This is a genomic window from Algoriphagus sp., assembly GCF_039969895.1.
In the GTDB taxonomy this organism is placed as follows: domain Bacteria; phylum Bacteroidota; class Bacteroidia; order Cytophagales; family Cyclobacteriaceae; genus Algoriphagus.
Window position 1 is genome coordinate 173,015 of record NZ_JBDVMZ010000004.1, and the last position, 115,343, is coordinate 288,357.

Here is a 115,343-nt window from a genome sequence, read left to right on the forward strand (position 1 = left end):
CGTTTGATATAATAGGTTTTACTTCCACCATCGAAGTAAATGGCTGACAGCACTTTATCAGGATTAAATTTTTCGATCAAGAGTACGTTTGGCGCATCGTATCGATTAGTCAGCTCAAAACTGGTGAGCTCGTAGTCTCCGTTTTTGTAACACACCAATATCTTATCATCTCCGAGGAAATTGCCAATCAAAGTACCTCGCTCATCGGTGTTCAGACGACCTACAATGGAATCATAGTAGATATTTAATCCTCCTAAAGTAGAGACTCCCTCCATCTTCAGTTGAATCTTGCGAACTGGATAGCGAGTAAGGATATTCCCTCCGGCTCCTCTTCCCTTAATCTCAATGGAAGCGAAATCGAAATCAAAAACTTTTACTCGCGCTTTGGCCCCCTGCGTCAGGTAAACCGTGATGATCTCAGCTTCCCCGTTGGCATTGGCGGTTAGATACAAGTGTTTGGTACCTTTGGTGCCTTTCGTGAGCAGGTACTCTTTATCACGAGTGACTGCCAAAACCTGAAATCGCTTGACCATCGCTCTGCCTGTAGCCCCATCGAGATAGATGTAATTATAGACCATTCGCTCGTCTCCCTTGCGAAAAACTGCTACGTGTAAAATATCCTTGCCCATGAAATTCTTCTCCTGGATCTTGGATACCATACACACACCGTCTTTTCGAATCACGATGATGTCGTCCAAATCAGAGCAATCGCAGACAAATTCATCTTTTTTGAGACCATATCCCACAAAGCCGTCAGCACGATTGACATACAATTTGGCGTTATTCGCAGCAACTGTGGTGGCTTGAATAGCATCAAAGGCTCTGATCTCAGTCTTACGCTCTCGTCCTTTACCATACTTATCGAGCAAGTTTTGATAGTAAGCTATCGCGTAATCGGTCAAATGTCTCAGGTGATGATTTACCTCCTTCAGTTCATCCTGAAGTCGCTTCATCAATTCATCCGCTTTGAACGCATCGAATTTGGAAATACGTTTGATCTTAATCTCTGTCAATCGAACTAAATCATCTGTAGTGATCTCCCTGTAAAAGTCTGGCTTGTACGGATCCAAACCGAGATCAATTGCCTTCAGTACATCATCCCAAGTGGTACATTCTTCTATGTCACGGTAGATTCTGTTCTCTATGAATATTTTTTCCAAAGAAGAGAAAAGCAACTTTTCCATCAACTCCCCTTTTCGGATTTCCAATTCCCGCTTGAGTAGAGCTTTGGTCTGCTTGGTATTATATTCTAAGATCTGATTAACTGTCAAAAATACCGGGGTGTCTTTGATGATCACACAGGCATTTGGGGATATAGAAACTTCACAATCCGTGAATGCATACAATGCGTCTATCGTGACATCAGGCGATACCCCAGGCGCCAATTGAATTGCTATCTCTACTTCCTTAGCAGTATTATCTACGACTTTCTTGATCTTGATTTTTCCCTTATCATTCGCTTTCAGGATAGAATCTATCAACGTATCCGTGGTCACGCCAAAAGGTATATCCTTAATAAGTAAAGTCTTACTGTCTTCTTCTTCAATTCTTGCTCTAACTTTGACCTTACCCCCTCTCAATCCTTCATTATACTCCGAGAAATCAGCAAATCCCCCAGTCATGAAGTCGGGTAGCACGTTGGTTTTATTGCCTTTGAGAATCTCGATTGAAGCTAAAATCAACTCACAAAAATTATGAGGAAGAATTTTTGTAGATAGCCCTACGGCAATCCCTTCTACTCCTTGAGCAAGCAACAATGGAAATTTGACAGGAAGAGTGACAGGCTCCCGTTTTCTACCATCGTAAGAAAGTTGCCATTCCGTAGTTTGCGAATTAAACAGGACTTCAAGCGCAAATTTGGATAGTCTGGCTTCAATGTACCTAGCCGCTGCAGCACGGTCACCCGTTCTTACATCTCCCCAGTTTCCCTGAGTTTCTATGAGAAGTTCCTTCTGACCGATATTTACAATCGCATCACCAATCGAAGCATCTCCGTGTGGGTGAAACTGCATGGACTGCCCGATGATGTTGGCGACTTTGTTGAATCGACCATCATCCATTTCCTTCATGGCATGCAAAATCCTTCGTTGCACAGGTTTCAATCCATCTTCGATAGCCGGAACTGCCCGCTCTAGAATTACATAAGAAGCATAATCCAGAAACCATTCTTTGTACATGCCTGTCACCGGGACAGACGTGTGCATAGAATCTTCTCCGTTCGTAGGCAAATTGTTTTCTTCACTCATAGTGTATTCCAGTGTTTATAAAATTGGAAGGTCAATAAAACCAAGCCAACTGAAATCATATTCCCGATCAGGAAATAATTATTAGATATTTTACTTTCGTCTGCTTTGATTCTTGTTCCTATTTTCAAAGCACCCAATAAGGTCAACCCGTGGTAAACACCACTAATCAGGCAAATATGGATAAAGTGACTCCGTTCCACATTGGCTGTAGAGAACCATGGTTTTTTAAGTATTTCATTCTAATCAGCTTAAAATAAAGTAAGCCAGCACTTCAGAAATCAGATAATACCCAATGAACCTACTCTCTGTCCCCATATATCAAATTGACAAGTTTTTTTCTTTTTTGATAGGAGGTAAAATCCAACGACTTAAACCGTCTCCACATCAGCGAAACATCCTTTTCAAGAACTTCCGCAACTATTTTATAGTCCTTATACTTAAAATATCCTTTTATAATCTCTCTATCTTTCCACTTCCACTGTTCTTGCATCTCTAGCAAAAGATTGAGTGATAAAGCCATTTGACGCTTTTTGGGAAAATTACCATTGAGTATAAATCTATCATCATCAGATTTCATCAAAGCCAATGCTTCCCTCGCTTCTGATAATCCAGAACCCAGCATCCCATAAGCTATAACAGGGTTAATCTTCGTTTCGATCTCCCCTAGTGTCGCGCTATATCGCAATAGAATAGGAATCTCTAACCCCCATTTGTATTCCTCCAAAGCCATTAGTATAGTAGCAACGTCTTCTGCTGATTTCACAATTCCCTGAAACTCATCTCCCAAAGTAATTGTCAAGGGCGAAGCTATTATCTCATGGAATGATTCGTTAACCATTCTGATTAGCTCGGCGAAGTTCTTCTGTAGAGCGATTTGGTCTGCATCACTGCTTTTGACCACATCTCCCATTACTATCCATTCTTTCATAAAGCAATATATCTACTTATTAATCATTGTAAATATAGTGCAAATTTAACATTTTTTGCATTTTTGATGCAAAAACTCGTGTTATTGTTATAATCATGCAATTCTAAGCAGCTTCTTCTTCATTCGTTTCATTTGCTTTCGGGTCTTCAAGAGCCAAATCTTTTTCGATCTTTAGATTTTTGATAATAAACTGCTGCCTATCGGGCGTATTTTTTCCCATGTAGAAAGTAAGCAAGTCTGCAATCTTAGTTTCCTTGTTCAAGATGATGGGCTCTAAGCGAATGTCTTCCCCTATAAATCCACCAAATTCTTCTGGAGAAATCTCTCCCAACCCTTTGAATCGAGTGATTTCAGGCTTATTTCCTAGTTTGTGAATCGCTCGCTGACGCTCTTCATCCGTGTAGCAATAGATCGTCTCTTTCTTATTTCTAACTCGGAATAGAGGTGTTTCAAGGATAAACAGATGGCCATTTTTCACCAGATCAGGGAAGAACTGCAAGAAATACGTCATGATCAGCAAGCGGATGTGCATGCCATCGACATCGGCATCCGTAGCGATTACAATCTTTCTGTAGCGAAGATTTTCTATCCCATCTTCTATGTTCAAAGCGTGTTGCAAGAGGTTGAATTCCTCATTTTCGTACACCACTTTTTTGGTCATCCCAAAGCAGTTCAATGGCTTACCTCTCAGCGAAAATACCGCCTGGGTCTGTACATCACGGGATTTGGTGATAGAACCTGAGGCAGAATCACCTTCCGTAAGGAAAAGCATTGTATTGGCTTTGAGGTCTTCATTAGCTTTTGGATCATCGTAGTGCACCCGGCAATCTCTCAGCTTTTTATTGTGAAGATTTGCTTTTTTAGCACGCTCGTTGGCTAGCTTTTTTATGCCGGATATCTCCTTCCGCTCGCGCTCAGACTGAAGTATTCTTTTCAGAATAGCGTCAGCAGTTGCTGGGTTTTTATGAAGGTAATTATCGAGATCAGTTTTTAAAAAGTCATTGATAAACGTACGGACAGTAGGTCCATCAGGGCCAACAGATTGAGAACCCAACTTTGTCTTGGTTTGGGATTCGAAAACTGGCTCTTGAACACGGATGGAAATAGCCGCCACCACACTTTGACGAATGTCTGAGGCATCATAATCCTTCTTGAAAAACTCACGGATTGACTTAACTAATGCCTCCCGGAATGCCGCCAAATGCGTCCCACCTTGAGTAGTATATTGTCCATTGACGAAGGAATAATACTCTTCTCCATATTGATTGGAGTGTGTAAGAGCCATTTCTATGTCATTGCCCTTTAGGTGAATGATTGGATAGCGCTGGCTTTCTTCATCTATTTTATTGGAAAGTAGATCGAATAGACCTCGGTCAGAGAAATACTTTTTACCGTTGTAATTGATCGTAAGACCCGCGTTTAGGTAAGCGTAATTCCAAATCTGATTTTCTAAGTATTCAGGGATAAAGTGGTAGTTTTTGAAAATACTTCCGTCTGGAGAGAAAACGACCTTAGTCCCATTCCGGTCCGAAGACTTGATGACTGGGGGATCATTTACCAAAATCCCCTTTTCAAATTCGGCTACTTTCGTTTCTCCTTCACGGTAGGCCTGCACTTTGAAAAAATCAGAAAGTGCATTGACAGCTTTCGTACCGACACCATTCAGGCCTACTGACTTTTGAAAAGCGCCTGAATCGTATTTTCCTCCAGTATTGATTTTGGACACACAATCGATGACTTTGCCAAGTGGAATACCACGGCCATAATCCCGTACTTCTACCTTGTGCTCAGAGATTTTGACATCTATAGTTCTTCCATAACCCATCATGTGTTCATCGATGGAATTGTCCAGCACCTCTTTGACTAGGACATAAATTCCGTCATCCTGAGCACTACCATCGCCGAGTTTACCGATGTACATTCCAGGCCTTAGCCTGATATGCTCCCTCCAATCCAGGGATTTGATACTGTCTTCTGTATATTTTACTTCTCCTGCCATAAGCTAATAAATGCTAATTCTCCTTAAGATCGAGTAGTAACCTGATTGAATTTGCTCACTAAGATTACAAACAGTCCAATCACCCAAATCACCAAGAGTGCTGGAATGAGATAAAAGAATAAATTGTATTGATCTGCACCGATTTCCTCTTGATTATTGATCGCGTGAGTATATAAAACCACCATGGCCAAGGCCATATTCAGAATCCCACCAAAAGAATAAAACCAACCCAAGAAATAGTCTCGGAATTTATCTCCTACCGGAAAAATACGACTCAATCCTTTGTGACTTTTGGTTTCAAGCAATTTGGGAGGAAGCAAAGTGATCACATTCATCAGGATAAAAATGGCAACCATTCCATAGAAGAAATTGCCTTTACTAAGTTTTTCGGGTGACAAGCCATTTTCATCAAAATTGTAGCTAACCTTCTCAGGCATTGCAGAGTAGAAGTACAATAAGAAGAAAAGGAAGAGGAGGATGCTGAGGAAATAGAAGGCTTTTCCGAATCGGTAATACATAATAATGGCGAATTGAATGCGCTAATATAAAGGATTTGGACAAACTGAATCTGACTAATCAGTGTTCCTTTTATCTTTATATTTGACAAGTAGCTTCGCAAAAACACCCAAAATAATGAACCTCAGTCCTGTAGTAATTGCCATTCCGATGTATTTCATCTTAATGGCAATAGAAATGATCACCTTAAGATTTCAAAAACACCCCGGGTATAGGCTTAATGATGCGATTACAAATATCAATTGTGGCGTGATTTCCCAGGTAACTGGCGTATTCATCAAAGTCCTTTCCATAGGTATTTATGTGCTGATTTACGAAAAACTAGCATTCTTCCAAATTCCAAATAACATTTGGACATTTCTTTTGCTGTTTTTCCTCTATGATTTTTGTTACTATTGGGCACACCGCATGAGCCATGAGATCAACCTTTTTTGGGGCGGTCACGTCGTACATCATTCCAGCGAAGAATACAACCTTTCAGTGGCTCTACGCCAAAGTAGTACGCAAACCATTTGGACTTTCTTTTTTTACTTCCCCCTTGCCTTGCTTGGCTTTGACCCAGTGATGCTAGTGCTTGCCTCCGGCATCAATTTGCTGTATCAATTTTGGATTCACACCGAGGCGATCGATAGAATGGGGTTTTTGGAAAAATTCATGAATACTCCTTCTCACCACCGAGTTCATCATGGACGCAACCCAAAATATATCGATAAAAATCATGCTGGCACGTTCATCATTTTCGACAAATGGTTTGGAACATTTCAGGAAGAAGAAGAGCGCCCAACGTATGGTATCACCACACCTGTGAAAAGCTGGAATCCCGTGTGGGTGAACCTTGCTCACTATGCTAACATGAAAGAAGAGCTCAAAATGATCCCAAAGTGGTCAGACCGAGTAAAATACCTCTTCTACAAACCGGGCTGGCTACCGGACTCTCTCGGAGGTTATCGGGCCCCACAGGAAATAGAACCTGACTATCAGAAATTTGACACCGTAGTCCCTCCTTCCATGAATTGGTATATTTTTGCCCAATACCTATTGATCCTTCTCCTCACTGGGTTTTTCCTTTTCAAAGTGGATAGTTTTACTTGGCTACCCAAAGTTTTGGTGAGCACAATCATCATCTGGACCACCGTGAGTTTCTCTGGTGTCTTTGAGAAAAGAAACTGGTACTTACCTCAAGAAATCCTTAGGATCCTCATGTTTGCAGTGGTTGTCTTTTTCTTGATAGAATCTCTCCTACCTTTGCCGATCCTAATCGGGATTTTGATGATTTATAGCTTAACTTCCTTCTTTTGGCTTTGGAAAAATCAGCAACTCAAATCCCAAATCAGTTCCATTTCACTTTAATCATGAATAAATCAATTCTACTCCTTACGGTTTTAGCAGTTTGCATCACTTTTTCCTGTAGCTCCAAAAGAGACACGGGAAGTATGGATATGGAAAATTGGAAATCTGACCATTATGGATGCAAAAGCCTTAGAATGCAGGATTTGGAGGAATTGACACGACTAAAAAATTCCTTCCTAGGCGCAGACAATCAGGCTATCATCAAGACATTTGGACGTCCAGACCGAGTAGAGTTGGTAGATAAAAGCCAAACTTTCTTCTTCTATTTCCTGGAGCCTAGCAGCATGTGTGATGGAGTAGAAATCGAAAAAGAACCCCTAAGAATTCTTTTTCGACTGAATGCGGTAAGTAAAGTTTCTGAAGTGACGATTACAACCCAGAACCCATAAAGCAAAGTGCAGCTGCCCCTAGCGTACCGGCGTTATTTTCAAGCGTTGCTTTTTTTAAGATTAGGTCTTTACCATAATACTGAGACAAGTATTGCTTGATCGTACGATCCAGCGTAGGCATCATAAACTCCAATCCAGCTGAGATTCCTCCGCCAAAATACACATCAGTCACATCCAGAATACGGATAGCCGACACAATAGCCTCGCCCAGAATCCTACCCACCTCCTCAAAAACCATCAACGAAACCGGATTTCCAGCTTTCGCGGTATCTACTAACAGATGGGTACCTAGTTCTGCCCCTACCAACACACCAGCCCGCTCAGGGTAAGCATCAATTAGACGAGACATGATGTTCAGGATTCCTTGTCTTCCGACTAGTGTCTCTAGCCTGGCAGCACCTTTTGAAAGCATGTGTCCCATCTCCATGGCATTACCGCGTGAACCTTTGAACACTTCTCCGTCCAAAATCAACGCACTGCCGATTCCAGTGCCCATTGTGATAAAAAGGAAATTCTGTGCAGGATCATCTTTGCCAAAATAAAACTCACCTATCGCCGCAGCGGCTGCATCGTTTTCCAGATAAAACTCATGTTTTGGAAACTTCTTTTCCAGTCCACCTTTAAGATCAAAACCATTCAATGCAGGAATCGCAGGGATCTCAATAGCTGTAGTTCTGTCTTTGGAAATCATCCCAGGAAGGCCAATTCCGACTTTTTTTACTGCTGGATATTTAAGAAGGTATTTCTCCAAACCCGCAATAAAAGCAGGTCCAAAACCTTCTGGATGATCTCTATAGGGAGTAGTATTTTCTTTTTCAAAGTCTAAAAGATTGCCCGATCTATCTACAAGGCCTATTTTCAAATGGGTTCCACCGACGTCCACTCCTAGGAAATGTTCTTCCTGATTTTGCATAGTATTATTAATAGGTTTATGGTTTCAAAAAAGCAAAAGAAAAGTATTACTTCCTAGATTCAGACCCAATCTGCCGGAAAATTTTGAAAACTGCCGGGCATACCAGCGTGTTTTTCAACGTAAGCTCCAAAATTCCGTGCATTTTTTTCCGGTTGGTGTGAGGATACTCTCTGCATGCCCTAGGTCTATCTTCATACACCAAGCATTTATTATCTTCTCCCAAAAAAGTACATGGAGAAGAATTCAAGACAAAATCTCCTTCCTCGTCCCGATGCAAATACGCATCAATAAATGCATTGCTTTTCATACGGAATACCTTAGCAAGTCTGTCAATATCTGTATTCAAAAAAATAGGACTCGTGGTCTTACAGCAGTTTGCACATTCCAAACAATCAATTTCTTCAAAAGCCTTGGTGTGCAACTCCTCAAATCTATCATCCAACACCTTTGGCTTGACTTTTTTCAATCTAGCCTTAGTTTTCAGATGAGTAGAATATTCTGATCTACTCTCTTTCTCGAAATATTCAAGGTCTATTTTCAACTTATTAGGTGGTTAAATAATGTTTAAATGCCAATTTTAAAAATAAATTCTTTTATAAAACGTAGATAATCAGTACCTTATTAATCAAATAAACCCTGTAAGCCATGAAAACTCACCCATCAGAAATGTATTTCTATCATTCTCCCAACCAGGTAGTGGACAAACAAACCCTCGCTTATGCTAAGTCAATTTCGCAATTTGTGAACACCATTGACCTAAGCAAAGAGAAGCTCACTGCCACTCAGTGGAACTCACTCTTGCTCAAGCTTAACCTTCGGGCAAAGGATCTTTTAAATCGAGCTCATCCAGATTATCAGCGATTTATCGCTGGAAAAAACTGGGACGAGGAAAGCTGGCTGAATATTCTAATCAAATCTCCCAACCTGATCAAAGCTCCTATCGCAAGCCTTCGTCATCGAGCAATCCTCTGCACCACCCCAACGGATATTCTGAAGCTTAATTCGATGCATTTAGTCTAATGCCATCCGATTCGATCAGAATCGCCCTAGCCTTGTAAAGTTGCCCTATGCATTGTTTGAAATGCTTCTTACTCATCCCCAATTGCTCCTGAATCTCCTCAGGAGTGGATTTGTCGTGCAAAGGCAAAAAACCTTTAGCTTCTAGAATGGAGAGGATTTTTTCAGAACCAACGTCGTATTTCACTCGACCAGGAGGCAGTAGCTGTAAATCCAACTTACCATCTTCACGGTTCTTTTTAATATAGACTTTTCGCTTTTCTCCCAGTTCTAAAGGCTGAAAAACCTCATTTCTAAAAAGTAAGCCTTCGTATTCATTATCAATCAATACCTTGAAACCTAAATCCGTTTCTTCGAAAATCAACCCTTCCAGCTCTTTCCCTTCTTCCCAATCCAGCGGAGCTAGACGCAGGAAATCACGGTATTTATTCACACCGATCAGCCGGTTGGTCTTAAAGTCCACACAGATTTTCACCAGGTATTTCTGGCCAACTTCCATATTTTTACCCATTTCTGACTTGGGTATAAAAAGATCTTTCGGCAATCCCCAATCTACAAACGCCCCAAAAGAAGTCACTTCCTTTGCCTCCAAAACCGCAAACTCATCCAAGAGTGCCAGCGGTTTTTGGGTAACTGCCACCGGTCGATCTTCGCTGTCGGTATAAACAAACACCTCGATCAAGTCGCCTTCCTTCTCTTCTCCGAGAAGGTAACCCTTGGGTAGCAAAACCTCTTCTCCAGAGCTCAACCCCAAATAAGCCCCGTTGTCTGTAAATCTATTGATGGGTAATTTTGATAGTAAACCAAGTTCTGTCATGTGTCAAAGGTAGGCAATATTCGCAGTTTGAAACTGAACTTTTCCGACAAACAAAGTCGGGAATCGAAAGTTAAAAAATTGGAATTGGTGAGTGCCAGGAGTAGCTTTGGCCTCTACTACTGCGAAAATCAGTTAGAATACACCCAAAATATAACATTAAAGTAAAGCACCTCCTTATGAAAAATATCTCAGTCATTGGTTCAGGAACGATGGGAAATGGCATCGCGCATGTTTTTGCTCAGCATGGCTACGAGGTCAGCCTGATCGATATCAAGCCAGAGTTTTTAACAAAAGCCCTGGCAACAATCACCAAAAATCTAGACAGACAAGTAAGCAAAGGCTTGATCACAGAGGACGAGAAAAATACAGCTTTAGGCAAAATCCAAACTTTCACAGATCTACAATCTGGCGTAAAATCAGCCGACTTAGTTGTAGAAGCAGCAACTGAAAACATGGAGCTGAAACTGGATATATTTAAAAAAATCGATCAATTCAGTCCAGAGAAGGCTATTTTGGCAAGTAACACTTCCTCAATTTCCATTACAAAAATAGCCGCGGTAACTACTAGACCGGAGCAAGTCATAGGAATGCACTTTATGAATCCTGTTCCTGTAATGAAACTTGTGGAAGTAATTCGCGGCTACGCTACTTCTGATGAGGTAACAATGAAAATCATGAGTCTTTCCTCTAATCTTTCTAAAGATCCCGTGGAAGTCAATGATTATCCTGGTTTTGTGGCAAACAGAATCCTCATGCCAATGATCAATGAGGCGATCTACTCACTTTTCGAAGGGGTGGCTGGCGTGCATGAGATCGATACGGTGATGAAGCTCGGCATGGCACACCCGATGGGCCCATTGCAACTAGCAGATTTCATCGGACTGGATGTTTGCCTTTCGATTTTAAAAGTGCTCCATGACGGTTTCGGAAATCCTAAATTTGCGCCATGTCCCCTACTGGTAAATATGGTAGAAGCAGGTTTCAAAGGCGTAAAATCGGGCGAAGGTTTTTACAAATATACCCCGGGAAGCAAAGACGCAGTCGTATCTCCACGCTTCTCCAACTAAGAAAATGCATATTGCTGTATCAGGTAACATTGGCAGTGGCAAGACCACCCTTACCGAAAAATTAGCCAAACACTACGGCTGGCACGCTGAATTTGAAGCTGTAGATGGAAATCCTTACTTATCTGATTTCTATGAAGATATGGAGCGCTGGTCTTTTCATCTTCAGGTATATTTCCTGAATTCGAGATTCAATCAAATCAAAGTCATACAGGAAAGTAATAAGCCTACGATTCAAGATAGAACGATCTACGAGGATGCTTATATTTTCGCTGCCAATCTGCATAAAAGTCAACTCCTTACCGATCGCGACTATCAAAATTACCAAGGCCTCTTCAATAGTATGGTCGCTCATGTGAAAGCACCGGATCTTTTGATTTACCTGAAAGCAGATATTCCAAAGCTTGTGGGACAAATCGAAAAGCGTGGCCGAAGCTATGAAACCGCTATGCGTATAGATTATCTGAAAAATCTCAATACCCATTACGAAGAATGGATCTCAGGTTACACCGAAGGGAAATTGTTGGTTATAGATGTCAATAAGTTGGACTTTGTGGAAAATCCCGCGGATTTCTCATTTGTGGTAGAAAAAGTGGAGCGAGAGATTTTCGGGCTATTTGCCTGAGAATTTAAGTGGGTGATTTACTATATCACATAGCCACATAGAAAATCATAGGTTTTAAGATTAAACCCCCATGAAATCTATGTGGCTAGTTGGTAAGCTATTCTTATCCGCTTTTCTCTCAATGAAGAAGTAGAAGCAAACAAGGAAAAGTTAAACTTACTAATTGAGCCCCCTTCGGTCTTTAATCTTCCGACCGGATAAGCTTAGAAGCTAAGGCGACTGTCATCATTAGGAATAATCGCATAGCAGAATAGTTACCCCTGATATTTTCGCAAAAACCAATTTAAAAGCATGGTACGCTGCTCTTCTTTGGGGTTGATCAGCAATTGATCCAATCGCTTCAGCGAACCTCCAGTCATTAATGTTTCATAGGGAGTAATCCTAAAAAGCTTATACCCGTGTATTCTAGTTTGCAGATCAATCTGCGCATCGTTATAAGCGGAAAGCTTCCATCCCACGGCGCCATTTCCAGAGAAGTCACCGGGCTCGTCTGCTTCACCGAAGCAATGCCTGGCCACCGGTGGGCCGTTCCAGATTCTTTGCCGCAGCCCTACCTTTAGGCATTCCTTTTCATAGCTCCTACAGAGTCTCTTTTGAGTTTCTAGAAAAGGAAAATTAAGCTCGAAATAAAGATCTGATTTAAAAGTGATTAATCTGTAGCGATTGAAGTGCAATTCCTCATCATAGACAAACAAGTTTCTATTGATTTTGAAGTCAAATTTCAACTTTTCAAACAAAGGTAAAGAACCCTTTCCACCTAGATCTTTATAGATTTCTTCGAGCCACATTCTTCCCTTTTGATCCAAATAGCTCGGCTGAATCTCTAATTCAAAATCCCGCTCAAAATCCACTTCTCCCTCTCGTAAAATAAGGGCTAGCTGCCGGGTCATTAAGTTATCCATGGTATGTCTTTATCTGGGCTACCGTTTCGTGCCAGTATATAGCACTGTGTAGAGCTATAGGCAATGGCTACTTAGAGTCACCCCCTAAGTCATCTCCTATTCTCTTTTCCAAGTTTCCTTTTGATCCTGGAAAAGTAGTTCTCTGCGAAATATCATATCCTATATAGCACATGATTAACATGAAAATCACGAACAGGATCAAAAATATCTTCTTATTCCTAGGCATTTCATTCTTGTTTTTTGTAGCAATAGGCCACAAAATTAACCATTCAAAGCAGATCTGAGGCAAATGTTTACTAATTATTGAAAGACCTTGGCCTAAAAATATACTTTTTGAAAATGTTGCTTAATTTTAGGAAGACGGACCTAACTGACTTTTTATAGTTAATTACCTTTTGATTTACCCATGTATCAATATATTAGTGAACAATCGATTTATCAGTATTTCGGTGAAGATGATCCAGAAATGATTAAAGAGATGGTTGAGATAATCCTAACCACCAACATCAAGGATCTCAAACAACTTCAAAACCTCCATCAACAGGGAGAATTTACCACTATTAAAAAGCGCTGCCACAAAGCAAAACCTAGCATGAACTACATTGGGGCACTCAAAACCCGAAAAATCATAGAGGATATAGAAAGTGGTCAAGAAGATTTCAGTGAATTAAACACCCTCCTCCATATTCACCTAAGCAACATCGAAACTGAGCTACACCAGTTTTTGAAATCAATCAACTAAGTACAGAATAAACAAACCCATAATGAACATGCAGCGAAAACTACTCTTTCTGCCTTTGCTATGCTTTGTCCTCCTGCAAGCACAGGCTCAATCACCTTTGAGTGTAGAATACATCATGAGAGACCCGATGTGGATGGGTAATTTCCCTTCTTCAGCATCATGGTCAGATGACTCTAAGACTATTTACTTTCAGTACAACAAAGACAAAGACCCTGCAGACTCCTTGTATAAATTAGGATTGGCACAAAAAGGAGTGATTTCTAAAGTGAGTTGGAAGGAAATGAAATCTATTGAACGTAACTCAGAAGACTTCAATTCGGACAAATCTCTAAGACTCTACCAAGAGGATAAAAAACTGATGCTCGAAGATATGAGCTCCTTCACCTCGACCATGCTACTGGAATGGCCTGAGAATTTCAATAACCCGAAATTCATGGCTAATGAGCAGGAAATTTCCTTCGTGTCCAAAGGAAATGTTTTCGTCTATAACAGAGCCACCAAGGCTTTCAGAAAAGCAACCAACATCTCTACAGAAAACAAACCAAAAGACAGCTCCAAATCTGAAGAAGAAAAGGTGGCTTGGCTAGAATCTGAGAACCTTAAGCTACTTTCTGTGGTAAATGAGCGCAAAGAAAATGGCAAAAAGAGAAATGACTATAGGGAAGCCTACCGCAGTGAAGAAGAGCCTTTTACTTACTACACTGGAGGAAAAAGCCCGGTAAACCTCCAACTATCTCCGGATGGCAAATTCGCCACCTTCATACTTTACACTTCTTCTAGCAGCAAAAACACCATCGTTCCCGATTATGTAGATGCCTCTGGGTACACCACCGACCTCAGAACAAGAGCAAAAGTAGGAACTGAGCCTACCAAAACTGAAGTGGGTATATATGACCTGACGCGAGATACAGTCTATTTCATCGCCACTTCGGACTTGGAAGGAATCAAAGATTTACCAGATTATGTGAAAGATTATCCTGACAAAACTTGGGAGGAAAAAGAACGGGATGTGATGCTTTCAAGTCCATACTTTTCTCCTGACGGAAAAAAAGCAATCATACATGCTGGTTCTGCGGACAACAAAGACAGATGGATCGCATCAGTAGATTTGCAAACGGGAGAATTAAAAACCCTAGATCGTCAGCGCGATGAGGCTTGGATCGCAGGCCCTGGGATAGGCAGATCATCCTATGGCGGTACGTTGGGCTGGCTGCCAGACAGCAAGCACATTTATTTCCAGTCTGAAGAAAGTGGGTATTCTCATCTTTACGTGCTGGATGTCACCACAGGTGAAAAAAAGGCGTTGACTTCTGGAAAATACGAGGTATTCAATCCGTTCCTTTCAAAGGATAAAAAATCATGGTATCTGACTACTTCTGAGGTACATCCCGGAGAGAGACATTTCTACAAAATGCCACTTATGGGTGGAAAGATGCAGAAGCTCACCTCCATGACCGGAAACAACGACGTGTCGCTTTCTCCAGATGAGAAAAATCTTGCCATCATTTACTCCTACAGTAATATCCCTGCTGAACTTTATATCCAAGAAAACAAAGTAGGTGCTAAAGCTGAGCAGCTGACTTCTGGTCAAAGCGAAGAATTCAAAGCCTATGAGTGGAGAGATCCGGAGATCGTTTTATTCCCGGCAGAGGATGGCGCACAAGTTCATGCCAGATTGTACAAGCCAGATCCCGCCAAAAAGAATGGAGCAGCCGTAGTTTTCGTCCATGGAGCAGGTTATTTGCAGAATGTCCATAAATGGTGGAGTAGCTACTTTAGAGAATACATGTTCCATAATATGCTAACTGACTTGGGATACACTGTGCTGGACATAGATTATCGTGGATCAGCTGGATACGGCAGAGACTGGAGAACTGGAATCTATCGTCACATGGGCGGTAAAGATCTGTCAGACCAAGTAGATGGCGTGAAATTCCTCGTAGCAAATCACGGCGTAGATCCTGAGCGCGTAGGTCTCTATGGTGGAAGCTATGGAGGTTTCATTACGTTGATGGCACTTTTCAATGCTTCCGATACCTTCAAGTCAGGTGCCGCACTGCGGTCAGTGACGGATTGGGCGCATTACAATCATGGCTACACAGCCAATATTCTGAACACTCCGGAAGAAGATCCGATAGCCTACCGTCGCTCATCTCCTATTTACTTTGCCGAAGGTCTCAAAGGAAACTTACTCATGGCTCATGGAATGGTCGATGTGAATGTGCATTTCCAGGATGTGGTGAGACTTTCACAGCGTTTTATAGAGCTAGGAAAAGACAACTGGGAAATGGCAATCTATCCGGTGGAAGACCATGGTTTCGTAGAGCCAAGCTCTTGGACAGATGAATACAAGCGTATTCTGAAGTTGTTTAATGAGACATTATTGGAAGAATGATTTAGAAAAGAATGATTAGTAACCCTAATTGGGCATTTTCCAAATCCAAATAATCAAAATGGCTGGTCACATGATCAGCCATTTTTTTTTGTCATTAGGAAAATCCCCTAACAGCCGGAAGACGATTGGAAACCTGACTTTTTATAATTCTTCAAGCGCTTATTATATGATCACAAATTTTCCTCTCCCGGTTCATGAATACGAATAGCTCATTATGTTACGTTATATTAATTTATTTACAAAATTTGTAACATTAAATAAATAAAGTAACAAAATGCCCTCTAAAATTGCCGGACGTCTTTTGGAATCAGCTCAGGAGCTTTTCTGGAAATATGGAATTAAAAAGACAAGTATAGAAGAGATCGCGGAAAATGCTGAAACTAGCAAAATGAGCTTTTACCGCAACTTTGAAAACAAAGAAGACATCGCTAAGAAAGTGCTCACCAAATTCATGGATCATACATTTAAGAAATACACCGAGCTCATGAATTTGGATATTCCCTTTGAACAGAAGATGATTAAAGTGATGAATCTTGAGCACGATGAGTCTCAAAATATGAGCAATGAGTTTATCCAAGAAATAATCGCAAACGAAAACACAGAGCTCAAGTCACACTTCACGGCACTTTCAGATAAATATAATGCTGCATTCATCAGAGATTTGTTCAAAGCTCAAGAAGACGGATACATTCGAAAAGATATAAAAATCAGTTTCATCATGAATATGATTACCATGCTGAATGAGCAGATGACTAAGGAATCCTTTACTAGCATGTACTCAGAGCCTAAGGATGCGATCAAGGAGCTTGGGCAATTTTTCCTTTATGGTATATTCCCTCCTAGAGACCAAGAGTAATGATACGAGCGGGACTCATACTGTTAATCTCATGTAGTCTTCTTGTCCACGCGAAAGCCCAAGAGAAAGAGAAACTTATTTTCAACGGGCAACTATCTGCGTTTGGCAATTTTTCTCCTGATGTCAAAAATGAATTTCTCTTTGGTGGAAGATATATTCCTGAGTTATCCTATGCCATACCGTTGGATTCCACAGGAATAAACAAAATCGACTTTTTTGCCTCGGCCAATATCTCAGGATCTGCCAATTTCCATTCACTTGATGACATTAATGCGGACGGCAGCATTGATCCTTACCGAATTTGGGCCAGGTATTCGGGAAATCAATTTGAAGTACGAGTAGGATTGCAAAAGATTGATTTTGGCGTTGCCACTGTCTTAAGGCCACTTCAATGGTTCAACCAAGTCGATCCCCGTGATCCCTTGGCAATCACCAACGGCGTGTATGCAGCTTTGGGTAGGTATTATTTCCTCAACAATGCAAACATTTGGTTTTGGACGCTTTATGGAAACAAAGAAACCAAAGGCTATGAAGTTTTAAAAACCACGCCTAAAACCCCAGAGATCGGAGGAAGGATTCAATACCCTATTCCACGAGGTGAAATTGGCCTCTCCTATCATCATCGGCAGGCGAGTTCGGAGAATCAAGAGTTGATTCCTCACTATGAAAAAATCCCTGAAAATCGGTATGGATTGGATGTCAAATTCGATGTAACGATTGGATTATGGCTGGAAGGATCTCACATCCACAAGTCCATGGACTTGGGAATCCTGACAAATCAAACGCTGCTGAACGTGGGAGCTGATTATACATTCGGGATTGGCAGCGGGCTGAATGTGGTGGGAGAACATTTGCTTGGAACCTCTGATCAAGAGGCCTTTAGCTTTGAAAATCCTTCCAACAGTACTGCTGTGACGTTGGCTTACCCGCTTGGACTGTTTGACAATCTAAGTGCAGTCTCTACTTACAATTGGGAGGGTAGCTACGCTTCCGTATTTCTGAATTACCAACATCAGTTCCCGAAATTCTTGGGATATATCATGGCTTTTTACAATCCTGACACACGTGCTGGACTGATCGAAAGCGAACCCGAATATTCACTCACCGGCCCGGGCATACGTCTGATGCTGGTTTACAATCACTAACCGAAAAATAATCATGGAGAAAAAACCAATTATTTCAATCAAAGACGTCACCAAGCGCTTCAAAGACGGTGAGGGTGAATTCACAGCACTTAGTAAGATCAACTTAGAATATACAGCTGGGGAGTTTGCGGGATTTGTAGGTCCAAGTGGTTCGGGAAAAACCACGCTGTTGAACATCATCGGCAGTTTGGATAAGCCTACTGAAGGTTCTGCGATGGTAATGGGAAAAAGCATCTCGGCTCTTTCACACAAAGAATCTGCACTACTGAGAAATAAACACATCGGATTTATATTCCAGGTTTACAATCTCCTTCCGGTTTACACGGTGTATGAAAACGTGGAATTTGCGCTTTTGCTACAGGACTATTCCGAATCCGATCGAAAGAAAATGGTGATGGAAGCGCTGGATTGGGTAGGATTGACAGACTTGAAAGATAAAAGGCCATCCAAACTTTCTGGTGGTGAAGGACAGCGGGTAGCTATAGCCAGAGCGATGGTGAAGCGACCCGAAATCCTCATCGCCGATGAACCAACGGCCAATCTGGATGCAGCAAATGCACATACCATCTTGAAGATGATGAAAAAACTAAACCAGGAACTGAACACTACTTTTCTCTTCTCCACTCACGATGAGAAAGTGATGAAGTATCTGGATAGAATCGTCAATTTGAAGGATGGAAAAGTAGTGAAAGACGAATTGGTCACAGCCGAACTTGGTGTGCTATGAAACTCGCCTTTCAATTAGCCTATCGAAACCTCATGGGAGCCGGTTTGAGGACAATCCTTAATTCCGCTGTCCTATCGCTGTCTTTTGTGATTATCATTTTCTTCAATGGTATCATCGATGGCTGGGATAACCAAGCCAGAAGGGAAAGTATCAAATGGGAATTTGGAAATGGTCAGGTGTTGCATGAGGAATATGATCCACAAGACCCCTTTACGATCCAAGATGCACATGGGACATACCCTGATGATCCTACCCTTAACCCTATTCTTCTTGTTCAGGGTTCTATTTACCCTAAAGGCAGAATGATGTCAATCGTGCTGAAAGGAATCAAAACTGATCAAGAGATCCTTGCCATTCCTACAAATTTGCTAGCTAGTACCGATGCTGAGATTCCTGTTTTAATAGGAAAGCGCATGGCTGAAGCCGCAAAACTTGCCGTTGGTGATAATCTTCTATTGAGATGGAGAGATAAGAACGGAACATTTGATGCTCAAAACATTACCATCGCAGCCATTTTCGATACGGATGTAGGAACTGTAGATAACGGCCAGGTCTGGCTGGATATAGAGAAACTCTGGGCGATGACAGGTTTGCAGAGCGAAGCGACTATGTTAATCGCTTCTGAAGATAAGCCTTATGATATTTCAGGTTGGAATTACCGCAGTCAAGATAATCTCCTTCAGGAACTTACTGATATTATAACAATGAAAAAGTCCAGTGGCCTGATACTCTATGGGCTATTGATGACTATTGCGCTACTCGCGATTTTCGATACACAGGTATTATCCATTTTCAGAAGACAAAAAGAAATAGGAACCTACATCGCACTAGGAATGACCCGTCTCTCAGTGATTCGGTTGTTCACGGTAGAAGGTAGTATGTATAGTATTTTCGCTATGATTCTAGGTAGTCTTTATGGTATTCCGCTTTTACTATACTTAAGTAAAACTGGCATAGGAATGCCTGCTGCTTCGATGGACATGGGAGTAACCTTGGCAGAACGAATATATCCTATCTATGGAGTTGGGCTAATCCTTGGTACAATTGTAATCATCGTACTTTCAGCTACGATCGTGAGCTTTCTCCCTACTCGCAAAATCTCAAGACTAGATCCTGTAGATGCGATTAAAGGCAAGGTTATATGAAGATTTTCCTCCACTTCCTCAGCGTTTGTTTTTTTAAAAGTAAATCTAATTACCCCAAGCTACTGGACTCATGTTTAAATTCATATTAAAAGGTATTCTTAGAGATAGAAGCAGAAGCTTGCTCCCTATTATAATCATCACGATCGGCGTCACCCTTACTGTTTTACTAAGTGGCTATCTACGGGGTGTGATGGGAGATCTCACCGATCAAAACGCTCGCTTCCAAACTGGCCACGTGAAAGTGGTGACTAAGGCATACCGTGAAAACATGGATCAGTTGCCGCTGGACCTGGCAATCCTCGGGGTAGATTCCTTGCAGGCAGCTTTGGAACAAGCTTATCCATCGCTTCAGTGGGTAGAACGAACTAACTTTGGTGGATTGATCGACGTGCCCGACGAAAATGGCGAGACCAAAGGTCAAGGGCCGGCAGCAGGCATGGCAGTTCAGCTTTTTGACCAAAGTAGCGGTGAAATAGAACGAATGAATATTCTCGCTTCTTTGGTCTCAGGTACTGTACCTACCAATCCTGGAGAAGCCATTATTGCTGCGGAATTTGCAGAAAAACTCGACGTAAAAATCGGAGACGAAGTAACCTATGTGGGTAGCACGATGAACGGCAGCATGTCTTTCAAAGGCTTTGTTGTCACCGGACTGATTCGCTTTGGCACAGCTTCACTCGACAAAGGTGCCATCATCATAGACATCTCTGACGCTCAAAACATGCTCGATATGTACGATGGATCTACGGAGATTCTCGGATATCTTGATGATGCCGTATATGTAGATGAAAAAGCGACGGATACTGCTGATGACTTTAATCAAAAAACTAATCAAGAAGACGAATACGCTCCAGTAATGCTCACGCTAAAAGAACAAAACAACTTGGCTAGCTATCTGGACATGGTTGATGTGTATTCAGGGCTGTTCGTAGGGATATTCGTTTTTGCAATGTCGCTAGTTCTTTGGAATACGGGTTTGCTGGGTGGTTTGAGGCGATACCAAGAGTTTGGTATTCGTCTAGCATTAGGAGAGTCTAAAGGACAAATCTATAGTAGAATGGTCCTGGAAGCTATCATTATCGGAGCTATTGGATCGTTAATCGGAACGGCCATAGGCTTGGCACTGACATTTTACCTCCAATACAATGGGATAGACATCAGCGGAATGGTAGATGGTGGCACGATGATGATGCCTTCTATTATCCGAGCAAAATACACCCCTAACCTACTCTATTTAGGTTTTATCCCAGGTCTATTTGCGATGGTGATCGGAACGATGCTTTCAGGCATTGGAATTTACAAAAGGCAAACAGCCGTATTATTTAAAGAACTCGAAGTTTAACTACCCATATTATGAACTATCTATTAATCAGTCTATTCAGCCTATTTTTCTTCCCAAATCAGGATTATCCTGATGCAGAAGGAATCATCAAGAAAGTAGATGAGAACATGACTGCTAAAACCACTATCACCGAATCTAACATGGTGATTCATAGCAGCAGAAACAGTCGAACGGTGACTTCCAAAGGTTACAGTGAAGGCTCCGATCGCTCATTCACAGAGTATTTAGCTCCTGCTAGAGACAAGGGTACCAAGATGCTCAAACTAGAAGATAGACTTTGGATCTATTCTCCTGATACGGATCGCACCATACAGCTATCCGGTCACATGCTTCGTCAGTCTGTGATGGGTTCTGACCTATCCTATGAGGATATGATGGAGGACAGGAAACTAATCGAAATCTATAATTCTAAAGTGATCGGAGAAGAAGTAATAGATGGCAGAAAGACCTGGGTGATAGAGCTGATCGCCAAGGTGAATGATGCGACGTATCATAGCCGCAAAACTTGGGTTGACCAAGAACGATTTGTTCCTCTGAAAGAAGAACTCTTTGCCAAAAGCGGACAGATGCTAAAAAGAGTGATCCTCTCCGACGTTAAGAAGGTAGGTGGCAAATGGTACCCTATGAAAATGAATTATAAAGATGTACTTAAAGATGGGAAAGGGACGGATTTCATTGTATTGAATGTGGAGTTTGACACCCCGATTCCAGACTACATTTTTAGCAAAGCTTCTTTGAAAAAGTAATACCAACTAGTAGTTTATAAACCCAGATAGAAGAAATAGGCAGCCAAGTGGCTGTCTTTTTTTTGCCTACGTGCGAATGAATGGCTATGAAATTCATGACTTGCATTCTCACGCTCTTCTGAATCACGAGCTATACTCGCTGTCGGGAATTTGCACTACCGAAGCCCTATCATAGCATTTACAAGCTGAATACTTTCGCAACTATCATAGGCATTACAGTCTAAAAAATAAGACCTCACTTACTTTAGGTCAAAATCGGAAGGTTTAAACTAAATCACTTCAATGCGCGGTAATTAAAAAATCACCCATAAAAAAAAGAGTCCCGAAAACTCAGGACTCTTTTTCAATAATTAACTCATCAACAATTCTATAACTTGTGTCGGCGTGGTAATGCCGGCGACTTTATCATCTTCCAGCTCTCGGTGGAGCTCATACTCCAACTCGAAAATCAAACCAGAAACAAAGACTTTGTCCATCCTGAGGTCCTTTTCAAACGAGGCGTACTTACCTTTGCCTGAAATGTCAATTCCATATTGTTGGAAGACCTTAGTTATTTTGCGTAAATCCGTGAAATTTTTCATTGGGTAGGTAGGTAAAACCCTCGCTAATCTTGCCAATCAGCAAGGGTTGTTTTAGTATCATATTTAATTTTTACTTTTCTAATCAGTAGGGAAATGCAAAATTGGATGTGGAAAAACCTAGCGTTGAGGCAACTTCGGCCTGCCAGCCGTGGCTGGTCACCCCTCTTCCGTCACATTTTTCTCAACCTAAACATAGGCCGCAGCTTCGGATTCGAACTCCTCCACATTTGTATCTTCCAATTCGATGTGCTTTTTCTCAGCCTTACCTATTTTCACCATAAATCTGTCAAACAAGTAATAAATCACCGGAACAACTATAAGTGTCAAGAACATAGAGGAAAGCAAACCTCCGATAATTACCCAGGCTAAGCTGTTTTTCCATTCTGCACCCGCGCCAGTAGCCAAAGCAATCGGCATCATACCAATCACCATCGCGATCGTAGTCATCAAAATCGGACGGAATCGGATCTTAACCGCCTTTTCAAGAGCAGCCTTCACTTCTACACCTTCTTCTTTGAGCTGATTGGTGAAATCGACCAATAGAATCGCATTTTTTGCCACCAACCCCATCAGCATGATCAGACCCATGATGGAGAAAATACTCAAGGTACCTTTAGTGAGTGCCAGAGCAAGCAACGAACCTATGAGAGCCATAGGAAGTGAAAACATCACCACCAGCGGATATACATAGGAATCGTACAAGCCGACCATAATGAGGTAGATTAAAATGATGGAGGCCAAAAGTGCGATTCCCAGAGAACCAAAACCTTCTGCCTGATTTTTCATATCTCCATCGTAGTTGATCTGAACCTGCTGTGGCAGCTCCATCGCATCGATCGCGGCAGTCAACTCTGCACCTACCGTACCAGAAGGTACACCCGCTACCTGAGAGGTGATTTTCACAGATGACACTCGGTCTCTTCGCTCCAGTTTGGTAGGACCTTCTGACTGATTGACTGAGGCAAACTGCTCTAGCTTCACCAACTGCCCTTTTCTATTCAGAAAAGTAAGGTTTTGAACATCAGAGATAGACTTCCTGTCAAACTCATTCAACTTCACCATGATATCATATTCGTAGTCACCATCAGTGTATTTGGAATCATCGTTACCATTAAATGCCACCTGAAGTGCTCCACCTACCATATCCATAGATAGTCCCAGCTCGTTCATTTTGAAGCGATCCACTTCCACTCTGATTTCAGGATTTCCATCTTCAAGAGAACTTTCCACTTTTCGAGTGCCTTTCATTCCCAAGAGGATTGCTTCTATTTTCTCCGACACCATACGGATAGAATCCTTATCAGGACCAGATACGATCACCTGTATCGGCGCATCATTGGCTGTACCCATGATCGATATTGGCACACCTGTATATTCCGCTCCAGTGATATTTTCCTCCAGATAGTTCTCCACACTTCTGGCATAATCCGGACCTGTCATAGATCTGAACTCAGGCTCAACAAGCTTCACCGATATTTCAGCAGTAAAAGGAGACGATTGCGAACCAGTGAATTGTCCACTCGCTACCCCCACTGTGGTGAATACTTCGGTGACTTCAGGAAGCGTTCTCAGGTAATCTTCCACTTCACGTGTTTTGAAATTAGTCTGCTCCAGCGTGGCGTCTTTTGGCAACTCCAGTCTCATGATAAACTCACCTCTGTCGCCTTCACTCACAAACTCAGATCCAATAAAACCTTTGATCACCAAGAAAAACGAAGAGACAAACAAGACTAAAGTCAATCCTAATAAAACTGCTTTGTGGGCAAACCCCCATCTCAGAATTCCTATCAACCAATCAACAAAAGCATCCAAACCAGCTTCAAAACCATATACTATTTTTCCAAAAAAGGAATTTTTATCCAAATGCTCCAGCTTCGAAAACCGTGAAGTAAGCAGTGGAATCAGTGTAAATGCCACAAGCAAAGATATCAAGGTCGCCGTGGCTACCGTGATGGAGAACTGTGTCAAAATCCCTCCGATCAAGCCTCCTGTCAAGGCAAGTGGAACGAATACGACCACGATCACCAACGTAATAGAAACTACCGTTGCTCCAATCTCCCGAATACCATCATACGAGGCCTGAGCGATTGTTTTGCCCATTTCCAAGTGTCGGTAAATGTTCTCTATCACCACTATAGCGTCATCCACCAGGATACCTACCACCAGCGATAGCGCAAGAAGCGACATGAGATTCAAGGTAAAACCAGCTAGAAACATAACGGTAAAAGTGGCCACGATAGAAGCCGGAACAGCTACCATCACGATGATCGCATTTCGGATACTGTGAAGGAAAAGAAGCATGATAAGCGCTACCAGAACGATGGCGATCACCAAATCCTTGATCACATCATTAGCTGCTTCTAAGGTAAATTCAGAGGTATTTTGTGAGATTTGAAATGAGACGCCCTCAGCTGCATACGTTTCTTCTAACACGTGAAGCTCATGCTCCAGAATCTCAGAAACTTCTACGGCATTGGCATCAGGCTGCTTTTGAATAGTAAGTCCAATGGCCGAGTTGCCATTCAGTCTAGTCAAAATATCTTCGTCTTTGTAAGAATCAGCTATCTCTGCCACTTCCTTGAGCTGAATCGGAGATTCATCATCCCGGTATGCAATCACCAGGTTTTCTATGTCTTGAATATTCTGGAATTTACCCGCAAGGCGGATCAACACTTGACCTTCCTTATCCTTCAATCTTCCGGTAGGAAAATCCAAATTGCTCGCATTGATAGTCTGAGCGACTGCAATTGGTGAAATCCCGTAACCGTCCAGCTTATTTCGGTCCAAGTTTACTTTGATCTCCCGCTCGGTACCGCCTAGCATATTCACTTGAGCTACCCCTTTGATCTGTGCTAAAGAAGGCTGAATCTTATTTTTGATCAAGTCATAGAAATCTGATGGGTTCAGCGTAGAGTAAACCGCCATCTGCATGATCGGCAAATCATCTAAGTCAAACTTGCCCAAACTCGGTGGATCCGCATCGTCTGGAAGATCTCCCAAAATCGAATTGATCTTACGCTGTGCTTCCTGTATAGAGATATCTACGTCCGAACCTCCTTCCAGCTCTATCGTGATGATGGAGATACTTTCCTGAGATATGGAATTCATCGCTTTTATTCCTTCCAAAGAAGCAACTGCATCTTCGATCTTCTTGGTCACCGAGGTTTCGACCTCCGAAGGTGCTGCTCCAGGATATACCGTGGAAATAGTAATAAGATTCTGATCGAACTTAGGCAGCAACTCATAGGACAACTGCGAGTAAGAGAAAATCCCCAGCAGTGTCAAAACTGTGAACAGGACGACCACCATGGTCGAACGTTGAATGGATATTTTAGTGATTTGCATGATTACTGAACTTTCACTTTAGTACCTTCTTTTACATTGATCAGCCCAGATGCGATTACCTCGTCGCCAGCTTTCAAGCCATCAAGAATCTCTACCGTCCCGTCATCCAGCGGATTGATTTTTACAGGCTGATAGACGGCCACACCATCTTTGATCAGGTAAACTCCAGGATTTTTCAAGCTTCCAGTTATAGATTTTCTGTCGATTTTGAGCACTTTTTCTTCCTGAGCAAATTTGAATTGCGCCGTACCAAACATCCCTGGTTTGATCTCTGCCTGATTTGGACTGTTCATGATCAGTTCTACCTGATATTTGAAAGAAGCATCTGCCTTATCCGAGATGAAATTTACTTTTCCAGTGAATTCCTGATTGGACATAGCATTCACGCGCACCGAGATCTCATCACCTTTTTTGACTTTGGCTATCTCTGATTCCGTCACATTCACTGCCAACTTCAAAGGCGACTTATTGATAATATCTGCCAAAGGCATTCCCGGGCTCACTAGTGTTCCCAATTCATAGTAATCTTCGTTGATAAAACCAGCAATGGGAGCAGTCACCTTGGTATCATCCAGTCGCTTTTTCAAAGCAACTAACTGCGCATCTGCGATTTTGAAGGCATTCTCATTTTCTTCCAATTGCTTCTTGGTGATAGCGTCAGTTTCTGCAAGATTTTCGAAACGCTTCAAATCTTTTTCCGCTTGGTCTCTCCTTAGCTTAGCTATGGTATATTCAGAACTGATCAGACGGTCATCGATCTGCACGATCAAATCTCCTCTGCGAACGTAGTCACCTTTTCTTCTTTGGATCTTGACGATCGCTCCAGAAGTCTCAGACATGAGTTTCAATTCCTGAGAAGGTTCAAAAACCCCATTTGCCTCAAAATTCCTATTGACTGTTTGCTCTTCCACCTTCTCTACGGTCACGGAGATGTACTCACTGGACTTCATGGCTAGTGTGGCTGCTTCGTTCATTTCTTCCTTATTGTTGTAAAGCGTGTAGGCAACTGCGCCTACACCTAGTAGTAGGAATGCTATAATTATAAATTTTTTCATCTGATTGTAGTTTTTGATTTTCCCAATAGCTTAGGCAGAAATCTTGAATGACTGAATGACCGCGATTCTTGTGGTCCACAGCATGCTCAATTTCATGGTTGGTATGAGTTTTCTGTTAGAGTAAAAGATTTTTGATTTTTCCTGAGGAATTCAGAATTTCCAATTGGGCGATTCGCACCTGTATAATTTGATTGTTGTAATTGGCCTGAGCTTCGCGTTGCGTAGTCTCAGCTGCAAGCAAGTCCGTCAAAGGACTAACTCCCTCTTTGTAGAGCAAGGTCGTTTCACTCATGACATCATTGGCCAAATCCAGATTGCTATCCAGTGAGGCAAGGGTACTCAGCGAGTTATAATACTTATTGACAGCATTCTGATATTCTAACTCCGCGGCATCTTCCGCCTGCAGTCGATCTAGATTCAACTGATTAGCACTTACTTTTGATTGTGCAGCTTTATACTTCGTCTGCATTCCATCGAAAATTGGAATCTCTAATCTCAAACCAATCAGAAATCCCTGATACCAAGTTTTATTTTGGCTTAGAAAATCGAAGTTCTCTGAAAAGGCATTCTTGTTGAAATCAGCAAAGCCGACTAGTTGAGGCTGATGAGCCGCCTTGATATTCTTGTATTCGTACTCGTACAATTGCTCCTGCACTCCTAGTACCTGAATATCTTTTCTGTCGAAAATATTGAAGTCATTCACTTCGAAACTCTTCACCTTTTGGTCCATATCTGCTACGGATTGATCGAGGGTAATTTCTGCTTGAACAGGTATTCCCATCAAGAGTTTCAAATATCCTTCTCGCTGATAAATGGCTATTTCGAGATTCTCTAGTTCACTTTTGATTGAGGTCAGGTTCACCTTCACCCTGTTCAGATCTACTTTTCGGGCAAGGTCATTGTCATATTGAGACTGAAGGATTTTCTCCAAACTCTCCAACTGATCTATGTTTGCTTGTAAATTTTCTCTCTGAAGTTCCAATTGAATCACTCCAAGGAAATTCATGGATATTTCATGAATCACATTTTCTTCGGATTGCTCGGCCAAAATCTGGTAAAATTCCTCCCCCGTTTTCGCTGCTTTGAGTCCGATCAGATAGGAGTTGCTAAAGATCAGCTGATTTAACTCGAAACCAGCTTTTAGCGATTGCGGCACTCCAAGCTGGATTACGTTAATTTCACCCGGGTCTCCACCAAAAATCCCTCCTGGAACAGCCTGTGGAAATACATCCAAGAAATTATTGTACTGGCCATACGCAGAAAGCTGTGGCAAACCTGCCCCCCTGATCTCATTGCGCTGGTATTTCGCCTTCTCTTTGTCAAGTACAGCTTTCTTCAGTGTTCTGTTATTCTCTAAGCCGATTCGAATACTCTCCTTCAATGTGAGCGTATCTGGAAGGCTTATTTCTATCTTCGGCTGTTGACCTATCGCAAGGGCAGGCACCAAAAAGAAAAATGCATAGGTTAGGTACTTTCTTAACATGTCGTTGTAAACTAGTTTGTTATAATAATTATAGTTGGTTCATTTTTTAAAGAACTAAGTCTTCAAATTTTTTTAGGCTTTAATTTTATTAAAGCGCTCAAACAAAGCCGGGATTTCCTTTTTGAAAAAGGCCAGAAAGTTTGAGAATTCTATCATTTTACAATTGAATTCAGGATTCTTATCCGTTCTTACTTCGAGCACCTCATCAATGAATTTTTGGATTTCAGCGATGTTCTCTAGTTCCTGCTGAAAGTCTTTTTTCCAATCACTGACTTTCAAAGCAAAATACCTCTTCCTGTCGCCAGGTCGAGTAGAATACACGCATCGGTCCTTAGCCTGCAGGAATGTAAGCGCATTACTTACCGCACTTTTACTCACCCCTAAGTGCTCCACGATTTCATCGAAGGAAACTTCCCCTTCTTCGTGAATCAATAGCAATCCGATAATTCTACCTACTAAAGGCTGCATTCCTTTGTGCTCATGGAATACTCCTATTCTTTCGATCAGTTCCTTATGTCTGGTGGTTAATATCATTTTCAAATTAAGTGGTTATGTCCTCTCAACGGCTCAAAGGTAAACAAAGTTCAGTTAGTTCTGCAAATAGAGAACCAAGTTTTTTCAAAATTTTTTACTGGGAGAACAAAGTCTTTGATCTAATTAAGTTAGCTAGCCCGTATTGAGAGAACTTTTGCATCCTTGAATTCATTGTAAACTAACACCTACCCGAACAATGGTTAGCTTATTTGTCAAAAATATGGTCTGTCCGCGATGCATCATGGCGGTAAAGGACGAGTTGGATCAACTTCAGATCCCCTATTCTAGGGTTGAATTGGGAAAAATAACCTTACCCAAATCCCTAGATATCCCTGAGATCCAACGCTTGGCTGATTCTCTCCGAGACCGTGGTTTTGAACTATTGGAAGAGCGAAAATCCACGTTAGTTTCTCAGATTAAAACACTCTTAATTGAGCAAATTCAACATTCAGAAGAGCTTTTGACCGAGAACTACTCCAATTTTATCTCCGAGCGTCTCCATCACGAATACACCTATTTAAGTAAGCTTTTTTCTCAGGAGGAGGGAATCACAATAGAGAAGTACATCATACGCCTGAAAATGGAACGAGTGAAGGAATTGATTTTTTACAAGGAGAAAAGTCTCTCAGAGATCGCAACACTTCTAGGCTACAACAGTGTGGCATACCTTTCTGCACAGTTCAAGAAAGAAATTGGAATGACAATCAGTGCTTTTAAAAGACAAACAGCACTTGGTAGAAACAGTTTGGATGAATTATGAGGTGTTGGCCAGTTTAAGTTTAAGTCATTCCTCAGAAATTTTGTTGACCTTTCATCATTAAAACGTTTTTAAAAATAATTAGAATTCGTTAATTATGGATTCAATTTAACTAACCTAAGATTCAATTGTCTTTTACCAATACATCCACTTTTGTCACACAGGATACTGAGTGTTTATGGGAAGAGCTCAGATCAGGTAATAGATCGTCCTTAGAGGCGATATATAGATTTCATATCAACGACCTGTATAATTTCGGCATGAGCCTACACGCAGATGATATGCTGGTCAAAGACGCCATTCAGGATGTTTTTATAGACCTCTGGAATTATAGAGAAAAATTAAGTGCTGATGTAGTCATTAAGCAGTATTTATTCAAATGCCTTGCAAACAGAATTCAGAAAGAATTGGGCAAGAATTTGCGAAGGTCAAATCTTCATCGAATGAATATTCAAGAAACATCGGTCAAATCTTTTGAGGAGGTCTTGATCCAAAATCAATCAAGCACAGAAATTTCCAAGAAAATCCAAAAGGCAATGAATCACCTGCCAGTCAGGCAAAAAGAAATTCTTCAATACTTATTTTTTCAAAAACTTACCTACGAAGAAGCGTCCAAACTATTGGAAATAAATATCCGCTCTACCTATACCCTAGCTTGGAAAGCTATCAATACGCTCAAAAAAGCAATAAGCGTCATGCTACCACTTTTGATTTTTTCATAAGGTAAACCGTACCCTCTGATCTAGTTAAAACTTACACTTTTCGAAATCAAGCCAGAAGTCTATTGCCAGATCTAATTTTTTTTTAAAAAAAATGCAGTTCCGAAGGATAACTTTTACTTATCCTCTCCTTAAGATAATGAATAGAATCATTATGGATAAATCAAAACTCTCAGCAGAAGATTTTGTGTTAGACTCACATTTCAGAGACTGGGTACTGCATCCCAACAAACAAAGAAATCTAATATGGCAAGCATACTTAGATAAAAATCCTCAGCACGTCAAGGAGATGTACATGGCTCGTGAGATCATTTTGAATTTACCCACCACTACCTATCAGATCGACGAAGAAGAAATTTCCCTCCTATGGGATGAAATAGACCTTAAATTAAGCAGAGAACCTATCCTCCCTCAAGAAAGTCCTCCAGTCCCTATTCATTCAAAAGCCACCATCACCAAGCATATCTCAACCACTCCTCATACGTTGTTCAACTATTCTTTGTTGAAAATTGCTGCTATGCTAGCGTTGACAGCCTTGCTAGGATTTCTTTACTATTCCCTCCCTGAGAGCCAAATAACTCAACCAATCAACTGGCTCACTTATAGTACCAACCCGGGAGTAAAATCTACTATCACACTAAGTGATGGGTCTAAAGTCACCCTGAACGCAGGAACAACTATCAGTTATGTCCAAAATTTTGCAGGTGAATCCAGGGAAATATTTCTTGAAGGAGAAGCATTTTTTGAAGTTGCTCACGATACAATTAAACCTTTCATCGTGCACACAGAAGATATTGTCACCAAAGCGCTCGGGACATCTTTCAACATCAAAGCTAACAAATCTGAAAAAATCGCCATTTCCCTGGTCACTGGAAAAGTAGAAGTCAAATCTCAAGAAGTATTGGAATTCCAAGATTATTTAACTCCAGGTGAACAAGTAAACACTTTTGCAAAAGGTAATTCATGGGAGAAAGGCTCATTCGATAAAGAACGTGTAACAGCTTGGATGAATCAAACCATCATTTTTGATGAAACCCCACTGCCTGAGGCGATCAAAATCCTAGAAAATTGGTTTGGTGTAACCATTACAGTAAATCACTTCAAAGATCAAAATTTGACACTTTCAGGAAAATTCAAAAATGAAACCCTAGCTAATATTCTAGAAGGTCTAAGCTACACTGCGCGATTCACTTATGAAATAAATGGTAATAAAATACAAATCAATTTTACACAATAACCCCCTCTTATCTATGAAGCAAAACCTAAAGAAGTACCATGCGAAAACGACTGAAGATGCGTCAACATCTCCAGTCTGAGGTTTCTGAATGTCTCGTCAAAGACATTCAGGATTTTGAACAAACCATAAACCATAGTTTAATCCAAATTGAAAGTAATGAAAAATGACTTACAGTTACGAATTACAACTTTATCTAAGAGATTTTTCCAAATAATCTTAGTAAAGCTCCTTACCATGACTGTTCTTTTTGCTGCTACTGGCAAAATTCAGGACAAAAGAATGGATGAGGTACAAGTAAACATGCACCTACAAAATGCTACTGTAGAAGAAGCTTTTCAGAAAATAGAAGAAGCTACAGGATTTAATTTTGTATATACCAATAAGGAAATCAAAGGAATTCCAAAAGTTCAATTGGATGTCAATTCCAACGTCTTTAATGCATTGGTAGAAATGTCTAAGCAGACAAAATTAGAATTCAAACAGATCAACCAAAACATCATGGTCAGAAAGCGGACCGTGTACATTCCCGAAACTGCTGTAACCATTGAAGAAGCGGCAGCAATTTCCATTTCAGGTGTGATTGTCGACCAAAGCAACATGCCACTTCCAGGTGCTACTATCATGGAAAAAGGCACTACCAATGGCACCGTAACGGATATTGATGGGAAGTTCAACTTAGAAGTTGCTTCTTCGCAAGCTATCCTCGCCATCTCCTTTATAGGAATGGAGTCTATGGAAGTCCCTGTAGGCGAGCGTAGAATTTTTAACATTACCATGATGGACGATACCCAATCCTTAAATGAGGTGGTGGTAATTGGTTATGGCACGCAGACCAAAAGAGAAATCACCTCTGCTGTGGCTAATGTCACAAGTGAGGAATTTGTCCAAACTGGTGTACGCTCGCCAATGGAATTGATCCAAGGAAAAGTAGCAGGTCTGAATATCGTACGTACACAAGGAAACAACCCTAACGGTGGAACTGACATTCAGCTTAGAGGTCTTACCTCCGTAGTAGGTACGACACAGCCGCTGATCGTTATTGATGGAATACCAGGAGGTAATCTAGACCTTTTGCAACAAGATGACATTGCCACCTTCGATGTGTTGAAGGATGGATCTGCAGCAGCTATCTACGGTACCCGAGGTAATGCAGGGGTGATTTTGATCACTACCAAAAAAGGAAAATCCGGTCAGTCGAGATTTGATTATTCTACTTACTTCCAGCGGGAATTTGTGGATAGAAGACCAGACAACCTTTCTGCGAGTCAATACCGAGATCTTATCTCTCAGGGTTTAATAAGCGAAAACAATGACTTAGGGGCATCTACAGATTTGTATGATGAGCTTCTAAATAAAGAGAACTTAAGCCAATATCACAATTTCGCTGCCTCTGGAGGAAGCCCTACCAGCAATTACCGGGTATCATTCTTTTTCAATGATGCGGAAGGAATTGCAAAGGAAAATAGTAGAAAGCAATATGGTGGTAGAATGAGCTTTAGCCAGACAGGTCTTGAGGATAAATTGACATTAGCTACTAACATGGCTATTAACCTATTCGATGCAAACAGACTTGGCGGAGGAGGAGGAGATTTCGAACAAGCCATTCAGAGAAATCCTACAGCACCTATAGTTAATGCTGACGGCACCTTCGTGGAAACTGAGGCTTTCAACAACTACAATCCGCTTTCAAGATATGCAAATAGAATCAACGAAAGAAAGCAAATGAATCTCTCAGGAGATGTGCGATTGACACTGGACATCACAGAAGGTTTGACTGCTTCGATTTTCGGCGCACATCAACGCACGAGCTACAACGACCGGTACTACCAGTCTATGAATGATTTTGCCAATCGACCTACTTCTGAATACCGAGGAACTGGCTACGCCTCCAAGGCAAACTATGTAAATTGGAATAACACGCTGGAAGCAACGGTGAATTACAAGAAGAACTTCAATTTGAAGCACAACTTGGATATCATAGGAGGTTACAGTTATCAGTATTTTACCACTGAAACTTATAATGTAAACAACTCTGGATTCACTACAGACGGCTTCTTAGATTGGAATTTAGGTGCAGGTAGCGCCATTAATAACACACTTTTGCCACGCCCTGGAATGGGTTCCTTCAAGGATGACAATACTTTAATAGCGTTTTTTGGCCGTGCGAGCTATTCCTATATGGACAAGTACTTTGCTCAGGCCACTTTGAGAAGAGAAGGCTCCTCCAAATTTGGAGACAATCACAAGTGGGGTAATTTTCCTGCAGTATCAATAGGATGGGCGCTGACAGAGGAAAACTTCTTGAGCAATAACTCTACGGTAAACAACCTAAAGATGAGACTTGGATACGGTGAGACGGGCAATCAAGGAATTGGAAATTACCTTTCTCTGGTGACGTTGAGTACCGGTGGTGTTTATCCACAAGAAGGTATTTTCTACCAGACCTACGGTGCAGCTAGAAACCCTAACCCAGATTTGAGATGGGAGAAAAAGAAAGAGTGGAACCTAGGTTTCGACTTCTTACTTTTCAATAACAAGCTGACAGGATCCTTGGATTTCTATACTAGGAACACAGAAGATCTCTTGTATAACTATACCGCTCAGCAGCCGGCTTTTGTCAAAGGCTCTTTGCTTACTAACGTGGGAAGCATCAATAACAAGGGAATAGAACTATACTTAAGCTCAACCATCATGGAAAAGGGAGATTTCTCTTGGCAGATGGACCTGACTGCAAATACCCAGATCAATGAAATCACCTCTTTATCAAATGATGTGTTTACGGTATCCTGGATAGAAACAGGTGGACTTCCTAGTCCTGGTAACTTGGGCAACGCCATCCGAGTAGAGGAAGGCGGAGCAGTAGGTAATTTCTACGGTAAGAGATTTGCTGGCTTCAATGAAGACGGTAAGTGGTTATTTCACAAGGCTGATGGGACTACAGGTACAGCAGGAGAAATGAGTCAAGAAGATCTGACAATCATTGGAAACGGGGTTCCTAAGTACATGGCATCCTTGAACAACGTGTTGAGATACAAAGGATTTGACCTCACTATATTCTTTAGAGGCAAGTTTGACTTCGACATCCTCAACACAAAAGAGATGTACTTCGGAAATAAAAAATGGCTTCCAAATAACCTTCTTGAAAGCGCGATCACAGATCACGCTCAATTAAATGATGATCCTCAGTATTCTGACTATTACTTAGAAAATGGATCTTTTGTAAAACTAGACAACATCACCTTGGGCTACACCTTCAAAGTAGGTGGCAAATACGTCAAAAACCTTAGAGTCTATGGTTCAGGACGAAACATCGCTACTTTCTCAGGCTACTCAGGATTAGATCCTGAGCTTCAGGATGTGGGATTCACGACTGGTATCGATGGCAGAGGCTTTTATCCTCGTACCAAAAGCTTCACACTTGGTCTAAATGTTGGATTTTAAATAAGGAATAATCATGAAAAAATATTTCAATAAATTATCCGCTGCACTCACTCCCGTAGCTCTTTTGGCGACGGTATCTTGTACAGACTTGGATGAGACTATTTATAGCGAATTATCAAAAGATAATTTCTACAGTAGTAAAGTGGAAATTATGCAAGGGGTACTAAGACCCTTCACGCACATGCAAGCCTGGCTAGCTCCTACTGGCCAAAGTGGCTACTACTACCACACCGAATCTGCAGCTGACCAGATCGCCTGGCCTCAAAAAGGTCGCCATGGATATGATGGTGGCGATCACGTACGACTGCACCGCCATGAGTGGACTCCACAAGAGAATAGACTTCGTGGTTCTTGGGGGTTGATGTGGGAAGGCTTGGGCTATGTCAATGCCTTATTGACTGACCTTCAGGATGTGGATTTCGCTGCCGCTGGCTTGACCGAGGAAGACAAGGAATCGATTCTCGCTGAGGTGAGAGTGATGAGAGCTTTCCACTACATGAAGATCATGGATATGTGGGGCAATGTCCCTATCGTGACTACTGTAGGTGAACCAATCAACCCCGAGACTAGAACCAGAGCTGAAGTATTCCAGTTCGTAGAGGAGGAACTACTTGCGAATGTTGAAAAATTACAGCCTCTCTCTCAGGCAATGGTAGGAAGAGTATCAAAAGCTGCAGGTTATGCAATGCTTTCAGAATTGTACCTGAATGCTGAAGTTTGGGCTGGCACGCCTAGATATGATGATTGTATCCTTTATTCTGATAAAGTCATCAATGGAACGGGTGGTAGCCTGATGGGAAATATGAGATTAGATGCCACGATAAATGGTCCCTTCTCTAATCAAAACCATCTTTCTCCAGAGAATATCTTTCAATTTGCTTTTAGCCGAGAAGGAGGGTTTACCTTCAACTGGGCTGGATTCTTCTTTGGATATAGCAATATGTCAAGAGCACTGAATGTAACTTATAGCGGCTGGAATGCCTTTGTGGTAATTCCTACAGCATTTGATGCATATCAAGAAAATGATCTAAGAAAGAAAGATTGGTTCTTATTTGGTCCACAAACTGACTACGACACTGGAAAGCCTATCCTCGGAACTGAAGAATGGGCAGATGAGCCATTAGTATATGTTAATAATATTCGTAGAAACTCTGAAGGTGCTACAGGTGAAGGGTCAATGACTGAAGGAGAAGAAAACTCAGGTGCTAGATTTCATAAATACAAATCTGGAACTTCTGACGAAGAAGGAGTTTATTGGGAAAATGATTATGTCATCTACCGTTTGACTGAAATCTATTTCAATAAGGCTGAAGCTCTGATGAGAAAGAATGGGGGACAAGCCAATTCAGAGGCAGTTGCTATCGTGAACGAATCCAGAAAAAGAGCATTTAGTGAAGCAGATTGGTCAACGGCTGCTTATACGACAGCTACACTTACAATGGATGAGATGCTTGCAGAAAGAGGAAGAGAATTTATCTTTGAGGGTAAAAGAAGAGCAGACCTGATTAGATTTGGAAAATTCACCTCTGGTACTTGGTGGGATAAAGACCCTTCGGAAGCTACCAGAGCTTTGTTCCCTATTCCTCAAGTTCATTTATCTTTGAATCCGAATCTGGCTCAAAACCCAGGATATTAAGTTAAAGGGATATCCGAGTTGAAGCCCATAAAAGTACAAGCTTTGCTCTAGTGCATAGCTCTAAAGACAAAACGCAGAAGTATGTCCTGCGTTAAGTTACTTTACTAGGTGAAATACGTTTATTTCTAGGAAATTAATGATAAGTAGTTGAAAACAAGAAGTTTTGTAGGAAGATCTATATCTTCCTGCAAGACTTCTTTTTATATAAAACCCGATTTAAACCTAATTGTATTTATTTAACCCCAAAAAATCACATGATTTTGAACAAACATGTATGCTTACTCACTACTGCTCTGGCTCTCCAGCTGGGTATCGTGAAAGCACAACAAAACCCTGTCAAGCTAACGCTAGATTCCTTTGAAGGAAATAAGGGAAGCTGGACAGAAGTAGGAAAAGTCTGGGCGGATCCAACAGTTCCTAATACCCTCCAATCCACTGATGGCTCCGGCATCCTAGCAAATCTACCTTCGAAGAAAAAAGCTGGCGTCGATATCACCTCCTTAGAAAAATATGGTGATGTAGATCTTTCCTTAGAGTTCCTGGTCGCTCCTGAATCTAACTCGGGCGTTTATCTTCAGGGAAATTATGAAATCCAAATCCTGGATAGCTGGACCACTACCACGCCAAAACCTGGTGACAACGGTGGAATCTATCAGCGCTGGGACGAAAGCAAGCCTGATGGCCAAAAAGGTTACCAAGGCTATGCTCCTCGACAAAATGTTAGCAAAGCTCCAGGCGTGTGGCAAAAGCTGGAAGTATCATTCCAAGCACCGCGATTTGATGCAGCTGGTAAGAAAATAGAAAACGCTCGCTTTCTATCTGTAAAATTAAACGGTGTGACGATCCACGAAAATCTTGAAGTCTTCGGTCCTACCCGTGGTGCCATGACAGGTACTGACGTAGCCTTGGGACCCTTGAGAATTCAAGGTGATCACGGAGCTGTGGCTTTCAGAAACATTGAAATCACTCCATTCGATGCTGCAATTCCGACCGTTTCAAATGTTAGCTATGAAACTTTTCAAGGTTCATTTACCAATCTGAATGAACTAGCAGGCAAAACACCAAATGCCAAAGGTACCGCTCCTACCCTAAGTGAAGTTCCAGCTGCTGTATCAGATGTCAACCTGACTAAATACACCGCAAACTTGAACGTAAAAGAAGCCGGAGATTATCAACTCAATCTCCAAGTCCCTGGTGGGCTATCTGGTTTGGCAGTAGGAGATGAATCCATCTCTACCCTAACTGACCGTGGAGTGAGAGTCCGCAAATCATTGAAAGCTGGCGATAACACTATTCACATCATTGCTTCCAAAAACAGAAACTGGTCAGTGGATGGATTCAATTTATCTATTTCTGGCACTGGTCTCCGAAACACAGACCTGCTCATATCTGAGGCAGGAGCTTCTCAAGAAACTGACCCTATATTAGTAGATGCAGACGAAACTCCAGTTTTGCGCAGCTTCAGAGATTTTCCGGGAGTGAAGAGGTTGAGTCATGTGGTTTCTGTAGCTAGCAAAGATCAGGTGAATTACGCTTACGACATGGAAACGGGAACATTGATCCAGCTGTGGAGAGGCGAGTTTTTGGATGCCACACCTATGTGGAACAATCGTGGAAATGGCGTTTCTATCCCTCGCGGTGCAGTGATCAACTTGAGTGCTCCGGCAGTGAATGCTCTCAGTGGGGATTTCATTGCTTCAGAGGAATTCAGAACAAAAGGTTATCAGCTAATGGACGGTTCAGAGGATATTGAATTTAAATACCAGCTTGCTGGTCAGACTGTCACCGATAAAATCAAGATGCTTGACACCGGCAAAGGAATTAGCAGGTGGGTGACTGGAATTAGCGATGGGTATTATAAAGTCGCATCTGGAAGTCAGATTCAAAAGATCAAGCCAGGCTATTATTTATTGCCTGAGACTGGTGTGTATTTAGAGTACGATGAATCTACTTTTGGTTCACCTATCACACATGCTACAGATGGTAATGAAGGAATCTTCCTACCTGCAAAAGGTAAAATTGCTTACAATCTTCTCTTTTAAGCCAAAGACCATAAGGATGAAAAATATATTCAAAAATAAATTTACAAAAATTGCCTTCGGCCTTGCAGCAGTGATTCAACTATTGCCAGGACAAGCAGATGCGCAAGAATCTCCCAAAGAAGAGGATTTCTTTAAAATCATGCGCGTCACTGCACCTGAAGGAACCCTGCTGGAAGTAGGCGGCATGACCGTGCTACCCAATGGAGATCTAGGTATAGCCACTCGAAGAGGTGATGTTTTTATCGTAGAGAACCCTACTAGCCCTAAGCCTTTCTTTAGAAAATTTGCCTCTGGCCTGCATGAGATTCTCGGGCTTCATTACGAAGATGGAGCTTTCTACCTTGCGCAAAGAGGCGAACTCACCAAGCTGGTAGATACTGATCAAGACGGTACAGCAGACTTGTATGAGACAGTTTATGCCTGGCCTATCTCTGCCCACTATCATGAATACAGCTTTGGCCCAAAAGTAGGACCTGATGGCTCCTTCTTTGTATCGGCTAACGTCGCCTTTGGTGACCAGGAATGGTGGAGAGGCGAAAGCCGTGTGCCTATGAGAGGCTGGATCATGAAGATCAACCGCGACGGAACCATGGAACCTTATGCAACCGGTATGAGATCCCCAGCCGGGATTGGAATGCTTGGTGACAAGTTGGTCTATACCGAAAACCAAGGTGACTACATCGGTTCTGGCGGACTTTGGTTTGTGGAAAAAGGAGATTTTACTGGACACCCTGCAGGATTGGCTTGGACTGGTCTTCCAAATTCGCCGTTGAAATTGACGACAGAAGAATTCAACCAAGTGGTAGATCCACAGAAAATCCCAAATGGTACTGGAGGATTCAAAAAGCCGGAAAACGTCATCGATGCACCTTACATCACCATGGCTCAAGCTAAAGAAAAGCTTCCTGATTTGAAGTTGCCTGCCGTATGGTTGCCTCATGGTATTCAGGGAATTTCTAACGCAGAACCTATCGTGATTCCAGAAGGACATTTCGGACCTTTTGCAGGCCAAGTACTCATCGGCGATCAAGGTCAAAGTAAAATCATGCGAGTGATTCTCGAAGAAGTTGACGGTGTAATGCAAGGTGCTTCGATAGATTTTAGATCTGGATTTCAGTCCGGTATCTTGAGAATGGCTTGGGCTGCGGATAAGTCTTTATTCATAGGCGAAACCAACCGGGGTTGGGGTTCAGCAGGTGAAGCAAATGAAGGTTTGCAGCGCTTAGTTTGGAACTACAATGTTCCCTTTGAAATGAGAACTGTAAAAGCACAGCCAGATGGATTCCTAATTGAATTCACCAAGCCAGTGAATAAAGCAACTGCTGAAGATTTGACTTCTTACGCAGTAGAAAGCTTCACGTACAAGTATTATCCAGTTTATGGTAGTCCTCCTGTTGACAACAAAACCTTGAAAATCTTAGGAGTAGAAGTAGCCCCTGATGGTATGTCTGCTAGAATTGCAGTTGAGGGCTTGAGAGAGGATTATGTGCACAAAATCAGCCTAAACGGTGTGAGAGCTCTGGACGGAAGTTTCTCTTTGGTACATCCAGATGCATATTATACCCTACATAATATTCCAGCTGGCGACAAGATGATGATTAAGCTCACTCCTGCTCAGGCTAGCACTAAAGAAGCAGCACCTGCTGCTCAACCTGCACAGCCGAAAAAGCCAGTGACCCCAAGTGGAATTCCTTCGGAAGCAGAGATCAAAACTATCTTGGCCGCCAACACCTGCTCTGCTTGTCACATGAAGGACAAAAAGGTAATCGGCCCGGCTTATGATGAGGTGGCCAAAAGAAGATATTCCAATGAGCGAATAGTAGAATTAATCTACAATCCAGAACCACAAAACTGGCCTGATTATGCTACCCCTATGCCTCCTATGGCGCAAGTTTCCAAAGAAGACGCTATGAAAATAGCCAAGTGGATAAATTCCTTGAGATAAAAAAGTCAGCCTTATACTAGAAGAAGGTTGAGGTATAGATTTGACAAGTCAAATGATTCATTAAAAAAGCTTAGCGATTCAATTCGCTAAGCTTTTTTGCTTATACAACCTTCATCCGGAAACAGTCATCGAAGAGGTATAAAAGCGTGTAAATTCCAACGGAAACAAACGCTCAACCTAGAAAAATTGGGGGCGTATTTCTACCCGATTCGAAACCTCAAGGTATTTATTGTCTTGTTGTACCATTTATATAAACGACTAGATTTTTTACCCAAAACAGCTAATATTTGTCCTCCACCCTTTCATCCAAGTTTAACTCCTTATCCTATGAAAAAAACATTCCTATCGTTGACTATTCTGTGCGCAGGTTTATATTCTTGTTCACCCAAAATAGCCTCTCTCATCAATCCCGCGGAGGTAGAGCGAATAGAAAGAGTTTTGTCAGCCGATGAAATGAAAGGAAGAGCACTCTTCTCCCCTGAGTTGGATAAAGCAGCGGAATTTATTGCAGGTGAGTTTCAGAAAAGTGGCTTAGAATTTTTTGGAGAAAACGATTCCTACTTGCAGACTTTTTCCATGATCCAAACTAGCCCAAAGGAAATCAGCGGAACCTTAGACAATGAGGCATTAAATTCCAGCAATGTGATCGTCAACACTACCGCGACCACTCTTTCAGCTAAGTCTTTGACAGACTATGAAGTGGTCAGAGTGGCTAAGGATGCCAACTTCAATCAATTGGCTACACCAGCATTTCGAAGCAAAAAGAATATGCTAATCTTGATAGATCCTGCTCATGCAGCTAGCTACGCTAGATTGAGCCGAAATGCCGGCAGAGCGAAATTCCCCACTGAATACACTCAGGTGTTTATTTTGACAGAAAACCTAGATCCAAAGGCTATCGACCTCTCGGTCATCAATCAGGTGAAGGAGCAAAAACTGCAAAACGTAGTAGGCGTGATCCCAGGCAAATCATTAAAAGATGAATACGTGGTTTTTGGTGCGCATTACGATCATATCGGCATAGGCAGACCTGACGCCAACAACGATAGTATCTATAACGGAGCCAACGACGATGCCGCCGGCACTACCGCAGTGATGATGCTGGGCAAGTATTTCAACCAACTAAAAGACAACGAACGAACCTTGATCTTTGTGGCTTTCACGGCTGAAGAATCTGGTGGGTTTGGTGCGATATACTTCTCTGAACAGCTAGATCCTGACCAAGTCATGGCCATGGTCAACATAGAGATGATTGGCACAGAGAGTAAATGGGGAACCAATTCCGCCTACATTACGGGATATGAGAAAAGCTCCATGGGAGAAATACTTCAGAAAAACCTTACAGGATCAAAGTTTCATTTTGAGCCAGACCCCTATCCGAAGCAGAATCTTTTTTATAGAAGTGACAACAGAACCCTGGCAGCACTTGGTGTCCCTGCGCATACTATCTCCACTGCCAAAATGGATGAAATGCCAAACAATGAGCCAAATTACCACAAGCCAAGTGACGAGATAGAAACCCTTGACATAGCAAACATGACAGAGATCATCAAGGCAATCGCCCTAAGCAGCAAGACAATTATAAGCGGAAAAGATACTCCAACTAGGGTAGAGAAATTGGAATGATTTGCTGTAAGGAATACATACTCGAAACGGGTAAAAAATTAGGGGCGAACTATTTTCGCCCCTAATTTTTTAACAAACTCCATAAATTTCATCTGGAGCATCTAAAACGCTTTTTAAGAATCATAATGATTATTGCTTTTCCAACACTGTGGAGAAAAAACCAAGGATGAATGTTTAACTTAAAAGTCGAGGTGCTCCGGTCATCCTTCATCGGTCTTTATACCAGCTATGGAAAGAATATCAACTCACTGGTATCTTGGCCACTAATCAGCTTACGAATTTCTAATCAAACAAATCCGACAATTCGTATGGGCTATTTTCTCCTGTGAAAAAAGAACCATCAATAAAGCGATGAGAAATCCCAATATCTCGAAGCTCCATCATATCGTGATCGTCCAGGGTGATTTTGGCAGCAGCCAAGTTCCCAATGATCCGCTCCTTATTTACTGACTTAGGGATTACGGCTATTTCGCGCGCGATAGACCATGCAATCAAGAGTTGGCCTTCCCCTACTTTATGCTTATTCGCAATTTCTTTGACAACAGGATCCTCAAGTAATTTGGGATCATTTGCATGTTTTTCTGCTCTAGAGTCTGGTGAGCCTAATGGTGAATAAGCAGTGAGCAAGATTCCATTTTCCCTACAAAATTGCGCTAAAGCTCGTTGTGGCAGATAAGGCTGCATTTCTACCTGATTCATTTCTGGTTTCTGCCCCTCCAGCTCCAATAACTCTGTTAATTTTTCTTGATTGAAATTGGATACGCCAATATGCTTGGCAAACCCTTTTTCCTTCACCTCTTGCATTGCTAGCCAAGTTTCACGCAGCGGAACTTCCTCATAGGTATAAAAATCTTCTCGCTCTTTGGGAAATCCTACCCCTTCCTTGAAGGAAATAGGCCAGTGAATCAGATATAAATCCACATAATCTAACTTCAAATCTGAAAGAGATTTCTGCAAAGCGGGCAATACCTGCTCCTTTCTATGGGAATTGTTCCAAAGCTTTGAAGTCACAAAAAGCTCCTCACGCTTCACCAAGCCTTCTGCTATAGCCTTGCTGATTCCTTCCCCTACTTCATTCTCATTTTGATACACAGCAGCACAATCGATATGTCTATATCCTGCCTCTATCGCCCAATACACTGCCTGACTGACTTCTCCTGGTTTGCTTTTCCATGTCCCTAATCCTAGGATTGGAAGCTTATCTCCGTTCTTAAAACTTAAGTTTTTCATGATATTAAAAATTTACTTGGTTGAAACTGTTCTATTTTAAAAGCAAAATTCACTCAAATTAATTCAGACGATTTTGCAAATATTTTTTAAATCTATTCATCACCCACAGATGAATTCTAGCTTGGGTATTCACATATATCAACCAAGGCAACCTCGGTACAAACTCATGGATAGCCGTGATGATGTACTTATTATCCAATACCCCACGAAATTCCAGCCATCCGTGATCGAAGCGCTTCACCAGCCAACCTCCTGAAATATAGAACAACTGACGGTTCACCTCGCTTCTGTCGGGGATCATGGTCAGTTGAAGCATGGGATTTTTCTTGCTCCAGAGGAAATAGAAGACAATTTCTCCAGATTCTAGCATTTCACCATTGATCCAAAACTTGAAAAATGTAGGAAGCCAGATATTATATCGTTGCGCTACCCAAGTGGCCGTATTACCCTCTGGATTGGCCATTCGCTGTATGCTTCGAACGGTATTTTTCACTTTTTCCTGCGGAAAAAAACTTGGCTCCAAAAGCTCAATATCAGAATCAAGTGCCTCTCTTACTGATTCTTGATAAGTAAGATAGGCGATGTTTTTTTCGCGAAATTTAAGTTCCTCCGACACGGTAAGTGTATGCCTCAGACTTTCCACCAGTGGAGAGACAAGCTGGGGCGGTGACTCACCAAACAAGCCAACCCACAGTTTGGATAAACCAAGGGAAAAAACCGGAACTGAAAAAACTAGTCGCTTCTTTCCCATCTCCTCCGCGGTGATTTCGAGCATTTTTCTATAAGAAATCACCTCAGGATTCCCTATTTCTATCGCCTGCCCATAGACATTTTTATTAGCCACACAGGTATCAATGATATCTAAAGTGTCCCGTAGCGAGATGGGCTGAGTCAAGGACTCGGTCCATTGTGGGCACATCAGGACGGGTAGATTTTTGACCAGATTCTTAATCATATCGAAGGAAGAACCTCCCGGACCTACAATGATCGAAGCTCTAATCGCAGTAAGTTTGGCTGATCGTGACCCTAGCGTCTCCTCCACTTCTAGTCGACTTCTCAAATGTCTGGAAAGCTTCTCTCCTGTTTCCTTGGGTAAAAGACCACCCAGATAGATGATCTGTTTTACTTTGTTGAGATGAGCTGCACGACTGAAGTTATCCGCCAAAAGCAGATCTGTATCCTCGAAACTTCCTTGATTCAGGCGGGTGGAAGCATTCATCGAGTGAACCAGGTAAATGGCTACATCCACGCCTTTCAACACTTCCACAGTGCTGGATATGGAATATAATTCGACCTGCTTCCAAGTCACTTCAGGATAGGGATTGTCCTTGATTTTCTTTCGACTCAGCGCTATGATATGGTATTTATGCCGAAAATGATGAATAAACCATCGTCCCACATAGCCGCCAGCACCGGCGATAGCCACGGTTGGCTTGGACACAGAAATAGGTTGATCAGTTAATCCCATAAGTTTGAAGCTTAACTAACCAACCTATTAAATACTATTCCTGTTCAGGGAAATCTATTTTTCTTCTGCTTTTCTCAATCCTTCAGTAGTTGTGAAGTACTTTACAATCATGTTTGGCACCTCCCAGGAAGGCATATTTTTGTTGGTAAAATACTCCAAATACTTCTCCGTAACCTGAGCAAAGTGAGCCTCGTGCCCATTGTGGTACTCAGCAGGAATCAGGATTTTGTAGTTACCCACACCAGTTTTCTCTAAATCAAGCCCAGGAAATCTATCCTGAAGTTGTTCTTTTACCAAAGTAGTCAACGCTTCATCTTGGCCATCCAAAAGCTCTACATATAAAGTAGCTACGTAGCCTTCTGCTTCACCCTGCCGGATAATTAGATTGGCTTTCGTTCCACGCATCATGCTGTAATGCGTATCCGCTGCTCCTTCTGGCGCTTGATAATTCCAAATCACACTTACTTTAGAATGCACTCCCTTCAGGGTATAATTCATCTCCCCATTACTATTGACACGCAGCTTATTGTCGCTCACATTTTTCAATAGAAAATCGGAGAACGAATCTTTTCCAGTCACCAACTTGAATTGTTCCAAATCCATCTCAGTGGCCCAAAGCTTAGCTTCCAGCATCTGCACATCGGTAGTATCCAGAGTTACACTAGGAAAAGCCTCCCATTGAATCAGATCCACCAGATGCGTAGTCACATCCACGATTCCAGTCCCTTCGATATCCGTATCGAAAAACCAATCCGGACGAACTAGTGGTTTTCCTGAGACATACTTGAAGAAATGGTGTACGGACTCTTTGGTGATAGCAGGATTATCCAGTGTGCCCTTTTCCAATTCTCCGAAAACAGCAGGAACCATAGAAAGCTCTTTTTGCAAAATGGTACTGATCTCAAACCGTTCCGTCATGATATCATAAAGGAGCAAATCTTTCTGTTCAGCTTCCTCGAAGGCCTTCAGGAGTTTCTGAAAACCTTCTTTATTGATAACCAGTGGTTTGTCCGCATAGACATTGATCCCGTTAGAGATAGCAGAAGTGATGTAGTCAATCTTGCGATCGTTTTTACCTGCCACCATCATCACATTCCCAGGTTTGGTAGAGATCATCTTTGCCAAATAATCATCGCCAGTACTGACTTGTAAGTTCCAAGCAGTAGGATCTTCCTCACGCTCATTGTATCCAGCAAGGCGAGTCATGTAGTCCTTAAGTTCTGGCCCCTCAGGAGCAAAAACATAGACAGTAGAATCCACTTGCGGATACATGGATTTGTGGATTAGGCCGGCATGAAAATGACCCGGATCTAGAGACATGATCGTGATCTCAGCAGAGGATTCAGTAGTTTGATTCACATGTTCTTTATTTTCGCAGGAAAGTAATAATCCTGCTGCAATAGCTACCAGAGCTGTATTTTTCAAAATGTAAACGAGTTAAGTTTTATATATAATTTTTATGACTATCCGTAACTCCACAATGAGACAAATTCTCTTTGTATTAGGGGTTGGAAGACGGATGACGGAAGACCTAGGCAGATGAGAGAAGTGAGGGTAGGATTTTTACTCCTGTCTATCTTCTTCCGACTTCTGTCTCCTTTCTTACTGCATATCAAATCCTAAAATTTAATTTGGTTTGTGCCATAGGGGGCTCTCTGTGGTCTTTCCAACATGGAGTTAGCTTCTGCATCTCCTATAAATTGCTCAGTATTGGCATCCCACTCCAGCTTTCTTCCTAGCTTCATAGAGATGTGCGTCAGTAAGCAAACAGAGCAAGAGCGATGGCCTATTTCTACCGGAGACAGCAATTCATTATTTCCTTGAATAGCTCCCAGCCAGTTGCCATGATGCTCACTGCTTCTAATCAGCTGGATTTCATCAGGGCCTATGACAGATTGTAAAATCTTAGGGTCAGACGCGTCCAATGCTTTGGCACTATTTCCTTTAGCTACTGGATCTGAGGCAGAAGCTACGTAGTTGCCACGAGACACCCAAATCCATCCTTCTGTACCTTCGTAGCGAATACCATTCGGGTAGCCTCCACCTGTGTACATGATGATTCCATTGTCATATTCTGCTTTTGAGTAGAAATCTCCATGTACGTTCCAAAGCCCTGACTGAGGAAACTCAGCCACTGCCTGAATGTAGCGTGGACCTGTCAATTCTGTATCCATTCCCCAAGCTGCCGAATCGTAGTGATGCTGACCCCATCCGGTGATCATTCCTGCCCCAAACTGTTCTCTTCTCAACCAACCCGGTCTATCATAGCCTGATTCAGGATGCACACCAATCTCAGTATAAGGAACCTCAGGCGTAGATCCCAACCACATGTCATAATTCAAGCTTTTTGGAATAGGCATAGGGGCTGCTTCTGGTCCAGCTGGATCTCCCGGAAGACCAACTTTCACGGTATGCAGTCTTCCGATTCGGCCATTTCTGACAAGTTCGGCAGCGATTCGGAACTGCTCGCTCGAACGCTGCTGCGTACCCAACTGAAGAACCGTACCAGCTTTATTGACAGCTTCGACCAACTGTCGCCCTTCGCGAATAGTCAGGGAAGTAGGTTTTTGTACATAAACGTGTTTGCCAGCCAAAGATGCTTCCATCGCTGGCTGAGAGTGCCAGTGATCTGGTGTACTGATCACGATCGCATCTATATCTTTATTTTGAAGCATATCCTTGTAGTCACCGTATTGTTTTACATCCAGATAGGCTTTTCCCATTTTCTTGGTGTAGTAATTCTCCACCCATTTTTTACCGTCGTCCATACGATTGCTATCCAAATCCGATACTGCAACGATACGGGCCACATCATGCTGCCACACTCCCGGCAAGTCATGATCTCGTGCTATTCTACCACAACCGATTTGACCCACATTGATTTTATTACTTGGAGCATTTTTCCCAAAAACTGACGCAGGTACTATCGTGGGGAAACCTATAGCCGCACTGGCTAGGGCGCTGTTCTTAATAAATTCTCTTCTTTTCATTTTACTACAGGGTTAATTATTACTAGGGTATTATTATTGGCTAAAAGGAAATTCTCAAAAATTACTTCAGACAGGTGACTGCTTATAAATAGGTGGAGCGTCATTTCACAAAGGCAGACCAGTAAGCGTTTGCTTCCTCGGCAGTCATCTCACCATCGAATACAATCATTCGATATTTGAGGGTGTAGCGCTGGTTTGGCAGAAGCTCCCAGGAATCATGACGGATAGGAGTGAATTCAATAAAGACATTTCCAATACCATTATAATTATTTTCTGGCCAAACCCGAAGTGGTTCGGGGTGAGATTTATTGGTATTGTGACTTAGAAACAGTATTCCACTCTTACCAGAAGGATCATCCGTTTGGCCTTGGACGATAATCCATTTGGTATTTGTGCCATCAGCGGTTTTCCGAGTATCTCCATCTGCCGTTAGAATGGTGCTATTGTCTGTTCCCCATCTCTCGGTAGCTCTAAAGCCTATTCCACCACCATATCGATAATCATCCAGCAGAATTCCACCGGGAATATCCGTTTCGATGGTAGTGGTATAGTCCACCATATATCGTCCTTTGTCAGCCGGCTTTACTTTGATGCGGAGATCTTCGGCTATAGCAATACGCTCCGATTCTGGCGCTTTCAAATCAATATGGTTTTGACGGACATTTAGCTCCGCTGCACCACCTGCTTCCTTCTTTGAAAGGACATGAGAAAAGTCCACTCTTCCTTTTTGGTCACCCAAATTCCAGAAGTCAACCTCCCTCCCACTGATGGTAGCACGGGTCCAAGGCCCCCAAATTCCGTAGTGATGGTAGTGGTCTTTTGGTTGAATTCTAGTGAGTGTCTGACCCGATGGAGACTTCAAGGGATGAATAAATCCAGATTTTGCAAAATCTTTTTTCACACCTTCGGGGACGTCCGCGACAGCAGTTTGATAGGTTAGAACTGACTGATTACCAATCACGAAATCAATTCCGCTAGAGGTCTCTTTCAGGGTTACTTTTTGTGCAAAAACCACCACCAGTAAGCACTGATAAACAGCCAGTACGCAGAAAATCCTTTTGAATATCATATAAAAATCAGGTTATTGGGATCGAGTTTTAAAGATAGAGAAACTAAAATAACGACTAACCCCATTCATCCAAATTGGCCATGAAGAAGATTATTATCTACGGAATCGTTTTCCTAGCAAGCATCAATTTTGCCCTTGCTCAAAACCCTAAAGAGATCCCATTGGATCAAGCTTGGAAAGACAAAATCACAGAGTTGGCTCCAGATAAAGCCAATTTTCCAAGTAAAAAGAAAAAGAACATCTTGGTGTTTTCGCTACATACAGGATTCTGGCATTGGGTGAATCCGCATACGGCAGCTATGATAGAGATTCTAGGAGAGAAAAGTGGAGCTTTTGATGTCACCATCAGTACAGACATCGCGATGATGGAAAAAGCCATGTTGAATGAATTTGATGCTGTTGTGTTTGATAACACTAACTCTAAGCCTAAATACAGAAACTTGTTTGTGGACGTCTTCAGCGAAGATGCTTCACTAGATAGCGTAGCTGTATGGAAAAAGGCCAATGAATTGGAAAATAACATCATCCAATACGTGAAAAAAGGTGGGGGAATCCTATTGGTACATGGAGGTAACACCATGCTGAACAACTCCATGGAATTCTCCAAATTGACTGGAGGTAGCTTTGACTATCACACCAAGCAGCAGGCGTTCCAAGTTAGAATTGAAGATCCTACACACCCATTGACCAAATCCCTTCCTGCCGATGGGTACTACCATGTGGACGAGCCTTATTTCTACAAGAACGCTTACGATGACTTGGATTTCCAACCGCTCACCTACTTCAACAACGCGGAAATAGAAGGCCAGAGAAAAGGTTCTGAGAAAACTTCAGGCAAAACCTACGTGTCTTGGATCAGAAAAGATGGAAAGGGAAGAGCAATGTACATCTCCACTTCGCATAATGCGCAAAGTTTTGAAAACGCCGATATCCTAGCCTACTTCTTAGATGCACTTCAGTACGTAGCTGGAGATGTAAAGGTGGACTATAAGCCGATTGGTAAGTGAAAAATTTGAAGTTTGAAATTTAGAATTTGAGATTTCTAAAAAGCCCAGTAGTTGAACTATATACTCGTTCAATTACTGGGCTTTTTTAATTCAAACATCAGAAAACTTAAATCTTTAAGCCTTCTTCACAAACTCACTTTTCAGCGCCATCGAGCCAAAGCCATCGATCTTGCAGTCGATATTATGATCTCCTTCTACCAGGCGAATGCTCTTCACTTTTGTGCCAGCTTTGATTGGTTTTGGTGCACCTTTTACCGGAAGATCTTTAATGATCGTCACTGCATCACCATCTACCAAGACGGTTCCATTAGAATCTTTAACTTCCAAACCTTCAACAACTTCTTCTAATGTCTCACCTAGCATCCACTCAAAACTGCACTCAGGGCAAATCATTTTTCTATCTAGCTCATAGCCATAGGGAGAATTGCAAGCGGGACAAGGAGGTGTATTTTGCATGTCGCGAAGTTAAGGAAATATGCCTAATGGATTAAATGAAATCTTCGTACTAGAGTCAGAGCCCCTATTTTCACTTTTTTCAAAAAGATGGTTCTCCCTGAGTTTTTGTTGAAAACACGTGACTTTATATTAATGGCCAACTTCTTAGGGTAGTTGCCGGATGGGTGAGCCTTTCGGCATTTTCGGTTTTGAGCTTGGTTTCTAGCGGTCAAGGAAATCTCTTTGCCCCCAAGGAACAAGACTTTAAGAAATTGTTGCAAAGCAATTTTTAGACTTAGGCCAAGTTGAAGATGGAATCATTTTTTAAGTCCTAAAGGCAGGACAAAATCCCGCCATTAATTCAGCCCAAAACAGCAATAAACCTCTCAGCGGAAAGAAAAGAGGCTTAAAACTTTCTGCCAGCCCGCCTGAATACGGGTTAATTTTTAGCCGCCAAAAACTAACACAGAACAACTTTTAACTAATGACAAAGAAGGCTCAAATTGGTGAAAGTTTTCACAAAATAGAGACTTGGTTCTCTTTAATAGATTTGAAGTAGAACTGCATTTCTTCAACCATAAAGTCAGCGTAGAGCCAAAAACATTAATAAACTGAAACGAAGCTATGCGTCACAGCTTCCGCTGCGATCCTTCCGGAAGTCATTGCCGCATTGATAGAACCGTTCAACAGATAATCACCAGCCAAATAGACATTATCCGAAATCTTAGCCTCAGTAAATGGAATGCTGTATTTCATATCATCCACCGTTGGGATAGCATAGGAAAGAAAATAAGACTTCACAAATTTAAAGTACTCTGCATTGATCCTCGAAATCTTCTCCAATTCTGCTTGCACTGCTTTGATCAATTCCTTCTCTGATAAATCAGCATCTAAAATTGAAACCGAAAGAAGTGCTCTGCCATTTTTAGCATAAGCGGATGACACATCCGTCATAAATACCAGGTTATTGATCAAATGATTCTCACCAGGGATCAAGCCTATCATAGCGCGAGACATGAATGATTTATGAAGGGAAAAATAAAGCGTAACTACTGATTTTGGTTTGGCAAATTGCCCCTGCATCTGCTTCATAAAGCGATCCGGCTGCGTGGCAATAATAATTCGATCTGCAAAGATAGTTTCCCCACTTTCCAACTCTATCTCCTGGCCTTGAACTGAAGTCACTTTACAATTGAAATGAAACTCTGTTCGCTCTAGTTGACGACGGAGCATCTTTGGAATCTCTATCATCCCTTTTTCCGGTACAGCCCCCATACCTTGAGAAAACATCTTGAAGACAAACTCAAACATCCTCGAGGAGGTTTGTAGCTCCTTTTCCAGAAAAATCCCTCGGAAAAACGGTTTGAAGAAGTTGGAAATAATCTGATCTGTAAACCCATAGGCGATCAAGTACTGATGGGTAGAAATGGAAGGCTCTTCGAAAATCTGCTCAATAGACTTGTTTTTGAGCATCTGGGTTAGATTGAACATTTTCACTTTGTCAAAAAAGCTCCCCACATGGGAGAATGCCATATTGACTACTTTGAGCGGATTGCGCAATGGATCAGAAACTACAAAAGTCTCGGTTTCACCAAAAATCACCGCTCCTGGTTCAAAAAACTTCAAGTTGAGCTCCGCTAGATTTAAGTATTTTTTGGCCTCAGGGTAGGCTGTCAGTAGTACCTGAAAGCCATGATCAAGCAAATAACCATCTACCTCATCGGTTTTCATCCGCCCCCCTATTCCACTGCTAGCTTCTAGAATTACAGGAGAAAATCCTGCTTTTTCTAGCTCTAAAGCAGCCACTAAGCCCGCTACACCCGCACCGATAATGTATATTTTTTGATCATTCATTTCTTGATTATTAAAGATTAAAGAACTAGTTTCTATTAAACAAGATTTCTCTGAATTTGTAACTGAAGCCTACAGAGATTGTTTAGGTAAAATTTTATTAAAATAAAATTAGTTATACAAGTTCCTCAACCTAAAGTCATTGCCTATTCCCTTATTTTTTTATTGAGCTAGTTTTCTCACTTAGGCACTCTTAAATCTGTCCTTTCACCCAGGGAATACCAAGTAAAAAATAGTGACTCAAAATTTCTCCAAACACCACCGGGTTTTCTACTAATACCTCCAAAACCACGTCTGCGATAGTTTTTCTCCTAGCTTCATTTGCTACGACAAACCAAGCTTGAGAAAGTTGAATGTTATCATCTGTCTTCACTTTATCCGGACTAGCGAGTATGCATGAAGTAGCTCCGCTTAAATACCAAGCCAAAGCTATATTTTCCGGGTAATCTCGGTCTAGCGTCGAGCAAGTAAACCAAAGCGTAAAGTTCAGGCAGTTTCCGCTGTGAAAGTTCAATAGATCAGAGGTATGCAATTGATCATATCCACGAAGCTTATCACCTTCTCCATGTCCCCAATACACCCAGTTTCCCTCCATTTTTGAAATAATCGGCAAAATATCCAGTTTGAAATAATCACCAGGGTGATAAGTTTGACAATTTCTCCCCTCCCCCAGCAGAAGCAATTTGGTATAAGCAGGCTGATACTGGCATGTTAGGTGAGTTTCATTAAGCAAATTCTCATTTGACTCCAAGTCTAGCCTAGCTAGCTCTTCCTCTACTTGTAACCAACTATCAGAAAAGTAAATGGATAAAATCCACCTGAAGGTAGAATTTGTCTGAATCATATTTGGCCAAAGGTCAATTCTATCACCAGAAGCAAAATAGTTTGGAAGAATAAGCATCGCAGAGCTGACGTCTCTTTTTGCTAAGGTCTTATGGAGGTGGGTGACAAATTCCTTCAAATCGATCAATGAGTCCTCAGTATATGGAATGCAAAAATAGAGAGGCTGAATTGAATTCAACCTCTCTGTAAAAATAGTAGCCTCTTTATACCAGTCTTCTGGTAAAATGACAGCTCTCATTAGCTAAAAGAATTAATTATTGATCAAAACCAAATTAGTCTTCAGTTGCAAATCTGCTAGCCTAAACGGCTTGATAACGAACCTCGACTTATGAACTTGCTTAGCAAATGGACGCAATAAATCCACAGGAATTTTTGTCTTTTGGCCATCGAATTCGGCTTTCCAGAATTCCTCCACCACTACCGCTTGTTGTTCCCGCTCCAAATTTGACAATTTACCCTTTGCGTTGACAAGGTCAGCTTCGGATAGATTATATGCTTTTCCAAAAAACTGTGAATGAAGCGCTTCTATCATATATACCCCACCGGAAGTAACAGCCTGCCACACATGGGTCAACTCATGAATCAGGGTATCCATACGTAATGTTGATCCCGATTTATAATTGATCACATACATAGTGGTGAATGGACGATTTTTGTTCATCCACATGATCAGATCTGCGGCAAGACTTGCATCAGTCAGTTTCACCCGATCTAAATCTATAGAAACTCCAAACACTTTCTCTGCCTGTATTCTTTCTTCAGCATTCAACCCTCTATGTGAACCGAAAATATCCATCAAAATAGCAAAGATCAAAGCTGCAATGGAGGCTCCAAGTTTGGTGGCTTCTATCATCAAGGTTACCGCCGATTTCCCGATTTCTATCAATCCTTTAATCAAGCCGCTCCTGAAGGCGTCTCTCACATTGGTAGCTATTTCTTTCAGTACCTCTCTCCAATGATTCACTGTACCGATCAAAGCAGTGATGAGCGTACGAATTACAGAAAGAGACTTAGTCGCGATCACCTCTAAAATATCCTTCATTTGAGTCCAGATTACACGCAGAGCCTCCATTAGTCGCTTGACCTGAGCTGCCGTAAATCTGGCTATTTCATTTATTATCAAGGTCAGTGCTGTAGCCATGTCTTTCAGAGCACCTATAATATTGGCTAACTGCTGAACAGTTCTGTTTACGACTTCTTTCAAAATATCAAAAATAGTGGCCCCCATTTCTCGAAGTGCCTCTATCGCCCTTCGTGCAATAAGTCTGGAGTAGTTCACCACAGCGGTCATAATCTCTCCTATCGTCCTTCCGATTTTTCGTAATTCCTGAACCAATCTTTTAGCAAAATCATGAGCAAAGCGATCCAGTCTGTATATGAAGTCAATGACTTTCTTTCCAGCATCCAGCAATGATTTCACTACAGCGTTCAATTTAGCTGTAGCCATTTTTGCAACCTCAAGTAGCAATGAAGTAAAAGAGCCTAATAAAGCTTCCAGTTTGACCAAGGCGGACTTTAAAGTGCTTGCTGCCTGACCAATAGCCCAGTTCAGCACTTCAATTCCTTTCTTGCCAGCTTCTATCACTGCTTGAATAAACTTATTCAAAACAGCCAGACTTTTTTTCACCGCTTCCTGCAAAACCATTGCTACTGATTTGCCGGCAGCCATCACAGCTTCTACAAAATCTGAAATCTTATCCTGGGCCCATGAGGCAACTTTCGAAATGGCATCCGCAAGATTTCTGCCTGCGGCTGCAATAGCATCCGCTACTGTATTAATCGCGCCTACCACCGCATCTACCACAGAGCCCGCCGTGTCTTTCACCCAGCCCCAAAAACCGTCCGTATCATCTGGAACAGCACCCGTTTTCAAGATTTTGCCAGCTGCGCTGAGCCATTCTGCTATATCCTTGATATCGCCTCCTTCAGCAAAATAATCTGTCATTAAGCCTCCGGCCTCATTTCTCTTCATTCTGGCAATCTGATGTACCAATAAAGGAGCTTGTTTATTCTTCAAAAAACTTTGCACGACCACTTTTCGGGAAGCAGGAATGGAAGAAGCAGACCAGGAGGCAAGCTCAAATGCTTCTTCATAATCTCCTGTTTGGCTGCGTAGCAATATTGCTTTGGAGGTCAGATCCAGATCTGCCGAACTCTTGTCGGCACTGATTTTCAAAACTTGCTGGATATTTTTTCTATCCACGTTCAAAAGATGCATGCTTTCAAATCTTGTTTTCAAGCTCTTGCTTGATTGAATAGTTTTCAATTGAGACTCACTTAGATTTCCCATCGTGTTAAAAGTTTAATTTTTAAAAATTGATTTATGATGAAGCTAAAGTAGGGTGATCCCTTATCTATGAGCTATCCGGATTTACTAAAAAAAAATTTTATAAAATGAATCTTTGCAATTCTATTCATGAAGGCCCTATCCTGTCCCGAGGAAAATGAGAGCCGTTAAAAATCAACTAACACGAATTTGACTCACTTTCAATTTCCCACTTTACTAGCCAGACCGTACAGTTCTGATCGGATATTTCGAGGCGAAGCATGGAGTATATTCTATTAAATTTCAGATACTTATACTACTCAAATTAAAAAACAAGCGCTATTCCTTCCAGCTTCTATTAGCTTTCTTTTCAGATTGATTTTTCTTCGCTTTCAAGCGTTTTTCAATAGCGCCTTTTTTAGGTTTAGTGGCTTTTCTGATTCTTTTCTTTTGAAAAGCTTTGCGAAGCAAATCCTCAAACTTCCGGATAACCAATGCCTTGTTCTGTATCTGAGAGCGCTTTTCTTGGGATTGAAGCAGCAGCACACCTGTCTGGTCTGTCTTAGTTGATAGTTTGTCGAGGAGCAAAAGCTTTTCCTCCTCATTTAAAACCTGAGAGTTGGGAATATCAAATTTGAGCTGAACTTTGGTCTCCACCTTATTGACATGCTGACCGCCGGCTCCACCACTTCTGGAGGTGAGGAATTGAAGTTCACCAAGAAAGTCTTCCCTTGTGATTCGCTCTGCAATATTTTTCTCTTGGTAATCCATTTTCTCGAAAGTTCTATTCACGCTATAATTCAAAACAGTATATGACCAGTCAGCCTGAAAATAAAATTAGGCGTAAACTTTTGGGCAAAAAAGAGAAAGTAAATACTAATTTGTATGTCTATGCCCTTTTCTACCAATAAAGAAGCAAGGTAATAAAGGAAAGGTCAACCTTAAGATTTAAGAATACTACTTTGATCGGACTCCCGATCTTATAAGTAGAGAATTTAGGGCCACTGGCATCATTGCGGATCATCATACTTATTTGATATTCAACTTAACTCTCAAACCCAGAACACATGAAAAATAGAAGAGAATTTCTGATTAAATCTACACTCGGATTAGGTGGACTTGCCCTTGCGCCTTCCTGGCTACACGGTGCTCCTGCCATCATCAAATCACTCAATAAACCAAACTCGCTGATCAACGGCGTGCAAATAGGATGCATCACGTATTCATTCAGGTCCATGCCAGATCAAAGTGCCGAAGCCACCCTTAAATACGTGCTTGACTCAGGGCTTTCTGCCATCGAGCTGATGGGAGATCCGGCGGAGTCTTTTGCCGGAAAACCAAAAAACCCAGTCAATATGCGGGAAATGTATCCGCTATTAGCCAAGCAAAGGAGAAATGAAGAGCTATCTGCTGATGAAAAGGCGAAGCTGGCGGATCTCACTTCCCAATCCGACGCCTATGCAAAGGAAGCAGAAGCTTGGAGAAAAAAAGTAGGAACGGCTCCATTTGAGAAAATGCGAAAAATGTATAACGATGCCGGTGTAAGTATCTATGCCTTTAAGCCTAATTCCTTCGGAATCAATGCCTCTGATGAGGAAATAGCCTATGGCATGAACGCTGCCAAAGCACTGGGAGCATCACATGTCACCCTTGAGCATCCTTCTGATGATGCACATACGCTTAGGTTAGGGAAGTTGGGCGAAAAATATAAGATGTCTGTGGGCTACCATGGTCACGAACAGGAGACTTTTACTTTCTGGGACACAGCATTAAAGCAAAGCAAAAGAAATGGCCTCAATTTGGACGCTGGACACTACATAGCTGCCGGCAATACTGACCTGATTCCCCTGATAGAAAAGCAGCATAGCCGAATTCTCAGCATGCATACCAAGGATAGACAAACGCCTGCAAATGGTAAAGGAAACCTCGCCTGGGGCACTGGTGACACACCTATTCCTGAGCTACTTCAACTGATGGCAAAAAACAAGTATAAGTTCCCCGCTACCATAGAGTTAGAATACAAAATACCTGAGGGATCAAATCCTGTAAAAGAAGTTCAAAAGTGTGTTGAATTTTGTGAAAAAGCGCTAGCTTAGGGATAATACTCGATTGAAACTTAAGTTTTTCAACCTATTTTTTGAAGCGGCTTTGGAATGGCCGCTTTTTTTTTGCAGAAAAAAAACCGCAGCTACCACTGCGGTTTTAATTAATTTATGCTTTGGATTATTTAGAGAACATGGTGAACATCCACATTCTTTTCTCAATATCTCCCACAAAGCGAGTCAGCATGTCTGCGGTAGCGATGTCATCAGCTTCTTCGGCTGCTTTGGCAGCTTTACGATGAGACTGAGCCAAAATTCCCAAACCATCAATCACGTGCTTCACGCATTCATCTCCATTAGAGACATCCGTGATTTCCTTGTGAATCGTATTTTTCAAATAGTCAGTGTATGAATGTAATGGCTTAAATCCTATGGTCACAATTCTCTCGGCCATCTCGTCAATATTTTCATAAAGCTGAGTATATAATTCTTCGAATCGTACATGAAGATCGAAGAAATTTTCTCCTTTCACGTTCCAGTGAAATCCTCGCACATTTTGGTAGAAAATATGATAATCAGATAGTAAGTCATTCATCTTATCTGATACATTTTTCATTGCTTTTGTGTCCAATTTCAAATGATTTGCTAGGGTTGCTTTTGCTGTGGTTGTCATATGTGATGTATTTAAATTTTAATTTTTGAAACTATGCTACTATAAGTTCAAGTGCTGTGCCACGCTGTGGGTTCCCATAGGAAAGAGCGAGATCTTGAGTTATACAAAGAGACTATTTTGAAGTTGGGCTTGAATGAAAAATAAAACGTAGATCTTCTAGTCTAGGGAATACACTGAAGTGAAATCGATATGAAAAAAATTCCCCATATCGTTGAAATTAAGCACAAAAAAAACCCGGAACTGTGTCCGGGCTAGGCGTTCAACTTTTACTATAAATCGTATTGCTTCATTTTATTGAAGAGAGTTTTACGGTCAATTCCTAGTTGCTTAGCAGCTTGAGTTCTATTGTATTTCACTTCTTCCAGGACTTTTTTGAGAACTTCTGCCTCTGCTTCTGCAGCTGCATCTTTCAAATTTAACGGCATTTTGCTCGTTTTATTTTCCGACTTTTCTGAATCTGACTCATAAAAGTTGAATTTCTGAGCATAGACAATTTCTGGTGGCAAAGCCGAAACAAGCATTTTGCCACCGTCAGTAAGTAAAGTAGCCCTACGAATTACATTTAGCATTTCTCGAAGGTTGCCAGGCCATGGGTATTCTTTCAATACATCCATGACTTTCTCATCAAATCCAAATACTTTCTTGTTCAATTCTGCATTAGAAAGCTCAAGGAAGTGGTAAGCAAATGCTTCAATATCTGCTTTTCTGTGACGTAGAGGTGGAACTACAATACTAAACTCATTGAATCTGAAGTATAAATCTTCTCTAAACTTCCCCTCAGCGACAGCCTTGCGTAGGTCTTCATTGGAAGCTACCAGAATTCTTACATCAATTGACTTATCCTTTGTGCCTCCAATTCTTCTCAATTTACGCTCTTGAACGAGCCTTAATAGGCCAACTTGTGTCTCATAAGAAAGATTGGCAATCTCATCCAAAAATATAGTTCCTCCATCTGCCAGTTCAAATTGTCCTGGCTTCTCTGTCAGTGCTCCTGTGAAAGAGCCTTTCTCATGCCCCCATAGCTCAGATCCTGCGAGTTCTTTGGTCAGCGCACCGCAATCCACCGCAATGAAAGGTTTTCCAGCGCGCTCACTTTGATCGTGGATAGTACGGGCGATGTTTTCCTTACCAGCTCCACTTTCACCGTAGATGACTACGCTCAAGCTAGTAGGTGCTACAAGAGCTACCTCTTTATACAATTTCTTAGATTCTGGCCCAGTGCCTCTGAGATAGCTGGACTCAGATTTTGCGGCTTTGGGAGCTGTCTCTTTTTTCTGTTGAGTTGCCTTAGAGACTGTCTGAATATTGGATTTATTGGCTTTAGAAGCTGAAAGCGCTCGCTCAATAAGATTGATTATTTCATCAGGAATGAGCGGCTTGGTGACATAGTCGAAAGCTCCATTTTTGATTACTTCAACTGCTATTTTCACATCTGCATACCCTGTGATAATGGCGACTTGGGTTCCGGGAGATATTTCTCTCACTTTCATCAATACGTCCCTACCTTCCATATCTCGTAACTTAAAGTCACAGAAAATGAGGTCGTAAAAAGTATTTTTGACCATATCCAGGCCATTTTTCCCTGAAATAGTCGTTTCTACCTCGTAGCCTTTCTTGGTGAGAAATCGCTCCAGAAGTTGACAGATATCTATGTTGTCATCGATCACTAGAATCTTAGCCATGATTTACTTAGTATTGGTTGGGTTGGATATTTGAGTCTGGACCACCTGATCCAGTCGCGCTATGTTGAAGGGTTTGCTTAGAAAATCAAGCGCTCCATATTGGATGGCTTCTATTTTTACTTCGTTATGATCAAAGGCGCTCATCATGATTACTTTATGATTGAACTTTCCCGAATTGATATGCTTTAATTCATTCAGCCCATTTCCGTCTGGTAGGTTTACATCCAGAAAAACCAGTTCAGGTTTTGACTGGTCAAATAATTTTCTTCCTTCTCCTAGTGTTCCGGCTGAAACCACAGAAAATCCTTTTTTTTCCAAAAAACGGGTCAAAAGATTTCTGATTTCTAATTCGTCATCTATTACAAGTATTAATTTTTTCTTCATCTCTGGCTCATCTGCTCCGTGATCACTAGGGTAATTCTTAAAATTTGAGAAATGGTAAATGTCAAGCAAGTTTAAAGAAAAGGTGTAGCTATTAGCCACACCTTTTCAAAATTCTAAACCTATTTACTTCACTTTATCTACTTTTTCCTTGGCAGATTGCAACGCCGCCTTAGTGGCATCGATACCGTCTGATTTTGCTTCAAGCATTTTTGTTTTGACATCTCCGAGAATATCTTTGACATCACCCATCAGCTTATTCAATTTTTTCTTTTGAGGACCAAAGTCATCTTTATTTTTGTAGAGGTATGCTCCTACTAGAGCTCCTGTCAAAAGTCCGCTAAGCCAAAGTGTTTTATTTATTCCTGATTTGTTCATGGTTTTTTTACGTTAGTTGTGAAAAGATTTCAAATTTCTTTGATTAATAATGAAGTGGAATGACCGAGAAAGACTAAATTCCTCTTCCTGAGATCAGTCTGAATAGCACGGCTATTACTGCCAATACTAGTAATACGTGGATCAAACCTGATGCGCTGTAAGCAAATACTCCTACTAGCCATCCGATAAGGAGAATCACTGCGATGAAATACAATAAAGAGCTCATAATTTTGGTGTTTAGGTTGTGTGATTTAGTTTCATCACATTATTCAACTGCTATGCCTTTATTCTTAAATACCTTAAAAACGCCCCTAAATGAGTTATAAGAGCCCTTTCCTAAGTTTATAAACTAATTTTCAGCCAATATTATATTCTTTACGAGAAAATAATTCCCCAATCAGGGGATAATCACAATGAAAGACGAACATAAAACATCCCTTCGCCAAGTCAAAACATATTCTATCGTCACGTTGATCCTAATTATAATAGGAAGTGGCGTCTCCTATTGGACAGCCGGTCGGATAGATTTCTATACCAAGGAAGTAATGCACACCTCAGACGTTCTACAGCGGACAGATGAGCTGTATGCCAGTATTCTAGAAAGAGAGACCAATATTAGAGGATATGTGATTTCGGGAAATGAGGACTTTTTGACTTATTACCAACAGTCCAATATTGACGCAGATCTACTTCTGAATGAGCTTCAAGCATTGACGGAGGACAACGCTCAGCAACAAAATAATATTGAAGAACTCAGGGGTCTAATCCAATCCAGAGTCAGGACATTTGATGCTAGTATTGCTCATATGAAAGAGCATGGAGACATATCTGGATTTTTGGATCCGAACGTGGTCGATAATGCATTGCATGGCTATCTGCTAATCAAAGCAGCAATAATCCGCATTAACGATGTAGAAAACGCCCTTTTTATAGATAGAAATCAAGGCCTTATTAATAACATCAACGCGCTTCCTTTTATCGTAGGGCTCATTTCTATCTTTTCTATCACCATTGGGTTGGTGACTTTTTTCTCTATCTACCAATACAACAAAGCACAACAAGTGGCCAATAGAGAAATCAGCCGCTATCAGCAAAAACTAAGAGATCAAATCCAGCTTCTCGATGACTCAAACAAGGAATTAGAGCAATTTGCCTACGTAGCCTCGCATGATTTGCAGGAGCCATTGCGCAAAATCACCGCATTCTCTGATCTTCTCAATGAACAATATGCTGACAAACTAAAAGGAGACGGAAGTATTTATCTGAATAGAATTACAGCAGCCGCGGTACGCATGCGGCTGTTGATTACAGATCTGTTGGAATACAGCAGGGCTGGTAAAATCGATAGTGAAAATATAAAATATGTCAAACTAACTCGAGTTATCAATGAGATGCTAGAGGATTTTGAAATAGCAATCAAAGAAAAATCAGCAAAAATCACGCTGGGGAAACTTCCTAAAGTGGAAGGCTCGGAAACAGAATATCGGCAGGTTTTTCAAAATTTGATTTCTAATTCACTTAAATTCTCCAAGCCTGAATCCATTCCGGAAATCACCATAAAATCAGAACCGGCAGCACCAGAATTAGTCGCTAAATTTTCTACCCTAGATCCTTCACAAAAATACCATTTGATCAAACTCAGTGATAATGGTATTGGATTTGACCAGCAATATGCAGATAGAATCTTCTCAATCTTTCAGAGGCTGCATGGCAAAAAAGATTTTGAGGGCACAGGAATTGGTCTGTCGATCACTCGAAAAATCATAGAAAAATATGGCGGAGTAATCTTTGCAGAAAGCAGCGCCGGTAAAGGTGCTACTTTCAATATACTATTACCCGTCCTAAAACAAACTTAAGTGCGCTAATCACTAAAACTTTTGTTTAATTATAAAAATCATGCTTATCTTTTCATTACTATTCAACTTGTGTTCGCCCCATACTATATGCTCATGTCCTTTGAAAAACCCATCCAAATCTTAGTTGCTGAAGACGATGAAGATGATAAACTATTGATTTTAAAGGCCTTTGAAAGGACTTTACCCAAAGAAAAAGTCACCTGCGTGGATGACGGAGAGGCACTACTGAAGTATTTGAAGCGAATCGCTCCCTATGATGATCTAGAAAAATACCCTAAACCGGACATCATCTTACTAGACCTCAATATGCCAAGGAAAGACGGTAGAGAGGCTCTGGCTGAAATCAAAAGTAATGACGAACTAAAATCTATCCCTGTAATTATTTTCACCACCTCAAATCACGTGGATGACATACAAGTCACGTACAAAATGGGGTCTAGCAGCTACATTACTAAGCCAGCCTCTTTTGATGAACTTGTGAAAGTCACCGAAGAAATCGAGAACTACTGGTCCAAAACAGTTTTGTTGCCAGGCTAAAGAAAAATTATGATAAGTACCGAAACCATCAAAATACTCTATGTGGATGATGACCAGGATGATTTTTTCTTGGTGTATAGTTTACTGAAGAAAATACCGGATACTAATTACGAACTCAAAGGTGCCAATAGCCTAGAAGAAGCACTTGAAGTATTAGATCAAGGTTTTGATGTTTACTTAGTAGATTATAGACTGGGCAAGGATACTGGCCTAGAACTGATCCAAGAAATAAAGTCTATCCAAAAACATGCTCCAGTAATCATGCTCACCGGTATGAACTCTGGTAATCTGGATAGAGAAGCCCTTACTCTTGGAGTTTCTGATTACTTGATCAAGGGCGAGTTTGACGCCAATCTCTTGGATAGAACGCTCCGATATGCCATTCGTGATGCTAGACTGATAGAGTCCCTTGCAAGTGCTGCTGTCAAATTCCGCTCAATTTTCGAATTGGCTAGTGATCCTTTTCTCTTGATGAATGATGAAGGGAAAATTTTGGAAGCAAACCCTGCCTTTTTGAAAAAATTTGGACACAAAGCCTTCAATCCTATTTCTAAGAGAGCGTACTTTTTCAAAGATTTATTGGTCGATGAATCCTCCAAGCAGGAACTGGATGATTTGTTTTTCAACATGCAGGAGCTCTATGATATGGAAGCATTGATGACGGTGGATTCAGGTCATACGATCAATAGTCTTATCAGTATTGTGAAGCAGGACATGGGAGTCTTCCAGGTTTTGATTAAGGATATGAGTGCCATCAAAGCCAAAGAGGAAGAAGAGCTAAATTTGAAAAAATTCTCTTCCACAGGCAGAATTGCAAGACTCCTTGCCCACGAAGTGAAGAACCCGCTGACGACGATTTTACTCTCTGCGGACCAATTGCACCTAGAACTTCCAGAGAACGTACTGGCAGAAAGTGGCGATTTGATCGATGTAATTCGACGCAACTGCGATCGCATCAACCACCTCGTCACACAGCTTTTGGACAGCACACGATTCACAGAGCTAGATTCCAAAAATCACTCCATCAACACACTGCTAGACGAGTCTCTTGAGCAAGTCCAAGATCGTATAGAATTCAAAGGTATTTCTGTTACCAAGCAGTATCAATCTGACATTTGCGATATTCAAGTAGATGGAGAGAAGGTGAAAATAGCCCTGATCAACTTGCTCGTAAATGCCATAGAAGCAATGTCTGAAAACACTGGTAAGCTTTTGATTAAGACCAGTGTGAAAAACAATCAATGTAGAATTGAGATTCGCGATAATGGTGAGGGCATACCAAAGGAAAATTTAGAACGATTGTTTGAGCCTTTCTTTACAAGTAAAGTAACCGGTTCTGGTTTGGGATTGACCAACACTCAAAATATCATCCTGAGTCATGGTGGCTCAATACGGGTGAAAAGTGAAATTGGAAAAGGCACTTCGTTTTTTATCTCCTTCAATCTTTCAAGCTAAAGTCAGAGTTATTTTCCTTCTGAATCTCCAGGGAAAAAAGATGCCTTTCGCACAGCAAAACCTTTCATTTAAAAGTTTGTCGCTTGGGAGAAGGTTACGACTAGAAGAAATTTAGAAGCACGGCTATCAAAAAGACAACTAGAAATGATAGAATTCCAAGGAGAATTAGCCGCATTCCAATTCAATCATTGGCAATACCACGTGCCGCTTACTGAGGAAATATCCAGCCAGATGATGGATGCAAAGCACCGCCGGGTATTAGTTTGGATAAAAGATGAAGGACCATTCCACATGGCACTTATGAAAGCCAAGGACTATTGGTATCTATTGATCAATCAAGAACTCAGAACACGATTCCACCTCGATGACGACACCTCTTTTTCCTTAAAAATAGAAAGAGATCACAGCGAATATGGACATGAGATGCCCGAGGAACTTCAAGTGCTAATGGATCAAGATGAAGAAGGTGCTTACTATTTTGAAGGTCTCACCCCCGGAAGCCAGCGAATGATGATCTATACAGTCAACAAAGTCAAAAACCCGGAAAGTAGAATGAAGAAAGCATTAGCTATCATTCATCACCTCAAGCTAGCTAAGGGAAAACTAGATTACAAACAACTCAATGAACTCATCAAATATTACAATAAGTTATAGCAACTCACCGATTTGCCTAACTGACTTTTAGTAATTTGAGCCAAACACAAAGTTTCTAATCCCATGCTAAAACTGCCAGAAATAAACTGTGATTTGGGTGAGGGAATTCCTAATGAGGAGCTGATCTACCCGCTCATTGATACCGCCAGCATTGCCTGCGGAGGACATTTCGGGAATAAAAACACGATAAGTCAAAGCATCGGATTGGCGCGAGCCTACCAGAAAAAAGTAGGTGCTCATCCCTCCTATCCAGATCAAAAAAACTTCGGAAGAAAAACCATGGAAATTTCACGTGAAGACCTCCAAAAGTCCATCCTGAATCAAATCCAGACGTTTGAACTACAAGCTGAAAAAGCCAAGCTTCCCATGGATCACATCAAATTCCACGGCGCCTTATACAACGATGCTGCCTCCAACTCAGAATTCGCCGACCATTTGACAGATTTTATCGCAAGCAATTTTTGGCAAACGGCACTTTTCATACCACCACATTCTCAGCTAGCGTACTTTGCTGAGCAGAAAGGTTTAATTCTGAGGAATGAAGTGTTTGGAGATCGTTGCTACCAAGACAATTATCAACTTATGCCTAGGTCTGAATCAGGAGCACTGATGGTTTCAGTAAGCGAGATTTCTGCGCAGCTCGAAACCCTGCTCCACTATGGCTATGTGAGCTCAGCCTCTGGAGAAAAACTTCAGATGAAAGCCGATACAATCTGCTTCCATGGAGATAATCCTGAAATAGCAACTATTCTATCCTCGATTAGAAAAAGGTTTTGGACATGAAACCTGCTTTAAGCCAAATAACTCCCCTGCTCTATGAGTTTGAATGGAAATCAGCCATTTCTGATACGCTACTTCAGCGTCAGTTAAGTTTCAGGTCAAAACTCCAGCAAGCATTTTCCAAGGAAATCTTAGAGCTCAGGATGGGTTTTAAAACACTTGCCTTTGTCCTGGGAAGGCCAATCGCAGCAAAGGAACTAAGTCAATGGCTAGCTTCTCTAACTTTAGAGGAGACACTGCTGACACTTCCAGAGAAAATCTGGCAAATCCCAGTTTGTTACTCAGATGAAACTGGGCGAGACTTGGCAACTTTGTCAAAAGCCAAGAACATCAGCAAGGAAGAACTCATCTTTCATCATACTCAGCCCTTGTATAGACTTCATTTCTATGGTTTTTTACCTGGCTTTATGTATTTGAGTGGGTTGTCCGAAATGCTTCACAGTCCGAGAAAAAGCGTCCCCGATCGAGCCGTTCCTGCAGGGTCGGTCGCGATTGGTGCAGATCAGACTGGTATTTATCCGTCGGTCAGTCCAGGTGGCTGGCATCTCATCGGACAGACTCCAACCCGTCTTTTTGACCCTAATCAGACCATCCCAGTGTTTGCAGAACCTGGTGAGCGCATAGAATTTATTCCTATTTCCGTACTTGAATATGACCTTTTGAAAAGACATCCAAACCCACCCAATTTCAGATGATTCGGGATATTGGCTATATGACAATTTTGAAAACAGCCCCTGGAACCTCCGTCCAGGATCAGGGAAGAATGGAATTTGGGGCATTTGGGGTTCCTAGAGCAGGGATTATGGATCAGCGCTCATTCGATTGGGTCAATCATCTGTTAAAAAACAAAAAAACAGCTGCCGTTTTAGAGATCTTACAACCTGGTCTAAAGATCCAATTTGATACCCCTACACTCATTTGCTTAGCTGGTGCAAAAGCGACCGTAAACCTAAATGGGGAATCCATTCCAAGTTTTGGCTTAGTACAAATTCGTGCTGATGATCTAATCGAAATTGGTGCGTTTGATAAAGGTGCTGTTTTCTATATAGGAATCAAAAATGGCTTTCAAACTGAGCAAGTAATGTCTTCCCGCAGTTGGTTTGCAGGAATTACGAACGTTGGTTTTGCAAATAAAGGTGACCAAATACCCTATTTCACCACTCAGGAAGTGCCTGCATTCACCGCCTCTAAAGTTAGATACGATTTCGCATGGCAGTCTCAAAAAGTGATTGAGGTCTATCCTGGGCCAGAATGGAAGTTATTGGACAAGAAAACGCAAGAATTGATTGAATCCGAAGAATTCACCATCTCCGAACTCAAAAACAGAATGGCGATTCAACTCCTTGAATTGCTTCCCAATGAGCTACCCCAAATGGCTACTGCACCTGTTTTTCCAGGTACGGTACAATTAACCTCTGGAGGAAAAATAATTATTCTAATGAAAGATGGGCAGGTCACTGGCGGGTATCCACGGATTCTTCACCTGATGGATGAGTCACTAGCTATTTTGGCACAAAAGAATTCTAGGGATAAGATCAGGTTTAAGTTGAAATGGCTGATTTAAACCAAGAGGTATGATTATTGGATTTGATGTGACGGTCCAGCTTCTGGAGAAGCAGGGCAGCAGTAGAAGCAGGACAACAGGAAACTCTGTGAAAGCTTTATGCACCTTGCAAATAAAAAAAAGACTTCTAAAAAAATCCACCTCCATCTTGAGGAAAGGCATATTCCCTAGTATCTTACACTTTTACACCGAACCCAAAACCACATGAATACGACCTTAAAAAATCAGATTGAAACTCAGGGAATGAACCCTGAAACCGTAGAACAACAGATTCAGCATTTCCAAAATGGTTTTCCTTTTCTCAACATTACCGCACCAGCTACCCCGGGTGACGGAATCAAGGTGATGTCGGAAAAAGAACTTAGCCATTATATGGCTACCTATCCAGATCAAGCTTCCAAAGTGGAGGTTTTGAAATTTGTCCCTGCCAGCGGCGCAGCATCTCGGATGTTCAAGGATCTCTTTGCTTTTCTGGAAGGTGACGGAGATATCAGCAAGTCAGCGTTTGTTCAGAAATTCATGAACAACATCGAGAAATTCGCATTCTATGAGGATTTGGACGAGGTACTGGAAAGTCAAGGAAGCAGCATTTACCAAGCGCTAGCTAGCAAAGATTACAAAAGCATCTTGGCGGCCCTGCTTCTAGATGAGGGACTTGGCTATGGGAATCTACCGAAGGGTTTGTTGAAATTTCACCGCTACAAAGATGGACGCAGAACTCCCGCATACGAGCATCTAATCGAAGGGGTGCAATATGCTATCGGCACTGGCTCTCTGGTCAAAATTCACTTCACTGTTTCGCCAGAGCATGCCTCCAAATTCAAACAGGAGATTGAAAGGATTCTTCCGGGTATAGAAAAAGAATTTGGGGTCAATTTCGAAATAAGCTATTCTCAACAGAAAAAATCCACCGATACAATCGCCGTAAATACGGATAACACACCGTTTACTGAAGAAGATGGAAGCCTATTATTCAGGCCTGCGGGTCACGGCGCTTTGCTAGAAAACCTCAATGAAGTTTCAGCAGACTTGATTTTCATCAAGAATGTGGACAATGTCGTTCCTGACCGATTGAAGGAGGAAACCAAGAATTATAAAATGGCAATAGGCGGTTTGCTGCTCGAAGTTCAGGAGAAAGTTTTTGATGCTTTGCGAAATTTAGAAAAGGGGGAAAATGAAACCTCACTGAAAAAAGCCGAGGAAGTTTTCACTAATGTAGTGGGGGCTAAACTTCCAGAAAACTTCTCTAATCTATCAGATGAGGCAAAAGGAGCATTTTTGAAAATGAAACTCGATAGACCGATGCGGGTTTGCGGAATGGTAAAAAACACCGGAGAACCTGGTGGTGGACCATTCTGGGTCAAAGAGGCAGATGGCTCGCAATCTCTACAAATCCTGGAAACTGCTCAAATTGATCTGAATGATCCTGCATCAAAGGGGCATTTCAATGCTGCCACCCACTTTAATCCAGTTGACTTGGTATGTGCGACGAGAAACTACAAAGGAGAGGCATTCGATCTATTGAAATATCGCGATAGGATGACGGGCTTTATTACAGAGAAATCAAAGAGTGGAAAAGATCTCAAAGCACTGGAATTACCTGGACTTTGGAACGGTGCCATGGCTGGTTGGAATACCATCTTTGTGGAAGTTCCGCTGATCACCTTCAATCCTGTGAAAACCGTGAATGATCTGCTGAGAGAAGAACACCAGTAAAAATTAAAAAGCTGAAGTCTGAAGTCTGAAATTTCAGATTTTTGACTTCAGCTTTCTTAATTTACTCCTCTTTTTTCCCCGCGTACAAATCATATTTTAGCAAGCGGCAGTCAATCGTTCCATTCCAGAACTCGATCCTTCGACTTGCTTTTAGCCCGATTTTTTTAGCTAATTCCAGATTTCCTGTGAATATATACCCTCGGTATCCTGCACATTTTTGTTTGAGGAAATCCCCCATTCGTTTATAAGTCAATTCTAATTCATCGTTCTCCCCTAGCCTTTCACCATATTCCGGGTTGAACATGATCACACCACGTGGTCTTTCTGGGATTTCTGTTTCGGCAAAGTCACAAACCTGGAATTCAATCATGTGATCCACTCCTGCTGTGATTGCATTTTCCTGAGCGAAAGAAATCGCTTGCAATGAAATATCCGAAGCAATAATCTTCAAATCAGGAAGCTCCATAATTTTACTTTCAAGCTTTTTCTTCTTTGCCAAAAAGGCGTGTTCCTCATAGCCCAAAATATGCTGGAAAGAATAATGATCTCTGTAAAGCCCTGGATAACGCTTCGTGGCCATCAGGGCCGCTTCGATCGCCAAAGTCCCTGAACCACACATAGGATTGATAAAAGGAACACGGGTGTTCCATTCCGTGGCATAAATCGTAGCTGCTGCCAACGCTTCCATCATGGGAGCTTTTCCCGGGATCTTTCGGTAGCCATGCTTGGCGAGTGTATCTCCTGATGTATTGATATAGACAGAGCATTGGGTGTCTTTCCAGTACACCTGAAAAACCAATCCATCGAAATCGGAACCCGAATCAGGCCTTCTCCCATGAATCTCGCGAAAACGATCTACAATGGCATCTTTGACCTTCACATTGACAATCAGCGGTGTAGTGATACTCTCATTCTCAGCAACTGAGCTAACGGAGAAATAACCATCTACATCCAAATATTCCTCCCATGGAATAGCCTTGAATCTTCTATAAATATCGTCTGCATTACGCAGGTAAAAAGATTTGATTTCGTACAAAACCTGTGAAGCTGTGCGCAAATGCAGGTTGAGATCCATGCATTCTTCCATAGTGGCACGAAGTTCTACTCCAGTTCTAGAGACAGATTCAGGCACAAAACCGAGTTCGCGAACTTCCTTTTCCAAGTAAGAAACTGAGCGATCCTTACAGGTGACAAAAACTTTTCCTTTGAGATTAAAATCAAGCATGCGCAAAAGTAAGCAATGCGTAGGACATGTTTTTTTCAATTTTAAGGATGATTATTCCTTGAAGGATCTCTCCAGAAAGCAATCGGCATGTCGATTCCAAACAAATTGCCTGTCATAGGGAAGTCACCAGCCAATTTCAAATCCTAACTCAAGTGAATCATTTCTCCCAAAAGTGTTAAGCAATTATAGACGAATCAAACAGATGGCAAAGGAGCTAAGCAGTGCTTTTTGCGTCTAACTATTAGCCAATGCTAATATCAAGAAGCAGGAAAAACTCGCAAACGATTGCGTAACTTAAAAGAATTCCCTTTGGTGCAATGCCCCTAAATCTTGAATTTTAGAAGGAAAAATATACCTCAATTCTATGAACTATACCCGAAATATCCTCGCGGTCCTGCTTACTTCAATCACCATGGCTAGTTGTTTGGGCCAACAAAAAGCAGCTGATGGCTGGACTGATTTATTCAATGGCAAAGATCTGAAAGGCTGGAAATCAGTAGCTGGAACGGCTACCTTTGAAGTGGTAGATGGTACCATAGTAGGAACTTCAGTAGCAGGATCTCCCAATACTTTTCTGATCACAGAAGAAACTTATGACGATTTCATCCTGGAACTGGATCTAAAAATAGAGCACCTTTCCAGCAATTCCGGCGTGATGGCAAGAGGACAATTTGACCCAGCTGCAAGGGATGGTAAAGGCTTAGTTTTTGGCTACCAAATCGAAGCCGATCCTTCGGACAGAGCTTGGTCTGGCGGTGTCTATGATGAGGCTAGAAGAGGTTGGTTGTATCCCCTTGATCTTAACCCAGCTGCCAAAACAGCTTTCAAAATGGGAGAATTCAACCATTACAGAATCGAAGCCATTGGGAATGAAATCAAAACTTGGGTGAATGGCCAGGAGGTAGCTTACGTAGTGGATGATATGGATAAAAGCGGATTTATAGGCCTGCAAGTCCATGGAATCCGAAATGCAGAAGATGCTGGACGAAAGACTACCTTTAAAAATGTAAGAATACAAACCAAAAACCTTAAACCAAAGGCATTTAATTCGGATATTTTCGTAGTGAACAACAGCCTTAATTCCCTTACTAAATACGAGCAAAATAACGGTTGGAAGCTGCTTTTCAACGGTCAAAATTCTGATGGCTGGAGAAGTGCTAGAAAAGAAACCTTCCCGGAATCCGGCTGGACAATCGATGAGGGAATACTTACCATTGAATCATCTGATGGACGTGAATCTGCGAACGTGGGCGACATTGTGACAACTGAGCAATATTCAGCCTTTGATTTAGCTTTTGAATTCCGATTGACTGAAGGAGCTAATTCCGGAGTGAAGTATTTTGTGACTTTATCGGAAGGAAATGTAGGTTCTGCAATCGGCTTGGAATATCAAGTGTTAGACGATGATAAGCATCCAGATGCCAAAATGGGAAAAGATGGCAACCGTACGATGGCATCACTTTATGACTTAATCAAAGCGGATAAAAACGCAAGATTCATCAAGCCTGTGGGCGAATGGAACAAAGGTCGAATAGTAGTATCTCCCGACAATAAGGTGGCACACTACCTCAATGGCGTGAAAGTAGTAGAGTATGTACGCGGCTCACAGGAGTACCGGGATTTGGTAGCTATCAGTAAATATGCTAAATGGAATAACTTCGGCGAAGCTTCAAAAGGTCATATCCTTCTTCAGGATCATGGAGATGAAGTGAGTTTTAAAAACATCAAAATCAAGACATTGAAGTAAAACACGGGTTCATTATGAAAAACAACAGAAGAGAATTTATCAAAAAATCAGCCGCAGTATCCTTAGGAATATCAGCGATGGGTTCTGCTGCTTTTTCTGCAAAATCCTATGCGAACATCCTAGGAGCTAATGAGCGATTGAATGTAGCTATAGCAGGTTTAGGCAGACGTCTTGGCGCATATTACGAGCCTATAGCAATGAAATCCAGCAATGTAAACCTCCGCTATCTTTGCGATGCAATGGAATCTCAGATGCCAAAAGCTGCTAAGAATTTTGCGAAGCACCTAGACTATACACCTAAGCTGGAGCAGAATATCATGAAAGTGATGGATGATAAAGAGGTGGATACTATAGTCATAGCCACCCCAGATCACTGGCATGCACCGGGGACCTGGCTGGCATTAGAGCGTGGCAAACATGTCTATGTAGAAAAACCCTGCTCTCACAATCCCCATGAAGGAGAATTACTTATTGCTTTGCAAAAGAAGTACGATAAAGTAGTGCAGATGGGAAACCAGCAGCGTTCAGCTCCTGAAAGCCGCGAAATCATCAAGGCTATTCATGATGGCGCGATAGGAAAAGCGTTTATGGCAAAAGCCTTTTACAGCAACAATCGTGGCGCAGTTCCATTGCCGCAGGTAGCCCCTCCTCCTGCTGGATTAGATTGGGATTTGTTCCAAGGTCCAGCTCCTCGTCGTGATTATACCCATGACACCTGGGATTACAACTGGCACTGGTACGGTTGGGATTATGGTACTGCCGAAACTGGAAACAATGCGACGCACGAGTTGGATATCGCTAGATGGGCCCTTCAAGTGGACTACCCCTCTGAAGTACAAGTGACCGCAGACAAAAGACATTTTGCCGACGATGGCTGGACGATGTACGATACCATGGATGCGACGTTCAAGTTTGGAAACGGCTCAGTCATACAGTGGGATGGAAAAAGCAGGAACAGCTACAAAACATACGGAAGTGACAGAGGAACAATTATTTACGGAACTGAAGGATCAGTCTATGTGGACCGAGGTGGATATAAGCAGTTTGATCGAGCTGGGAAGGAAGTGAAAAGCAATCTCTCCGGTGGAAACGAAGCAGGAACTGCCCTAGGTGGTGGCGGAGATATGAGTACGATTCACATTGTCAATTTCTTCAATGCTATCCGAGGGATAGAAAAGCAAAACTCAAACATAGAGGAAGGTGCAGTAAGCACCCTGCTCTGTCACTTAGCCAATATAAGCTACAGAACTGGTGAAACTTTAACCTGCGATCCTAGCAATGGTCATATCAAAGGTTCGAAAGCAGCTTCGGCACTTTGGACTAGAGAATATGAAAAGGGTTGGGAGCCGCCTAAGCTTTAGGAATGCTGCAAACTCTTTGAAACATGCTTAAGATGATCGGTTTTTATTGGTAATGAGCAAAGGAGGTATGGATACTGGCAGGATTGAGAAAAACCAAAATAAAAAACATATCCATTGACAATGGTAGGACACCACTCAATCAGGCTAGCTCCCTTATTTTCCTTGCATGATTGAAAAGAAGTCCGAAAACAAATGACCGAATCAGCTTCAATGCTTGACTTTACTAATACTTAAGTTACTATTATCCATCTACAGATATATTAGAGGTTAACCGCAAAGGATTTGATAAAAACAGGACAGCAATACGCTGTTCTGTTTTTTTTAGTTCAACAATTGATGATAGATCTACCCACCTCTCCCCCGCTCTATTTTTTAGCTAGCTTTTAGCGAAATTTTTTAGTGTGCAAAGAAAGAATCGATTGTTTAGGAAGCCACTTTTTTGGCCCTCAAAATCAATAGGCTTTTAACGTCAGACAATTGAATACAACTTTTCAGAACACCCTATAACCTATTGAAAACCCGACCACTAACTATATTTACCAACTAAACAACAGATGCACCGCTTAGCTGCGCAATCGATTTCGTAGATAGAAAAATATATTGACAAAAAATAATATCTAAAGCCCTACCTTAATACTTGTAATTATGTTCCGAATTACCCCTTAATAGAGGTTCAAAATTTGGAATTTAATTATGTAACCCAATTTCATACTAACAAAACCCAAAATTATGAAATCAAAACTTTACACTTATCTAAGTGTACTATTCTTGCTGCTGCTATCCATATCAACTGGGTATGCGCAAGAGGTACAGGTGCGAGGCACCGTTTATGATGAATCAGGTCAGCCCTTACCTGGAGCTACCATTCTACTAAAGGGTACGACGACAGGTACTACATCTGATTTGGATGGAAAGTACTCTATCGGAGTTTCACCCAATGGAATTCTAGTATTCTCCTTTATCGGATACAACGCGATAGAGAAAGAGGTAGGTAATCAATCCGTGATTGACGTCAACCTTTTACCAAATATCGATGAACTAGACGAAGTAGTCGTTGTAGGTTATGGTACTGCCAAAAAGAGTCAGTTAACTGGAGCAATTTCTTCTGTTGGAAGCAAAGAAATCCAAGAGCTACCGATTACTGATGCCAGACAGGCACTTCAAGGACGTGCAGCAGGTGTGGATGTAACACAGCCAGGCTCCAAGCCAGGTTCTGCTCCTCAAGTTAGAATCAGAGGTAGAAGATCGTTCAACGCATCAAATGAGCCACTTTACGTAGTGGACGGTATTCCACTTGCAGGAGGGATAGATGATATTAATCCACAAGATATCACTTCAATGGAAGTGTTGAAGGATGCATCAGCAACTGCTATTTATGGCTCTAGAGGCTCCAATGGTGTAGTCTTGATAACTACCAAAAGGGGTACTGTCGGTAAAACAATCGTTTCTTTAGATGCCTATTATGGTATTAATAAGGAGTTGGGTAGAATTGATGTTTTCAACGGTCCTGAGTTTGCAGAGTATAAGAGAGAGTCCCGAAGAGCGGGTGGAGAGATTCCAGAAGGCCCCACCACTCCAGAGGCTGATGCTTCTATATTTGAGCCGGTCGAATTAGAAGGTATTGCGCTAGGAAGAACTACAGATTATCCAGCTGGACTTTTAAGAGACGGTTCTATTCAAAGCTATCAGTTAGGTGTAAGTGGAGGATCTGATAAAACAACCTTCTTCGTATCCACCAATTACTTCAGAGACGAAGGTGTTATTATCAACCAAGATTTTACTCGATATACCTTCAGGGCGAATATTGATCACAAGATCAGTAAAAACATCAAATTTGGAACATCGACTCTAGTAACCTACAGTGAAAGAAATGGTGAAAATTTCAACCCACTAGGTGGCGCACTCGCCGAGAACCCTCTTGGTAAGCCGTACGATGAAGATGGAAACCTTATTTTCCTACCTACTCAGGATGGATTGAGGACAAATCCATTTGCCGAGATAGTACCAGGTGCACAAGCAGATTTGACTAAAAATTATCGAGTGTTCAATAGTATTTTTGCGCAGTGGGATATCCTTCCAGGACTGAGCTACAGAATGGTTTTCGGTCCAGATTTCACTATTAGCAGAAACGGAAGATTCACTGGCTCACAAACCAACGCAAGACGAGGTGGTGCTGCTACAGGAAGTGTGGACGATAGGTTCTCTTTCAACTACACTTTGGAAAACATCGTGAATTACACGAAGACCTTCAAGGAAAATCACAATTTGAACATTACTGCACTTCAATCAATACAGCAAGATAGATTTGAACAAAGTACAATTTCAGTATTGGGCATTCCTGCTGAGTCTCAGCTTTACCATAGATTGGGTGATGCTTCTCAGATCACAGGAGCGAATACAAACTTGGTAGAGTGGTCCTTGATGTCCTTTATGGCAAGAGTGAATTACGACTTCAAAAATAAATATTTGGTAACTGCCACCTTGAGAGCGGACGGAAGCTCTAGATTCGGAGCGAACAATAAATTCGCATATTTTCCATCAGTAGCCGTAGGTTGGAATATTCATTCTGAAAACTTCATGCAAGGTTCATCGATAGATCAATTAAAACTAAGAGCGTCTTATGGATCTATTGGTAATCAAGCGATAAATCCATATCAAACTCAAGCCTTATTAGGTAGAACCAGCTATGCTTGGGACAATAGTGCAGCATTTGGTTATGGACCTAGTACTATTGGTAATCCAGACTTGAAATGGGAGACTTCTACTACCTTAAATCTAGGCTTGGATTTTGCAATTTGGAACAGTAGGGTATTTGGCTCTTTAGAATATTACATCACGAATACAAGTGATTTGTTGGCACCTCAACCCTTACCTAACTCAATTGGTTTCGGTGGGTTTACCACAAACATCGGAGAGACTCAGAACAGAGGAATAGAACTTACACTTTCTACCCTGAACATTGAAAAAGGAGACTTTACTTGGTCTTCAGATATCATTTTCACTAAAAATACAGAGGAAATTATTTCTCTTCCTAACGGGGATGATATCTCTGCTGGTAGATTTATTGGTCAGCCTTTGACCATTTTCTACGATCTAAAAAAGATAGGTATCTGGCAGCTAGATGAGTTAGATGAAGCAAAATCCTTCGGAAGTGTACCCGGAGAAATCAAAATTGAAGATTTTAACGGTGACGGGGTAATCAACTCACTTGATAGACAATTCCTTGGTTCTGCCGTAGCTGATTTTGCGATAGGGATGACAAACAGGTTTAATTTCAAAGGCTTTGACTTATCGTTTTTCCTATTTGGTAGATTTGGATCAATGCTGAGATCTCAGTTCCACACGCAAAACAATTCACTTGCAGGAAGATATAACAACTTGGATGTTGACTATTGGACACCTAATAATCCAACGAATTCATATCCAAGACCAAACGTAAACCAGGAGAGCGCGAAGTATGCAAGCTCTATGGAGTACTTTGATGGTACTTTCATTAAAATAAGAAACATCAATTTCGGATACAACTTCGCCCCAGAAGTAGCCAGGAAAATCGGAATGACCAACTTGAGAATTTACACTAGTATTCAGCAGCCATTCATTTTTGCAAACTACCGGTCCGAGCATAAAGGAATAGATCCAGAGGTCTTCATTGACGGTGAGCAAGGTGTTGGTGGTGGAGTAGTCAATTCTAACGTATCCCCTGCAGTAACTTCTTATACATTTGGTATCAATGCTAAATTCTAATCCACTATGAAAAAATTAGCTTTAAATATAAAATACTGGGCAAAGTCAACCGCCCTTATACTCGGCTTATCTGCGGCAGTTTCTTGCGACGGATTTCTGGAAGAAGATGTCGTTGCTCGAATAGGCAATGATTACTTGAATACGCCCAAGGGTATGAATGATGGTATAAACGCAGCCTATAGTTCTATGCGCCTTTGGTATGGTACCGAAAGAGGTAATAACTTTACGATTTTCGGAACAGACATCTTCACAAATGGCGCAGATGGTTCATGGAAATTCATGAACACATACACTAACCAATTTGATTCTCAAAACGGTCACGTTCGTGAATTATGGGACGGATTATATGCAGGTATAAACACCTGTAATGCAGTAATTGACCGATCAGTAAATCTCACAGGAATTTCCCAATCACTCATAGATCAAAGAGTGGCGGAAGCCAAATTCATCCGAGCGCACCATTATTTCCTCTTGGTTCAATTATTCGGTGGCGTAGATCTTCAACTTTCTGAAACAATCGTCCCTACCAAAGTGGTCACGCGATCTTCTGTGGCACAAATTTATGCTGCAATTATTGCAGATTTAGAAGCTGCCATTCCAAAATTAGAAGCGAAAGCTAAATCAACAGATTACGGTAGAGCTACCAAAGCTGCCGCCGAGCATCTTCTAGGAAGAGTATATGTGACTAAAGCCACTTCAGAGGCTGGAGAAGCTTCAGATTATGCAAAAGCGGAACCATTGCTACAAAGTGTAATCAATAATTATGGTTTCAAATTAATACCGGATTTTGGAAATGTCTTTGCGTTTGGAAATGAAATCAATGATGAGGTCATCTGGTCCACTCAATACACTTATGATCCATTAAACACAGGCGGAGGAAACAATTCACACGTGTTTTTCCTGATGGAATATGATGTGCAGCCAGGCATGCAAAGAGATACAGAAAATGGACGACCATTTAAGCGTTACAAATCAACTGACTACACCTTAAACACCATCTTTGCGGATAGAACCAATGATTCCAGGTATAAAAACACCTATGTGGACTTCTTCAAATCTAATAAGCCAGGGACGTATAACACCTCTTTTGATAAATCAAAAGCAACGGTAACCTTTGCAGCAGGTGATACTACCATCTGGCTTCCAGGTTACAATATGCCAGCATCTGAAAGAGCTAAGTATCCTTACCAAGTCCTAACACCTGAGCTTTACACGGAAAGATTGTTTCCTTCTCTCAAAAAGCATTTAGATCCAGGAAGAGCAGATAGAACTCAATTTGCTGGGGGACGAGATTACATCGCAATGAGGCTTGCTGATACCTATTTATTACTTGCTGAGGCTCAGTTTAGACAAGGCAAAATTGATCTGGCGACTGCAAATATCAATAAGGTAAGAAGAAGGGCAGCCTTCCCAGGAAAAGAAGCTGAAATGGAGATCACTCCATCAGAACTTACTTTTGAATTTATCACGGAAGAAAGAGCAAGAGAACTGATCGGAGAGCAGACTAGATGGCTGGATCTGAAAAGATGGGGCATTTTGGTGGAGCGTGTAAAAATGTACAATCCACAAGGAGCACCAAACATCCAAGCCTTTCATAATTTGAGACCAATTCCTCAAAATCAGATAGACCGCGCAGAAGGCGAAGCATCAGGATTCCCTCAAAATCCTGGGTACTAAAAATCGAAATAATTAATTAATTAAAAGCTGTCCTGGAGATTTCAGGGCAGCTTCTTTTTTGTCATTTTCAAAACACTTTCCGTGTATTTATAAGTCAATATTTCACGCCCATTTGCTTATTAGCTACAGCGCATTTTCCAGAGAAGCATAGCCTACCACTTGGCACATCTCATAGGTAGATAGAGCCATTTTTTCGAAGAATCTTCTCCATAGATTATTTCTATTTTTTTTAACCATGATAAAAGAAACAGCCTTTCCGACTGTTTTAAGCAAGAGATAAATAGGAAAACAGGTTAATAATGATAAATCAGAGTCGAAATCGTTTCCGTTAAAACCACCGGATAATATTAGGTCATTTGCTCAAAAGTATGGTAAATTGATTTGTTGGCTATTCGTATTTCAGAATAACTAACGGCTAATTAATAATAATCCATAACAATTAACCCCCTACTTATGCAGAACACTAGTTACAAGAGCCTCTGGTTGTTTGTAATTTTCCTATGCATTAGTGTCACCATGACCTATGCACAGGAAGTACAAATCACAGGTACTGTTTTAGACGAAACAGACATGGGTTTACCGGGAGTAACTGTGCTACTTAAAGGCACCACTACCGGCACCACGACAGATTTGGATGGAAAGTATTCCATCAACGCGCCAAAAGAAGGAGTATTAGTCTTCTCCTTCATCGGGTATGATCCGATCGAAATGCCAATTGGCAACCAAACCGTAATAGATCTGAGAATGAACCCCAACACTTCTGATCTCGAAGAGGTAGTAGTAATCGGATATGGTACGGCGAAAAAGCGAGACATAACTGGTGCGGTTTCTTCAGTGAATCCGAATAAACTGGAAAATGAAAACCCAAATTCTGTACAGGACATTCTAAGAGGAAACGCCGCTGGATTGAACGTAGGCCTCAGTACTTCTGCCAAAGGTGGAGGCTCCCTTCAAATAAGAGGTCAAACCTCTCTCAACGCTGGCAATTCTCCTCTACTAGTATTGGATGGAGCTATCTATTACGGTGAACTCGCTGATATCAACCCTAACGATATTGAAAATCTAGAAGTACTCAAAGATGCAAGCGCAGCCGCAGTATTCGGAGCTAAAGCCGCCAACGGTGTAATCTTGATAACCACCAAGAAAGGAACTATTGGTAAGCCTACAATCAAATTCAATGCAAATGCCGGACTGGCTACTATGGCTACATTCCCTGACGTTTATGGCCCGGATGAGTTCGTGAGTTGGAGAGAGGATGTTTTTAAAAGCATCAATGCAGGTGGATATGACCCATACGAATTCTCAGATCCAAGAACGTTACCAAGTGATATTTCTCTAGAAGAGTGGATGGCCTACGATGGTTCGTCGGGAGATCCTGTCACCGTTTGGCTCCAACGATTGAACATGCAGCCAGTGGAGATAGAGAATTACAAAGCTGGTCGATCTGTGGACTGGAGAGATAAAATTTTCCAGACGGGCTTCAGACAAGATTATACTGTCAGTCTATCAGGAAGAAATGAAAATTTTAATTACTACTGGTCTGTAGGTTACCTCAATAATGAGGGAATCATCATTGGTGATGAATACGAGACGATACGAACTAGAATAAATCTAGAAGGAAAAGTCAACAAGTGGCTTACCGTAGGAATGAACGTGCAATTTGCAACGCAGGATGAGAGCGAAGTTGATGTGTCTTGGGGTCTTTACCGAACGCTATCACCTTGGGGATCAGAATTCAATGAGGACGGATCTTATAAATGGAGACCAAATGATGAACAAAGTGGTGGAACACACCCCTTCTATGACAGAAGCTATATCGATCGAATAGATAGAGACGTCAACATTAACTCTACTGTGTATGCTTCAATCAAGTTACCGTTCGGATTTAATTTCAGAACCAACTTCACGCCTAGATTTGAGTATTATGAATACTTCAACCACCAATCTGCAAGTCATGAGGTTTGGGGTGCACAAGGCGGAATAGCCTCTCGAAGACAGCGAAAAGAATACTATTGGCAAATAGACAATATCTTGACTTGGCAAAAGACCTTCGCCGAAAAGCATGATTTCAATGGTACCTTCCTAGTTAATGCCGAGAAGTTCCAGTCATGGGACAACACCATGACAAACAATGGTTTTGAGCCACATGATCGTCTAGGTTATCATAACATCGGCGGTGGTATCAACCCAATTATTTCAAGCAATGACGAATACAGCACTGGCGATGCCTTGATGGGTCGTTTGATCTATTCTTACGACGGCAAATACTCAACTACTCTTTCAGTGAGAAGAGATGGATATTCAGCTTTTGGACAGAGTAACCCAAGAGCTCTTTTCTATTCAGCAGCTGTAGGATGGGTTTTCTCTGACGAAAACTTCATCAATATAGATTGGTTGGATTTTGGCAAAATGCGCTTCTCATGGGGTAGCAATGGTAATAGAGATATCGGTAGATATGTGGCCCTTTCTGATCTGAGTACTGGTAAATACTTCTATCAGAGACCAAACGGGGAGCTATACCTAGTTAATCAGCTTTATGTAAATAGGATGCAAAATAGCAACCTACAATGGGAAAGAACGGAATCATTCAATCTAGGAATTGATTTCTCAGTGCTTAAAACTCGTCTAACTGGTACCTTGGAGATGTACAAAATGTCCACCAGAGATCTGTTGGTAGAAAGAAGTTTACCTGATTTCCTAGGCTTCAACTTTGTATGGGACAACCTCGGTCAAGTGGATAACAAAGGATTCGAGCTTACCTTAAACTCCACCAACTTTGAGCGAGGCAACTTCGTCTGGAGAACGACCGGTAACTTCCAACTTAACAGAAATGAAATAGTAAGCCTATATGGCGATTTGGACGAAAATGGTGTTGAACTAGATGACCCCAGTAATGGCTGGTTTATCGGTCGCGCCATTGATCAAATTTGGAATTACAAAACGGATGGAATCTGGCAATCCAATGAAGAAGAGGCAGCCGGTGAATACGGCGTAAAACCTGGAGACTTCAAAGTAATAGATGTAGATGGCGATGGCAGATTCACTAATGCTGATAGACAATTCCAAGGTTACACAGAACCACGTTTCCGTTGGAGCTTGAGAAATGAGTTTACATTTTTCAAAAACATCGACCTCTCCTTCATGATATATTCTTATTGGGGACATGAGGGCTCTTTCAATCAAATGAAAAATAGAGATGGCTTCCTTGACAGAACTAGTTCCTACGTGACACCATATTGGACAGAAGAAAATCCAAATAACGAGTGGGCGAGATTAAATTCTAGTGAAGGTAGTGCTGGTGGCTTCAATATATACCGCAAAAAATCTTTTATCCGCCTTGAAAACATCTCAATGGGATACAATTTCCCTAAGCAATTGACAGAGAAAGCTAACATCACAAACCTACGCGTTTACGGAAACATTAGAAATGTAGGGCACTATGCGCCTGAGTGGGACTTCTGGGATCCGGAGAATTCAGGGCCTATCCCGAGATATTTTACACTTGGAATTGATGTCACATTATAAGCCTAAAATTACATTGCTATGAATATTAGAAGTAAAACAAACGCACTAATAATCCTTTTTGCAGGATTTATACTAGCTGTCACTTCGGGATGTAACGAAGACTGGCTAGAACCAAAACCCTTATCTTTCTATTCACCAGAGAACACTTATAATGAAGCTAGTGGCTTGTGGGCTGCCTTAGTGGCCTGTGAACGAAACATGAGACATGAATATACTGGTGATGGATCTCCTATACTTACGGAGCACATCTTTTCTGAAGTAGCTGTAGAGGGAACTACGGATAAATCAGGACCAGCACAGGATATGAATTTGCTAATTACACCAGATGCAAACTTGAACTCTGTCAATACCAACAGAATTGGGTGGTATTGGTATGAAGGATATAAAGGAATCAAGTATGCAAATACAGTAGTGTCACGTATAGATGAGCCACAGGATTATGAAAATGAAGCAGAAAGAAATCATCTCCTTGCTACAGCCTACTTCCATCGATCACTTCGTTATTACAGATTAACTCAGCAATTTGGTGACATCCCACTAATACTTGAAGAAATCGTCGCTCCTAAGCTAGACTTCTATTCCACAGATCGTAAAGTGATCTTACAAAAAATGAAAGAAGACCTAGAATGGGGTGAAGAATGGATACCAGAAGTAATGGATCGGGGAAGAGTACCAAAAGGCGCTCTTCAACACCTACTCATCAAGATCAATCTAGCTCTGGGTGAATTTCAAGATGCACTAAATGTCGCCAATAGATTAATAGATAGCGGACCTTATAAACTAATGACTCAGAGGTTCGGAGTACATGCCAACGACCCTTCCAAAAATGTAGTTTGGGATCTTCATCGACCAGAAAACAAGTCTCCAGTGACCAACACAGAGGCCATACTTCTAGTAATGGATAGATTGGATACAGACGGAAATTCGAGTGGTATTATAAGTATGAGAAACGCAGTACCCTTCTGGGGATCAAATATTAATACACCTACTGGAAACAAAGGAACATCTGATTTAGCAAATTTAGCTATAGATCAAGTGGGTGAATTTGGAAGAGGAATAGGGAGATTGAGAGGAACCTGGTATCATCAAAGTATGATTTGGGACGATGAGAATGACCTTAGACACGCACCTGGCAACTGGATGAATATGTCAGACCTCGTCTATAACAACCCTGGTATTAGAACTACTGATCCATATTATGGAGAAAACCTTGAATTCAGAAATGAAGATGGAGTTGTTTTGGTTGTTGACACCATTAGAAGTTGGTTTTCTTGGCCACATTATAAACTTTACGTGCCGGACCCTCAGCGTCCTCAGCCACAGGGAGGTCCTACAGATTGGTACATTTTCCGATTGGCAGAATCTTATTTGCTGAGAGCTGAAGCAAAATATTGGCTTGACGATTTGGCAGGTGCTGCTCAAGATATCAATGCAGTACGAACCAGAGCCGGTGCAGCTCCTTACACTGCCGCTGATATTAACATAGGTACCATATTAGATGAAAGAGCCCGCGAGCTTTACTATGAAGAGCCTAGAAAAACTGAATTGACAAGAATTGCAAGAATTTTTGCACAGACAGGTAAGACAGCCTACAATGGCAAAAGTTACAACGAATTGGAATTCTCCAGAAACAATTTCTACTATGACAGAATCATGGAAAAGACAGATTTTTACAATAAAGGCGTATTTACTAGACATGGTGACACGTACACGTTGAGTCCATTCCATGTACTTTGGCCTATCCCGCAAAATGCTATTAATTCAAACACCAAAGGTCACCTAAACCAAAATGAAGGGTATTATGGTTTTGAGAATAACATCCCTCCACTTACAACCATAGAAGAAGGTGATTAAATTAAAGTGAATTTCTTAATTGGAAAAAAACCTTGTTAAAGAGAATTTTTCAATCAGAAAGCAAATCACGGAGACCAGCTACACCGCTTGGTCTCCGTTTTTTTTTTAGTAGTAAAATTGCTAAGCAGTACCATATGAATCCTTCCTATTGGAGCAAAAAAAAGCTGCTCTGAGAGTCAAAGCAGCTTGTAATACATACCGAAATATGCCTAGTCCCTCAACGTCGATTCCCGAATAGTAAACTTGGAAGGAATAGTAATCACCTTGTCTATCAGCTCGTAGTGTTTAGGCTTGGTTAGTTTCTTGATTAGCAGTTTAGCGCATTCGTTGCCTATTGACAGGGCAGGCTGAGTGATGGTAGTAAGCGATGGATTCAGCAGCCCAGCGATAGAAGAGTTAGCAAAACTTACCAGTTTCAGATCATAAGGCATGACTAGTTTGCTTTTTTTCACTGCGTGGTAGGTCGCAAAAGCCAACTTTTCGGCAGAAGAAACTATCCCATCCGGTCGATCTGGAGAAGCAAGCAAGCCCTCAATCTTTTTGATGTTATCTTCCTCCTCATGACTGCAGTACAAGGTCAGCTCAGGCTTAACCTCCAACCCCGAGTTTTTTAGTGCTTCAGCATACCCTCGCTGTCTTTCCTGGGTAATTGAAAGATCTTTCCCAAGTGTCAAAAATGCTATTTTTTTACATCCCTGTTTGATCAGGTGATTTGTGCCTTCTAGAGCACTTTCGTAATCATTAGTGATAAACTTAGTAGTGGGAATATCTGCTCTGACCCTATCGAAAAAAACGATAGGAAGCCCTCGATCATGTAGTTTTTGCAAATGTGAAATATCACTGGTCTGGCTCGTCACAGACATTACCACAGCATCTGCCCTGCCATTCAGCAACAAATTCACAATTTTTCTCTCCCGCTCGAGATCTTCATGGGTATTATAAATCAAGAGATGGTAACCATGCTCCTGGGCTATTTCCTCGATCCCGTCCACCACCTGCGCAAAAAAGTTATTGATCCGCTCCGGGATAATTACCGCGATGGTTTTGCTTTTATTTTCCCGCAAACTCCTAGCAAAGGGATTCGCATGATAATTCAGCTTTTCGGCCATGCTAATCACCCTTTTCTTGGTTTCTTCACTTATCTCGTAGCTATCATTTAATGCACGTGATACAGTGGAAGGGGCAAGCTTTAGTTCTGCTGCCAATTCTTTTAAACTTATACCTCCGGCCATTATTATCGGGTTATTGTTACAGGGATGAAAGTACAAATCCTTTCTTAATTAGCCCTATTCAGTGATACTTTTTCGAAATCGATTCCGCATATTATTCCTCAAATGCAGCTGATTCAAGGTATTTTTAAGTGAACAATAAGTTGTAAAAAAACAAGCATACATATCCAATGCCCTATTCAACTACGAAATCCTCCTTTCTATCAGAAGATTTTTTATTGCAAAATGAGTTTGCTAAAATTCTCTACCATCACTACGCTAAGGAGTTACCCATCATAGATTACCATAACCACCTCCCACCCGCAGAAATCAACGCCAACAGAAAGTTTGAAAACATATCCAAAATCTGGCTGGCTGGTGACCACTACAAGTGGAGGGCAATGCGGACTTTTGGTATCAATGAAAAGTTCATCACCGGCAACGCCTCAGATGAAGAGAAATTCACCCAATGGGCCAAAACTCTACCTTATACTATGAGAAACCCCCTATACCACTGGTCTCATCTGGAGCTGAAGAGATATTTTGGAATAGAAGATTTGCTCGCAGAGTCCAATGCTACAGAAATCTACAACCAGTGCTCTTCCCAGCTGAAGCAGGACGCTTTCTCTACTCAGGGGCTTTTGGCGCAGATGAAAGTGAAAGTAGTCTGTACGACCGATGACCCGATAGATTCTCTAGATCAGCATGTGGCCTTTCATAAGCAAGGAACCGACCTCGGCATGTATCCTGCTTTTCGCCCCGACAAATCCTATGGCGTAGAAAACCCGACCTCCTACCTCACCTACCTCGCGAGCTTGGGTGATTCGGTGGGGTTTGACATTACTTCTTATGAGAAATTGTTGGAGGCATTGAGTGCTAGGATAGAATACTTCCATCAGCGTGGATGTAGGCTATCAGATCATGGCTTGGAGCAACTTTATTTTTTCGAAGAAAATGAATTTTCAATCGACAGCATTTTCAAGCAGGTGACCGCTGGCGAAACTCCTACCCAACAAGAAATCAACTACTTCAAATACAACACACTCCTAGCGCTTTGCAAAATGTACCATGCAAAAGGCTGGGTACAGCAGTTCCACCTAGGTGCGCTTCGCAATACCAATGATCGCTCACTTCGAATGCTTGGTCCAGATACAGGCTTTGATTCTATAGGAGATTTTAATCAAGCCAAAGCAATGGCTGGCTTTTTCAACGCGCTCAATTCTGAGGACCAACTTTGCAAAACTGTCATTTACAACCTCAACCCTCGGGACAATGAGGTGTTCGCCACCATGATCGGCAATTACAATGACGGATCCGTGCGAGGTAAAATACAGTTTGGCTCTGGCTGGTGGTATTTGGATCAGAAAGATGGAATGGAAAAGCAAATCAACACACTTTCCAACATGGGACTAATCAGCTGCTTTATAGGCATGCTCACAGATTCCAGAAGCTTCCTTTCCTATCCACGCCACGAATATTTCCGCAGGATTCTTTGCAATCTGTTTGGTCAGGACGTAGCCAATGGTGAACTTCCTTGGGATGAAAAATGGCTCGGCGGGATCATTTCAGATATTTGCTATCACAATGCCAACGATTATTTCGATTTTAGCCCAGAAAACATTCAAGTATAATTATGAGTCATTCACTATTTTCTCTTGAGGGAAAAAAAATAGCTTTTTCAGGAGCCACTGGAGTGCTTGGCACTACCATGAGTCTTTACCTAGCCAATGAAGGTGCAGAAATCTTAATCCTGGGCCGCACTCCCGACAAGGTTGACGCCCTAGTAGCGCAAATATCCGAAGCCGGAGGCAAAGCACAGGGCTACATCTGTGATGTCACTGATGAAAGTAGCGTGCTGCAAGCTTACTCAGGAATAGAGTCGGACCACGGATATATTGACATACTGATCAATGCAGCCGGAGGCAACATGCCGGGCGCAGTGATCACGCCTGATAAAACACTTCAAGATTTGGAGTTGGATGCTTTGCGAAAAGTAATGGATCTGAATTACCTGGGAACAGCTATCCCTTCCAAAATACTCTTTCCCCTGATGCTGAATAAAGGAAGAGGAAATATCATCAATATCAGCTCCATGGCTGCTTCTAGACCTATGACTCGCGTGTTGGGTTATGCTTCTGCCAAAGCCGCTATAGACAATCTGACCAAATTTCTAGCGGTAGAACTTTGCTCCAAACATGGAGAAACCTATCGGGTGAATGCCATTGCTCCGGGTTTTTTCCTGACTGAACAAAATAGAGCTTTACTCACCGAACCTGACGGGAGCCTCACTGGACGTGGAAATCAAATCATTCGTAATACGCCTATGCATCGCTTCGGCAAACCTGAAGATCTCAATGGCGCCCTACATTGGCTATGCGCTGATGCTTCTGCTTTCGTCACTGGAACCATCGTGGCCGTGGATGGCGGATTCGGAGCCTACGCAGGAGTCTAATAATTTCAAATCTCAAATTTCAAATTCATACTATTATGACTTATAAAATGGAACAAACCATGCGCTGGTATGGTCCTAATGACCCAGTTAGCCTGAGAGATATCCTTCAATCCGGAGCGACTGGAATCGTCACAGCACTTCATCATATACCTAATGGTGATACCTGGTCGAGAGAAGAAATAAAAAAACGGAAGGATATGATTGAGGCTGAAGGTTTGACCTGGTCTGTGGTAGAATCCGTCCCCGTTCATGAGGTCATCAAAACCCGCTCTGGCAATTACCTAGAGGTAATCGAGAACTACAAACAAACCCTTCGAAATCTAGCCGCAGAAGGTATTTATACAGTTTGCTACAACTTCATGCCTATTTTAGACTGGACTAGAACAGACCTGGAGTACGAACTCCCAAACGGAGCAAAAGCCTTACTTTACGAGAAAAAAGCCGTTCAGGCATTTGATTTATTTATCCTAGAAAGACCAGAAGCCAAAGATGAATATTCTCCTGAAGAATATGCCGAAGTGAAAGCTTACTATGATGCGCTTAGCCCTGCGAAGCGACAAATGATCTTTGACAACATGCTCAAAGGGCTTCCTGGCTCCGAGATTGGTTATACCTTGGATGAATTTAAAACCATGCTAGCTACGTATGACGGAATAGACGCTAAGAAATTAGCGGAGCATCTGAGGTTATTTCTAGACGCAATCATTCCTGTAGCCGAAGAAAACGAAGTTTCGATGGGAATACATCCCGATGATCCCCCATTCCCACTTTTCGGCTTAGCTAGAATCATGAGCACCGCAGATGACGTACGCAGGATTCTTAGAGATCAGCCGAGCCCTTACAACGGACTTACGTTTTGCACGGGGTCATTTGGTGTGAGAGCGGACAACGATCTTCCTGCCATGGTAAGAGAATTTGGTGATAATATCCACTTCATACATTTGCGCAGCACCAAAAGAGATGAGGCCGGAAATTTCTTCGAAGACAATCACTTAGATGGAAATGTACCCATGGAAGCGGTGATCGATGAACTCATTCAAGTGCAGCAGAAGCGAGGAAAAAGCCTTCCCATGCGACCAGATCATGGTCACCTGATGCTGGATGACTTAAGAAAAAAAACCAACCCAGGCTACTCTGCCATTGGCAGATTAAAGGGTTTGGCGGAAATCAGAGGCGTGGAAGCGGGGTTACTTTACAGTCATAAAAAATCAAATACCTAACAAATGCCACTCTGAAAATTGATTTATTGTTGGTCTGTTCACACTCCTGAGAATCAAATATTAAGCACTTGAAATGACCGAAAAAGAGAAAATGCTTGCTGGTGAACTTTACCAAGCTGGAGACCCGGAATTGGCAAATGAGCGCCTGCAAGTCAGGAAATTAGTAAAGACTTTCAATGACTCTAATCCTGAAGATGTTGAGTCACGAATTTCGCTGATCAGACAAATTCTTGGAAAAGCAGGTAAAAATATCTGGATAGAGCCGCCTTTCTATTGCGACTACGGCTCAAACATTGAAGTTGGAGATGATGTATTTTTCAACTTCAACTGTGTGGTTCTTGACGTGTGCAAGGTCAAACTTGGAGACCGGGTATTTGTAGCGCCCAATGTGCAATTTTATCCAGCCACTCACCCACTAGATCCCAAAGTCAGGGGAGAAATGTGGGAATATGGCAAGCCGATTTCGATTGGGAATGATGTCTGGATAGGCGGCTCGGCGGTGATTTGCCCTGGAGTGACTATAGGAGATCGTACAGTAATAGCAGCTGGAGCTGTAGTGACCAAGGATTTCCCATCAGATGTGGTCATAGGCGGCAATCCTGCGAGAATCATTAAGCAGCTAGTGTAGATAGCTGGATTAAAGCTTATTCTTGACTTTGTCAGGGTAAAGAGCCTATCAGAGTTTCTCTTAAATGGGCTAGGCTAGATAATAAGGAACAGAGACAAACTTTATTCTTCAGTCCTCATACCTGCTATTCTCAGCAAATCTGAAATCAAGCATACATGTGGACAAGCATATTACTTTATTTTGAAAAACAATTGCTTATTTTTGGCCACTAGTGTTTTTGAACCTTTTGTTTTAATTGAATGAAACGAGTTTTAGTAAGTGGTGGCGGCGGATTTCTCGGCAGCCATCTATGTGATCGCCTTTTGAAAGAAGGAAATGAAGTTCTCTGTGTAGATAATTTTTTCACCGGTAACAGAAGAAATATTCACCACCTGCTTGACAACAAGAATTTCGAATTGCTTCGTCACGATGTTACCCATCCACTTTATGTAGAAGTGGATGAAATCTATAACCTAGCTTGCCCTGCTTCTCCGGTACATTATCAGTTTGACCCAGTACAGACTACCAAAACCTCTGTGATTGGTGCGATGAATATGCTCGGACTTGCCAAAAGGCTGAAAATTAAAATCCTACAAGCAAGCACTTCGGAAATCTATGGTGACCCAGAAGTACATCCACAGCCAGAATCTTACAAGGGTAGTGTGAACACGCTTGGACCAAGAGCTTGCTATGATGAGGGAAAAAGATGTGCAGAAACACTCTTTTTTGACTATCATAGACAGCACAAGGTAGCGATTAAGGTCATGCGTATTTTCAATACCTATGGGCCGAGAATGCACCCGAATGATGGGCGAGTTGTGAGTAATTTCATCGTACAGGCTTTGCGTGGAGAAAATATCACCATGTACGGAGATGGTAAGCAAACTCGCTCTTTCTGCTATGTGGATGACAACATCGAGGGCATGTACAGACTGATGAATAGCAGAGATGGTTTTACCGGACCGGTTAATATTGGGAATCCGGGAGAGTTTACCATGTTGGAACTTGCTCAACAAATCATCGAACTCACCAATAGCAAAAGTAAAATGATCTTTATGCCTTTGCCTCAGGACGATCCTATGCAAAGAAGGCCGGTTATAGATCTTGCGAAAAAAGAATTGGATTGGGAACCTAAAGTAAACCTGAGAGAAGGATTGATCAAAACGATCGAGTACTTTGAAACAGTAATTTAAATTCCACCACCAACCTAGAGGCTGTCTCAAAAAAGACTTTACTTATCAGCCTGAGTAGAGTCGAAGGCCGTTTGCAGCAACTACAGCGGCATTTCGATTTCAAAACTCTCGCTACTCAAGTAAGTAATGTAGCAAACAGCAGTTTTGAGACAGCCTCTATTTAATCGCTTTAGCGATTGCTTCGGCTTCGAATGCTGGATCGTAATCAGGATTTTTTGTTGAAGGCATAGGTGCCCCCTCATCTTCTCTCCATTTTTGTAGTTTCCGTAGTAGTTCAGCTGTTATTTCAGAGTTAGACAAAGCTAGATTTTTCGCTTCAGAAGGATCATCTCTTAGGTTATAGAGTTCCAATCCCCCATCTTCAAAATACTGATGTAGCTTCCATTCACCTGATCGAATCACAGAACCAGGTCGTGTCCGGAATAATGGATCTCTAGATCCATCTTCTTTGGGATCGTAAGCCTCCAGATAAATAGGGAAATGCCAAAACAGATCTCTCTTGGCCAATTTTTCCCCAAAAAATAAAGGCAAAATGCTTTCTCCATCCAGTTCAATAGAAGTATCAGAGGCAATCAATTCCCTGAACGTCGGGAACAAATCCATTTGGGTGACTGGAGTATGGTCAATTCCACTCTGAATCTGACCCTGCCACTTTACCAACATGGGAACTCGAATTCCTCCTTCGTAGTAGCTCCCCTTACCTGCCCGCAATGGATCTTGATAGCTGATAGCTCGAATACCACCGTTGTCAGAAGTGAAGATTATCATCGTTTTATCTTCTAGGCCAAGGCTTGCAAGCGTCTCCAAAAGCCGCCCGACATTCTCATCCATACTGAGGATCATTGCTGCATAGACTGGATTGCTTTGTCCTCTACTCCCAGGTTTATTTTTATACTTTTCCACCAATTCTGGCTTACCCATCAGCGGCGTATGAACAGTATAGAATGGGAGATACAGGAAAAAGGGCTCATTTTGGTTTTCCTTTACAAACTGAATAGCCTCATCAGTCAAGCGATCTGTGAGGTATTCATCATCTTTTTTTGCTTCCAAATTGATCAGGTAAGGACTGAAATATCCATCCTTACCAGGACTCCCTCTGTGGTTACCGCCGATATTTACTTCAAAGCCAAAATCCTGTGGATCGTCGGAAATATGCCATTTCCCAAACACACCCGTTCTGTAGCCTTGTGCCTGAAAAAAATCCCCGAGGGTATAGCTATCCGTTGGAATCTTCTTAGCATTTGGTGAAGGTATCAGCTGTCTTGTTTTAGGATTTCCACGATCTGCCGGATCTACGGTATAAATTCCGTGTGTCATTGGATATCGACCAGTGAGCATTGTAGCCCTACTTGGCGCGCAATTGGACGCTGCAGCATACGCATGCATGAAGATTTTGCTCTCTTCACTGAGCCGGTCCAAGTTCGGCGTCTCGTAATATTCCGAACCCATAAACCCCAGATCCGCCCAGCCCAGGTCATCCACATTGATCAGGACTACATTTGGTTTTGCAGCTGTTGCAGTTTCTCGCTGCGCAAAAGAGCCCGAAGTTCCACAAGCAAGCAAAACACTTAGACCAACACTCTTTATCACTGTCTTTACCATCAGAATTTAAGTTAATGAATATGATTATCCGCTTCTCAACCAGTAAGGTGGAATAAGCAATGTAGCAAATGGTAAACTTAAGAATTGAGGCCGCTTCGGTCATCGGTCTTCCAACCAGAAAGCAAGGAATATAAGGTGACTAGCAGTATTGCGGATAATCATATTAATGAAAAAGTCACCCAATGAAATGAACGATCTACTTCCTATTTACTACTTAAATTAACCTCTCACATCGTACCTATCACCTGCTAGTCCTTAGTCACCTTAGATCCCCACCAGTCAGTATTCGGCTGCCAACCTGGCGTCAGTACTCTTATTCGCTCTGCCTCCAGGTTTGGCAATCTTTCATTTTTGTTTTTATCCAAAACTACCTGATGCAAAACTGGATCGTACTCAGGATCAGTGATTGGTCTGTTGGCGTTGGTTTCAGCTAGCCAGTTGGACAATTTCTCAGAAAGCAGTTTCACCATAGGCTGATTCGCAGAAGCCAGATTTTGCTGCTCACCGGGATCCGTTGCCAAGTCATAGAGTTCTACGCTATCATCCTCCCAATAATAGATCAGCTTCCAATCTCCTTCTCTAATTATAGAGCTTGGATCGCCTCCCTGATTGCCATAGTGAGGATAGTGCCAATAAAGCGTTCGCTCACCTAATGGCTGTCCGTCCATCGCAGGAGCCAGACTTACCCCTTCCATCAATTGGGCGGCAGGCGGCTCTACTCCCGCCAAATCTAACAAGGTGGGATAAAAGTCAATCCCGCTAGCAGGAACAGCTAGGGAAATCATCTCTTTTTGCCCGGGAACTTTGATAAAGTATGGAACGCGCAAGCCACCCTCCCACTGATAGCCCTTACCTCCTCGAAGTGGTAGATTGGAGGTGGAAAAATTATCACCTGAGGCCACGCCGCCATGATCTGAAGTAAATACAATGATAGTATTGTCATCCAGTCCTTTCTTCTTCAATGCCTCCACCACAACTCCAACTGCTTCATCCATAGCCTCCACGAGGCCAGCGTAGATGGGATTGTCCTGAACTTGTCGGATAGGCATTCGTCGCTCCATCGTGTAGGCATGATCAGCCAGTCCATCAGCTGTGGCTTTTACCCTGTATTTTTCCCATTTCTCCTCTGTGGTTTGGATAGGTCCATGTACCGCGTAAAAAGACAGCATGGCAAAAAATGGTTTCTGATGCTCACTTTCGATAAACTTCGCAGTCTCGCTCGCCAGCCGCATACTTAGATTTTCTCCATTTGGACCTTGCTCCATCTTGGGGTTTTGATAAGGGGCAAAATATCCTCCATTGGGACTACCAGAAGAATGTCCACCGATGTTTGTATCAAAGCCATGATCTTCTGGATAGGATCCCTCGCCTCCCAGATGCCATTTTCCCGCAAAAAATGTCTCATAACCGGAGTTTCTAAGTGCTTCTGGAAGTGTCACATACGATGAAGCCAAGGCATGATCGTAGGTCGGTGGAAGCAGCTTCGTGTGACGCTCGTACTTTCGCCAAGCTTCCCCTTCCGGCGCTCCTATCCAATCTGTGATGTGATGAATAGCTGGCGTCACTCCCGTCATGATGCTCGCTCGCGCTGGACTGCATACCGGTGAAGCTGAATATCCTTGTGAAAACTGATACGACACAGCTGCCAGTGCATCTATATGTGGCGTCTCATAAAATGTACTTCCTGTGACACTCAAGTCATGATATCCCAGGTCATCAACTAAAATGAAAAGGATATTGGGTCTTTCAGAACTTTGGGCCAAAACCTGAAAAAAAGAAAGCAATAGCCCAGAGACAAGAGTAAATTTCTTAAGCATAAGAAGGTTTGGGTTGGAAAGAAAAACTAAGATGGTCAAGATCGGTAAGAATCAAAAAAGGTATAGCGATGTATGGTCAAATAAATATTCATTTCAAACCAGCTGATTAGTAAGCGGTATATAGGACACAAACCACAGCGGATCTTTTTACCACGGAGATCACCAGGGTCAAGCAGAGACCGCAAGAATGTGAAAGGAATGTAGGGGCGAAATATTTTTCGTCCTATCCAATAAGCGGCCTAACCACTAATCAAACCTAGCGACAGTAATACACCATAGAAACCCTCCAAATTCAATTTTTGAAGTATCTTAACACAACTTTTATTTAAAAATCACCCATTCGTGCAAGAAAAATCTACCGAAGAAATTCAAGAAAAACTACCAAGAAACCTAGGCCTATGGGGAGTTTGGATGCTCGTAGTCAATGGATTGATCGGCGCAGGAATATTCGGACTGCCGTCAGGAGCTGCCAGACTTGCGGGAGAATACAGCGTGTTAATCTATGTCTTCTGTGCGCTTCTTATGCTTCCAGTCATTTTGAGTTTCGCGGAAATCGGCAGTTATTTTCGAGGAACTGGAGGTCCGATTCGCTATGGAAAATTAGCCTTTGGCTCATTTGTAGGCTTCCAAGGGGGATGGCTTTATTATTTGGCCCGCCTGATTTCCTTTGCTGCCAACACCGTATTACTTACTGATAGCATAGCTTACTTCTTCCCAATTATGGGAGATGGCCTTGGTCGTTTAATTTCTCTGGCTTTGACCTGTGGACTTTTGAGTCTCATCAATATCCTTGGCTCCTCAGAATCCATACGCTCCATGACCGTCTTTACCGTCATTAAATTCTCGGTGCTAATTGGTTTGATCTTCGGAGGATTTCTATTGATCGGGCCAGATGTAATTCCTCGCTTCGATAGTCCCCTTCCCGCAGGATCGGACTTAGGAGCAGCTACCTTGCTTTTGATCTATGCGTTTGTGGGTTTCGAAGGCGCGATAGTGCCAGCTGGTGAAGCCAAACATCCAAAACGAGATATGCCGCTGGGTTTGATTCTCGGATTAATAGTCGTCACGGTCATCTATATGTTGATCCAGTTGGTATCGCAGGCAGCTGTACCCTCATTGGCAGAAAGTAGCAGCCCCTTACTTGACGCATCTTCAGCATTATTTGGAAATACCGGAGCAATCATTCTGATGGTAGGCGTAGCCACTTCTGTTCTGGCAAACCTGATTAGTTCCATGTTTTCAGCCTCGAGGATTACTTATGCTTTGGCCTTAGAAAAATCTCTTCCCTCTTGGTTTGGAGAAGTTAGCAACAAATTCCTGACACCAGCCAATTCTGTATTCTTCTTTGGAATAGCCGCTTTTATTTTGGCAGCGATGGGATCCTTCACCTTCCTTGCAGCGATGACCGTCTTATCCCGCCTCTTTCTATTTATTATGACCTGTGCAGCCATACCTGTTCTCAGACCTAGATTTCGGAATCAGGGATTTTTTATTCTAAAAGGCGGCTACCTCATTCCAATATTAGGAATAGTTGCTTGCCTCTGGCTGATGCTTCAGGTAAGTTGGACGTCTGTCTGGCTGACTGCCGTGTTGATCGGCGTTGGAACGGGTTTGTATGGGTTGGGGAGATCTCAGCGTGGGAAAAAGAATTAATTACAAAATGAAGAATTACGATATCAAGTAGAACTACATAACCAAACAGAAGCTTTCTCACAACTTACTGTTTGATGGTTTGAGCACTAGAAACGGGAGCTAACAATCGAAATACCGCTGATTTTGCTGCTGTTGCCCCTCGAATCTATTCTGATGGATAATTTCAGACTTCTTTTGAAACAGCCGTTTGTTAGCCTTTTCAGTCGTAGTTAGTGTACAAAGGAACACTCAATACTTTTCGCTGAGACTGAAGACTAACCTTAAAACCCTCCCTTAATCTTCTCCGCTATTTCCGACAACTCTTCCTTGGAAAGTTTCAATTTCGGCCGATTGAAATTAATGTCATCCATCGTACGAAGAGGCACGAGATGAATATGCACGTGAGGAACTTCCAGCCCGATTACCGCAACACCAATCCTAGTACATGTGATGGTTTTGTCCATAGCCTTGGCTACTTGCTGCGCAAAAAGATGTAGGCCTGAAAGAACTTCCGGTTCCAAATCAAAAATATAATCAACTTCCCGCTTGGGTACGACGAGTACATGACCTTTGACCAAAGGCATGATATCTAAAAACGCGATGTAGTTTTCATCCTCAGCTACGATGTGACCTGGGATTTCTCGATTGATGATTTTAGTGAAAATGGTAGCCATATTTTTTAAAAGAAAAATCCCGACCTACGCCGGGATATATTTTAGAATGAAATGTCTAAGATCTCAAATTGTAGTGTTCCTGCTGGAGCTTTTACTTCTGCAATATCCCCTACTTTTTTTCCCACTAAGCCTTTTCCAAAAGGAGAAGCAAGCGAAATCTTGCCAGCTTTCAAGTCAGCTTCCTGTTCTGAAACTAACGTATAGCTTACCGTCATTCCGTTTTTAACATTTTTGATTTTCACCGTAGTCAAAATACCGACTTTGGAAGTATCTAGCTGAGAGCTATCCAGCACTCTAGCATTACCTACTACCGCTTCGAGTTTTGCAATTTTAAGTTCCAAGTGACCTTGAGCATCTTTGGCTGCATCGTATTCGGCATTCTCACTCAAATCCCCCTTATCTCGCGCTTCAGCGATCTGATTGGATATATCTGTTCTACCTTTCGTTTTCAGCATTTGAAGTTCATCCTTCAATCGCTTCAATCCTTCTTCAGTATAATATTGTATTTCTCCCATAATCTACTTGTTAAATAGCTACAAAAACAAAGTAACGGTCGCAAGACGGGACCGTTACCTTGTTAATACCTTGTATTTGTTCGTCAAAGATAGTAAACTTTGAAACAATCCAAAGTTGGATAATCTAACAATTTCATGAATGGTGAGGGAGTTTTGTTTGAGATAAACTCTCTCTGTTGGATTTACGCATCAGATTTTCTTTTTCCATTCTCATTATATACTATAGTGATGGACTGCTCGCCTTTCACCATAAAAGTAACTTCATAATAGGTAATGGCATTTTCTTCAAACTTCCGCTTGTTAGTGATATTATCTACAGACAGAGCGTCATCGTTCTCAATTACCTCTAGTACCTCTGCAGGAAGCTCCACTGATTCAGTTTGACCCAGCGCGCCATCTAGCAATGTTCCATCCCGTCTTACAATAATTGTATCTGATTCGTGCATGGCTCCGCTAATTTCATTTTGAGCTTCTATACTTTCCTCGTTGATATTGTCCGATTTTTCACCACATGATACAGTAAAAAGTGCTACAGTAGCAAGGCTAAGAATTAGGTTGATTTTCATGATTGTTATGGTTTAAACTATTTTCCAGATAGAGAATATTTTCTCTGATTACCTAATCCAAATACCTGCCCAAACCCAAATCCTCCTCCTAGTAAGCCTCCAATATATAGCTATTCGTGAATTTACCCATTTCAAAAAAATCTATAAAAGGAAGCGGTTACAGTGCTGTAAAGCCCGTAAACTTCGCTTTATTCCAGATTTATAGAGCTAGGGACTAAAATCTGAACCACAAGGAATTGTGAAAAACATCCAAGAAAACAGTCTTTCAAGTCCACACTAAGAAACACTCCTACTTCGCTCATCATGACCAATCTATTTCCCAGATTGTGTATATACTTTATCAAAAAGCAAAAAATCTAACTCATAATTGAGGTTGTGTTTTGCAGCTCTCCCATGAAACTTCTTGGGCTAAAAAAGCCTAAAATGCCTTTTTGATCTTCTTTACTAACACTTCATTTATTTTGATGTATGACTCAAATGTCCATCCAGCCACATGAGGACTGAATAACACACTTTGGCGTGAGGCCAATTTCTCAAATTCAGCTTTCTGCTCATCAGTAAACTTTTGAAACTTTTCATTTTCCAAAACATCCAATAAGACACCTCTCAGAAGTCCTTGATCAATAGCTTCGTTCAGCGTTTTAAAACTGATTACCTCACCGCGAGCGGTATTGATCAGCCAAATAGGTTTGGCAAAACTTTGAAGCTCTTTTAAAGTGAAAAAACCGCGGGTCTCGGAAGTCAACGGCACATGAATACTCAAGATATCAACTTCCTTTTTCAGTTTCTCCCAGGATACTTCCTGCACCATATCGTCTCCATAACCCTTCTTGAATTTGTCAAAAGCGATTATTTTAACCTTAAATCCCTGAAGTCTTCGGGCGAAAGATTTACCCATATTCCCGTAGCCCATGATCCCGACTGTCTTACCCATCAGTTCATGTCCACGATTTCCCTCCCGATCCCAGATTCCTTTCCGTACTTCTTGGTCAGCATTACCCAAGTGATTAAATAACGCTAAGAGCATACCTACCGCATGTTCTGCAACTGCATCCCGATTACCTTTTGCTGCATGGAACAGCTTAATTCCTCGCTCAGCCATGTAATCCAGGTCTATTTTATCCAAACCAGCTCCAGCCCTGCCTATGAACTTTAGGTTCACTGCATGCTCCAGAAGCTCACGATCCATGGGAGTTTTTGATCTGATGATCAAGCCCTCGAAAGTAGAGATACAAGCTATAATTTCATCGCGTTTGATCTCTGGAGAGTATATCACTTCATGCCCTTCTTTCTCTAATAAGGGCATGATGCTCTCATGCATTTCGTCTATGATTAGAATCTTCATTTGTCTCAAAAATCAAATAGATAATAAGGACATCGCCACTAAAAAGTAAACAGCGAGGCCAATCAAGTCATTTGCCGTGGTGATAAATGGCCCAGAAGCCAATGCTGGATTTACTCCAAATTTATCCAATACTATCGGCGTGATCGTCCCCATAAATGAAGCCAGCAACACCACAGAAAATAATGCAATAGATACGACCAAAGCAAATTTCACCTCATTGTGATAGATCAGCACCACCACGCCAAACACGAAAGTGGCTAGAATCAACCCATTCAACATGGCTACCAACAATACTTTTAGAAATCGCTTGGCCAAGGAATCATCAAATATCGATTTGTTGGCTAGAGACTGCACGACTAATGAGGAGGATTGAATTCCCACATTACCTCCCGTCGCTGTGATCAGCGGAATGAAAAATGCCAGAGCGGTTACTTTGCTCAGACCTTCTTCAAAAAAACCTATGAACCCTGCTCCTAGCAGACCTCCACAAATCCCGATCAATAGCCAAGGAAGTCGAGCCTTGGTGAGCTTAATGACACTATCGTATTCATCGACCGTGTCAGAAATACCCGTCATTGCCTGCATATCTTCTTCGGCTTCTTCACGGATTACGTCCAAGATATCATCGACAGTGATTCTCCCTACCAGTTTTTTCTTTGCGTTGATGACAGGCACAGATTCCAAATCATACTTTCGCATCACCTCAGCCACATCCTCCTGATCCATGTGAGTAGGCACAGAGATCACTTCTTCTTCATAAATATCCTCGATTTTCGTATCTTCTGAAGCTAGTACTATGCGCTTCAGGGAAACAATTCCCATCAGTTGCTGACGATTGTTCACCACGAAAATTGAATAAATCTTACTCACATTCTCAGCCTGCCTTCGAATCTCATTAATCGTCTGCACCACATTCCAGTTTTTATTCGCTCGAATGTATTCCTTTGCCATGATACCCCCTGCCGTATCTTGATCATAGCGAAGAAGTTCTAGGACTTGGTCAGATTTTAGTTTGTCCTGAAAATGGCTGATGATATCCTCCCGCTCTCTTTCTAAGAAGAGATTGAGAATATCTGCGCCGTCATCCGAATCCATCAATTCGATCAGGTTAGCCATTTCCTGAACTTCCAGTTCCTTCAGGACTCGGTGCTGCGTGGTAGCTTCCAGTTCTATGATAATATCGGCTGCCAGCTGAGGATCTACTACCCTAAGAACATAAATGGCCTCCTCCATGGATAGCTCATCCAGCAGTGCCGCGATATCAGCTACATTTACCCCATCAAGAGTTTCCTGGATGAAGCTCAGATCTTCCGCTTCAATCGCCTGCTGTAGGCTTTCTAGGTACTCTTTCGAAAGTTCAAACTGCTTAATGATTTCCACGGGAAGCTTCTATTGTTTGGGTTAAAAATATAAAATCTGCTACATCCAGCTGCTCAGCACGCAAATCCAGAATTGGGTGGGAATTAAATTCAGCGGGAAGTTGAAAAGGCTTCATGCAATTCCTCAGTGTTTTCCGACGGTTGCCAAAACCGGCTTTCACCACCTGTTTAAATAGCTTTTCGTTGCAATCCAGTTTTTGAGTCTCGTTTCTAGTCAATCTGATCACCCCAGAGTTGACTTTTGGAGGCGGGTCAAAAACATGAGGAGGCACAGTAAACAAATACTCAATATCATAATATGCCTGTAGCAATACAGACAAAATCCCATAATCCTTATTTCCTTTAGGCGAGGCGATTCGCTCCGCTACCTCTTTTTGAAGCATGCAGACTACCTCGGTCACCTGGTCCTTCACTTCTAACACTTTGAAGAAAATCTGAGAGGAAATATTGTAAGGAAAGTTACCAGCGATGGCAAACTTCTGATCAAATGATTCCTGTAGATCCATTTTCAAAAAGTCTCCCTCGATGATTTTATCACCTAGTTCAGGATACTTTTTGTGTAAGTAAATAATTGATTCCTTGTCTATATCGATAAGGTATAAATCTAAATCTCCTTTGATTAGAAAATCAGTGAGCACTCCCATCCCAGGCCCTATCTCTAAGACTTTGGATACATTCTGATGCCCTTTGACCGCCTGTGCTATTTGCTCTGCAATAGTTAAATCGGTCAAAAAATGTTGTCCCAAGTGTTTCTTGGCTTTGACCTTTTCCATCGGTTAGCTCTGATAAATTTTTATAAATTGCGAAACCAAAATTAAGACAATAATTCTAAAGGACTAGCTTAGCTGATGGAGCAATACCAATCCAGAAGGCAAATCCAACTTACATTCTCTATGAATCAACGCAAGATCAAACCCATTATCGGCATAAGCATTGGCGATATCAACGGCATAGGCGCAGAAGTCACTATCAAGGCCTTGCTCGACAATAGAACCTATAAGACTTTTACCCCGCTGATCTATGCACATGGTAAAGCACTGACTTTCTATAGAAAGCAATTGGGAATGGAAGATTTTAATTTTGCCCAAATCCGAACCATTGAAGAGATTCAGCACAAACGCATCAATGTAATCAACGTAAGTGAAGAATGCCCTGAAGTGATCCCCGGTGCAGAAACCCAGGAGGCTGGCAAATTCGCATTGGAAACTTTGAAAATGGCCGTGAATGACCTCAAAGAAGGGAAAATCCAAGCGCTCGTCACTGCGCCGTTAAATAAAAACAATGTAAATACAGACGAACTTCATTTTGTAGGTCATACCGAATATATCACTAATGAAGTGGGGGCCAAAGAAAGCTTGATGCTGATGGTGTCGGAGCAGTTTCGCGTAGGCTTAGTGACAGGTCATGTGCCTTTGGCAAAAGTGGCTGAAAATATTACGAAGGAAAAAATCATTCAAAAAGCCAAAATACTTCTGAAAAGCCTTGAGAAGGACTTTGGTATCAACAAACCGAAAATCGCAATCCTCGGTCTTAACCCTCACGCTGGCGAAGATGGATTGCTCGGTGAAGAAGAAGAGAAAATCATCAAGCCTGCAATTCATGCGCTGAAGGATCAAAATAAATTGGTATTTGGCCCTTACCCAGCTGATGGTTTCTTTGGCATGGCGCATCAAAACAAATTTGACGGGGTATTGGCCATGTATCATGACCAAGGCTTGGTACCGTTCAAATCTATGGCGTTCAGCACCGGTGTGAACTTCACGGCTGGACTGCCTGTGGTGAGAACGTCCCCCGATCATGGTACCGCTTACAACATAGCGGGGAAAAACCTTGCAGATGAAGGGTCTATGAGAGCTGCCATTTTCTTGGCGTCAGACATAATTGAACTACACAACCCGCAGGAATCGGAAGATTGAGAAGGAAATCGAAAGATATTTAGAAGAAACCAAAGATTATTTCATTTTCTCTTTCATCCTTTTATAATAATTCACTATTTTTGCGGTCTTAAATCAAGAGGAGGTATCGTGAAATTCTGGAGAACATTTGATATTGAGGTCATTAAGTTCCTCGAAGGCGTCCACGAAATTGAATTCGAAATTGGAGATTCATTTTTCCAACACTTCGAAGACAATGAATTAGTAGAAAAAGGCAATTTGATCGCAAGGATCAATATGAAAGTCGGAGCTAACGTAATTGAAATGGATTTCCATATCGCAGGAAAAGTCACCTTGACATGCGATAGAAGTTTGGAGCAGTTCGAGCAGCCGCTGGATTTTCATGAAAAAATGATTTACAAATACGGCTCTGAAGAAAAAGAAATCGACGAAAACGTTTACATGATTACCAGGGACACCCCGAAAGTCAATGTAGCTCAGTTGATTTACGAGTTTATTTTATTGGCATTGCCATTGAAAAAAATTCACCCTGACTACAGGAACGAAATGGATGATGAAGAGTATGAAGGTGAGGGAATTTACGCTTATATAGATGGGCAGGATTCTATTGACGCAGAAGATGAATCAGAATCCACAGAAGATAATAAACCAGTTGATCCTAGGTGGGATCTTTTAAAAAAGTTAAAAAACAAGGAATAATCATAAACCACGCATAAAATGGCACATCCTAAACGAAAAATTTCGAAAACCAGAAGAGATAAAAGAAGAACTCATTACAAATTGGAGGCTCCAGGGCTAGCAAAATGTCCTACAACTGGCGAAATGCACCTACCTCACAGAGCGTTCTGGTTGGACGGTAAATTGTACTACAAAGGACAAGTTATCATCGAAAAAGAAATATTGGCTTAATCAGTCAACTGAACTTATTAAAATCCATTTGCTTTCAGCAGATGGATTTTTTGTTTTCAGGGCTAACCCGAACAGCTTGTCTATCAAGTGGATTACATTCCACTGATGGATTTCTTTTGGTAGAGAAAGACAATTGTAATATTTTTACCTTCCTTACAGGATAGAACACATCCCCAACATAACAGTTTGAGAAGATTTCCTTTTGATCGCCTCAGCTAAAACCCAGCATAATGGACAAACTTAGAGCCATGATCACCGGAGTACAAGGTTACGTTCCGGAATATAGGTTGACTAATAAAGAACTTGAAAAACTCGTAGAAACCAATGACGAGTGGATTACTTCAAGAACAGGAATCAAAGAAAGAAGAATACTAAAAGGAGAAGACCAAGGCACATCTGTAATGGGGGCTGAGGCAGTTAGAGGTCTTTTAGAAAAAACTGGCACTGATCCACTCGATGTAGATTTGATCATCTGCGCTACGGTAACTCCCGACATGCCCTTTCCAGCCACTGCAAACATCATAGCAGATTTAGTTGGCGCCAAAAACAGTTACAGTTTTGATCTGGGCGCTGCATGCTCAGGATTCTTATTTGCCCTGCAGATGGGAAGTCAATTCATCCAAACAGGCACACACAAAAAAGTCATTATAGTAGGAGCAGATAAAATGTCCTCGATCGTGGATTATACTGATCGAACTACCTGTATTCTTTTCGGAGATGGAGCTGGCGCAGTGATGTTAGAACCTACCACGGAGGATATGGGCATCAAGGACGCTATCTTGAAATCTGACGGATCAGGGTCTCCCTTTTTGCATATGAAAGCCGGTGGAAGTCGAAGACCTGCCACCCAGCAAACCTTGGATGCAAAGGAACACTTTGCCTACCAAGAAGGCTCCACAGTTTTCAAATTTGCCGTAACCAATATGGCTGACGTAAGTGCGGAGATCATGCAAAAAAATGGCTTGACAGGTGAGGATATCGCGTGGCTAGTTCCTCATCAGGCTAACCTTCGAATTATCAACGCTACTGCAAATCGAATGGGCATTGGTGCTGAAAAGGTGATGATGAACATCGAAAAGTATGGCAATACCACTGCTGCCACTATTCCTCTTTGCCTTTGGGACTACGAAAGCCAATTGAAAAAAGGCGACAACCTAGTGCTTGCGGCATTTGGTGGTGGTTTCACGTGGGGATCTATCCTGATCAAGTGGGCTTACGACCCAAAATAAAATTTAAAATAATAATACGATAATACTGTTATGGCAAGTACTGCAGATTTTAAAAACGGACTTTGTCTGGTAATGAACAATGACATCTACACCATCGTGGAGTTTCAGCATGTCAAACCAGGAAAAGGACCAGCGTTTGTGCGAACAAAAATGAAAGGTATCACCTCAGGGAAAACCTTGGACAAAACCTTCAGTGCTGGAGAGAAAGTAGAGACCGCACGAGTTGAGAAAAGACCACATCAGTTCTTGTACCGGGACGACTTAGGTTTTCATTTCATGGACACTACTACCTTCGAACAAATCACTTTACAAGAAAATCTTCTTGAAAGAGCTAATTTGATGAAGGATGGTCAGCTTTGTGATATTTTGATTCACGACGAAACAGAAACTCCACTGGCTGTAGAACTCCCTGCATTTGTAGAGTTAATGATTACCTACACTGAGCCTGGTATCAAAGGTGATACTGCTACTAACGCTTTAAAAGCAGCTACTGTAGAGACAGGAGCTACTGTGATGGTGCCGCTTTTCGTGGAGCAAGACATTATGATCAAGGTAGATACCAGAGATGGTTCCTACTCTGAAAGAGTAAAATAACTTAGTTAAGCTGCGTGATTTCTCTAAATTACACAGCTTTATTCTTTTATAACCCATTTAAAAACTGCCTTTTTGGCCCCTAAATAATAGCCCTATGAAAGCAAAAGAGATTCAAGAGTTAATCGATTATATCTCCAATTCTGGTTTGGCGGAAGTTAAAATCAAAACTGACGAGTTTGAACTTTCTATTAAAAAATATGCAGAATCGGCTGCTCCAAGAATGGTAGAAATGGCTCCTGCACCGGCACCAGCACCTACAGTTGCCGCAGCTCCAGCCCCAGTAGCAGCCCCATCCCCAGCCGCTCCAGTAGCAGCAGAACCTGCCTCGTCTAATCTAGTGGAGATTAAGTCCCCAATGATCGGTACATTTTACTTGACTTCCAGCCCAGATGCAGATCCGTTTGTGGCGGTAGGAGATTCGATCAAAACAGGTCAAACTGTTTGTATCATTGAGGCGATGAAGCTTTTCAATGAAATCGAATCAGAAATTTCTGGCAAAATCGTGAAAATATTGGTAACCAATTCCACCCCAGTGGAATACGATCAGCCTCTATTCCTGGTAGATCCAGCAGGATAATTTTTTCACTAAAAAATAAATCGCTGTGTTTAAAAAAATACTAATTGCAAATAGAGGAGAAATTGCCCTCAGGATCATCCGTACTTGTAAAGAGATGGGAATTCAGACTGTGGCTGTGTACTCTACTGCGGATAAGGATAGCTTGCATGTCAGGTTTGCTGACGAGGCTGTCTGCATAGGTCCAGCACCTAGCCGTGAATCATACCTCAATATTCCCAGAATCATCGCAGCTGCAGAGATCACCAATGCTGACGCGATTCACCCAGGTTACGGATTTCTCTCCGAAAATGCAGAGTTCTCTAAAATTTGTGAGGAATACGGAATCAAATTCATCGGAGCCAGTGCTGAGATGATCAACCAAATGGGTGACAAGGCTACCGCCAAAGCAACCATGAAAGCTGCAGGTGTACCGACCATTCCAGGTTCGGAAGGCATACTGGAGACCATGGAAGAAGGCATCAGGCTGGCCAAAGAAATGGGTTATCCTGTCATCCTGAAAGCTACTGCAGGTGGTGGTGGTCGAGGTATGCGGATTGTAAAGGAAGAAGCTGGCTTCAAAAAAGCATGGGATGACGCAAGAATGGAATCTGGTGCTGCCTTCGGAAACGATGGGTTGTACCTAGAAAAATTCGTAGAAGAACCGCGTCACATCGAAATCCAAATCATCGGAGATAAGACAGGTAAAGCTTGTCACCTCTCTGAACGGGACTGCTCTATTCAGAGAAGACACCAGAAACTGGTCGAAGAAACCCCTTCCCCTTTCATCACAGACGAACTACGCGAGGAAATGGGCAAAGCCGCCATCAAAGGCGCTGAAGCTATCGGCTATGAAGGTGCAGGAACGGTAGAATTCCTAGTAGATAAGCACCGTAACTTCTTCTTCATGGAGATGAACACGCGAATTCAGGTGGAGCACCCGATCACTGAGGAAGTTACTGATTTCGACTTGATCAAAGAACAAATCAAAGTAGCAGCTGGGGATACCATTTCTGGCAGAAACTATTATCCTAAGCTATATGCAATGGAATGTAGAATCAATGCGGAAGATCCTGCTAATGGCTTCAGACCTAGCCCGGGAAAAATTCAAAATCTCCATATCCCAGGCGGTCGTGGTGTAAGAATAGATTCTCATGTGTACGCTGGGTATGTCATTCCACCAAATTATGACTCTATGATTGCCAAGTTGATTGTCAGCGGCCAATCAAGAGAAGAAGTCATTGTGCGGATGAAAAGAGCATTGGAAGAGTTTGTGATTGATGGCATCAAAACCACCATTCCTTTCCACATAGCCTTGCTGGAAAATGAACAGTTCAAAGCTGGAAATTTCACTACTAAGTTCTTGGATGACTTTGACTTCTCTGTGATCAAAAAATAAGCTGAGAGATCTCACCTTTAAAAAAAGCTGTCCTTAGGGATAGCTTTTTTTATTTCTGGCTTTCGCAAAGCTTACTCAGACAAGAAGCAAATTCAACTTATCAGCGAGCTAAAGACACACCTTTATTACTTGATTTTTTAGCATAAGTACTTGTCCTTCTATCAAATAAAAAGAATGAAAATTCAACATGAAGGATGGCATTTCCCTAGAATATTGCTAGGTTGAAGATGATTTTACAATCGATTTAACCCAACAATGACACCTACCCAAATTTTACGATACGTTGCTTTCTGCTGTTTTGGCTTCGTCTTAGTCAGTTGCAATTCCAATGAGAGCAATGAAGTCATGCTTTCTGACAGTGAGCAGATCAGCTACAACTTTCATATCCGTCCCATTCTCTCTGACAAGTGCTTCGCCTGCCACGGTCCAGACGCCAATAAAAGAGAATCAGATCTGCGCTTGGATACAGAAGCTGGCGCTTATGCTGCTCTCAAAGATGACCCTTCTCAGTTTGTAATCAAGCCAGGAAATCTTGAGGAGTCCACCGTTTACCACCGCATTATCTCTGAAGATCCTGGAGAGCTAATGCCTCCGCCAGAGTCTAACCTGGCCTTATCTGACAGAGAAGTACAACTGATCAAGCGGTGGATCGAGCAGGGAGCTAAGTATGAACCGCATTGGGCTTTTGTAAAAGCGGAGAAACCATTGCTTCCAGAAGAATCAGACTGGACAATCAATGAAATAGATCGCTTCACACTCAAGAAGATGAAAGAAGTTGGCCTGAAGCCCAACCCCACCGCCAAGTCCCACGAGTTAATCAAAAGAGCCAGTTTAGATCTAACAGGATTACCACCCAGCCCAGAATTATTGGATAGGTTTGGAGATTTTTCAGGTGAATTTACCTATGAGGATCTTCTCGATGGCTTACTCAATGATCCAGGTTTTGGAGAAAAGCTCGCCATACTTTGGATGGATATTTCCAGGTATTCAGATAGTTACGGTTATCAGGACGATAATATTCGAACGCAGTGGCCATACCGAGATTGGGTCATTCATGCTTTCAACGAAAACATGCCGTACGATCAATTTGTCACTTGGCAGCTAGCTGGGGATCTTTTGCCGGAGGCAAATAAAGAGCAGATTTTGGCGACTGCTTTCAATAGAAACCATAAATACACCGAAGAAGGCGGCGTCATCGACGAGGAATACCGAATCGAATACGTACTTGACAAGACCAACACCGTAAGCAAAGGCCTACTGGGAATCACTATGGAATGCGCCCAATGCCACGACCATAAGTATGATCCTTTTTCTCAAAAGGAGTATTTCGAGATGTTTGCTTTCTTCAACAATACCCCAGAAAAAGGCTATCAAGGCGATGTATCTCAATCCAAACCTGCCAAAACTCCTATCCTCTTTGTAGATCAGGAAGACCTCTCGGGGATTATGAGTTTTATCAACTATGCAGACACCGCTAAGTTGAGCATCTCAGTGATGGGCGAGCTGGAGGAGCAGCGTCCAACCTATATCCTAGATCGAGGCGTTTACGATGCGCCCACCACCAAAGTGGAACCATCCACGCCGAGTTCTATCATGGCGTTTCCTGCAGAGCTGGAAAAAAACCGTTTAGGACTGGCAAAGTGGATCACCGCGCGAGAGAATCCGCTGACTGCACGCGTTTTTGTGAATTTAATGTGGCAAGAGATTTTCGGCCAGGGGATAGTCAAATCTGCTGGCGATTTTGGAATGCAGGGAGATTTACCCACGCATCCTGAGTTGTTGGACTGGCTAGCAGTGGATTTCATGGAAAATGGTTGGGACATCAAACGACTGCTAAAGCAAATGCTAACCTCTGCTACGTATAAGCAATCAGCAGTAATGACTGAAAAACACTTAAATACTGATCCTGAGAATTTATATCTAGCTAGAGCGCCGAGGCTAAGACTTCCTGCGGAAAATATCCAAGATTTGGTATTGGCCAGCAGCGGACTATTGGTCAGAAAACTGGGCGGACCAAGTGTAAAGCCCTACATGCCAGAAGGGATCTGGGAAGCGGCTACTTCGGGAAGAGGCGTTTTGGCTACATACATTCAGGACAAAGGCGACAAACTTTACCGCAGGGGTTTGTATAATTTCATCAAACTAACTGTACCTCCGCCAAAGGCAATCATCTTTGACTCTAGCAATAGAGACCGCTGTGAATTGGGAAGAAATCGAACAAACACACCCCTTCAAGCGCTGGTGATGATGAATGACCCGATGATCCTGGAAGCTTCCAGAGTACTCGCCAGCAAAATGCTAGATGAAAACCCAGATGGTGAAGAAGCGATAGCTACCTCATTCAAGCGAATAGTATGTAGAGAGATGAGTAGCGAGGAAAAATCCATACTCCTCTCCTATTACGATGATCAACTGAAGCGATTCAAAGAAAATCCAGACTTGATTTTACCGACGTTAAGTGTAGGAGAGTTCCCTCTGGAAGAAAAGAATATCAACCCACAAACCGCCGCGCTCATGCAAGTAATCGTGAGCATGTACAATCTGGAAGAAACCATTACCAAAAGCTAACATGGAAAAGGAACTATTAGAAGAAGGGCTGAATCATAACAGAAGAAAATTTCTATCCAGACTAAGTCTGGGGGTGGGAAGTTTAGCATTAGGATCTCTGTTGGTTCCTGATCTTTTTTCAGGGAAAAAAGAAGCAGAAGAAGCCATGATGAGTGCGCTACCACACTTTGCACCTAAGGCCAAGCGGGTTATTTATCTCTTTCAAAATGGTGCTCCAAGTCAGTTAGAATCCTTTGACTACAAGCCAGTGTTGAATCAGAGAATGGGTGAGGAACTTCCAGAATCTATCCGTGGTACGCAGCGACTCACAGGTATGACGGCAGGTCAATCTTCCTTCCCGCTGGTGGGTTCACATTACAAGTTTAATCAATATGGAGAATCAAGAGCCTGGATATCAGAGGTGTTCCCTCATACGGCAGGAATTGTCGATGATATTTGTATCGTAAAGTCCATGCATACCGATGCCATCAATCATGATCCTGCGCTAACCTTTTTCCAAACGGGAGCTCAGGTAGGCAATCGCCCGAGCATGGGTTCTTGGTTGAGCTATGGGCTAGGCTCTGAAAACAGCAACCTCCCTGCTTTTTCTGTTCTTTTGAGTAGAGGTAGAGGAAATGGTCAGGGTGTTTATTCCAAACTGTGGAGTAACGGATTTTTGGATGCTACCCATCAAGGAGTTCAATTCTCAAATTCTGAAGATCCAGTTCTCTACCTCAAAGATCCAGAGTCTATGAGTCGATCTGAAAGACGAAAGATGATCGATAAAATAGCCGAGATGAATAATTTGAACATGCAGCAATTCAATGACCCTGAGATCTCTGCGAAGGTAAAGCAGTACGAGATGGCTTACAGAATGCAGACCGCTGTGCCGGAAATGACTGATATTTCCAAAGAACCAGAAAGCATCATCAAGCTATACGGACCAGATTGCCTAGTCCCAGGGACCTATGCAGCAAATTGTCTTTTGGCTAGAAAATTATCGGAAAGTGGTGTTCGCTTCGTGCAACTCTACCATCAGGGTTGGGATCAGCATGGCAATCTGCCAAATGAAATGCGCCTTCAAGCCGAAGATGTGGATCAGGCTTCCGCGGCTTTGATCACAGATTTGAAGCAAAGAGGGTTACTAGACGAGACTTTGGTGATTTGGGGAGGAGAGTTTGGAAGAACTAATTATTGCCAAGGCAAAATACTAGTGGATAACTACGGGCGCGATCATCATCCCAGAGCCTTTTCTATCTGGATGGCAGGTGGTGGCGTGAAGTCAGGAATGGTCTATGGCGAAACCGATGAATTTGGATACAACATCACCGAAAACCCAGTGCACGTCCATGACTTCCAGGCCACGGTACTTCACCTCATGGGAATAGATCACGAGCGAATGACCTACAAGCACCTCGGCAGAAGATATAGACTGACTGATGTCTCTGGTAAAGTAGTAAAAGACTTAATTGCTTAGGATCATATATATGCTCAAAATTTCTTCGATTAGATCTATTCTAGAAAGCACTCTTTTTGTCTGGATAGGTCTCACTATTATCTTCACGCTTGCTGGAAATTCGTTGATTTTGCCCGATTGGCTTCAAGTCTTTGGGCGAAGCCACCCTATTTTATTGCACTTTCCTATCGTGCTACTCTTGATGGGACTGCTTTTCTTCTGGATTCCTGGCATTGATAGCAAGCCTGAAGTAAGGGAGATTGGGGAAATCAGTTTTTTAGCCGGCTGTAATTTTGCGGGAATCACGGTGATCGCGGGACTTATTTTGGCACAAGAAGAATATACTGGCGAGCTACTCAACTGGCACAAATGGGCTGGAGTGATCGTCTTTTCTGGCTGTGTTCTGCTATATTTTTATCGTTCGATTCAAGCCAAAGCTATGCGGATATCGAGTCTGCTTTTGGCTGGTGGGATCATCGCCACGGGACACTGGGGAGCTGGCTTGACGCATGGAGAAGACTTTCTTTTGGCACCTATGAAATCAGACGAGGTTGAATTAATTCCGCTAGCAGAAGCGGAAATCTTCGCTGATGTAGTTCAGCCGATTTTGCAAGCAAAATGTGTCAGCTGCCACAAGGAAGGAAAAATCAAAGGCGAGCTGAGAATGGATCATATCGAAGGTTTGCAAAAGGGCGGAAAATCTGGGCCTTTTGTCCTGGCTGGGGATTTCGAAAAATCACTCCTCATCCAGCGAATCAATCTTCCTGAGGATGACAAAAAACACATGCCTCCGAAAAACAAAGCTCAATTAACTGACGAGGAGCTATTGATTTTGAGTGAATGGGTAACTTCAGGAGCGAGTTTTGAGCAGAAATTGGTCACACTTCCAGCTAAAAGTGAATTATATCAACTGGCTTCGGTGAAATTTGAAGGGAAGAAAATCTACTCCTTCGATGCCGCAGATGCAGAAGACATCGAAGCGCTAAACACCTCTTTCCGCTCTGTTCAACCGCTTTTCCCTGAGTCGCCTGCATTAGACGTTTCTTATTTCGGCATTTCTACTTTTCCACCAAAGTCTCTTTCAGATTTAAAAAGTGTAAAAGATCAGGTGGTACGATTCAGCTTGAATAAAATGCCGCTAGCAGGAGTGGACCTCAAGTTTTTAAAAGATTTCGAGCATTTGGAGGAGCTTCATGTAAACTTCACTGACCTGGATGCTGAGCAATTAAAAGAAATTTCTGAACTAAAAACCCTTGAAATTTTAGCTCTTTCTGGAAATACAATTGAAGCAGCTTCCCTTCAGCATATCTCCAAGATGTCCAATCTAAAGAAGCTGTATTTGTGGCAAACTGGGTTGAGCCTTGACCAGCAAAAAAGTATTCAGACGGCGCTTCCTGAAACTGAAATAGATTTTGGATTTGATGGAAAAGGGATTCTTTACAAACTGAATAACCCTATTATTTCCCAAGAAAAAATGATTTATCAGGATAGTTTAGAGCTGAGCATCTCACATCCTATAAAAACAGCGCAAATTCGCTATACACTGGATGGCACGGAGCCAGATAGTATTTCGAGTGCAATTTATACCCAACCTATTTTCGTCAGCAGCACAGGAAAACTGCTTGCAAAAGCATACGCAGCAGAATGGAAAGGTTCGGGGTCGTCCGAGGCGATATTTATGCGATCCGGTATTGCACCAATTGATTTTAAGCTAATCAATGAGCCAAATTCAAAATACAAGGCTTCAGGGGCCGCTACACTTTTTGATCTCGTGAAGGCAGAAGCTCCCAATCACGGACAAAAATGGCTGGGTTATCAGGATGACCCAATGATCGTAGAAGTTGAATTTGACCACAAAGCCAATCAACCGAAAGAGCTCTCCATAAGCCTATTATATAATGAGGGTGCTCATATTTTCCCACCCTCCAAAATCACGATCGATGGCTTAGTGAATGGAAAATGGCAACAGCTAGCAAGTACAATTCCTTCTGCCTCTACTAGTGCTTTGTCGGCCAGGTCTGAGCTGTTGAACTTTGAGCTGGCGAGCACCAACTACGAGAAGTTAAAAATCACCCTTACTCCGCTTCCAAAGCTACCAAATTGGCATCCAAACGCAGGAAGTAAGGGTTGGGTATTTGTAGATGAGATGATATTCAATGAGTAAGAAGCTTACTTGCCACTAGGAATTCGTTTCAGGCTTGCTCAATATTTCCTTGTAAAATGCGATATTCTTCTTCACATCTTCGTCAAGTTCTGGCTCATCTATGTCTTTAAGCTTATGCATTTGTTCCAAAATTGCTTTAGCTACTAGTACCCGGGCAGTTTCCTTATTATCCGATGGAATCACGAACCAAGGAGCGTGAGGTTTGGAGGTCTTGTTGATTGCTTCTTCATAGTACTTTTGATAGTCATCCCATCGTTCGCGCTCTTTTAAATCACCAGGCGAAAACTTCCAATTATGCTTTTCCTTATTTAGTCTTCGCAAGAGCCGCTGTCTCTGCTCCTCCTTGCCTAGATGTAAGAAAAACTTCAAAATCACGGTGCCATTCTCGCTGATTTGTTTTTCAAAATTGTTGATTTGGTCAAAACGACTTTCCCAAAATTCCTCTGTGATATCATCCAATGAATTGATACCTGGAATATTTTCCCCCAAAATATACGTAGGGTGAACTCGAGTGACTAACACATTCTCATAGTGCGTTCGGTTGAAAACACCATATTTGCCGCGCTGAGGAAGGCAAACAGTATGTCTCCAAAGAAAATCATGCTGAAGCTCGAGCTTTGAAGGAGTCTTAAAACTATGCACCACCACACCTCTGGGATTAAACTCTTTGAAAACTTCCCGAATCAAACTATCCTTCCCCGCAGTGTCCATTCCCTGTAGGCAAATCAAAACGGAATACTTATTATGAGCGTACATGGTGTCCTGATGATCACTGAGCTTCTCTCTCAATTTGTTCAGTTCCTTGTCTTTTTTCTTTTCCGATGCCTCTAGGTCAATGGAAGTAGGAATGTCTTTTAGTGAGATAGGTTCAGTCACTTTGAAGTCGTCAATAGCTATTTTTTTCATGCGGTTTCTGATTTTGTGCCTATAAAAATTCTGTTTCCAAGTATAGAACAAGATAATATTTTATCTTAACCCAACAGAAACCCTTAACCTTTTATCCTTAATTCCCTCACTGTTAAAATGACCCCAACTTCTATTTTGCCAGGCTTGACCAATCGATATCTGGCTCTCGATGTACTACGAGGAATGACAGTAGCTTTCATGATCGTAGTGAATACCGCTGGCGATTGGAGCAATTTATTTGCGCCCCTGGCACACGCTAGCTGGCATGGCTTCACTCCCACTGATCTAGTCTTTCCTACCTTTTTGTTTGTGGTAGGAAATGCAATGAGCTTCTCGATGAAAAAACTTCAAGAGATGAATTCAGGAGCTTTTTTCAAGAAAGTAGGAAAAAGAACCATTCTCATTTTTATGATCGGTTGGCTGATGAGTGCTTTTCCTTTTTATGATGTAACCTCGATTTTGGAAGTGCGCCTTTTCGGAGTTTTACAGCGCATTGCCCTATGTTATTTCTTTGCCGCTATGGTGCTGTATTATGGAGGCATTAAAGGAGCTTGGACGTTCAGCGGGTTCGCTCTTTTGGGCTATTGGGGGATTATGTATTTTTTTGGGGATGCTGGTGACCCCTATAGCTTGACTGGCAACGCCGCCCTAAAACTGGATCTAGCGCTCATAGGTCCAGAGAGGATGTATGGAGGAGAAGGAATTCCTTTTGACCCAGAGGGAATACTCAGCACCCTACCCGCTATCGTCAATGTGATCGCTGGCTATTTGGCGGGTAAAATGATCCAGAACCTAGGCAACACAATGAAAACGCTTAAGAACCTCATGATGATAGGTCTTGGGCTAGTAATAGCAGCTTATCTATGGGATATTTTTTTCCCTATCAACAAAAAAATATGGACGAGCTCCTATGTACTTTTAACTACAGGAATTGACCTGATCCTGCTCGCTGCTCTGGTGGGAATAATTGAAATCAAGAACTGGAAAGGTTGGACATATTTCTTTGAGGTTTTTGGAAGAAATCCACTCATTCTATACGTGCTAGCCGGTTTATTGGTCACTGTGCTTTCTTTAGTACCAGTAGGAGGAACTACGCTGAAAGGCATCATCTATCAAAATTTCTTTACTAGTTGGCTCGCTCCAAAAACGGCCTCCTTCCTCTTTGCATTTAGCTATATGCTTATGATTTGGTTGATTGGATTTTGG

At 42.0% G+C, this 115,343-nt stretch carries 93 protein-coding genes (2 of these 93 running past the window's edge); 54 read left to right on the forward strand and 39 right to left on the reverse strand.

The features are described from left to right. The 4 genes from ABJH64_RS01785 to ABJH64_RS01800 form a co-directional block, all read right to left on the reverse strand. On the reverse strand, nucleotides 1-2,246 hold the 5' portion of the coding sequence (locus ABJH64_RS01785; protein ID WP_348276733.1) for a DNA gyrase/topoisomerase IV subunit A. It extends 379 nt beyond the left edge of the window; only the first 2,246 of its 2,625 coding nucleotides appear in the window; its start codon is at nucleotides 2,244-2,246; its stop codon lies beyond the left edge, outside the window. Between the two features lie 298 nt (nucleotides 2,247-2,544). Next, nucleotides 2,545-3,174: a SatD family protein gene (locus ABJH64_RS01790; RefSeq protein ID WP_348276732.1), complete on the reverse strand. Its 630-nt coding sequence runs from the start codon at nucleotides 3,172-3,174 to the stop codon at nucleotides 2,545-2,547. 103 nt (nucleotides 3,175-3,277) lie between these two features. Next, nucleotides 3,278-5,173 (reverse strand): DNA topoisomerase IV subunit B, encoded by a 1,896-nt coding sequence (locus ABJH64_RS01795; protein ID WP_348276731.1) that lies wholly within the window; start codon nucleotides 5,171-5,173, stop codon nucleotides 3,278-3,280. A gap of 23 nt (nucleotides 5,174-5,196) precedes the next feature. Beyond that, nucleotides 5,197-5,691 (reverse strand): DNA topoisomerase IV, encoded by a 495-nt coding sequence (locus ABJH64_RS01800; RefSeq protein ID WP_348276730.1) that lies wholly within the window; start codon nucleotides 5,689-5,691, stop codon nucleotides 5,197-5,199. A gap of 115 nt (nucleotides 5,692-5,806) precedes the next feature. On the opposite strand from ABJH64_RS01800, the gene ABJH64_RS01805 reads away from it, so the two are divergent. Further along, complete coding sequence (locus ABJH64_RS01805) at nucleotides 5,807-7,039, forward strand: sterol desaturase family protein (RefSeq protein ID WP_348276729.1); 1,233 nt, start codon at nucleotides 5,807-5,809, stop codon at nucleotides 7,037-7,039. A gap of 2 nt (nucleotides 7,040-7,041) precedes the next feature. Next, nucleotides 7,042-7,428, forward strand: coding sequence for a hypothetical protein (locus ABJH64_RS01810; RefSeq protein ID WP_348276728.1), 387 nt, complete (start codon nucleotides 7,042-7,044; stop codon nucleotides 7,426-7,428). On the opposite strand, the gene ABJH64_RS01815 is transcribed toward ABJH64_RS01810, so the two are convergent. Together ABJH64_RS01815 and ABJH64_RS01820 are read right to left on the reverse strand one after the other, a co-directional pair. Beyond that, nucleotides 7,409-8,341, reverse strand: a complete 933-nt coding sequence (locus ABJH64_RS01815) for an ROK family protein (protein WP_348276727.1) — start codon at nucleotides 8,339-8,341, stop codon at nucleotides 7,409-7,411. The genes ABJH64_RS01810 and ABJH64_RS01815 overlap by 20 nt on opposite strands. Before the next feature lie 46 nt (nucleotides 8,342-8,387). Beyond that, on the reverse strand, nucleotides 8,388-8,876 hold the full coding sequence (locus ABJH64_RS01820; RefSeq protein WP_348276813.1) for a YkgJ family cysteine cluster protein: 489 nt from the start codon (nucleotides 8,874-8,876) through the stop codon (nucleotides 8,388-8,390). A gap of 110 nt (nucleotides 8,877-8,986) precedes the next feature. On the opposite strand from ABJH64_RS01820, the gene ABJH64_RS01825 reads away from it, so the two are divergent. Further along, complete coding sequence (locus ABJH64_RS01825; RefSeq protein ID WP_348276726.1) at nucleotides 8,987-9,361, forward strand: glutaredoxin; 375 nt, start codon at nucleotides 8,987-8,989, stop codon at nucleotides 9,359-9,361. On the opposite strand, the gene ABJH64_RS01830 is transcribed toward ABJH64_RS01825, so the two are convergent. Beyond that, entirely contained in the window at nucleotides 9,339-10,175 is an 837-nt protein-coding gene (locus ABJH64_RS01830; RefSeq protein ID WP_348276725.1) for a S1-like domain-containing RNA-binding protein, read from the reverse strand. The genes ABJH64_RS01825 and ABJH64_RS01830 overlap by 23 nt on opposite strands. A 176-nt stretch (nucleotides 10,176-10,351) precedes the next feature. Between ABJH64_RS01830 and ABJH64_RS01835 the strand changes: the two genes are divergently transcribed. Both ABJH64_RS01835 and ABJH64_RS01840 read left to right on the forward strand, forming a co-directional pair. Next, the gene (locus ABJH64_RS01835; protein ID WP_348276724.1) at nucleotides 10,352-11,242 is read left to right on the forward strand and encodes a 3-hydroxybutyryl-CoA dehydrogenase; all 891 of its coding nucleotides are present in this window, start codon (nucleotides 10,352-10,354) and stop codon (nucleotides 11,240-11,242) included. A gap of 4 nt (nucleotides 11,243-11,246) precedes the next feature. Beyond that, a complete protein-coding gene (locus tag ABJH64_RS01840; RefSeq protein WP_348276723.1) occupies nucleotides 11,247-11,864 on the forward strand; it encodes a deoxynucleoside kinase in 618 nt (205 codons plus the stop codon). Between the two features lie 254 nt (nucleotides 11,865-12,118). Here the strand turns inward: ABJH64_RS01840 and ABJH64_RS01845 are convergent, their stop codons facing one another. Next, complete coding sequence (locus ABJH64_RS01845) at nucleotides 12,119-12,766, reverse strand: hypothetical protein (protein WP_348276722.1); 648 nt, start codon at nucleotides 12,764-12,766, stop codon at nucleotides 12,119-12,121. Between the two features lie 406 nt (nucleotides 12,767-13,172). On the opposite strand from ABJH64_RS01845, the gene ABJH64_RS01850 reads away from it, so the two are divergent. From ABJH64_RS01850 to ABJH64_RS01885, 8 genes are all read left to right on the forward strand, one after another. Further along, a complete protein-coding gene (locus ABJH64_RS01850) occupies nucleotides 13,173-13,508 on the forward strand; it encodes an Hpt domain-containing protein (RefSeq protein WP_348299575.1) in 336 nt (111 codons plus the stop codon). Between the two features lie 28 nt (nucleotides 13,509-13,536). Beyond that, the gene (locus ABJH64_RS01855) at nucleotides 13,537-15,903 is read left to right on the forward strand and encodes a S9 family peptidase (protein ID WP_348299574.1); all 2,367 of its coding nucleotides are present in this window, start codon (nucleotides 13,537-13,539) and stop codon (nucleotides 15,901-15,903) included. A gap of 274 nt (nucleotides 15,904-16,177) precedes the next feature. After that, the gene (locus tag ABJH64_RS01860) at nucleotides 16,178-16,759 is read left to right on the forward strand and encodes a TetR/AcrR family transcriptional regulator (RefSeq protein ID WP_348273871.1); all 582 of its coding nucleotides are present in this window, start codon (nucleotides 16,178-16,180) and stop codon (nucleotides 16,757-16,759) included. Beyond that, nucleotides 16,759-17,904 (forward strand): hypothetical protein, encoded by a 1,146-nt coding sequence (locus tag ABJH64_RS01865; RefSeq protein WP_348273872.1) that lies wholly within the window; start codon nucleotides 16,759-16,761, stop codon nucleotides 17,902-17,904. Before ABJH64_RS01860 ends, ABJH64_RS01865 begins: the two co-directional genes overlap by 1 nt. A gap of 13 nt (nucleotides 17,905-17,917) precedes the next feature. Then, entirely contained in the window at nucleotides 17,918-18,631 is a 714-nt protein-coding gene (locus tag ABJH64_RS01870) for an ABC transporter ATP-binding protein (protein WP_348273873.1), read from the forward strand. Next, nucleotides 18,628-19,776: an FtsX-like permease family protein gene (locus ABJH64_RS01875; protein WP_348273874.1), complete on the forward strand. Its 1,149-nt coding sequence runs from the start codon at nucleotides 18,628-18,630 to the stop codon at nucleotides 19,774-19,776. The genes ABJH64_RS01870 and ABJH64_RS01875 overlap by 4 nt, the downstream gene beginning before the upstream one ends. A 70-nt stretch (nucleotides 19,777-19,846) precedes the next feature. Then, the gene (locus tag ABJH64_RS01880) at nucleotides 19,847-21,118 is read left to right on the forward strand and encodes an FtsX-like permease family protein (RefSeq protein ID WP_348273875.1); all 1,272 of its coding nucleotides are present in this window, start codon (nucleotides 19,847-19,849) and stop codon (nucleotides 21,116-21,118) included. An 11-nt stretch (nucleotides 21,119-21,129) separates the two neighbouring features. Continuing rightward, nucleotides 21,130-21,864 carry an outer membrane lipoprotein-sorting protein gene (locus ABJH64_RS01885; RefSeq protein WP_348273876.1) on the forward strand — a complete coding sequence of 245 codons (735 nt, stop codon included), beginning with the start codon at nucleotides 21,130-21,132 and terminating at the stop codon, nucleotides 21,862-21,864. A gap of 350 nt (nucleotides 21,865-22,214) precedes the next feature. On the opposite strand, the gene ABJH64_RS01890 is transcribed toward ABJH64_RS01885, so the two are convergent. The 5 genes from ABJH64_RS01890 to ABJH64_RS01910 form a co-directional block, all read right to left on the reverse strand. Further along, entirely contained in the window at nucleotides 22,215-22,445 is a 231-nt protein-coding gene (locus tag ABJH64_RS01890; RefSeq protein WP_348273877.1) for an acyl carrier protein, read from the reverse strand. Nucleotides 22,446-22,631: 186 nt separating this feature from the next. Further along, nucleotides 22,632-25,790 carry an efflux RND transporter permease subunit gene (locus ABJH64_RS01895; RefSeq protein ID WP_348273878.1) on the reverse strand — a complete coding sequence of 1,053 codons (3,159 nt, stop codon included), beginning with the start codon at nucleotides 25,788-25,790 and terminating at the stop codon, nucleotides 22,632-22,634. 2 nt (nucleotides 25,791-25,792) lie between these two features. After that, the gene (locus ABJH64_RS01900; protein ID WP_348273879.1) at nucleotides 25,793-26,845 is read right to left on the reverse strand and encodes an efflux RND transporter periplasmic adaptor subunit; all 1,053 of its coding nucleotides are present in this window, start codon (nucleotides 26,843-26,845) and stop codon (nucleotides 25,793-25,795) included. A gap of 115 nt (nucleotides 26,846-26,960) precedes the next feature. Continuing rightward, nucleotides 26,961-28,328 (reverse strand): TolC family protein, encoded by a 1,368-nt coding sequence (locus ABJH64_RS01905; protein WP_348273880.1) that lies wholly within the window; start codon nucleotides 28,326-28,328, stop codon nucleotides 26,961-26,963. 72 nt (nucleotides 28,329-28,400) lie between these two features. Further along, the gene (locus ABJH64_RS01910; protein ID WP_348273881.1) at nucleotides 28,401-28,862 is read right to left on the reverse strand and encodes a MarR family transcriptional regulator; all 462 of its coding nucleotides are present in this window, start codon (nucleotides 28,860-28,862) and stop codon (nucleotides 28,401-28,403) included. A 196-nt stretch (nucleotides 28,863-29,058) separates the two neighbouring features. Between ABJH64_RS01910 and ABJH64_RS01915 the strand changes: the two genes are divergently transcribed. The 8 genes from ABJH64_RS01915 (at nucleotide 29,059) to ABJH64_RS01950 (ending at nucleotide 42,265) form a co-directional block, all read left to right on the forward strand. After that, entirely contained in the window at nucleotides 29,059-29,622 is a 564-nt protein-coding gene (locus ABJH64_RS01915; protein ID WP_348273882.1) for an AraC family transcriptional regulator, read from the forward strand. A gap of 125 nt (nucleotides 29,623-29,747) precedes the next feature. Further along, a complete protein-coding gene (locus tag ABJH64_RS01920; protein ID WP_348273883.1) occupies nucleotides 29,748-30,341 on the forward strand; it encodes a sigma-70 family RNA polymerase sigma factor in 594 nt (197 codons plus the stop codon). Between the two features lie 136 nt (nucleotides 30,342-30,477). Then, complete coding sequence (locus tag ABJH64_RS01925; RefSeq protein ID WP_348273884.1) at nucleotides 30,478-31,575, forward strand: FecR domain-containing protein; 1,098 nt, start codon at nucleotides 30,478-30,480, stop codon at nucleotides 31,573-31,575. A gap of 234 nt (nucleotides 31,576-31,809) precedes the next feature. Further along, nucleotides 31,810-35,016 (forward strand): TonB-dependent receptor, encoded by a 3,207-nt coding sequence (locus tag ABJH64_RS01930; RefSeq protein WP_348273885.1) that lies wholly within the window; start codon nucleotides 31,810-31,812, stop codon nucleotides 35,014-35,016. A 13-nt stretch (nucleotides 35,017-35,029) separates the two neighbouring features. Continuing rightward, complete coding sequence (locus tag ABJH64_RS01935) at nucleotides 35,030-36,652, forward strand: RagB/SusD family nutrient uptake outer membrane protein (protein ID WP_348273886.1); 1,623 nt, start codon at nucleotides 35,030-35,032, stop codon at nucleotides 36,650-36,652. A 254-nt stretch (nucleotides 36,653-36,906) separates the two neighbouring features. Then, nucleotides 36,907-38,694 carry a DUF1080 domain-containing protein gene (locus ABJH64_RS01940; RefSeq protein ID WP_348273887.1) on the forward strand — a complete coding sequence of 596 codons (1,788 nt, stop codon included), beginning with the start codon at nucleotides 36,907-36,909 and terminating at the stop codon, nucleotides 38,692-38,694. Between the two features lie 16 nt (nucleotides 38,695-38,710). Further along, on the forward strand, nucleotides 38,711-40,639 hold the full coding sequence (locus tag ABJH64_RS01945; protein ID WP_348299341.1) for a c-type cytochrome: 1,929 nt from the start codon (nucleotides 38,711-38,713) through the stop codon (nucleotides 40,637-40,639). 327 nt (nucleotides 40,640-40,966) lie between these two features. Then, nucleotides 40,967-42,265, forward strand: coding sequence for a M28 family peptidase (locus ABJH64_RS01950; protein WP_348276002.1), 1,299 nt, complete (start codon nucleotides 40,967-40,969; stop codon nucleotides 42,263-42,265). A 282-nt stretch (nucleotides 42,266-42,547) separates the two neighbouring features. Here ABJH64_RS01950 and ABJH64_RS01955 read toward each other — a convergent pair whose 3' ends face one another. The 5 genes from ABJH64_RS01955 to ABJH64_RS01975 form a co-directional block, all read right to left on the reverse strand. Then, on the reverse strand, nucleotides 42,548-43,495 hold the full coding sequence (locus ABJH64_RS01955; RefSeq protein ID WP_348276003.1) for an aldo/keto reductase: 948 nt from the start codon (nucleotides 43,493-43,495) through the stop codon (nucleotides 42,548-42,550). Nucleotides 43,496-43,553: 58 nt separating this feature from the next. After that, complete coding sequence (locus ABJH64_RS01960; RefSeq protein WP_348276004.1) at nucleotides 43,554-44,963, reverse strand: NAD-dependent epimerase/dehydratase family protein; 1,410 nt, start codon at nucleotides 44,961-44,963, stop codon at nucleotides 43,554-43,556. 54 nt (nucleotides 44,964-45,017) lie between these two features. Beyond that, nucleotides 45,018-46,388, reverse strand: coding sequence for a putative oxidoreductase C-terminal domain-containing protein (locus ABJH64_RS01965; RefSeq protein WP_348276005.1), 1,371 nt, complete (start codon nucleotides 46,386-46,388; stop codon nucleotides 45,018-45,020). Nucleotides 46,389-46,582: 194 nt separating this feature from the next. Beyond that, nucleotides 46,583-47,953 (reverse strand): Gfo/Idh/MocA family oxidoreductase, encoded by a 1,371-nt coding sequence (locus ABJH64_RS01970; protein ID WP_348276006.1) that lies wholly within the window; start codon nucleotides 47,951-47,953, stop codon nucleotides 46,583-46,585. A gap of 100 nt (nucleotides 47,954-48,053) precedes the next feature. After that, on the reverse strand, nucleotides 48,054-49,022 hold the full coding sequence (locus ABJH64_RS01975) for a PmoA family protein (RefSeq protein ID WP_348276007.1): 969 nt from the start codon (nucleotides 49,020-49,022) through the stop codon (nucleotides 48,054-48,056). 80 nt (nucleotides 49,023-49,102) lie between these two features. Between ABJH64_RS01975 and ABJH64_RS01980 the strand changes: the two genes are divergently transcribed. Beyond that, nucleotides 49,103-50,029 carry a ThuA domain-containing protein gene (locus ABJH64_RS01980; RefSeq protein WP_348276008.1) on the forward strand — a complete coding sequence of 309 codons (927 nt, stop codon included), beginning with the start codon at nucleotides 49,103-49,105 and terminating at the stop codon, nucleotides 50,027-50,029. A gap of 114 nt (nucleotides 50,030-50,143) precedes the next feature. Here the strand turns inward: ABJH64_RS01980 and ABJH64_RS01985 are convergent, their stop codons facing one another. The 5 genes from ABJH64_RS01985 to arfB all read right to left on the reverse strand — a co-directional run bounded on the left by ABJH64_RS01985 (nucleotide 50,144) and on the right by arfB (nucleotide 56,195). Then, entirely contained in the window at nucleotides 50,144-50,485 is a 342-nt protein-coding gene (locus ABJH64_RS01985) for a zinc ribbon domain-containing protein YjdM (RefSeq protein ID WP_348276009.1), read from the reverse strand. 582 nt (nucleotides 50,486-51,067) lie between these two features. Then, nucleotides 51,068-52,318: an NAD(P)/FAD-dependent oxidoreductase gene (locus ABJH64_RS01990; RefSeq protein ID WP_348276010.1), complete on the reverse strand. Its 1,251-nt coding sequence runs from the start codon at nucleotides 52,316-52,318 to the stop codon at nucleotides 51,068-51,070. Nucleotides 52,319-52,508: 190 nt separating this feature from the next. After that, on the reverse strand, nucleotides 52,509-53,396 hold the full coding sequence (locus tag ABJH64_RS01995; RefSeq protein ID WP_348276011.1) for a hypothetical protein: 888 nt from the start codon (nucleotides 53,394-53,396) through the stop codon (nucleotides 52,509-52,511). A gap of 12 nt (nucleotides 53,397-53,408) precedes the next feature. After that, nucleotides 53,409-55,448, reverse strand: a complete 2,040-nt coding sequence (locus ABJH64_RS02000; protein ID WP_348299630.1) for a hypothetical protein — start codon at nucleotides 55,446-55,448, stop codon at nucleotides 53,409-53,411. A 315-nt stretch (nucleotides 55,449-55,763) separates the two neighbouring features. Then, nucleotides 55,764-56,195: an alternative ribosome rescue aminoacyl-tRNA hydrolase ArfB gene (gene arfB, locus ABJH64_RS02005; protein ID WP_348276682.1), complete on the reverse strand. Its 432-nt coding sequence runs from the start codon at nucleotides 56,193-56,195 to the stop codon at nucleotides 55,764-55,766. A 296-nt stretch (nucleotides 56,196-56,491) separates the two neighbouring features. On the opposite strand from arfB, the gene ABJH64_RS02010 reads away from it, so the two are divergent. Continuing rightward, nucleotides 56,492-57,520 carry a sugar phosphate isomerase/epimerase gene (locus ABJH64_RS02010; protein ID WP_348276683.1) on the forward strand — a complete coding sequence of 343 codons (1,029 nt, stop codon included), beginning with the start codon at nucleotides 56,492-56,494 and terminating at the stop codon, nucleotides 57,518-57,520. A 127-nt stretch (nucleotides 57,521-57,647) separates the two neighbouring features. On the opposite strand, the gene ABJH64_RS02015 is transcribed toward ABJH64_RS02010, so the two are convergent. The 5 genes from ABJH64_RS02015 to ABJH64_RS02035 all read right to left on the reverse strand — a co-directional run bounded on the left by ABJH64_RS02015 (nucleotide 57,648) and on the right by ABJH64_RS02035 (nucleotide 60,806). Continuing rightward, nucleotides 57,648-58,139, reverse strand: coding sequence for a DNA starvation/stationary phase protection protein (locus ABJH64_RS02015; RefSeq protein ID WP_348276684.1), 492 nt, complete (start codon nucleotides 58,137-58,139; stop codon nucleotides 57,648-57,650). Between the two features lie 269 nt (nucleotides 58,140-58,408). Beyond that, on the reverse strand, nucleotides 58,409-59,821 hold the full coding sequence (locus ABJH64_RS02020) for a sigma-54 dependent transcriptional regulator (RefSeq protein ID WP_348276685.1): 1,413 nt from the start codon (nucleotides 59,819-59,821) through the stop codon (nucleotides 58,409-58,411). Nucleotides 59,822-59,824: 3 nt separating this feature from the next. Then, nucleotides 59,825-60,274, reverse strand: a complete 450-nt coding sequence (locus tag ABJH64_RS02025) for a response regulator (RefSeq protein ID WP_348276686.1) — start codon at nucleotides 60,272-60,274, stop codon at nucleotides 59,825-59,827. A gap of 54 nt (nucleotides 60,275-60,328) precedes the next feature. Next, a complete protein-coding gene (locus ABJH64_RS02030) occupies nucleotides 60,329-60,580 on the reverse strand; it encodes a hypothetical protein (protein WP_348276687.1) in 252 nt (83 codons plus the stop codon). A gap of 73 nt (nucleotides 60,581-60,653) precedes the next feature. Continuing rightward, nucleotides 60,654-60,806 (reverse strand): lmo0937 family membrane protein, encoded by a 153-nt coding sequence (locus ABJH64_RS02035; RefSeq protein ID WP_348276688.1) that lies wholly within the window; start codon nucleotides 60,804-60,806, stop codon nucleotides 60,654-60,656. Nucleotides 60,807-60,993: 187 nt separating this feature from the next. On the opposite strand from ABJH64_RS02035, the gene ABJH64_RS02040 reads away from it, so the two are divergent. The 8 genes from ABJH64_RS02040 (at nucleotide 60,994) to ABJH64_RS02075 (ending at nucleotide 69,142) form a co-directional block, all read left to right on the forward strand. Beyond that, the gene (locus tag ABJH64_RS02040; protein WP_348276689.1) at nucleotides 60,994-62,436 is read left to right on the forward strand and encodes a CHASE3 domain-containing protein; all 1,443 of its coding nucleotides are present in this window, start codon (nucleotides 60,994-60,996) and stop codon (nucleotides 62,434-62,436) included. 93 nt (nucleotides 62,437-62,529) lie between these two features. After that, nucleotides 62,530-62,973 (forward strand): response regulator, encoded by a 444-nt coding sequence (locus ABJH64_RS02045; RefSeq protein WP_348276690.1) that lies wholly within the window; start codon nucleotides 62,530-62,532, stop codon nucleotides 62,971-62,973. 9 nt (nucleotides 62,974-62,982) lie between these two features. After that, nucleotides 62,983-64,428 carry an ATP-binding protein gene (locus tag ABJH64_RS02050; RefSeq protein ID WP_348276691.1) on the forward strand — a complete coding sequence of 482 codons (1,446 nt, stop codon included), beginning with the start codon at nucleotides 62,983-62,985 and terminating at the stop codon, nucleotides 64,426-64,428. 144 nt (nucleotides 64,429-64,572) lie between these two features. Then, the gene (locus ABJH64_RS02055; protein WP_348276692.1) at nucleotides 64,573-65,082 is read left to right on the forward strand and encodes a YdeI/OmpD-associated family protein; all 510 of its coding nucleotides are present in this window, start codon (nucleotides 64,573-64,575) and stop codon (nucleotides 65,080-65,082) included. Nucleotides 65,083-65,145: 63 nt separating this feature from the next. After that, nucleotides 65,146-65,865 (forward strand): LamB/YcsF family protein, encoded by a 720-nt coding sequence (locus tag ABJH64_RS02060; protein WP_348276693.1) that lies wholly within the window; start codon nucleotides 65,146-65,148, stop codon nucleotides 65,863-65,865. Further along, on the forward strand, nucleotides 65,862-66,557 hold the full coding sequence (gene pxpB / locus ABJH64_RS02065) for a 5-oxoprolinase subunit PxpB (protein WP_348276694.1): 696 nt from the start codon (nucleotides 65,862-65,864) through the stop codon (nucleotides 66,555-66,557). The genes ABJH64_RS02060 and pxpB overlap by 4 nt, the downstream gene beginning before the upstream one ends. After that, entirely contained in the window at nucleotides 66,554-67,426 is an 873-nt protein-coding gene (locus ABJH64_RS02070) for a biotin-dependent carboxyltransferase family protein (RefSeq protein WP_348276695.1), read from the forward strand. Before pxpB ends, ABJH64_RS02070 begins: the two co-directional genes overlap by 4 nt. A gap of 204 nt (nucleotides 67,427-67,630) precedes the next feature. Further along, nucleotides 67,631-69,142, forward strand: a complete 1,512-nt coding sequence (locus ABJH64_RS02075) for a DUF4301 family protein (RefSeq protein WP_348276696.1) — start codon at nucleotides 67,631-67,633, stop codon at nucleotides 69,140-69,142. A gap of 61 nt (nucleotides 69,143-69,203) precedes the next feature. Here the strand turns inward: ABJH64_RS02075 and ABJH64_RS02080 are convergent, their stop codons facing one another. Then, on the reverse strand, nucleotides 69,204-70,367 hold the full coding sequence (locus tag ABJH64_RS02080; protein WP_348276697.1) for a class I SAM-dependent RNA methyltransferase: 1,164 nt from the start codon (nucleotides 70,365-70,367) through the stop codon (nucleotides 69,204-69,206). A 412-nt stretch (nucleotides 70,368-70,779) separates the two neighbouring features. Here ABJH64_RS02080 and ABJH64_RS02085 point away from each other — a divergent pair, with 412 nt between their 5' ends. The 6 genes from ABJH64_RS02085 to ABJH64_RS02110 all read left to right on the forward strand — a co-directional run bounded on the left by ABJH64_RS02085 (nucleotide 70,780) and on the right by ABJH64_RS02110 (nucleotide 84,275). Then, nucleotides 70,780-72,114, forward strand: coding sequence for a DUF1080 domain-containing protein (locus ABJH64_RS02085; RefSeq protein ID WP_348276700.1), 1,335 nt, complete (start codon nucleotides 70,780-70,782; stop codon nucleotides 72,112-72,114). 14 nt (nucleotides 72,115-72,128) lie between these two features. Next, entirely contained in the window at nucleotides 72,129-73,475 is a 1,347-nt protein-coding gene (locus ABJH64_RS02090) for a Gfo/Idh/MocA family oxidoreductase (protein WP_348276698.1), read from the forward strand. Between the two features lie 729 nt (nucleotides 73,476-74,204). Further along, nucleotides 74,205-77,219: a TonB-dependent receptor gene (locus ABJH64_RS02095; RefSeq protein ID WP_348334711.1), complete on the forward strand. Its 3,015-nt coding sequence runs from the start codon at nucleotides 74,205-74,207 to the stop codon at nucleotides 77,217-77,219. A gap of 6 nt (nucleotides 77,220-77,225) precedes the next feature. Continuing rightward, nucleotides 77,226-78,896, forward strand: coding sequence for a RagB/SusD family nutrient uptake outer membrane protein (locus tag ABJH64_RS02100; protein WP_348273892.1), 1,671 nt, complete (start codon nucleotides 77,226-77,228; stop codon nucleotides 78,894-78,896). Nucleotides 78,897-79,349: 453 nt separating this feature from the next. Further along, complete coding sequence (locus ABJH64_RS02105) at nucleotides 79,350-82,421, forward strand: SusC/RagA family TonB-linked outer membrane protein (protein WP_348273891.1); 3,072 nt, start codon at nucleotides 79,350-79,352, stop codon at nucleotides 82,419-82,421. Nucleotides 82,422-82,439: 18 nt separating this feature from the next. After that, entirely contained in the window at nucleotides 82,440-84,275 is a 1,836-nt protein-coding gene (locus ABJH64_RS02110) for a RagB/SusD family nutrient uptake outer membrane protein (RefSeq protein WP_348273890.1), read from the forward strand. A 209-nt stretch (nucleotides 84,276-84,484) separates the two neighbouring features. Here the strand turns inward: ABJH64_RS02110 and ABJH64_RS02115 are convergent, their stop codons facing one another. After that, nucleotides 84,485-85,507 (reverse strand): LacI family DNA-binding transcriptional regulator, encoded by a 1,023-nt coding sequence (locus tag ABJH64_RS02115; protein WP_348273889.1) that lies wholly within the window; start codon nucleotides 85,505-85,507, stop codon nucleotides 84,485-84,487. A gap of 167 nt (nucleotides 85,508-85,674) precedes the next feature. Here ABJH64_RS02115 and uxaC point away from each other — a divergent pair, with 167 nt between their 5' ends. The 5 genes from uxaC (at nucleotide 85,675) to ABJH64_RS02140 (ending at nucleotide 90,955) form a co-directional block, all read left to right on the forward strand. Next, nucleotides 85,675-87,114 (forward strand): glucuronate isomerase, encoded by a 1,440-nt coding sequence (gene uxaC / locus ABJH64_RS02120; protein ID WP_348299418.1) that lies wholly within the window; start codon nucleotides 85,675-85,677, stop codon nucleotides 87,112-87,114. Between the two features lie 2 nt (nucleotides 87,115-87,116). Continuing rightward, nucleotides 87,117-87,935: an SDR family oxidoreductase gene (locus tag ABJH64_RS02125; protein ID WP_348275127.1), complete on the forward strand. Its 819-nt coding sequence runs from the start codon at nucleotides 87,117-87,119 to the stop codon at nucleotides 87,933-87,935. A 35-nt stretch (nucleotides 87,936-87,970) separates the two neighbouring features. Then, nucleotides 87,971-89,155, forward strand: coding sequence for a mannonate dehydratase (uxuA, locus tag ABJH64_RS02130; RefSeq protein WP_348275128.1), 1,185 nt, complete (start codon nucleotides 87,971-87,973; stop codon nucleotides 89,153-89,155). A 73-nt stretch (nucleotides 89,156-89,228) separates the two neighbouring features. Then, nucleotides 89,229-89,783 carry a sugar O-acetyltransferase gene (locus ABJH64_RS02135; protein ID WP_348275129.1) on the forward strand — a complete coding sequence of 185 codons (555 nt, stop codon included), beginning with the start codon at nucleotides 89,229-89,231 and terminating at the stop codon, nucleotides 89,781-89,783. Nucleotides 89,784-90,022: 239 nt separating this feature from the next. Beyond that, on the forward strand, nucleotides 90,023-90,955 hold the full coding sequence (locus tag ABJH64_RS02140) for a UDP-glucuronic acid decarboxylase family protein (RefSeq protein WP_348275130.1): 933 nt from the start codon (nucleotides 90,023-90,025) through the stop codon (nucleotides 90,953-90,955). A 156-nt stretch (nucleotides 90,956-91,111) separates the two neighbouring features. Here the strand turns inward: ABJH64_RS02140 and ABJH64_RS02145 are convergent, their stop codons facing one another. Next, nucleotides 91,112-92,557, reverse strand: coding sequence for a sulfatase (locus ABJH64_RS02145; protein WP_348275131.1), 1,446 nt, complete (start codon nucleotides 92,555-92,557; stop codon nucleotides 91,112-91,114). A gap of 248 nt (nucleotides 92,558-92,805) precedes the next feature. Further along, nucleotides 92,806-94,374: a sulfatase gene (locus tag ABJH64_RS02150; RefSeq protein WP_348299416.1), complete on the reverse strand. Its 1,569-nt coding sequence runs from the start codon at nucleotides 94,372-94,374 to the stop codon at nucleotides 92,806-92,808. A 342-nt stretch (nucleotides 94,375-94,716) separates the two neighbouring features. Between ABJH64_RS02150 and ABJH64_RS02155 the strand changes: the two genes are divergently transcribed. Beyond that, nucleotides 94,717-96,027 (forward strand): APC family permease, encoded by a 1,311-nt coding sequence (locus ABJH64_RS02155; RefSeq protein ID WP_348274204.1) that lies wholly within the window; start codon nucleotides 94,717-94,719, stop codon nucleotides 96,025-96,027. A 260-nt stretch (nucleotides 96,028-96,287) separates the two neighbouring features. On the opposite strand, the gene ABJH64_RS02160 is transcribed toward ABJH64_RS02155, so the two are convergent. The 6 genes from ABJH64_RS02160 to rsmA all read right to left on the reverse strand — a co-directional run bounded on the left by ABJH64_RS02160 (nucleotide 96,288) and on the right by rsmA (nucleotide 101,258). Then, entirely contained in the window at nucleotides 96,288-96,680 is a 393-nt protein-coding gene (locus ABJH64_RS02160) for an HIT family protein (protein WP_348274203.1), read from the reverse strand. 41 nt (nucleotides 96,681-96,721) lie between these two features. Further along, complete coding sequence (gene greA, locus ABJH64_RS02165; RefSeq protein ID WP_348274202.1) at nucleotides 96,722-97,195, reverse strand: transcription elongation factor GreA; 474 nt, start codon at nucleotides 97,193-97,195, stop codon at nucleotides 96,722-96,724. Between the two features lie 182 nt (nucleotides 97,196-97,377). Further along, on the reverse strand, nucleotides 97,378-97,761 hold the full coding sequence (locus ABJH64_RS02170) for a hypothetical protein (protein WP_348274201.1): 384 nt from the start codon (nucleotides 97,759-97,761) through the stop codon (nucleotides 97,378-97,380). 418 nt (nucleotides 97,762-98,179) lie between these two features. After that, on the reverse strand, nucleotides 98,180-99,106 hold the full coding sequence (locus ABJH64_RS02175; protein ID WP_348299415.1) for a 2-hydroxyacid dehydrogenase: 927 nt from the start codon (nucleotides 99,104-99,106) through the stop codon (nucleotides 98,180-98,182). 12 nt (nucleotides 99,107-99,118) lie between these two features. Next, nucleotides 99,119-100,486 carry a magnesium transporter gene (gene mgtE / locus ABJH64_RS02180; protein ID WP_348299414.1) on the reverse strand — a complete coding sequence of 456 codons (1,368 nt, stop codon included), beginning with the start codon at nucleotides 100,484-100,486 and terminating at the stop codon, nucleotides 99,119-99,121. Then, a complete protein-coding gene (rsmA, locus tag ABJH64_RS02185; RefSeq protein WP_348275096.1) occupies nucleotides 100,473-101,258 on the reverse strand; it encodes a 16S rRNA (adenine(1518)-N(6)/adenine(1519)-N(6))-dimethyltransferase RsmA in 786 nt (261 codons plus the stop codon). Before rsmA ends, mgtE begins: the two co-directional genes overlap by 14 nt. A 120-nt stretch (nucleotides 101,259-101,378) precedes the next feature. Here rsmA and pdxA point away from each other — a divergent pair, with 120 nt between their 5' ends. The 10 genes from pdxA to ABJH64_RS02235 all read left to right on the forward strand — a co-directional run bounded on the left by pdxA (nucleotide 101,379) and on the right by ABJH64_RS02235 (nucleotide 113,231). Beyond that, entirely contained in the window at nucleotides 101,379-102,401 is a 1,023-nt protein-coding gene (gene pdxA / locus ABJH64_RS02190) for a 4-hydroxythreonine-4-phosphate dehydrogenase PdxA (protein ID WP_348275095.1), read from the forward strand. 108 nt (nucleotides 102,402-102,509) lie between these two features. Further along, nucleotides 102,510-103,079: a DUF177 domain-containing protein gene (locus tag ABJH64_RS02195; protein WP_348275094.1), complete on the forward strand. Its 570-nt coding sequence runs from the start codon at nucleotides 102,510-102,512 to the stop codon at nucleotides 103,077-103,079. An 18-nt stretch (nucleotides 103,080-103,097) separates the two neighbouring features. After that, nucleotides 103,098-103,289, forward strand: coding sequence for a 50S ribosomal protein L32 (rpmF, locus tag ABJH64_RS02200; RefSeq protein WP_057938136.1), 192 nt, complete (start codon nucleotides 103,098-103,100; stop codon nucleotides 103,287-103,289). 230 nt (nucleotides 103,290-103,519) lie between these two features. Beyond that, nucleotides 103,520-104,518, forward strand: coding sequence for a beta-ketoacyl-ACP synthase III (locus ABJH64_RS02205; RefSeq protein WP_348275093.1), 999 nt, complete (start codon nucleotides 103,520-103,522; stop codon nucleotides 104,516-104,518). 30 nt (nucleotides 104,519-104,548) lie between these two features. Beyond that, a complete protein-coding gene (gene efp, locus ABJH64_RS02210; RefSeq protein WP_348275092.1) occupies nucleotides 104,549-105,112 on the forward strand; it encodes an elongation factor P in 564 nt (187 codons plus the stop codon). A 94-nt stretch (nucleotides 105,113-105,206) separates the two neighbouring features. After that, on the forward strand, nucleotides 105,207-105,689 hold the full coding sequence (gene accB / locus ABJH64_RS02215) for an acetyl-CoA carboxylase biotin carboxyl carrier protein (RefSeq protein ID WP_348275091.1): 483 nt from the start codon (nucleotides 105,207-105,209) through the stop codon (nucleotides 105,687-105,689). Between the two features lie 25 nt (nucleotides 105,690-105,714). Next, nucleotides 105,715-107,064, forward strand: coding sequence for an acetyl-CoA carboxylase biotin carboxylase subunit (gene accC / locus ABJH64_RS02220; protein WP_348275090.1), 1,350 nt, complete (start codon nucleotides 105,715-105,717; stop codon nucleotides 107,062-107,064). Nucleotides 107,065-107,319: 255 nt separating this feature from the next. Continuing rightward, nucleotides 107,320-109,632, forward strand: coding sequence for a PSD1 and planctomycete cytochrome C domain-containing protein (locus ABJH64_RS02225; protein ID WP_348275089.1), 2,313 nt, complete (start codon nucleotides 107,320-107,322; stop codon nucleotides 109,630-109,632). 1 nt (nucleotide 109,633) lies between these two features. Then, complete coding sequence (locus ABJH64_RS02230) at nucleotides 109,634-111,088, forward strand: DUF1501 domain-containing protein (RefSeq protein WP_348275088.1); 1,455 nt, start codon at nucleotides 109,634-109,636, stop codon at nucleotides 111,086-111,088. Between the two features lie 10 nt (nucleotides 111,089-111,098). Continuing rightward, nucleotides 111,099-113,231 carry a c-type cytochrome domain-containing protein gene (locus ABJH64_RS02235; protein WP_348275087.1) on the forward strand — a complete coding sequence of 711 codons (2,133 nt, stop codon included), beginning with the start codon at nucleotides 111,099-111,101 and terminating at the stop codon, nucleotides 113,229-113,231. A gap of 15 nt (nucleotides 113,232-113,246) precedes the next feature. Here ABJH64_RS02235 and ABJH64_RS02240 read toward each other — a convergent pair whose 3' ends face one another. After that, nucleotides 113,247-114,137 carry a PPK2 family polyphosphate kinase gene (locus ABJH64_RS02240; RefSeq protein ID WP_348275086.1) on the reverse strand — a complete coding sequence of 297 codons (891 nt, stop codon included), beginning with the start codon at nucleotides 114,135-114,137 and terminating at the stop codon, nucleotides 113,247-113,249. 117 nt (nucleotides 114,138-114,254) lie between these two features. Between ABJH64_RS02240 and ABJH64_RS02245 the strand changes: the two genes are divergently transcribed. Next, nucleotides 114,255-115,343, forward strand: the 5' portion of a protein-coding gene (locus ABJH64_RS02245; protein WP_348275085.1) for a DUF5009 domain-containing protein. It continues 33 nt past the right edge of the window; only the first 1,089 of its 1,122 coding nucleotides appear in the window; it begins with the start codon at nucleotides 114,255-114,257; the stop codon falls past the right edge of the window.

What these genes read in the sequence shown, in the direction of transcription:
- ABJH64_RS01790 (WP_348276732.1), bottom strand. Translation starts at nt 3,174, where the DNA reads ATGAAAGAATGGATAGTAATGGGAGATGTGGTCAAAAGCAGTGATGCA.
- ABJH64_RS01795 (WP_348276731.1), bottom strand. Translation starts at nt 5,173, where the DNA reads ATGGCAGGAGAAGTAAAATATACAGAAGACAGTATCAAATCCCTGGAT.
- ABJH64_RS01800 (WP_348276730.1), bottom strand. Translation starts at nt 5,691, where the DNA reads ATGTATTACCGATTCGGAAAAGCCTTCTATTTCCTCAGCATCCTCCTC.
- ABJH64_RS01805 (WP_348276729.1), top strand. Translation starts at nt 5,807, where the DNA reads ATGAACCTCAGTCCTGTAGTAATTGCCATTCCGATGTATTTCATCTTA.
- ABJH64_RS01810 (WP_348276728.1), top strand. Translation starts at nt 7,042, where the DNA reads ATGAATAAATCAATTCTACTCCTTACGGTTTTAGCAGTTTGCATCACT.
- ABJH64_RS01815 (WP_348276727.1), bottom strand. Translation starts at nt 8,341, where the DNA reads ATGCAAAATCAGGAAGAACATTTCCTAGGAGTGGACGTCGGTGGAACC.
- ABJH64_RS01825 (WP_348276726.1), top strand. Translation starts at nt 8,987, where the DNA reads ATGAAAACTCACCCATCAGAAATGTATTTCTATCATTCTCCCAACCAG.
- ABJH64_RS01830 (WP_348276725.1), bottom strand. Translation starts at nt 10,175, where the DNA reads ATGACAGAACTTGGTTTACTATCAAAATTACCCATCAATAGATTTACA.
- ABJH64_RS01835 (WP_348276724.1), top strand. Translation starts at nt 10,352, where the DNA reads ATGAAAAATATCTCAGTCATTGGTTCAGGAACGATGGGAAATGGCATC.
- ABJH64_RS01840 (WP_348276723.1), top strand. Translation starts at nt 11,247, where the DNA reads ATGCATATTGCTGTATCAGGTAACATTGGCAGTGGCAAGACCACCCTT.
- ABJH64_RS01845 (WP_348276722.1), bottom strand. Translation starts at nt 12,766, where the DNA reads ATGGATAACTTAATGACCCGGCAGCTAGCCCTTATTTTACGAGAGGGA.
- ABJH64_RS01850 (WP_348299575.1), top strand. Translation starts at nt 13,173, where the DNA reads ATGTATCAATATATTAGTGAACAATCGATTTATCAGTATTTCGGTGAA.
- ABJH64_RS01855 (WP_348299574.1), top strand. Translation starts at nt 13,537, where the DNA reads ATGCAGCGAAAACTACTCTTTCTGCCTTTGCTATGCTTTGTCCTCCTG.
- ABJH64_RS01860 (WP_348273871.1), top strand. Translation starts at nt 16,178, where the DNA reads ATGCCCTCTAAAATTGCCGGACGTCTTTTGGAATCAGCTCAGGAGCTT.
- ABJH64_RS01865 (WP_348273872.1), top strand. Translation starts at nt 16,759, where the DNA reads ATGATACGAGCGGGACTCATACTGTTAATCTCATGTAGTCTTCTTGTC.
- ABJH64_RS01870 (WP_348273873.1), top strand. Translation starts at nt 17,918, where the DNA reads ATGGAGAAAAAACCAATTATTTCAATCAAAGACGTCACCAAGCGCTTC.
- ABJH64_RS01875 (WP_348273874.1), top strand. Translation starts at nt 18,628, where the DNA reads ATGAAACTCGCCTTTCAATTAGCCTATCGAAACCTCATGGGAGCCGGT.
- ABJH64_RS01880 (WP_348273875.1), top strand. Translation starts at nt 19,847, where the DNA reads ATGTTTAAATTCATATTAAAAGGTATTCTTAGAGATAGAAGCAGAAGC.
- ABJH64_RS01885 (WP_348273876.1), top strand. Translation starts at nt 21,130, where the DNA reads ATGAACTATCTATTAATCAGTCTATTCAGCCTATTTTTCTTCCCAAAT.
- ABJH64_RS01890 (WP_348273877.1), bottom strand. Translation starts at nt 22,445, where the DNA reads ATGAAAAATTTCACGGATTTACGCAAAATAACTAAGGTCTTCCAACAA.
- ABJH64_RS01895 (WP_348273878.1), bottom strand. Translation starts at nt 25,790, where the DNA reads ATGCAAATCACTAAAATATCCATTCAACGTTCGACCATGGTGGTCGTC.
- ABJH64_RS01900 (WP_348273879.1), bottom strand. Translation starts at nt 26,845, where the DNA reads ATGAAAAAATTTATAATTATAGCATTCCTACTACTAGGTGTAGGCGCA.
- ABJH64_RS01905 (WP_348273880.1), bottom strand. Translation starts at nt 28,328, where the DNA reads ATGTTAAGAAAGTACCTAACCTATGCATTTTTCTTTTTGGTGCCTGCC.
- ABJH64_RS01910 (WP_348273881.1), bottom strand. Translation starts at nt 28,862, where the DNA reads ATGATATTAACCACCAGACATAAGGAACTGATCGAAAGAATAGGAGTA.
- ABJH64_RS01915 (WP_348273882.1), top strand. Translation starts at nt 29,059, where the DNA reads ATGGTTAGCTTATTTGTCAAAAATATGGTCTGTCCGCGATGCATCATG.
- ABJH64_RS01925 (WP_348273884.1), top strand. Translation starts at nt 30,478, where the DNA reads ATGAATAGAATCATTATGGATAAATCAAAACTCTCAGCAGAAGATTTT.
- ABJH64_RS01930 (WP_348273885.1), top strand. Translation starts at nt 31,810, where the DNA reads ATGACTGTTCTTTTTGCTGCTACTGGCAAAATTCAGGACAAAAGAATG.
- ABJH64_RS01935 (WP_348273886.1), top strand. Translation starts at nt 35,030, where the DNA reads ATGAAAAAATATTTCAATAAATTATCCGCTGCACTCACTCCCGTAGCT.
- ABJH64_RS01940 (WP_348273887.1), top strand. Translation starts at nt 36,907, where the DNA reads ATGATTTTGAACAAACATGTATGCTTACTCACTACTGCTCTGGCTCTC.
- ABJH64_RS01945 (WP_348299341.1), top strand. Translation starts at nt 38,711, where the DNA reads ATGAAAAATATATTCAAAAATAAATTTACAAAAATTGCCTTCGGCCTT.
- ABJH64_RS01950 (WP_348276002.1), top strand. Translation starts at nt 40,967, where the DNA reads ATGAAAAAAACATTCCTATCGTTGACTATTCTGTGCGCAGGTTTATAT.
- ABJH64_RS01955 (WP_348276003.1), bottom strand. Translation starts at nt 43,495, where the DNA reads ATGAAAAACTTAAGTTTTAAGAACGGAGATAAGCTTCCAATCCTAGGA.
- ABJH64_RS01960 (WP_348276004.1), bottom strand. Translation starts at nt 44,963, where the DNA reads ATGGGATTAACTGATCAACCTATTTCTGTGTCCAAGCCAACCGTGGCT.
- ABJH64_RS01970 (WP_348276006.1), bottom strand. Translation starts at nt 47,953, where the DNA reads ATGAAAAGAAGAGAATTTATTAAGAACAGCGCCCTAGCCAGTGCGGCT.
- ABJH64_RS01975 (WP_348276007.1), bottom strand. Translation starts at nt 49,022, where the DNA reads ATGATATTCAAAAGGATTTTCTGCGTACTGGCTGTTTATCAGTGCTTA.
- ABJH64_RS01980 (WP_348276008.1), top strand. Translation starts at nt 49,103, where the DNA reads ATGAAGAAGATTATTATCTACGGAATCGTTTTCCTAGCAAGCATCAAT.
- ABJH64_RS01985 (WP_348276009.1), bottom strand. Translation starts at nt 50,485, where the DNA reads ATGCAAAATACACCTCCTTGTCCCGCTTGCAATTCTCCCTATGGCTAT.
- ABJH64_RS01990 (WP_348276010.1), bottom strand. Translation starts at nt 52,318, where the DNA reads ATGAATGATCAAAAAATATACATTATCGGTGCGGGTGTAGCGGGCTTA.
- ABJH64_RS01995 (WP_348276011.1), bottom strand. Translation starts at nt 53,396, where the DNA reads ATGAGAGCTGTCATTTTACCAGAAGACTGGTATAAAGAGGCTACTATT.
- ABJH64_RS02000 (WP_348299630.1), bottom strand. Translation starts at nt 55,448, where the DNA reads ATGGGAAATCTAAGTGAGTCTCAATTGAAAACTATTCAATCAAGCAAG.
- arfB (WP_348276682.1), bottom strand. Translation starts at nt 56,195, where the DNA reads ATGGATTACCAAGAGAAAAATATTGCAGAGCGAATCACAAGGGAAGAC.
- ABJH64_RS02010 (WP_348276683.1), top strand. Translation starts at nt 56,492, where the DNA reads ATGAAAAATAGAAGAGAATTTCTGATTAAATCTACACTCGGATTAGGT.
- ABJH64_RS02015 (WP_348276684.1), bottom strand. Translation starts at nt 58,139, where the DNA reads ATGACAACCACAGCAAAAGCAACCCTAGCAAATCATTTGAAATTGGAC.
- ABJH64_RS02020 (WP_348276685.1), bottom strand. Translation starts at nt 59,821, where the DNA reads ATGGCTAAGATTCTAGTGATCGATGACAACATAGATATCTGTCAACTT.
- ABJH64_RS02030 (WP_348276687.1), bottom strand. Translation starts at nt 60,580, where the DNA reads ATGAACAAATCAGGAATAAATAAAACACTTTGGCTTAGCGGACTTTTG.
- ABJH64_RS02035 (WP_348276688.1), bottom strand. Translation starts at nt 60,806, where the DNA reads ATGAGCTCTTTATTGTATTTCATCGCAGTGATTCTCCTTATCGGATGG.
- ABJH64_RS02040 (WP_348276689.1), top strand. Translation starts at nt 60,994, where the DNA reads ATGAAAGACGAACATAAAACATCCCTTCGCCAAGTCAAAACATATTCT.
- ABJH64_RS02045 (WP_348276690.1), top strand. Translation starts at nt 62,530, where the DNA reads ATGTCCTTTGAAAAACCCATCCAAATCTTAGTTGCTGAAGACGATGAA.
- ABJH64_RS02050 (WP_348276691.1), top strand. Translation starts at nt 62,983, where the DNA reads ATGATAAGTACCGAAACCATCAAAATACTCTATGTGGATGATGACCAG.
- ABJH64_RS02055 (WP_348276692.1), top strand. Translation starts at nt 64,573, where the DNA reads ATGATAGAATTCCAAGGAGAATTAGCCGCATTCCAATTCAATCATTGG.
- ABJH64_RS02060 (WP_348276693.1), top strand. Translation starts at nt 65,146, where the DNA reads ATGCTAAAACTGCCAGAAATAAACTGTGATTTGGGTGAGGGAATTCCT.
- pxpB (WP_348276694.1), top strand. Translation starts at nt 65,862, where the DNA reads ATGAAACCTGCTTTAAGCCAAATAACTCCCCTGCTCTATGAGTTTGAA.
- ABJH64_RS02070 (WP_348276695.1), top strand. Translation starts at nt 66,554, where the DNA reads ATGATTCGGGATATTGGCTATATGACAATTTTGAAAACAGCCCCTGGA.
- ABJH64_RS02075 (WP_348276696.1), top strand. Translation starts at nt 67,631, where the DNA reads ATGAATACGACCTTAAAAAATCAGATTGAAACTCAGGGAATGAACCCT.
- ABJH64_RS02080 (WP_348276697.1), bottom strand. Translation starts at nt 70,367, where the DNA reads ATGCTTGATTTTAATCTCAAAGGAAAAGTTTTTGTCACCTGTAAGGAT.
- ABJH64_RS02085 (WP_348276700.1), top strand. Translation starts at nt 70,780, where the DNA reads ATGGCTAGTTGTTTGGGCCAACAAAAAGCAGCTGATGGCTGGACTGAT.
- ABJH64_RS02090 (WP_348276698.1), top strand. Translation starts at nt 72,129, where the DNA reads ATGAAAAACAACAGAAGAGAATTTATCAAAAAATCAGCCGCAGTATCC.
- ABJH64_RS02095 (WP_348334711.1), top strand. Translation starts at nt 74,205, where the DNA reads ATGAAATCAAAACTTTACACTTATCTAAGTGTACTATTCTTGCTGCTG.
- ABJH64_RS02100 (WP_348273892.1), top strand. Translation starts at nt 77,226, where the DNA reads ATGAAAAAATTAGCTTTAAATATAAAATACTGGGCAAAGTCAACCGCC.
- ABJH64_RS02105 (WP_348273891.1), top strand. Translation starts at nt 79,350, where the DNA reads ATGCAGAACACTAGTTACAAGAGCCTCTGGTTGTTTGTAATTTTCCTA.
- ABJH64_RS02110 (WP_348273890.1), top strand. Translation starts at nt 82,440, where the DNA reads ATGAATATTAGAAGTAAAACAAACGCACTAATAATCCTTTTTGCAGGA.
- ABJH64_RS02115 (WP_348273889.1), bottom strand. Translation starts at nt 85,507, where the DNA reads ATGGCCGGAGGTATAAGTTTAAAAGAATTGGCAGCAGAACTAAAGCTT.
- uxaC (WP_348299418.1), top strand. Translation starts at nt 85,675, where the DNA reads ATGCCCTATTCAACTACGAAATCCTCCTTTCTATCAGAAGATTTTTTA.
- ABJH64_RS02125 (WP_348275127.1), top strand. Translation starts at nt 87,117, where the DNA reads ATGAGTCATTCACTATTTTCTCTTGAGGGAAAAAAAATAGCTTTTTCA.
- uxuA (WP_348275128.1), top strand. Translation starts at nt 87,971, where the DNA reads ATGACTTATAAAATGGAACAAACCATGCGCTGGTATGGTCCTAATGAC.
- ABJH64_RS02135 (WP_348275129.1), top strand. Translation starts at nt 89,229, where the DNA reads ATGACCGAAAAAGAGAAAATGCTTGCTGGTGAACTTTACCAAGCTGGA.
- ABJH64_RS02140 (WP_348275130.1), top strand. Translation starts at nt 90,023, where the DNA reads ATGAAACGAGTTTTAGTAAGTGGTGGCGGCGGATTTCTCGGCAGCCAT.
- ABJH64_RS02145 (WP_348275131.1), bottom strand. Translation starts at nt 92,557, where the DNA reads ATGGTAAAGACAGTGATAAAGAGTGTTGGTCTAAGTGTTTTGCTTGCT.
- ABJH64_RS02150 (WP_348299416.1), bottom strand. Translation starts at nt 94,374, where the DNA reads ATGCTTAAGAAATTTACTCTTGTCTCTGGGCTATTGCTTTCTTTTTTT.
- ABJH64_RS02160 (WP_348274203.1), bottom strand. Translation starts at nt 96,680, where the DNA reads ATGGCTACCATTTTCACTAAAATCATCAATCGAGAAATCCCAGGTCAC.
- greA (WP_348274202.1), bottom strand. Translation starts at nt 97,195, where the DNA reads ATGGGAGAAATACAATATTATACTGAAGAAGGATTGAAGCGATTGAAG.
- ABJH64_RS02170 (WP_348274201.1), bottom strand. Translation starts at nt 97,761, where the DNA reads ATGAAAATCAACCTAATTCTTAGCCTTGCTACTGTAGCACTTTTTACT.
- ABJH64_RS02175 (WP_348299415.1), bottom strand. Translation starts at nt 99,106, where the DNA reads ATGAAGATTCTAATCATAGACGAAATGCATGAGAGCATCATGCCCTTA.
- rsmA (WP_348275096.1), bottom strand. Translation starts at nt 101,258, where the DNA reads ATGGAAAAGGTCAAAGCCAAGAAACACTTGGGACAACATTTTTTGACC.
- pdxA (WP_348275095.1), top strand. Translation starts at nt 101,379, where the DNA reads ATGAATCAACGCAAGATCAAACCCATTATCGGCATAAGCATTGGCGAT.
- rpmF (WP_057938136.1), top strand. Translation starts at nt 103,098, where the DNA reads ATGGCACATCCTAAACGAAAAATTTCGAAAACCAGAAGAGATAAAAGA.
- ABJH64_RS02205 (WP_348275093.1), top strand. Translation starts at nt 103,520, where the DNA reads ATGGACAAACTTAGAGCCATGATCACCGGAGTACAAGGTTACGTTCCG.
- efp (WP_348275092.1), top strand. Translation starts at nt 104,549, where the DNA reads ATGGCAAGTACTGCAGATTTTAAAAACGGACTTTGTCTGGTAATGAAC.
- accB (WP_348275091.1), top strand. Translation starts at nt 105,207, where the DNA reads ATGAAAGCAAAAGAGATTCAAGAGTTAATCGATTATATCTCCAATTCT.
- ABJH64_RS02225 (WP_348275089.1), top strand. Translation starts at nt 107,320, where the DNA reads ATGACACCTACCCAAATTTTACGATACGTTGCTTTCTGCTGTTTTGGC.
- ABJH64_RS02230 (WP_348275088.1), top strand. Translation starts at nt 109,634, where the DNA reads ATGGAAAAGGAACTATTAGAAGAAGGGCTGAATCATAACAGAAGAAAA.
- ABJH64_RS02235 (WP_348275087.1), top strand. Translation starts at nt 111,099, where the DNA reads ATGCTCAAAATTTCTTCGATTAGATCTATTCTAGAAAGCACTCTTTTT.
- ABJH64_RS02240 (WP_348275086.1), bottom strand. Translation starts at nt 114,137, where the DNA reads ATGAAAAAAATAGCTATTGACGACTTCAAAGTGACTGAACCTATCTCA.